The sequence below is a fragment of the Nesterenkonia xinjiangensis genome, from assembly GCF_013410745.1.
Classification (GTDB): domain Bacteria; phylum Actinomycetota; class Actinomycetes; order Actinomycetales; family Micrococcaceae; genus Nesterenkonia; species Nesterenkonia xinjiangensis.
Window position 1 is genome coordinate 1,547,160 of sequence record NZ_JACCFY010000001.1, and the last position, 115,343, is coordinate 1,662,502.

The window sequence follows — 115,343 nt, forward strand, 5'->3', positions numbered from 1 at the left end:
GAGGAACTCGAAAGGTTGCGTTCAGCTCCTGTTAAGGGTGGACGCCCGCTCCATCATGATGTCCGGCGCCTCCGCCCGGCATCGCCGCTGACCTCACCGCCAGCGTGGAGCGCGGCCGTAGGTGATCGCCCGCACCGGCGCCTCCAGGGGGCCGGTGCGGAAACCGGCCATCCAGAGACGAGAGGCCAGCAGCTGGACCAGCCAGAGGGCGAGGACGATCCCGCCGACCTGCAGTGCGGTCAGCTGGCCGGCCAAGCCGAGACCCAGGGCGGAGAAGATCAGCGCCAGCACCAGTGACTGTCCCAGGTAGTTGGTCAGCGACATGCGCCCGGCCGGGGCGAGGGCGGCGGTGAGCCAGCCGAATGCCGGGCTGCGGAACACCAGCAGGGCAAGGATCACGTAGCCCAGGGACTGGACTGGGCCTCCGGTGAGGGTCAGGGCCTGCGCCAGCAGGAGCTGGACCATGCTGGGCTCCCCGCCGGCCACCGACCCGGGGGCGCCCCAGTCCAGCCAGGCGGCGGTCCCGGAGATCAGCAGACCCACCGTCAGGGCCGGCACCATGATGGCCACCAGGCGGCCGGTGGGCACCTCACGAGCGACGATCCGCTCCAGCAGCTGCGAACGCCCGACCACCAGTCCGATCAGGAACGCAGCGAGGACCATGATCCCCTGCCCGAACAGGATCATGGGGCCCATGAACGCATAGGTCTGCAGCTGGAAGCCCAGATAGGAGCCGATGGTCCCGGTATAGGCGGCGACGGCGGCATCGGCGTCACCGCCGGCCATCATGGCGTCGTCGAAGCCGGGGGTGCCTTCGGCCAGCAGCATGATGCCGCTGATCCCGAACATGAACAGGGCGACCACCCCGTAGAGAAGCCCGGCGAGGATCAGCGCAGTGCGGGTGCGGATGCGGCGCATGCCCAGCAGCGCGAAGCCCAGCAGCGCATAGGCCAACAGGATGTCGCCCACGAAGAGCAAGCTCCCGTGCAGCACGCCCAGCACCGCCAGGGTGATGAAGCGGCGCACCGATCGGCCCACCTCCGAGACTCCGGCCCGATGTGCCGAGGCCCACTGCATCACGAAGGAGAGCCCGAAGAGGAAGGAGAAGACCACATAGGACTTCGCCTCGAAGAGCAGAGTCGCGGTGAAGGCCGTCAGCTGGTCGCCGGCGCTCTGGATCTCGCGGTGGAACTCCCCGGTGCTCAGCTGCCCCGGCTCGGCGAAGAACCAGATGTTGACCGAGAGGATGCCCAGCAGCGCCACCGCCCGCAGGGCGTCGACGGCGATGAGCCGCGGCGGCCGAGCGGGCTGGGTCCCGCTCGGCATAGGCAGGCTGGAGCCGCCGTCGTCGTCGATGTGCCGCTCCCTGCCGAGGGTGCCTTCCGGCTGATGTCCGCTCATGGGACTCAGCGTAGGGACGTCGCAGCCGCGGCTCATCCCCCCGAAGGATGATCCCGCCCCTCAGCGCCTCAGCGCTCGACGTCCCCCCGGATGAACGCCTCCACACGGTCCCGGGCGACGCTGTCGTGCAGCTGCTCGGGCGGGGACTTCATGAAGTAGCTCGACGCCGAGACCAGCGGGCCCCCGATGCCGCGGTCCAGGCCGATCTTCGCGGCACGCACGGCGTCGATGATGACCCCGGCGGAGTTCGGCGAGTCCCAGACCTCGAGCTTGTACTCCAGCGCCACCGGGGCGTCGCCGAAGTTGCGGCCCTCCAGACGCACATAGGCCCATTTGCGGTCGTCCAGCCACTGCACGTAGTCGGAGGGGCCGATGTGCACGTCCTCCGCCTGCAGGTCTGCGCTGGTGTTGGAGGTGACCGCCTGGGTCTTGGAGACCTTCTTCGACTCCAGCCGGTCCCGCTCCAGCATGTTCTTGAAGTCCATGTTGCCACCCACGTTAAGCTGATAGGTGCGGTCCAGGATCACCCCGCGGGACTCGAAGAGCGCCGCCATCTCACGGTGGGTGATGGTCGCCCCGATCTGCGACTTGATGTCGTCTCCGACGATCGGCACCCCCGCCTCGGTGAACTTCTGCGCCCACTCCTCCGTCCCGGCGATGAACACCGGCAGCGCGTTGACGAAGGCGGCACCGGCGTCGATGGCGGCCTGTGCGTAGTAGCAGGCCGCCTCCTCGGAGCCCACCGGCAGGTAGCAGACCACGACGTCGACCTCGGCCGCCTGCAGCGTCGCGACCACGTCGACCGGCTCGGCAGAGGACTCGGTGATGGTCTCCCGGTAGTAGCGGCCCAGTCCGTCCAGGGTGGGCCCGCGCTGGACGGTCACTCCGGTGGGCGGGACGTCGGCGATGGTGATCGTGTTGTTCTCACTGGCGTCGATGGCCTTCGAGAGGTCCAGGCCCACCTTGGCCTCGTCGACGTCGAAGGCCGCCACGAACTGCACGTCGGAGACGTGATAATCACCGAACTCGACGTGCATCAGCCCGGGCACCTGCTGATCGGCCGGGGCGTCCTTGTAGTACTCCACGCCTTGGATCAGCGAGGCGGCGCAGTTGCCGACGCCGACGACGGCGACGCGGATGGGGTTCGTGGCCACGTGGTCACTCCTTGGTTCTCGGGTCTCTGGGACGCGTGCGGATCGCACAGCGGGGCCGACGGTGTCACCGTCGGCCGATCCCTTCAGCCGACGTTCACCAGCCTGTCATTATTCCTCATCAGGCCCGCATCCCGGTGAGGCTCACGCAGTCAGTCGCGGGTCTTAGAGTGGTGCCGATGACACCAGAACCCCGGAATCGGCGCGAGGTCGTGGCACCGACGCGCGCGGATCCCCTGCTGCGCCTGCTCTCCGACCGAGTCGGCGGCCCCAGCGGGACGCGGCTGACCGCGGATCGACGCTTCTGGACGATTCCCCGGGTCCTGATGGCGATGACGGCGGTGGCCGCGCTGGTCTCGCTGCTGTCGATGCAGCACTGCCGAGCAGAAGGCTGGATCGGGGTCTCGCTCTACCACCACGGCTGCTATTCGGACGTCTCCGCCCTATATGTGCAGCGCGGGCTCGACGCCGACCCCTGGGCCCCCTTCGTCGACGGTCAATGGTTCGAGTATCCGGTGCTGACCTCGCTGCTGGCCTCGCTGGCGGCGCTGGTGACCCGCGGAGTGGACGGCGTCGTGAGCTCGACGGTGCCCTCGCTGGCCTACTGGGAGGGCCGGCTCTCCCTGCTCTACTGGGACGTGACGTTCCTGGGCGCGGTGCTGGCCTGGTTCCTCCTGGTGCTCACCGTGATGCGCGCCGCCGGGCGGCGGCCCTGGGACGCGGCCATCGTGGCGACCTCTCCGGCGATCATCTTCGGGGCAGGCATCAACTGGGACCTGTGGGCCACTGCGGCGCTGCTCCTGGCAGTGTTGGCGCATCTGCGCGGCCAGCACCTGACCGCCGGGGCGCTGATCGGCGTCGGAGTCTCCTTCAAGCTCTTCCCGCTGTTCCTGCTCGGAGCGCTGTTCGTGCTGGCACTGCGCCGGGACGGTCTGCCCTGGTCGGCCCTCGGGCGCACAGTGGCGGCCTCAGCGGTCTCCTGGGCGCTGCTGAACGTGCCGGCGATGCTGCTCAGCTGGGAGAACTGGTCCCAGTTCTGGTCGTTCTCGGCCGAGCGCGGCAGCGGCTACTCCTCGATCTGGCACGTCTGGCAGGTGCTGGCCGAAGCGCAGGGAAGCGCCGGGCCGGGGCCCGAGCTGGTCTCCACCCTGAGCCTGGCACTGTTCCTGGCCTGCTGCACGGGCGTGCTCCTGCTGGGCCTCAGGGCCCCGGTCCCACCACGCACGGTGCAGTTGCTGCTGCTGATCGTGGCTGCCTTCGCCCTGGTCAACAAGGTGTACTCGCCGCAGTTCATGATCTGGCTGATTCCGCTGATCGCGCTGGCCGCCCCGCGCTGGCGGGACGTGCTGATCTGGCAGGCGGCGCAGGTGCTGCACTTCTGGGCGGTGTGGATGTACCTGGCCGGCGTCGTCGGAGACGCAGGACCGCAGCACACCATGGCCGACGGCGTCTACCTGCTGGCGGTGCTGGGGCACATGGCCGCCACCGCGTGGATCATGGCGGTGGTGGTGCGGGACATGTACCGGCCGGAGTGCGACGTGGTGAGGCACCCGCCGGTGCTGGCTCGACGCTGAGCGTCCGCCTCACTCCTGCGCGGACCACCAGTCGCGCAGCACCTTCTCGGCCGTCGCAGGCTCCACCGGCCCGTGCTCCATGCGGTGCTCCAGCAGGAACCGGTAGGCCTGGCCGACCTCCGGCCCCGGGGGGATGCCCAGAATCTCCATGATCTGCTCGCCGTTGAGGTGGGGGCGGATCCTGGCCAGCTCCTCCTGCTCGGCGAGCACGGAGATCCGGTCCTCGAGATCGTCGTAGGCGTGGGCCAGCCGGTCGGCCTTCTTCCGGTTGCGGGTGGTGACGTCGGAGCGGGTGAGCCGGTGCAGCCGCTCCAGCTGATCGCCGGCGTCGGTGACATAGCGCCGCACCGCCGAATCGCTCCAGCCGGCGTCGCCGTAGCCGTAGAACCGCATGTGCAGCTCCACCAGCCGAGTGACCGCCTTGATGGAGTCCTTGTCGAAGCGCAGCTCCTGCATGCGTTTGCGGGTCAACTTGGCCCCGACCACGTCATGGTGCCGGAAGCTGACCCCGCCACCGGGTTCGAAGCGGCGGGTCCTCGGCTTGCCGACGTCGTGCATCAGTGCCGCGAAGCGCAGGACGAAGTCCGGGCCGGGGACCGGGCCGTCGTCGTCGGTCTCCAGCTCCGCAGCCTGTTCCATCACCTGCAGCGAATGCTGGTAGACGTCCTTGTGCCGACGGTGCTCGTCATCGGTGCGCTTCAGGGCCGGCACCTCGGGCAGCACGACGTCAGCCAGCCCGGTGTCCACCATGAGGTCCACTCCCGCACGCGGGTGCGCCCCGCAGATCAGCTTGACCAGCTCTTCGCGGACCCGTTCTGCGGAGACGATCTCCAGACGGGAGGCCATCGCCGTCATCGCGTCGCGGACGCCCTCGTCCACGTCGAGTCCCAGCTGGGAGGCGAAGCGGGCGGCACGCATCATGCGCAGCGGGTCGTCCGAGAAGGACTCCTCGGGGGTGGAGGGGGTGCGCAGCCGCTGGGCGACGAGGTCCTTCACCCCGCCGTGCGGATCGACCAGCTCGAAGGAGGGCAACCGCAGCGCCATGGCGTTGACCGTGAAGTCCCGGCGGACGAGGTCTTCAGCGAGGCTGTCGCCGAACTGCACCTGAGGTTTCCGGGAGGCCGGGTCGTAGGCCTCGGCGCGGTAGGTGGTCACCTCGATGGTGGCATCGCCTTTGCGGATGCCGATGGTGCCGAAGTCCCGGCCGATGTCCCAGTGCGCATCCGCCCAGCCGGACACGGCGGCGATGATCTGATCCGGGGTGGCATCGGTGGTGAAGTCGAGGTCCGGCGAGGTCCGTCCGAGGAACAGGTCACGGACCGGCCCGCCGACCAGCGAGAGCTCATGGCTGTGGGAGGCGAACTGTTCACCGAGGTCGACGACGACGTCGGGCAGCCAGGCGCCGTCGGGGAATCCAGCAGGGAGATATGGCATGACAGAGACAGTTTCCCACAGGCCGATCGAGCTCATAGGCCGGTGGCAAGCTCATGGACCGGTCGTCGGTCCGGCCCTCCGTTCCTCGATGGTCCTGTCCGCCTTCGACCAGTGCGCCGCAGGGACCTCCCGCAGGATCACCGTGGTGTTCTCCGGGGTGGCCCCCACCTCCTGCTCGGCACAGCGATGCAGGGCGGAGATCAGGCCCCTCAGCTGTTCCGGCGATCGGCCGACAGCGATGGACACGTCGATCAGCGGCATGTGAGCTCCTTTCAGCCGCGCATGACGAAGGGATCCGCCACGGGGCCTTCGTCGGTGTTGATCCAGACGCTCTTCAGCCTGGTGTACTCGCGGATGGATTCCATGCCGTGCTCGACGCCGGCGCCGCTGGCTTTGAAACCCTGCCGTGGAGACATCGGGGACATCGCTCGATAGGTGTTGACCCACACGGTGCCGGCGTCGAGCCCCCGAGACATCCGGTGGGCGCGGGCGAGATCACGGGTCCACACGCCCGCGGCGAGCCCGAACTCAGTGTCATTGGCCAACCGGAGGGCCTCTGCCTCCGTATCGAACGGCATGACGGCTGCGACGGGGCCGAAGATCTCCTCCCGGACGACTCGCATGTCGTTGGTGACATCGGTGAGCACCGTGGGGGCGTAGAAGTAGCCTGGCAGCTCGGTGTCGGGTCGGCATCCGCCGGTGTGCACGCGTGCGCCTTCCGTCACGCCTGTCTTCACATAGGAGGCGACCTTATCCCGCTGAGCCTCGAACGCGAGAGGTCCGAGTTCGGTCTCGTCCTGCAGCGGATCGCCGATGACGATGCTCTGTGCTCGCTCGGACACCTTCTCCAGGAGCTCGTCGTAGACGCTCCGGTGCGCGAAGACCCGGCTGCCGGCGATGCAGGTCTGGCCGGCGGCGGCGAAGATGCCGGCCACCACTCCCATGGCCGCGTTGGAGACGTCTGCGTCCTCGAAGACGATATTGGGGCTCTTCCCGCCCAGCTCCAAGGTGCAGCCGATGAACCGGGACCCCGCGGAGGCCGCGATCGCCGAGCCCGTCGTGGTGGATCCGGTGAACGAGACCTTCGCGATCCGCGGATGGTCCACCAGCGGCTGCCCGGCCTCGGTCCCGTACCCGGAGACGACGTTGACCGCTCCCGGGGGGAACCCTGCCTCCAGGGCCAGCTCCGCCAGTCGCAGGATCGACCGGGTCGTGTGCTCGGAGGGCTTGATGACCAGCGTGTTCCCCGCCGCCAGCGCGGGAGCCAGCTTCGAGGTGGTGAGAGTCAGCGGTGAGTTCCACGGGGTGATCGCACCGACCACGCCCAGCGGCTCACGCATCGTGTAGTTCAGCATCAGCGGCGAACTCGTCGGAATCTGGTCGCCCTGGATCTTGTCGGCCAGGCCCGCGTAGTAGTGCAGGTACTCCGGCAGGGCCGTCAGCTGCCCCCGCATCTCACGCAGCAGCTTGCCGTTGTCCAGAGATTCGCAGCGAGCCAGCTCTTCGGCGTTCTCGGCGACGAGATCGCCGAGCCGTCGCAGGAGGTGCCCACGTCTCGTCTGCGAGAGATCCCGCCATCGCGGGTCGGAATATGCGGCATGGGCGGCCTGCACGGCCCGGTCGACATCGGGTGCAGTCCCGCGGGCCGCCTCATAGAGGACCTCCAGAGTCGCAGGGTTCCGGCTCTCGAAGTGCTCTCCATCGCTCGGGGCGACCTGTTCGCCGCCGATGAAGTGTCCGTGACGCTCAGTCATGGCATGCTCCTGTCCTGTCATCGAGGAAGGTGATCAGTGTCTCGGCCAGGTGCTCGGGATGCTCGAGGGGCAGCATGTGGCGGATGCCCTCGACGACGACCGCTCGTCCGTCCTCGGCGGCGTCTGCGAGGCGCCTGCTCATCTCAGGGGTGGACCCGGAGTCCTCCGATCCGGTCACTGCCAGCACGGGGACCTCGAGCTGAGGAACATCCTGGATGATCTGCTTGTCGGCGGTGGCGAACACCTCGTAGACGCGCAGATACGAGGAGACATCGTTGGCCAGCAGGACGCGTCGGACGTCCTCGACCCGATCGGATGAGACGGGAGTGCCCGTCGGGAACCAGCGTTGCAGCGAGGCCTCGACGCTTCCGGGGAAGTCCCGGGCTGCATGATGGAGTCGCTCGCCCACTGCACTGACCTGCTCGGGGCTCCGGTCGTAGACCGAGCTCACGCAGGTCAGAGTCGCCGCCCGCCCCGGATCACGCCGCACGAGGCGAGCAGCGATGAGCGCCCCGACGGAGAAGCCGACCATATGCATCCGGTCCGGCACCCGAGCCGCCACGTCGTCGACGAGATCGTCCAACGTCACAGATCCGCCCAACGGCGGCTGCGAACCATGACCCGGCAGGTCGATCGCCGTCACCGTCCGGCAGCTCCCGGCGGTGATCGCCTCCTCCAGGTCACGCCAGATCGAGCTGTCCAGCCCGACGCCGTGGAGCAGGACGATGGGGACCGCCTCGTCATCGACCATCACTGCTCTGTGGAGAGGTCCGCAAGTCGCTGCTGCGGACGTCCCTGAGCCGCCGCCGCAAGCGCGATGACGATCTCTCCGGCATGGGGTGCATCCGACAGCCGCACTTCGACCGTCTGGTGATGGGAGCGGATCGTCGCATCGGTGATGTGCTTGAGCGGGATGTCGAAGAGCACGCCGGCCGGTCCGCGTTTCTCGACGGCCGGCAGCAGAGTGGTCGCCTGGGTCGCCTGCCGGAAATGGTCACCGAACTTCAAGGTGTGGATCAGTGCAGAACCGTGCTCCACCTCACCGTCGAGTCCGACGATCGCAGCCTTTCCGTAGGCCTCGACCGGCGCCCCGAGGGCTTCGACGACTCGAGGGGCCAGCAGGGCACCGATTTCGGAGGCCGTGGTCTCGATCCCCGGCTGGAGGTCTTCGACGAAGCCCTGCCCTCGCCAGGGGTTCTCGATGACGGCCGCGACCACTGCCACCCGTGCCGCAGGATCGACGTGTCGCCCTCCTTCCTGATGGATGTCTTCGATGATGGTGGTGATCTTCCTGATGGTCATGCCTTGACTCCTCTGAGGACTTCCGATGTGACGACTGGATCTGTGGTGCGGTCACCGAGACGTGGATGGGGTCGGGGCCCTGTGGAGGCGGCGGTGACGAGGACGATCTCGTCCGGCGCCGGAGCGTCGCCGACCCTGACGCTGGTGGTCTGGTAATGACTGCGACTGGTCGCGTGGGTCTTGTGCCACATTGGCACCATGAGCGGCTGACCGGCTTCAGCACGGTCATCGGCGAAGCACAGCACCGACGTTCCCTCGAGATACTCACGGACCAGGTTGCCGAAGTATGGAGTGTGGATGAGCGCGCCTGCGTGCTCCAGCTCCCCAGAAAGCCCGACGACGGCCGCTTTGCCGAACGCTTCGATGCGGTCGCTTCCGCCGAGGGCGGCGGTGAGCCGGTCTGTGAGCAGCTGAGCGAGCCGGGGAGCCACCCGCCGGGACTCCGGGGCCAGGTCCTCGTCGGCCCCCGTGCCGATCCACGGGTTTCGGAGGACTGCAGCCGCCGTGGCCTGCAGAATCGGACGCCCGGGCACTTTGCCCGCCTCCGAGAGCGTCTCCTGACGGTGACAGACGATCTTGCGGAGTCCCAGGTCGGCGGCGTCGGGCACGTGGATGCCGCTCATCGAGAGTCTCCTGCCGCGCCGGCATCCTGGGCGAAGTGCGGCATCACCTCGGTGGAGAAGAGCTCCAGGCTGCGCATCGCATTCTCGTGCTTCAGCCCCGGATGGGTGGTCCAGAGCATCATGTGCTCGAGTCCGACCTCATGCTGGAGCTCCTCGATCTTCTCGCGGACGTATTCGGGCGTGCCGACGAGCATGTTGCGCTCCATGAGCATGTCGAAGTCGAGGGTGTGCGCATCGGTGAGCTCCTCGTCCTGCTCCATGAGGTTGCCCAGACCCCGCCAGTGCGTTACCCAGTGGTAGGTGTTCATGACCGCCTCTTCGAAGTCACGGCGGGCCTGCTCCATCGTGTCGGCGACGTAGACGTCCCTCACCAGCGCAATCCCTTCGCCCAACGGGACCTCGCGTCCCTGAGCTTCGGACGCCTTCTCCCGGTAGAGCTCGAACCGCCCCTTGAGCTCGGACACCGGCGGCATCCAGAAGATCGCCTGGGTGCCCTCGGAGGCGGCGTTGATGATGGACCGCGGAGAGTCGATGACCTGCCAGAGGGGCGGACCGGGCTGCTGCAGGGGGCGCGGCACCAGGGAGAGCTTGGTGATCTCTCCGTCCTGGGTGAATTCCGGCGTGGCCGGGGACAGCGGATGGTTCCACTGCACCCCCGGGACGGGGAACTCGAAGAACTCGCCCTTGTGGCTGAAGAATTCGTTGCTCCAGGCTTTCTTCAGGACCTCCATGGTCTCCTCGAAGAGGGCGCGGTTCTTCTGCTGGTCTCGCGGGTCGGCGGCGGGGTTGAGGTTGACGGCCTCCCTCCCATAGATGCCGCGACCGACTCCGACCTCGAGGCGCCCTCCTGAGAGCTGGTCCAGCAGCGCCAGGTCCTCGGCGAGGCGCAACGGATGCCAGAAGGTGACGATGGAGGCGGCCTGGCCGATCCTCAGGGTGCTGGTGCGGGCGGCGATGTCCACGCCCATCAGGATCGGGTTCGGCATCAGCTCCTGGCCTTCATGCCCGAAGTGGTGTTCGGTGTACCAGGCTGACCAGAACCCCGCGGCTTCGGCGGCCAAGGCGTACTCTCGTGCGTCCTGCATGTGCTTCTGGTAGTTCCCCAAGTCACCGGGGGCTCCCTGTCCGTGGAAGACGGAGAATCGCATCGTGGGTCCTTTCTGCCGGGCGGCACCGGCGAAGTCTGGAGGAGCGATCAGCTGGGCGGAACGCGCAGCTCAGTTCTCCTGTGTGGCGGTGCGAGGGTCGGTGAGGACCTCACGGACCGAGGCGTAGACGTGATTGCGCATCGCAGACTCCGCGGCGAAGTGATCCTTGGCCCGGATCATCTCCAGCACGGCACGGTGCTCGGCGGTGGAGGCGCGGATTCGACCCGGATGCTCTGCTGTTCTGAGCACCATCCGGTGGAAGGCCAGCTGATTCATCAGCAGGTCGTAGTGCTCAAGGAGTTTGCGGCTGTCTGCCCCGCAGATGATCGTCCGGTGGAACTCATCCACCAGCTCCGCGTATCTCCCGGGGTCCTGGGCCTCGCCGGCGCGATCCGACTCCTCGACGTTCCTGTCGAGGATGTCGAGCTCAGGCACTGGCCCCCGCCGTGCCATGAGTCCTGCCGCAAGCCCTTCCAGACTCTCCTTGAGCTGGAACAGCTCCACGATCTCGCGGCGAGTAGGTTCCCGGACGAACGTCCCGACCTTGGAACGAATCTCGACGAGACCTTCCAGCTGAAGCTGCTTGAGGGTCTCGCGGATGGGAGTCCTGCTCACGTCGAATCTCTTCGCGAGTGAGATCTCGGATACGGAGGCTCCCGGAGGAAGCACTCCGCTGACCACGAGTCCGCGCACCTTCTCCAGCAACGTCGAGTCCGCCAGCTCAGGTGATCCAGGTGATGTGAGGTCCGTCATGTATGCAACATAGCTCGAGAGGTGCTGAGTGGTCAAGCCTCAATTGAGGGCGAATTCTGGCGGATCCCCGGAAAATCTACCGATCCGCCGGAACTCATTGACGGGTCGATGTGACCTGACTTACTGTCTGTTGCATGCATCAGATGACCACACATGACCTTGAACACGCATGGAAGCTCGCCTGGACGCACGGGGACGTCTCGGCCCTCACAGATCTCATGGCGCCGGGATACACGCGCCTCAGCCGCGCCTCGGGCACCTGCCTCACAGCGGAGGAACTCGGGGAGGAGATCCTCACCATCCGCCGAGGCTTCCCCGACATCGAGACGACGATCGACTCGATCGTCGCCGAGGAGGAGCGGTTCGTCGTCTTCTGGTCCACCGTGGGAACTCACACGGAGACCTTCCTGGGCGTGCCTGCCACGGGACGGACCGTGAAGACCTACGGAACCAACCTCATCACCCTCCGCGGCGGCCAGATCATCCATGAAGAAGTCACCTGGGACGGCACGGAGATGCTGCATTCCCTCGGCATCCGCCACCTCAGCGACGCAGGTTCCTCGGCCCAGCCCGTCCGCACCGATGACCTCAGCGGTGACCCCGACCCGGAGATGCTCAAGACCTTCAACCGGCAGTTCGTCACGGGTGTCACCGTCGTCACCACTCAGGACGACGAAGGACGCCCACGAGGTCTGGCGGTCAATGCCTACGCCTCCGTGTCGCTGGAACCGCCTCTGGTCCTGGTCTGCATCCAGAAGAGCTCCTCGACGTATCCTGCCCTGTTCTCCGCAACCCACCTGGGGATCAACATCCTCGGCACGCAGCAGCGGGAGACGATCGCGACGTTCGCCTCCAAGGCTCCGGACAAGTTCGCCTCGGTCGCCTGGCATCCGGCTCCAGGAGGCAGCCCTCTCATCGATGGATCCCCGGCCTCGCTGGAGGCGGAGATCCGGGACCGCTTCCAGGCGAAGACGCACACCGTGTTCATCTGCCGAGTCGGACATGCCGAGGTGACCGACGCCGACCCCATGCTCTACAAGGCCGGCCGCTTCTACGACAGCGACGGCCTGACCCAGATCTGATCTCCGCTCCGCAGCCGCCGGCCGAGACCCCGTACAGCCAGAGAATCGGAGAGCACCATGGCCCGTGACACCAGCACCTCCACCCCGGAGCAGCGCAGTCCCGCCCCGCCCCCGGGACGACCCTCGAGGGCCGTCTTCTTCGTCGCCGTCACCCTCATCCTGGTGTTCATCCTGGTCGGGGCGTTCCTGCCTGACCAGCTCGGGGAGGCCTCGAGCCTGGCGCTCGCATTCGTCACCGAGACCACGGGGTGGTCGATGCTGCTGATTCCGCTGGCATTGATCGTCCTGCTGTTCGTGCTGGCCGTGACGCGGTTCGGGCGCATCCGGCTCGGGCCTGACGGATCCCGTCCCGATTATCCGACGTATGCCTGGATCGCGATGCTGCTGGGCGCCGTGATGGGCATCGGTCTGGTCACCTATGGGGTTGCTCAGCCGATCTCGCACCTCTTCACGCCACCGCATGGACTGTCCGAGCCGGGCACGCAGGCCGCCGTCGTCGACGCCCTGCGGTTCACATTCCTCGACTGGGGAGTCCACGCCTGGGCGGTCTTCGCCCTGTTCGGGCTGGCCATCGGCTATTCGACCTATCGGCTGGGCAACAAAGGTCTCGTCTCCGCCGCCCTCAGACCCCTGCTCGGACGCCATGTCGACGGGGCAGCAGGCAAGGCCATCGACGTCCTGGTGATCATCGCGACCCTCTTCGGGACCACGACGTCGCTCGGACTGGGAGCTGCCCAGATCAGCCAGGGTCTGACTCTGATCACCGGCGTCGACATCACCTCCACGACATCGCAGATCGTCATCATCGCGATCGTCACGGTCGTGTTCACCGCGTCGGCGGTCTCAGGCATCAGCCGCGGGATCCGGCACCTGAGTGAGATCACCATGGTGCTGGCCGGGGCCCTCCTCATCTTCGTGTTCATCGCCGGCCCCGGCACCTACCTGATCCATATGTTCCTGCGCTCGATCGGCAGCTACATCAGCGACTTCACCGCGCTGAGCATGATGATGCCGGCGACGGAGACAGATCTGGAGTGGATGCAGTGGTGGACCTACTTCATGATGGCCTGGTGGATCAGCTGGGGCGCGTTCGTCGGGATCTTTCTGGCCCGCATCTCCCGGGGGCGGACCATCAGGCAGTTCGTCTTCGTGGTGCTCGGGGTCCCCGCGTTGGTGTTCGCCGGCTGGTTCACGGTCTTCGGCGGCAGCGCCATGTACATGGACATCAATGAGGGGACCGCCATCGGGGAAGCGGCCGCGAAGGACGTCAACCTGGCGTTCTTAACCCTGCTCGATCAGCTCCCCCTGACCCACATCACCTCGGTCGTCGCAGTGGTGCTGGTGGTGCTGTACTTCGTGACCGGCGCCGATTCGAACACCTATGTGCTCTCGGTGATCTCCTCAGACGGGACGATGCAGCCGCGCCGGAGAGTGCTGCTGGTATGGGGCGTGCTCACAGGAGCTGTGGCCGCGGTCCTCCTCTACGCAGGAGGCCTCCAAGCCTTGCAGACGACAGTCATCCTCAGCGCCGCTCCCTTCATCTTTGTGATCCTGGCGCTCGCCGTGGCCACTGTCATGCAGCTGCGGAGGGATCCGCTCATGGAGGCCATGTCGACGTCGACCCACGAGATCGCCATCGTGCAGCAGGCTCGGCGTGGTTCCGCCGAGCAGTCCACGACACCTGGAGACGTGTCAGGGAGGAAGGCCGCCGGACCGGATGGCGAGGACTCCTGAGCCACCACGATCGCGGTCGTCCCTGAGACTCGCACCAGTCCTCGACGCGCGATCTCTCCGACACCCCCGGATCACCCATCCGGACGATCGACAGGAGGAGCCTGCCACCGACGCTAGAGTAGTGATCATGAACGGATCGGAGACCGGTGATGAACCCCAGACCCCGTTGACGGTGTCGATGGGATCACGCCGCGTGCCGGTTCCCAAGCCGCCTCGCGGCGGCGGCCACCTTCCCACCGTGGAGGAGGTCAGCGCGGGCGGAGTGGTCATCAGGCCCGCCGCCCAGGGCTTCGAGGTGGCCATCATCGCCCGATACAACCGGGGCGGACGGCTCGAGTGGTGCCTGCCCAAGGGCCACCCGGAGAACGACGAGGACCACGAGCAGGCCGCGATCCGTGAGGTGGAGGAGGAGACCGGCATCGCCGGGGCCATCCTGACCTCTCTGGGAAGCATCGAGTACTGGTTCACCGTCCCCACCCACCGGGTGCACAAGACGGTGCACCATTTCCTGCTCGAGGCCGTGGGCGGGGAGCTCACCACCGAGAACGATCCGGACCACGAGGCTGTCGACGTCGCCTGGGTCAACATGGACGATCTGGAGCGGACGCTGTCCTTCCCGAATGAGCGACGCATCGTCTCCGCTGCCAAGCAGGTCATCGCGGACACGTTATAGTCAGCGCCGATGTCGCATACTTCCCCTGACCAGGACAGCCGTCAGCACGACGGCGACAAGCCCCCCGACACCCATATCCCACAAGGCGGGATGGCGCGGGCCAGCGCCTTGATGGCCTCCGGGACCATGGTCTCGCGCATGCTCGGCTTCATCCGGACTGCTCTGCTGGCCGTGGCGATCGGCTCCACGGCCCTGGTGGCCGACGTCTTCGAGAAGGCCAACACCATCCCGAACGTGATCTACATGCTGCTGGCCGGCGGCATGTTCAACGTGGTGTTGGTGCCGCAGCTCATCAAGGCCGCCAAACGCCCGGACAGGGGCTCCGACTACACCTCACGGCTTCTGACGCTCTGCGTGCTGGTGCTCGGCGCGTTCACCATCCTGCTGACCCTGGCGGCATACCCGCTGATGGTGGCCCTCACCAAGGACTGGACCGAACCGATGCTCGCGCTGGGCACCGCCTTCGCCCTGTGGACGCTGCCGCAGGTGTTCTTCTACGGGCTCTACGCGGTCATCGGGCAGATCCTCAACGCCAACGCGAAGTTCGGCTGGTACATGTGGGCCCCGGTGCTGAACAACGTCATCGCCATCGGTGTGATCGGCAGCTACCTGGTGATGTTCGGCCGCTTCACCTCCGGCACCGATCAGGCCGCGGAGTGGACCACCCAACAGACCCTCTGGCTGGCGGGCGGCCACACCGTAGGCATCATCGCCCAGGCGGCGATTCTGATCTGGCCGCTGATGAAGATCGGATTCCCGATCCGCCCGAAGTTCGGCTGGAAGGGAATGGGGCTGCGCTCCACCGGGCAGATCGCGGCCTGGACGCTGGCGACCATGCTGATCAGCAACATCGCCAATCTGCTCTACATGCGGCTGATCTCCGGTGCCACCGCAAGTCGTGAGCAGATGGCCGACGGCGGCGCCTCCATCCCCGGCGAATACGCAGCCAACACGGCCCAGCTGATCACCGTGCTCCCGCATTCGGTCTTCGTGCTCTCGCTGGCCACGGTGCTGTTCAACCAGCTGGCGCGCTCCATGGACCTGGGCCGGCTCGGACGTGCCAGGGAGATCATCAACGAGGGTCTGCGGATGTTCGCGATCCCGGTGATGTTCTCCATGGTCGCGGTCATCGTGCTGGCGGGACCGCTCGGGAGGCTCTTCGGCGGCTCGGCGGAGACGGCGCACCTCTCCGGGGCCGCGATCGGCCAGCTGCTGATCCTGCTGGCCCTGGGCATGCCGTTCCGCTCTGCGAACTTCTATCTGATGCGCGTCTTCTACTCGGCGGAGGATGCGCGCACCCCGATGCTGGTGCACACCATCATCGCCGCCCTGTGCCTGGCCTGCGCCTACGGCGGCGCCCTGGTGCTGCCCAACGAGACGCTGCCGTTCCTGGTGATCGGGCTCTTCTCCCTCTTCCACGTCGTGCAGTACGTGCTGTGCCACGTGTGGGTGGTCCGCCGCTGGGGCAGCTTCGGTTTCGCCTCCGTCGTGGCCGCCTACGCCCGCTCGGGCTGGGCCGCCGTCGTCGCCGGACTGACCGGCGCGTCCGTGCTGTGGCTCCTGGGCGGGTACTCCTGGGGCTTCGCCTGGCAGTCGATCCTGACCGCGCTGATCACCTGCACCGTGGTGGGCGCCGTCATGGGCGTGGTGTTCGTGATGATGCTCAAGGTGATGCGCGTCCGTGAGTTCGACGACGTCATGGCCCCGCTGGCCCGCAGAATCCCGGCCCTGGCTCGTCTGAGCCGGTAGGCTGACCCCGAACGGACGCCATCGTCCGGACGTCGGTGCGCCCCTGGCGACACCCGTCCCGGACACCGGCGTCCCAGTGGACAGCTCGCCCCGAGCATCAGTCAGCAGGAGGATACGTGGCCCAGCCTTTCGGCATCGGCGATGTGGTGGGAGGTCGCTACCGCATCACGCACCATGTGGTGACCTCTGCGGATCAGGACATCGTCTTCCAGGGCATCGACCAGGTGCTGAACCGCGAGGTGAGCATCCTGCTGGCCTCCACGCAGAACGCCAAGCAGGTGGCGACCTCTGCGAAGGAGCTGGCCACCGGAGAGCGCAGCTCCGAGGTGCAGGTCCTGGATCTGGGGCTGGCGGAGGACCGCACCTACCTGATCTCCACGCAGACCCACCCCAATGATCTGCTGGACCTCGTGGTCCCGGACTCTGCCCCCTACGTGGAACCGTTCTTCACGGATTCCCTGGGTTCGGAGCTCTTCGGGCAGTCCCGGGTGATGGAGCCCGAGACGTTCCACGACGACGCGGAGTACTACGCCGGCCTTCAAGGCGTCGCGCCCGGTGCGGAGGACCAGGAGTCTGAGGAGACCGGACCACAGGCCCGCCGACGTCGTCCGGCCTTCCTGGGCAAGGTCTCCGAGACGCTGAACCGCCGCCTGGGCACCCACCGTGATGCGGACCGGCTGCCGCAAGGACCGTCCGGGGCTCCTGCCGCAGAGCCCTCGGACGACGTGGCCTCCTTCGGCTCCGCCAGCGCCTCGGGCGCTGTGTACTCGGGTGCGGCGGCCGCACACAGCGCCGGTTCCCCGAGCCTGCCCAGGGCCACCGACGACTCGCTCGCCGATGCGGCGGAGCCCGGCCAGGGCGAGACTCTCACCCTGCAGGCCGACATGGAGCTCGTGGACCCGCGTCCGGAGGCTGATGCCGAGGAGGAGTTCGGCGTCGCCGCCGACACCACCGGCCGGCTGCAGCCGGTCGGCATCACGGTGGGCCCCGCCGCCGCGCCGATGGGGCAGCCCGCTGACCAGGACCACAGTCACGACGACGGCGAAGAGGTCGTCGACGACCCGCCGGACGAGCCGATCGCGGGCTACGGGACCACCTCCGCCGCGGGGTCCGGCTCGACGGACTCTGAACTGGCTTCCGGCGCGGCCGCCGCAGGGCAGCCGTCCCCGACGGAGAATCCCAGCTTCACTGGCCTGATCTCCGCGGTCTCCTCCGATCGTCGCAGCGCCTTCCCGGGGCCGGTGGCCGGCCAGGAGGGCGACGCACCCGATGCGGCTGAGCACGTTCCGGCCGAGACTCCGGCAGCGGCTCCGGCAGCAGATCCCGCTCCCGCGCAGGAGCGCTCGGGCGCGGGCCGCTGGATCGGTGTGGCCGTGCTGGCCGCGGTGGTGCTGGTGGCTGCGGTGTTCGCCTTCGTCGCCCTGCGCGGCGGCGATGACTCCCCGCCCGTGGCAGAGGATGAGGAGACCACCGAGCCGGAGGAGACCACTGAGGCAGAGGGGGACGACACCGGGGAGGACGCAGAGGCTCCGGAGGATCCCGAGGATGCTGACGAGACCCCGGACGAGGTGACCCCGGAGATCAGCTCGGTCTCCCGGCTCGTGCCGGACAGCCCGGGCCTGAACGAGGACACCGACGGCCAGCTGCCCAACACCTTCGACGGCGACACCACGACGACGTGGAGCTCCTTCCTGTTCGGCTCCGCCGAGTTCGGCGGCCTCGCCTCCGAGTTCGCCTTGGTGGTGGAGCTCGAGGAGTCATCCTCGGTGTCTGCGGTGACGCTCACCCAGGAAGGCGAGGTGGAGGGTGGGTCCTTCCAGGTGCTGGTCAACGACTCTCCGGAGCTCGAGGGGGCTGAAGAGGTCGGTTCGGGGACCTGGAACTGGAACGAGACCACCGTGGAGCTCGACGAGCAGGCGGAGGGCCAGTACCTCATCATCAACACGACCGCTCTCCCTGAACGCCTGGAGCCGGACAACCCTGATCTCCCCTATGGCCTGCAGCTCGCCCAGATCACCCTGGAGTGAGCACCTTGTCCTGAGGCGCTGAGCGCTCTGAGACGCCGCCGGAGCATCTGCCTACCGCCGTCGTGCGGAATTTTCATGCCCCCCGGGTGGTTTCACACCTTGGAACCGATGCCAGCCTCCGGCACCACGCGCCGGAGGCCTCTCGACGAGAAGGACACAGCAGACGTGACTGAACAGACTCCCGACCAGGTCCATGATGTGGTTATCGTGGGCTCCGGCCCGGCCGGCTTCACCGCCGCGGTCTACACCGCCCGAGCCAACCTGAATCCGGTGATGCTGGCCGGCTCAGTCACCACTGGTGGCGAGCTGATGAACACCACCGACGTCGAGAACTTCCCCGGGTTCCCCGAGGGCATCATGGGCCCAGAGCTGATGATGAAGATGGAGGAGCAGGCCGCGCGCTTCGGTGCCGACATCCGCCGCGAGGACGCCACCGAGCTCGCTCTGGACCAGCCGATCAAGGAGATCACCATCGGCTCCGGTGAGGTGCTGCACGCCCGCGCCGTCATCCTCGCCACCGGCTCCGCCTATCGCGAGCTGGGCGTGCCCGGCGAGAAGGCGCTCTCCGGACACGGCGTCTCCTGGTGCGCCACCTGTGACGGCTTCTTCTTCCGTGAGCAGCACATCGCCGTGGTCGGCGGCGGCGACTCCGCGATGGAGGAGGCCCTGTTCCTCACGAAGTTCGCCTCCAAGGTCACCGTGGTCCACCGCCGGGACTCACTGCGTGCCTCGAAGATCATGGCTGATCGGGCCGAGGCCAACGAGAAGATCGACTTCCTCTGGAACACGGAGGTCACGGAGGTCCTCGGCGACGGCAAGCTGACCGGTATCTCGCTGCGCAACACCGTGGACGGCTCGGAGTCCTCCATGGATGTGACAGGTCTGTTCGTGGCCATTGGTCATGACCCTCGCGTCGAGCTGTTCAAGGACCAGCTGCAGCTCACCGCGGACGGAACCGTGCAGGTCGACGCCCGCAGCTCGCGAACCACTCTTCCCGGAGTCTTCGCCGCCGGCGATGTGCTCGACCCCACCTACCGGCAGGCCGTCACCGCCGCGGGCTCGGGCTGCGTCGCGGCCTTGGACGTGGAGCACTGGCTCGCCGACGAGGCAGACGCCGGCACTGCCGGTGCGGCTGGTCTGGTCGGTGCTGCGGCCCACTCCGCCTCCTGACTCCCAGACCCCTCAACCACCGAAGGAAAGGACAGACACCATGGCAGATCTGAAGAGTGTCACCGATGCGAGCTTCGACCAGGACGTCCTGCAGGCCGACAAGCCCGTGATCGTCGACTTCTGGGCAGAATGGTGTGGCCCCTGCCGCATGGTCAGCCCGGTTCTCGAGGAGCTCGCCTCGGAGAACGAGGACAAGATCGAGGTCGTGAAGGTGAACGTCGATGAGAACCCTGCCATCGCGGCGAAGTTCGGCATCACGTCCATTCCGGCCATCTACGGCTTCAAGGGCGGCGAGCACGTCATCTCCTCGATCGGGGCGAAGCCCAAGCAGGCCTTGGAGTCAGAGTTCTCCGACTTCCTGGCCTGAACCTGCCGCAACCGCCGCACGTCGGCGGGCGCTGCCAACCTGACACAGAAGGGCCCTGACAACCTCTCAAGGTTGTCAGGGCCCTTCTGTGTGTGCGCGCTTCGGTGGGAGGATCCCTCTGGATCAGCTGACGCGCTGCTGCTCCCCGATGATCTCCATCAATCGGTGGAGGTCCTCGATCGATCCGAAATCGATGGCGATGCGGCCCTTCTTCGCGCCCAGGGTGATCTTCACCTGGGTGTCCAGACGATCCGTCAGCGCTTCGGCGTATTCGTCCAGCTGCTGATACCTGGCCGTCGAGGGGAGCCGATTCGTTCCACGTGAAACGCCATTGCTGGCGCCTTGGTGGGCCAGGGTCACGGCTTCCTCGGTCGCTCGGACGGACAGCCCCTCGGCCACGATGCGCTTGGCGAGCTCTTCCATCTCCTCAGGAGTGGACAGACCCAGAAGGGCACGGGCATGGCCGGAGCTCAGAACTCCTGCAGCCACGCGTCGTTGGACTGCCGGGGGCAGCTTCATGAGCCGCAGGGTGTTGCTGATCTGCGGCCTGGATCGACCGATCCGCGAGGCGAGCTCATCCTGCGTGCAGTTGAAGTCATCCAGGAGCTGCCGATAGGCGGCGGCTTCCTCCAGCGGGTTGAGCTGGGAGCGATGAATGTTCTCCAGCAGTGCGTCCCTCAGGAGGTTGTCATCCGCGGTGAAGCGCACGATGGCCGGAATCTCGCGGCGGCGGGAGGCCTTGGTGGCACGCCAGCGCCGTTCACCCATCACGAGCTCGTACTGTCCCTCGTCCACTTCCCGGACCACGACAGGCTGCAGCACGCCGATCTCACGGACCGAGTGGATCAGCTCAGCCATGTCGTCTTCGTCGAACTCCGTGCGCGGCTGCCGCGGATTGGGCTGGATCGCATCCACCGGGATCGACCGGAACTCTGCACCCTCCACACTGGAAGTGTTGCCACCGCCCGAGACCACGTCAGTCCAGGCCTGCGGATCTGATGTCTCCGGCTCAGAAAGAGGCGCCTCGGGTTCCGTTGCTGCGGGGGCGGACGTGTCCTGCGCTGCCCCTTCAGCACTGTCGAGCGGGGAGGACGCAGATCCAGCGCTTCGCACCGATGGACGCTCACTCAGCAGATCCGGCATCTGAGCCCGGCCGCCCGCGCTGCGCCGACTCGTCGTCGTTCTCGCGCTCTGCCGAGTTCCACGTGAAACACGCTGAGTCCCGAGATGGGACTTCGCGGAGAAGAACACGTCGATCGGTCGCTCAGCCCTCTCGATCCCATTCTCAGGATCACGCTGGTGCGTGCTGTCCCTGCCGATCTCCTCAGTGGGTTCCTCGACGGCGTCGGTCGGGGAGTCAGGCTCTAGCGAGTCCTCATGGGGCACTGGCTCGGGATCCAGCTCATCTGGGGAGTTCAGTCCCTGATCTGCTGTGCCGTGGCCATTCGACGCTGGACCTGGTCCGACATCCTCTGTCGAAATCTCCGGAACCGGCTCCTCCGCCAGGCCGTCATTCTCCTGTTCATGCGTGACCGAGCCATGACGTTCGGTGCCATCTGCCTCCTGGGCGGCGACATCAGCCTCCGCTTCACGTGAAACATCGTCGGCGACGGCATGAGCGGTCGCGCCGGATGCTTCGTCTCCTTGGGCATCGCTGTTGATGAGGGCCCCAAGCCCACGTCCCAGACCACGTCGCCTACGTTCTGCCATATCAGGTCACCTTCCTTGAACCGCCGAGACCGTACCGGCGTCTGAACCGGTGTCCATTCTACGGTTCAACGGGAAATTCACCTCCTTCACTGGCGACCCTGCGTTTCACGTGGAACGACGGCCCGGATGACGGAGCCGAGTGAATCGCACCAGGTTCCGTGTTTCACATGAAACGCTGGACACACGGGATCGTCGGCTCCCAGACCGCAGTTGCATTCGGCGCACGGTCGCAGATGAGCAGAATCATGAGCGTTTCACGTGGAACCAGGAGGCCCTGTGTGCCCTCCTTCAGCATCCCTCGGTCGAGGAGTACCGCACCTGTCAGCATCGGGACCTGCGACAGTCCGGAGGTTTCACGTGGAACACCGCACTCCGCAGAGACTTCCGAGCAGGGGAGCCATCTGCCAACGGGAGATCCGCCTTAGTTGCATACGCTCATCCATCGGATGCGGGAGGCCGTCTACGATAAACCCGAGGGCACGCGAAGCTCGCAGCGCAGTTCCACGTGAAACACCATTCACGAGCTCCCAAGCGCGTCGATTCCAGCACCCATGACGAAGGGGGACCGATCCCATCGGATCGATCCCCCTGATGCCCTTCGTGGTCACAAACCGGCACCGGCCTCAGACGTCAGTCGGGCCGCCCCGCGTGACAATCTCCGCCGCCGCCTCGAGATAGGCGAGAGCACCAGTAGAGGAGCGGTCATAGGAGATCACGCTCTGCTGATACGACGGCGCCTCCGAGATCCGGACGTTGCGGGGGATCAGCGCATCCAGGACAGCCTCTGGGAAATGCTCTCGGACTTCCTCGGCCACCTGAGCAGCCAGCCGGGTCCGCCCGTCATACATCGTCAGCAGGATGGTGGAAACCGTCAACGGCGGATTCAGGTGCTTCTGGATCATCTGGATATTGTTCAACAACTGACTCAGCCCCTCCAGCGCGTAGTACTCGCACTGGATGGGGATCAACACTTCTCGAGCGGCGACAAAGGCATTGACGGTCAGCAGGCCCAAACTCGGCGGACAGTCGACGAACACATAGTCCAGTCGTTCCAGGCCGTGCTCCTCCCGGTACCGGTGGTACTCCTCGACCGCCCGCTGCAGACGCTGCTCCCGAGCCACCAGGGACACCAGCTCGATCTCGGCACCCGCCAGATGAATAGTGGCAGGGATCACCTGCAGCCTCTCGATGTCCGGGCAGTCAGCCACGACATCCGCAAAGCTGAGGTCATCGATCAGCACGTCGTAGATGGAGTCCGTGTCGGCAGAATGCTGCACGCCCAGGGCTGTCGACGCATTGCCCTGCGGGTCGATGTCGATGACCAGGACGTGGAACCCCTGACTGGCCAAGGCAGCGGCGAGGTTCACAGTGGTGGTCGTCTTGCCCACCCCGCCCTTCTGGTTCGACACCGTGATCGTTCGTGTCGTGGCCGGGCGCTCCAGCTCCTTCTCGGAGAGCACCTGGCGACGACGACGTTCATCGGCGAGCTCTGCAGCCAACGGGGACGAGGCGTCCATGCCGTCGAGGATCGACGAACCCCGCGCGGTCTCGGCAGCCTGTTGGGCAGCCTCGCCGGTGGATGCGCCCCGGCCGCGTGTGTTCTCGTGGCTCGCCACAGGTCATCCCTCCAAAGGATCCGTTGCTCGTCGGCCCCCAGCCTCTGCCGAAGGCACCCCCAGCAGTCTAGGACACGGCCCTGACTCCGAGCATTCGCAACTTCGACGTGAGGTCGAGGACAAGGACGCTGAGAAGCGGGTGCGGTCTCTGTCCGGCCAGCCGCGGAAGGTCAGCGGCGCGGGCAGCGCATGACCGTCGTGGTCTCTTCAAGCAGACCTTCGCCGAGGTGGAGGACCTGTGGCCGGCCCAGGCGATGCGTCGAGAAGGCCTTGCGGGCCGCAGTGATCTCCTGGTCCACGCTGCGGCCCTTCAGCAGGAGCAGCTCGCCGTCATCGGCCAGCAGGGGAGCTGTCAGGGGAAGAAGCTTCTTCAGTGCTGACACGGCTCGTGCGGTGACGACGTCGGCCATCACCTCATCGGTGACCTCCTCCGCACGGGCTCTGATCAGCTCCACGTTCTGCAGCCCCAGGTCCTTCACGACCATGTCCATCCAATGGATGCGTCGTTCCATCGGCTCGATGAGCTGGAACTCCACATCAGGGCGCGCCAGAGCCAGTGCGATCCCGGGCAGTCCTGCCCCGGATCCGACGTCGGCCACAGTCCCTCCGGCAGGCAGCTCGGGACCCAGCACCGCACAGTTCAGCACGTGCCGCGACCACATGCGCGGAATCTCCCGGGGGCCCAGCAGCCCGTGCTCCACGCCTGTGCTGCACAGATGCTCCACAAAGCGTTCCGCCAGGGGCAGCCTGTCCCCGAAGAGGATCTCGGCCGCACGGCGCTCCGCGGCCGTCAGCTCAGGTGCCTCCAGGGGCTCCTGCGCCTCCTCGTGCTCGCCCAGCAGATCCTTGCCGTGCTCGTCGTGCTGGTCCTCGTCCTGCTGTCCGCTCATGATCTGTCCTCTGGTCTCGGCCGGCTGGCTGGATGATCACACGTCTCCCCGGATTCGTTCAGGAGGCGGCGATCACCACATGGCGACGCTTGCCCTCGCCTTCGGACTCACTGACGAGACCCGCCTCGGCCACGAAGTCATGCACGATCTTGCGCTCATAGGCGCTCATCGGCTCGAGATGGACCTCTTCGCCGTGGTCGCGCACCTGGGCGATGGCGTCATCGGCCTGCTGCTTGAGCTCGGTCTGGCGAAGCTCCCGGTGCCCGGCGATGTCCAGCACGAGTCGTGTCCGGTCACCCGTAGCCGTCAGCACCGCGAGCCGCGACAGCTCCTGCAGGGCGTCGAGGACCTCGCCCTTGGGGCCGACCAGGTCCTGCAGCTCGTCACCGCCCTCTTCGGCGACGATCGAGATGAAGGTGCGTTCCCCCCGGATCTCGATGTCGATGTCGCCGTCGAGGTCGACGATGTCCAGAAGCTCCTCGAGGTAGTCGGCCGCGATGTCGCCCTCGTCGGTGTCCGCACTCGGCGCGTCGTCGTCCTCGGCGGCGTCGTCCTGCACCTCCGCCTCCTGCACGGTGTCCCCGGAGTCAGCGGTCTCCGGAACGGCCGGGGCGCCCTCCTGGGACTCCTCGGGCTCGGGGCCCTCAGATTCCATGGGGTGCTCGGTCTGCGTCTGGCTCATCGTTTCTTCTTCCTCTTCTTCTTCTTGGAGGGCTGCGCCTGCTGACCGCGGTGCTCGCCGGTCGGCTTGGGCTTGTCCTCCGTCGTGGACTGGGGCTTCTCGTTGACGGGCGGCAGACCCTTCGCGGCGCGGCGGAGGTTGAGCTCCTTCTCAGCCAGCGAGCCGGGCGTCGGGTTGTTGCGGATGACCCACCACTGCTGGCCCATCGTCCAGAAGTTCGTGGCGGTCCAGTAGATCAGCACACCCACGGGGAAGTTCACACCGCCGATGACGAACACGAGCGGCAGCATGTACAGCATCATCTTCTGGGTCTGGGCAAACTGCCCCTGCAGGGCGGCCTCAGACATGTTCTTGCTCATCAGCTGCTTCTGGGTGAAGAACTGCGTGAGCACCATCGCCACGATCATGATCGAGGTCATGATCACGACGTTCCACTGCGTGGGGTCCGACTGGAAGGAGGGGAGGAAGATGTCCGACATCCCGACGCCGAGCAGCTCGGACCCGTCGAAGCTCTGGACCTCACCGGCGCTCAGCGCGCCGTAGCCCTCCTGCTGATACTGCTCCTGCCGCATGCGGTTCAGCATCCAGAACAGCGCGAAGAAGATCGGCATCTGCGCCAGCAGCGGCAGGCAGGTCATGAAGGGGTTGACCTTGTGCTTCTTGAACAGCGCCTGCTGCTCCTGAGCCATGGCCTGCCGGGAGACAGGATCCTTCTTGCCCTTGTACTTGGCCTGGAGCTTCTGCACCTCAGGCTGGATGATCTGCATCCCACGCTGGGACTTGATCTGCCGCACGAACAGCGGGATCAGGATCACACGGATGACGATCACCAGCAGGATGATCGAGATCGTCCAGTTCCAGCCGGACTGCGGATCGAGCCCCAGGAAGGTGAGCCCCGTGTGGAACATGCTCAGGATGAATGAGACCGCCCAGGTGAACGGGGTCATCAGTGTGTCGAAGAAGCCCATATGTCTCTCAAGTCGTCGTGCCGAGCATGGTCAGCGCTGCTCGGGGTCTGCTGGACGCGCACTGTCACCGTGCGCTGCGGGCGCCTCTGCATCGCTCGGTGAGCGCCCGACGTCATGGGCGCAGTCGTGGTCCAGGGGTATCGGCGGATGGTTTGTCTCTATGATCGACGGTGCTGACCCTCCTGGCCAAATCCTGCGCCCCACGGGCACATGGTCGACTCCGCCGCCGGTGAAGGGGTTGCAGCGCAGGATCCGCCAGGCCGTGAACACGGAGCCACGGACCGCCCCGTGGACGGTCACCGCCTCCAGCCCGTAGGCCGAGCAGCTGGGATAGTAGCTGCAGACCTGCCCGTACAGCGGGGAGATCACCTTGCGGTAAGCCTTCAGCAGGGCGGTGAGGATCGCTGAGGGGGACCGTCGCAGCGGCCCCCAGTGCTGGCGGCGGAGTTCCTCGACATCGGGCTGGCGGCCTGGGATGCCGGGCGTCTCCCCGTCGGGGACATAGAAGTCCGCATGCCTGACCCAGAGCCCACGCTGGTCACTGCGCACGCGGCCCCCCGTCCCGCCGTCGCAGTTCCTTCCGCGCGGCGCGGACCAGGGTGGAGCGCAGCTGAGCCACGAGCTCGTCGTGGGCAGCCTCAGGGGCTGCGGGCAGGGCGCGGACGACGACGTCGAGCCGGACCCCCTCCGGAATCGTCATGGAGTCTTCCCGCATGACGTCCCAGAGGATGTGCCGCAGCCGACGCTGGGTCCGATGGCGCACCACCGCGTTGCCCACGGCCTTGGAGACGATGAAGCCACACCGCCAGGGCACCTGATCCGCGTCAGCCGCCCCGGCGTCGGCGACGAGCCTCACCGAGATGACCACGGCAGAGCCACCGGCCCGGGACCCGGAGCGCGTGACGGCTCGGAAGTCCGTCGGCGCGGTGACACGGTGCCGGCGGGGAAGCATGCTCGCGAAGTCCTCCGGTCGTTCGGGCTGACGCTGATGGCCAGGCTCGAGGTGCCCCACGCGCCCCCGCGGGAGCCGCAGATGCACGAACGGCCCGTACCCTCGATCGGGACGGGCCGTGGGTGCGGCAGCGCCTGTCTCCAGTGCACTGCCCCGAACCGTCATCCGGCTCGGCTGGCGTGGTTCAGGCCGAGAGTTCCTTGCGGCCTCGGCTGCGACGGGTCGAGATGATGGAACGACCGGCGCGGGTCCGCATACGAGAACGGAAGCCGTGCTTGCGGCTGCGACGGCGGTTGCTCGGCTGGAAAGTCCGCTTGCTCACTGTGTACTCCCACTGGATGGTTCGAAGTCGGGGTGGAGTCCGAACCGTCTGGTCGGCTCCGTGTGCGGCGGGGCGATGGCATCATCCCCGTTCACCTGAGTCAGTCTCTCGCTCGTCAGGGCACGCCAGAGGGCATGCGCCCGGAGAGCGACCTGTCAACACTAGATGCCGACTCGGCGCGTCGTCAAGTCGCCGCCTCCATCGCTCGGCAGCCGGGGCCGTACTCTACACCACTTATCCACTGCTGTGAATAAACCTGTGCAGAACCCGGGCGCCCTCCCAGACTTCTCCACAGCCGCCCTCCGGACTCGGCCCCTTGTGCGCTGAATGAACGTTAAGTTAGCCTGCTCCACAACGGCTGAATGAGCGTTCAGCTTCGTCATCAGAGGCAGCCTGGAAAGCGAGAGAGACCATGGCCGGACCAGCACAGGCGAACGGGAGAGGCACAGGGCACGACCCTCGGGCCGCGGCCTCCACCCACAACATCACCGGCGCCGGCAACACCTCGCCGCCCGAAGATCCGGCATCCGGCGCAGAGCGCATCCTCGACGCGGCCATCGACCTCTTCGGACAGCAGGGGTTCGAGTCCACCAGCCTGAAGCAGATCGCCGTCCGCGCGGAGGTCTCCGCCCCGCTGGTGATCCATCACTTCGGATCGAAGGACGGTCTGCGTACAGCCTGCGACGCGCGGGTGGCGGACCTCTATCACGCCTATAAGTCGGATGCGGTGGCGCGGTCCGCCAGTCCGCTCCCCCGGAACTACGTCCTGGAGGCCGTCCAGACGTCCCGCCCGCTGGTCCGGTATCTCCTGCAGGCCTTCCTCACCGGAGGGGAGCACACCGACGCGCTCTTCGACCGACTGGTGGAGGACACCCTGGACTACATGGCCGACGCCGAGCGGATCGGCCTGGTGACTCCCAGTGCCAACCGCCGTCACCGGGCGGTCGTGCTCCTGCTGCAGGGATTCGGTGCGCTGATGCTGCACCGGCAGATGAAGCGTCTGCTCGGTGCCAGCCCTCTGGAGGACCCCCCGGAGAAGCTCGGCGCCTACATGGCAGCCGTGCTGGAGCTCCATACCCAGCCGCTCATGGACACCGACGTCTACGACGAGCTGATCGCCGGGCTCCTACCCCAGGAGTCCGACGACGACGTCGATCCCACCCCCGACGATCCCACCCCCGACGATGACGCCGGCCCCACCCGCCGGCCCCCTGATCCCCGCCCCGCGTGACCCGCAGGGCCGGAAGGAAAGGACCACCCTCATGAATGAGACCCGACCGGTCATCCGCACCGACAAGCTCGTCAAACGATTCGGCTCCGTGTGCGCTCTGGACGAGCTCGACCTCACCATCGCTCCGGGAGAGGTCCACGGGTTCCTCGGCCCGAACGGCGCCGGGAAGTCCACCACCATGCGCGTGCTGCTGGGGCTCCTGCGCATCGACTCCGGGTCGGTCGAGGTGTTCGGCCGCGATCCCTGGAGACACGCCGTCCAGCTGCACCGGCATCTGGCCTACGTGCCGGGCGACGTCGAGCTGTGGCCGAATCTCACCGGAGGCGAGGTCATCGACATGTTCCTGCGACTGCGCGGCAGCTGGTCGAAGACGCGCAGGGATCAGCTGATCGAACGGTTCGACCTGGACCCGCGGAAGAAGACCCGCACGTATTCCAAGGGGAACCGGCAGAAGGTGGCGCTGATCTCGGCGCTGGCCTCCGACGTGGACCTCCTGCTGCTCGACGAACCCACCGCCGGCCTGGATCCGCTCATGGAGGTCGTCTTCCAGGAGACCATCAAGGAGGTCACCCGGAACGGACGCTCCGTGCTGCTCTCCAGCCACATCCTCGCCCAGGTGGAGGCCCTCTCGGATCGGATCTCGATCATTCGGGCAGGGTCCGTCGTCGAGTCCGGGACCCTCTCGGAGCTGCGCCATATGACCCGCACCACCATCGAGGTGGAGACCTTCCACCCCGCCGCCGAGCTGGCCGGGTTGGCAGGGGTGCATGACTTCCGCCACGAGGGGGAGAGGGTGATCTTCGAGGTCGACGGAGAACGCGTCGAAGACCTCATGCACCAGCTGACCCCGCTGGGCGTCCGGTCTCTGGTCGCCCACCCGCCCACGCTCGAGCAGCTGCTGATGCGCCACTACGGCGATGAGCTCGCGGTGCGAGGCATGGCCGACGGCGCAGGGAAGGAGTGAGCCGCGATGACTGCTGAGACGCTCTCCCCCACCGCCCCCTCAGGGGGTGCAGCCGAGGTCGCTCCACTGGCCCGAACCGGGGCCATGCTGCGGTTCATGCTGCGCCGGGACAGGATCCGGCTGAGCATATGGGTGCTCGCCTGCGGACTTCTGGCGATGTACTTCGCCAACGCCATCCAGCTCATCGCCGAGGATGAGACCGAGCTCGCCCACCTGGTCGTGCTGTTCAACGATCCGGTGGGTCGGCTGATGACCGGTCCGGCCTACGGCATGGAGGAGCCGACGTTCGAGCGGTTCTTCTCCGCCGGGTACGTGCTGTTCCTCTACATCCTCATCGCACTGATGAGCTTCTTCCTCATGATCCGGCACACCAGGCTGGAGGAGCAGACGGGCCGGGCCGAACTGATGCGCGCCAACGTGGTGGGCCGTCATGCGACGCTGACCGCCGCTCTGCTCCTCACGACGGGGGCGAACCTCGTCGTCGCGGTGCTCGTCTGGGTGGCCTCCGGCCCGATCGCCGGCTACGCATCGGGCGGATCTGCGCTCGTCGCCGCCGGAGGGTTCTGCGTCGGGCTGCTGTTCATGGGGGTGGCCGCGACGACCGCCCAGCTCAGCGAATCGTCCCGAGGCGCCTCAGCGATGGCCGGGGCGGTGCTGGGACTGGCCTACCTGATCCGCATGGGCGGGGACATGGCCGAACAGGGGGGCAGCACGTTGTCCTGGTTCTCCCCGCTGGGCTGGGCCCAGCAGACCGCTCCCTACGTGGAGGACCGGTGGTGGCCGCTGCTGCTCCCGCTGAGCTTCGCCGCTTCCCTGGTGACGCTGGGCTTCTGGCTGAGCACCCGGCGAGACGTCGGCGCCAGCCTGGTCCCCTCTCGCATGGGGCGGGCAGCCGCACGTCCCTCCCTGGGGACGGCCGCGGGGATGGCCGGCCGCGGCCTCCAGGGCGTGCTGCGCGGCTGGACGATCGCGCTGGTCCTGGCCGCCCTGATGTTCGGCGGCTACGCCCAGTCGATGGTCGACGCCGCCGACGGCCTCCCTGAGGAGATCGCGATGATCATGAGCGGAGACGACATGGTGCTGGGCTATCTGGCCTACATGTCACTGTTCCTGGCTCTGTTCGTCGCCGCCGCAGGGGTCAGCGGAGTGCAGCTTCTGCGAAGTGAAGAGGTCCAGGGCCGCGCAGAGTTCGCGCTCTCCCTGCCGTTGAGCCGGTCGCGCTGGCTCGGATCCCACCTGGCGGTCCTGCTGAGCGGACTGGTCGCGATGCTGCTGCTGGTCGGGCTGGGCACGGCCATCTCGGCCTCCGCCGCGCTGGGCGACGCCGGTCACTTCGGGGTGCTGCTCCTGGGGAGTCTCCACCAGCTTCCGGCGGTGCTCGCCGTGGTGGGCCTCGTCGTCGCGCTCTTCGGGTGGTTGCCTCGAGCCGGCGGGACCGTGGGCTGGGTGCTCATCGCCTTCGCCGGCATCGCCACGAACTTCGGCCCGCTCCTGGACCTGCCTCAGGCGGTGCTGAACCTGAACCCCTTCGGGCACCTGGCCGCCTATCCGGTCGAGGACCCGACGCTGGCTCCGATCCTCTGGCTCACCGGCATCGGGGTGACCGGGATCGTGGTGGGAATGGCCGGCTGGCGCAGTCGTGAGATCAACCGCGTCTGAGCGGCCACCGTTCTCCACATATCCACAGCACTGTCCACAGGACGTGGATCCGACGCTCCACAGGAGGGAGTCCGGATCCGCATCCTGTGGATGCTCAGGTGCGGTGCTCGGCAAGCGCCACCCCCTCAGCCCGGCATGACTTGGTAGGAGACGCCGTCGTCCCCTGTCATCCCGCGGAATCTGCCGCCGCTGCCGACCGACGGCAGGAGCAGCCGCGCACGCGGATCGACGCCAGCCCCGGCCGGGATGCCGACGTGTCACTCCCCGGTGGTGTGCACACCGACTGCACAGCCTCTCCATATGGCGGACGGAGAAATCCACAAGTGTGCGCGATACAGTCGAGGGGCACAGGGACGGCGTCTGCGACGACGTCCCGGCACCACTGATCATCGTCGCAGGGAGGAGCAGCGTGTCTGCCGACTCGGAAGTCAACGTGCCGGTCAAATGGCAGCAGGTGCTCACGGAGCTCCGCGAGCACCACGGCATCACCGGACTGAAGCTGACCGACGTCGGCCGTGCCGTCCCCCAGGGGGACCAGCTCATCGGCGACACCCTGCTGCTCGCGGTGCCCCATGAGCGGGTGCGCGAACTGATGCAGTCCACCCTGCAGCACCAGCTCAGCGAAGCGCTGCGAACCGTCTTCGGCCGTGACATCCTCTGCGCCTATGTGATCGACCCCGGCCTGGCCGCTCGACAGAAGGCCGAGTCCTCCGAGACCTCGCCCCCGACGGAGCAGACGTCCGCCCCCTCAGCCGCCTCAGCCTCCTCCACCGCCGTCGACGACGTCTACCCTGGGCCCGGCCAGGCCTTCGGAGCGCCGCGGGTCCACGCGGGCCAGGACCTGCCGGGACGCGGTGCGGCAGGACCGCCGCGTGCCCCCGCCGCCGAGATGCCTGTGCCGCCCTCGGGCCTGGCCGACAACGGCACCATCCCTCCCGCCCCCTCCGGGGTGCGGGCCAGTGAGATCTTCGAGACCTCCCGGCTGAATCCGCGCTACACCTTCGACACCTTCGTCATCGGGTCCTCCAACAGGTTCGCCCATGCCGCGGCGAATGCGGTCGCCGAGGCCCCGGCGAAGGCCTACAACCCGCTGTTCATCTACGGGGACTCCGGTCTGGGCAAGACCCACCTGCTCCATGCGATCGGACACTACGCCCAGCGGCTCTACAGCGGGATCCGGGTCCGGTACGTGAACTCCGAGGAGTTCACCAATGACTTCATCAACTCGATCCGTGACGACGAGGGCGCCAGCTTCAAGCACCTCTACCGCAACGTGGACGTCCTGCTTCTGGACGACATCCAGTTCCTCGCGGACAAGGAACGCACGGTGGAGGAGTTCTTCCACACGTTCAACACCCTCTACAACAACAACAAGCAGGTCGTGATCACCTCCGACCTGCCGCCCAAGCGGCTCTCCGGATTCGAGGAGCGGCTCCGCTCCCGCTTCGAATGGGGCCTGATCACCGACATCCAGCCGCCGGACCTCGAGACGCGGATCGCGATCCTGCGGAAGAAGGCCACGGCGGAGAACTTCTCCTGCCCGGACGACGTGCTGGAGTACATCGCCTCGAAGATCTCCACCAACATCCGTGAGCTCGAGGGTGCGCTGATCCGCGTCACCGCCTATGCCTCGCTGAACAAGCAGCCCGTGGACCTTCCTCTGGCCGAGCAGGTGATGCGGGATCTGATCTCTGATGACCACGTCCAGGAGATCACCGCCGAACAGATCATCAATGCCACTGCGGAGTACTACAGCTTCACCGTGGAGGACCTGATGTCCAAGTCACGCAACCGCACGCTGGTGACGGCCCGGCAGATCGCCATGTACCTGCTGCGCGAGCTGACCGAGATGTCGCTGCCGAAGATCGGCCAGGCCCTGGGCGGCCGGGACCACACCACCGTGATCTACGCGGAGCGCAAGATCCGTGAGCTGATGGCGGAGCGTCGTGCGGTCTTCAACCAGGTCACTGAGCTGACCAACAAGATCAAGCAGCAGCGCTGACCCGCTGAGACCTCGCTGTCAAGCCCGTGGTCCACGGGTGTGGAGAACGAGTTCATGCACATCTCACACGCGTGTAGTTCCCCTGGATCAGCGGGATGCATCGCCGGAGCAGATCTCGTCCTCCACAGTTTTTCCCACATATCCACAGGCACCGGTGGAGTTTCTCCACCACCCTGCCCACACCTGTGGATAACCCAGTGGAGAGATCGGTGCAGAACTGCCTCCACCCTGGGGACAGACCGCCCTGTCCTGCGGAGATCGTGATCAGGCACCCTCTTGATCTCCACCACCCGCCCACAGCACAAGCGGTGACACTGCACGGGAGACTGCACAGCGAGATCCGCCCGGCGAGGCCCAAGCAGTGACTTATCCACAGAATCCACAACTGTTGTTAACACTGCTCCACTCCACCACTAGGAAAACAAAGAACCTCTACAGGGCGATGCGCCGCACCGTGTGCCGGACGACGCCGACCCCGAGGGCTCCGAGATCAGCCACCACATCAGCACTCACATCACAGCCCTGTGCCGCAGGACCAGCAGAACCACCCGCTTCGTGAAGGTCCCAGAACACGCCGTGCACAAGATATGGGTCCGAACGTCGTCCTGATCGGCACATATCGTGGTCAGCCCGGTGGCATGAAGACCGGACCAGCAGGTAAGCTCGACTTTCGACACAGCAGCCGTGATGCTTGACATCCACTCGATGAACGCTCCAAGCGTCCTGAGAGGACCGACCTCCCACGGCTGGTCATCCCCAGCAGCACCGAAAGGCGGAGATCAGTGAAGTTCACTGCGGAGCGTGACGTCCTCACCGAAGCTGTCTCCTGGACTGCTCGTTCCCTCTCCCCTCGACCTCCTGCACCCGTCCTCTCGGGCCTGCTGATCAGCACTGAGGACCAGACCGTGTCGATCTCCAGCTTCGATCACGAGATCTCCGCACAACTGCACGTCGAAGCCGATGTGGAGGAGCAGGGCACCGTCCTCGTCTCCGGGCGGATGCTCAATGACATCGTCAAAGCCCTCCCGGACGCTCCTGTCACCATCGAACTGGTGGACGCCAAGGCCGTGGTGACCTGCCGGTCCTCCCGCTTCACCCTCGCCACCATGCCCGTGGACGAGTACCCGGAGCTCCCTGCGCTGCCTGAGCTGGCCGGGACTGTCGACGGCGCCGCTTTCGCCCGCGCGGTGTCCCAGGTCATCACCGCGGCCTCCAAGGACGACACGCTGCCGATCCTCACCGGGGTGAAGGTGGAGTTCGAGGGCGACACCGTGACCTTCCTGGCCACCGACCGATACCGGCTGGCCATGCGGGAGATCACCTGGGCTCCTGCCCACCCTGACATTTCCACCTCTGCGCTCATCAAGGCCAAGACGCTCAGCGACGTCGCGAAGTCCCTGGCCGGATCCGGTGAACTCTCCATCGCGCTGGGTGAGAACACCGAGCTCGTCGGGTTCACCTCCGGCGGACGACGCTCCACCAGCGTGCTCGTCGACGGCGACTACCCCAAGATCCGTCAGCTTTTCCCCGAGGAGACGCCGATCCATGCGGTCGTACGCACTGCGGAGCTCATCGAAGCCTCCCGCCGCGTGTCGCTGGTCGCGGAACGCAACTCACATGTCCGGCTGCAGTTCACCGAAGCCGGGGAGGTCATCCTCGACGCCGGTGCGGACGACGCGGCAGCGGCTTCCGAGGTCATCTCCGCTGAGCTGACCGGGGAGCCCATCACTGTCGGGTTCAACCCCAGCTACCTCAATGAGGGCCTGAACGTCATCGACACCGAGTACCTGCGGTTCTCCTTCGTCTCGGCACCCAAGCCCGCGATGATCACCGGCCAGGAGACTCCTGACGGGGAGAACTCCACCGATTTCCGCTACCTGTTGATGCCGGTCCGGCTCATCAACCAGTAGCCCGCGAGCAGCCATGCGGCTCTCCACCCTCACCCTGAACGATTTCCGCAGCTACGCCGACGTCGAGCTGACCCTCCACCCCGGCCCCAATGTCCTCCTGGGGTTCAACGGGGTCGGGAAGACCAACATCGCTGAGGCTATCGGCTACCTGTCCACGCTCGGATCGCATCGGGTGACCCATGATGCGCCGCTGGTGCGCCATGGACGGTCACAGGCGATCATCCGCGCACAGGCCCACCGTGGTTCCCAGGAGGCGATGCTCGAGCTGGAGATCAACCCCGGCCGCAGCAATCGGGCTCGGATCAATCGGGGAGGTGCCGTACGGTCCACCGAGATCCTCGGCATCTTGCGCACGGTGCTCTTCGCTCCGGAGGACCTGGAGCTGATCAAGGGGGCTCCCGGGGTGCGGCGCCGGCTCTTCGACGACCTGGCCGTGCAGCTGCGTCCAGCCCTCGGGCGCGTCCGACTCGACTATGACAAGGTGCTGCGCCAGCGCAACGCCCTGCTGAAGTCCATCCGGCATGAGGGCTTCACTACCACTCACGAGTCCACCCTGGCAGTCTGGGACCATCAGCTCGCCGACGCGGGCTCCCGGCTGCTCCAGGCACGCCTGGAGGTCCTCGGCGCGCTGCGGCCCCACGTGGCGGAGGCCTATCAGCAGCTCTCCGGCAGTGTGCGCACGGCCCGGCTGCGCTATGAGACCGGGCTTGAGGGCCAGGGACCGGGTGCCTCGGGTGACCCTGGCACCGCCGCGGATGATCTCTGCCCCCTGGAGTCTGCTGATCGCGGGCAGCTCGCGGAGCTGCTGCGGCAGGGCCTCGAGGGGGCGCGCCGTGAGGAGCGTGATCGTGCCCAGACCCTGGTGGGTCCCCATCGTGATGACATCGGCTTCAGCCTCGACGAGGTTCCGGTGAAGGGCTTCGCCTCCCATGGGGAGACCTGGTCCTTCGCGCTGGCGCTGCGGCTGGCGGCCTACCGCACCATGGTCGAGGACGACTCGGCGGACGGGGCCCGTCCGATACTGATCCTCGACGACGTCTTCGCCGAGCTGGACGCGCGCCGACGTCGGCGCCTGGCCGAGCTGGCCGGAGAGGCCGAGCAGCTGATCATCACGGCCGCCGTCGACGACGACGTCCCTGAGTCGCTGCTGCAGCATGCCCTGCGTGTGGAGTCCGAGGACCAGCTGAGCCGGGTCAGCATGCTCGAGACCCCCGAGGACGGATCATGAGTGCTGCGCGTGCGGGCACGGGAGACCAGGATCAGCCGGAGGTCGAGCCCAGTCCCGACGGCGTTCCGGTCCATGAGGCCGAGGACGCCGCCTCACTGGTGCTGGCACGTATGCGCCGGGCCGCCGAAGCACGCGGTGAGCATCGGATGCGAGGCGTGCCGCGCGGCTCCTCCTTGGCCGGGGATCCTCGGAAGCCTGCCGCACCCAGGCAGAAGGCGTCCGGGAAGAGCTCCGTCGATCGCCGTGATCCCAGTCTGCTGGGTTCGGTGGTCGGTGGGCTGATCAGCACCCGCGGCTGGTCCTCCCCGGTGGCGGTCGGATCCGTCATCGCCCGCTGGGACCAGCTGGTGGGGGAGCAGGTGGCCGCTCACTGCCGGCCGGAGCGTTTCGAGAACGGAGTGGTCGACGTCGCCTGTGACTCCACCGCATGGGCCACCAATCTCAAGCTCATGCAGCCGCAGCTGATGGAGATGTTCACCCGGGAGCTCGGGCGGGGAATCGTGACCGGTCTGCGCATCCGTGGGCCGCAGGCGCCGAGCTGGAAGAAAGGCCGATGGTCGGTCCGTGGGCCGGGTCCCCGGGACACCTACGGCTGATCCGGCGACTCCGGAGGTCCTAGATGCGCTCCTGCCGCGTCCAGGGGCTGTGGGTGGAACGGGGCCTCATCCGAGGACCCGCCAGGGCGTCCCACTGGCCCTCGGTGCCCTTATGCGGCGATTTCGCAGGACGCGGCTCATCGGGAGAATCGGGATTTCAGCCGATGAAGCGGTAGAATGGAGCCTTGACCCGAGCGCACGTGGTTCTCGGGTCAGTTCGTGTCATGACCCGGCCGCACACGCGGCCGCACCCCTGGTGATAAAGGAGACGGCAGAGCCCGTGACCTCGGAAGACAACACCCTCCCGTCCGCCGCTGAGAAGCCTGAACAGCCGGCCCCCGCGCAGTCGGGATCACCAGCCATCCCGGCGCAGTCCGGAGGATATGGCGCCTCGGACATCACCGTCCTGGAAGGCCTCGAGGCTGTCCGCAAACGTCCGGGGATGTACATCGGCTCCACCGGCGAGCGGGGGCTGCACCACCTGGTCTACGAGGTCGTGGACAACTCGGTGGATGAAGCCCTGGCCGGCCACTGCTCCCACATCGAGATCACTCTGCAGGATGACGGCGGCGTGCGCGTCACCGATGACGGCCGCGGCATTCCGGTGGACATGCACCCCTCCGAAGGCAGGCCGACGGTGGAGGTCGTGATGACGATCCTCCACGCCGGCGGCAAGTTCGGCGGCGGAGGCTATGCGGTCTCCGGCGGTCTGCACGGGGTCGGCATCTCGGTGGTCAACGCGCTCTCGGCCCGGGTGGACACCACGGTGAGACGCCAGGGCCATGAGTGGTCGATCTCCTTCGCTCACGGCGGCAAGCCCATCACGGAGCTCACGCGCGGCGAGCCCACTGAGGAGACCGGGACCACGCAGGTCTTCTACCCGGACCCGACCATCTTCGAGAGCATCGAGTTCGACTTCGAGACTCTGCGGGCGCGCTTCCAGCAGATGGCCTTCCTGAACAAGGGACTGCGCATCACGTTGGCCGATGAGCGCAGCATCGAGCGGAACCAGGTCGTCTCGGACGAGATCGTCGAGGGCGATGACGCCGAGGCGGAGCTCGCCGACGGCGAGGCCGTCCCCGCGGAGCCGGGCGAGGGCGCCGAAGCCGTGGCTGAGACCCACGCAGGCCGTGTCGTCGTCTATCAGTACGACCACGGGCTGCTGGACTACGTGAATCATCTGAACTCCGCGAAGAAGGCCGAGAACGTCCACGAGGACGTGATCGCCTTCGAGTCCGACGATGACGAGCGTGGCATCACCGCCGAGCTGGCCATGCAGTGGACCACGACGTACTCGGAGTCGGTGCACACCTATGCGAACACGATCAACACCCATGAGGGCGGCACCCACGAGGAGGGCTTCCGCGCGGCGATGACCGGTCTGATCAACCGCTATGCGCGGGAGAAGCAGATCCTGCGTGAGAAGGACGACAACCTCACCGGTGAGGACATCCGGGAGGGACTCACCGCGGTGATCTCGGTGAAGCTCTCGGAGCCGCAGTTCGAGGGACAGACCAAGACCAAGCTGGGCAACACGGAGGCTCGGGCCTTCGTGCACAAGGTCGTCAACGAGCATCTCGGCGACTGGCTGGAGCGCAACCCCAGCTCGGCCCGAGACATCGTGCGCAAGGCCCAGTCGGCGGCGCAGGCTCGTATGGCGGCCCGGAAGGCTCGGGAGAACGCCCGGCGCAAGTCGCCTCTGGAGACGCTGGGCATGCCCGGCAAGCTGGCCGACTGCTCCTCGAAGGACCCTTCGCGCTGCGAGGTCTACCTGGTCGAGGGTGACTCCGCCGGCGGTTCGGCCAAGCGCGGCCGGGACCCGGAGACGCAGGCGATCCTGCCGCTGCGCGGCAAGATCCTCAACGTGGAGCGTGCCCGCCTGGACAAGGCGTTGGGCAATCAGGAGATCCAGTCGATGATCACCGCCTTCGGCACGGGCATCGGCGAGGACTTCGACATCGCGAAGCTCCGGTACCACAAGATCGTGCTGATGGCCGATGCCGACGTCGATGGTCAGCACATCTCCACACTGATGCTGACCCTGCTGTTCCGCTACATGCGGCCTCTCATCGAGCACGGCTACGTCTACCTGGCGCAGCCTCCGCTGTACAGGCTGAAGTGGTCCAACGCTCCGCATGACTATGTCTTCACCGACGCTGAGCGGGACCAGGCGCTGAAGGACGGCCTCTCAGCCGGCCGGAGGCTGCCCAAGGACCTGGGCATCCAGCGGTACAAGGGTCTGGGCGAGATGGACTACGGGGAGCTCTGGGACACCACCATGGACCCGCAGCACCGCACCCTGCTGCAGGTGTCCATGGACGACGCCGCCGCCGCCGACGAGATCTTCTCCATCCTGATGGGAGAGGACGTCGAGTCCCGACGCGGATTCATCCAGCAGAACGCCAAGGACGTCCGCTTCCTCGACATCTGATCGTCTGATCGTCACCTTCCCAAGGGAGAGCACCACACGTGAGCGACAACACCGAGAACCCTGAGCAGCCGCAGCCTGAGGAGGGCGTCGAAGGAGCCGTGCTGACCGACCGGATCCGGCCCGTGGACCTGCAGACGGAGATGAAGCGGTCCTACCTGGACTATGCGATGGCCGTGATCGTGGGCCGCGCGCTGCCGGACGTCCGAGACGGTCTGAAGCCGGTCCACCGCCGTGTCCTCTATGCGATGTACGACGGCGGCTACCGCCCGGAGCGCTCCTTCAACAAGTGCGCCCGCGTGGTCGGCGATGTGATGGGCAACTATCACCCGCACGGCGACTCGGCGATCTACGACGCCCTGGCGCGCCTGATCCAGGACTGGGTGATGCGCTACCCGCTGGCCACCGGCCAGGGGAACTTCGGCAACCCTGGCAACGACGGCCCGGCGGCTCCCCGATACACCGAGACCAAGATGGCCCAGCTGGCCATGGAGATGGTCCGGGACATCAATGAGAACACGGTCGACTTCCAGGACAACTACGACGGCAAGCAGCAGGAGCCGGTCGTCCTGCCGTCCCGGTTCCCGAATCTGCTGGTCAATGGCTCCTCCGGCATCGCCGTCGGCATGGCCACCAATATTCCGCCGCACAACCTCCGCGAAGTCGCGGACGGGGTCAAGTGGTACCTGCAGCATCCGGAGGCCTCCCGGGAGCAGCTGCTGGAGGCGCTGCTGGAGCGGATCAAGGGCCCTGACTTCCCCACCGGGGCGCAGATCCTGGGCACCCGGGGCATCGAGGACGCCTATCGCACGGGCCGTGGCTCGATCACCATGCGCGCGGTGGTCAGCGTCGAGGAGCTGCAGGGCCGCACCTGCCTGGTGGTCACCGAGCTGCCGTACCACGCCAATCCGGACAATCTGGCGATCAAGATCGCCCAACTGGTCAAGGACGGCAAGGTCGGCGGCATCGCGGACCTGCGGGATGAGTCTTCGGGTCGCACCGGTCAGCGTCTGGTGGTGGTGCTGAAGCGAGATGCCGTGGCGAAGGTCGTGCTCAACAACCTGTACAAGCACACCCAGCTGCAGGAGAACTTCTCGGCGAACATGCTGGCGCTGGTCGACGGCGTCCCGCGCACGCTGAGCCTGGACGCCTTCGTCCATCACTGGGTGACGCATCAGATCGACGTCATCGTCCGGCGGACCCAGTTCCGGCTGGCGAAGGCCGAGGCCGAGGCGCACATCAAGGTGGGTCTGCTGAAGGCTCTCGATGATCTGGATCGGGTGATCTCGACGATCCGCGAGTCCTCCACGGTGGAGGCTGCGCGCCAGAACCTGAAGGCGCTGCTGGACATCGATGACGATCAGGCACAGGCGATCCTGGACATGCAGCTGCGCAAGCTGGCTGCGCTGGAGCGCCAGCGTCTCCAGCAGGAGTACGACGAACTGATGCTGCGGATCGCCGAGTTCAAGGAGATCCTCGGTGATGAGGTGCGGCAGCGCCAGATCATCTCCGACGAGCTCGACGGGATCGTGGACAAGCACGGTGATGATCGACGCACCCACATCGTGCGCGGCTATGACGGGGACATGTCGATGGAGGACCTCATCCCCGAGGAGGACGTGGTCGTCTCCATCACCCGCGACGGCTACGTCAAGCGGACCCGGATCGACAACTACCGGGCGCAGAACCGCGGGGGCAAGGGCGTGCGGGGGGCGCAGCTGCGCGCGGACGACATCGTCGAGCACTTCTTCGTGACCACCACGCATCATTGGATCCTGTTCTTCACCAACCTCGGGCGGGTGTATCGCACCAAGTGCTATGACCTGATGGAGTCGGGCCGCGACTCCAAGGGCCAGCATGTGGCGAACATCGTGGCCTTCCAGCCGGACGAGACCATCGCCGGGGTGCTGCCGCTGCGCAGCTATGAGGATGCTCCTCACCTCGTGCTGGCCACCCGCAATGGTCTGGTCAAGAAGACGCCACTGACGGACTATGACTCTCCCCGGCAGGCCGGCGTGATCGCGATCAATCTGCGCGACGATGATGAGCTCGTGTCGGCGAAGCTGATCTCCTCCGAGGACGACCTGATGTTGGTGTCCCGGCGAGGACAGTCTCTGCGCTTCACCGCCACTGATGAGGCGCTGCGGCCGATGGGCCGGGCGACCTCGGGGGTGACCGGCATGAAGTTCCGCGGGGATGACGAGCTGCTCACCGCCGACGTGGTCACCGAGGACTCCTATGTCTTCGTCGTCACTGAGGCCGGCTACGCGAAGCGCTCACATGTGGACGAGTACCGTGTGCAGGGCCGCGGCGGGCTGGGCATCAAGGTCGGCAAGCTTGTCGAGGACCGCGGGGATCTGGTCGGTGCGATGGTCGTGGAGGACGACGATGAGGTCCTGGTGGTTATGCAGTCCGGCAACGTCGTCCGTTCCGCGGTGGAGGGCGTGCCCTCGAAGGGCAGGGACACCATGGGTGTGATCTTCGCCAAGCCGCGTGGCAAGGACAGGATCATCAAGGTGGCCCGCAGCTCGGGGGAGGCCCTGGCTGCCACCGGGGAGGACCAGGCCTCCGAGGACGCGACACCAGCGGCCGATGTCGAGTCGGTGGAGGGCTCTGCCCCGATCGATGCAGTAGCGTTGGACTCTGACAGCGATGGAGGTCATCAGTGAGCGCGAACACCCCTGAGAGCCAGTCGGGCTCCTCCTCGGCACGTCAGACGAATCGCTTCCCTGCGCCGCGTCCCCGTGCCCAGAGCTCCGCGTCGGCGGAGGACAGCGGCACCATCACCGCGACTCGGTCGACCTCGGGGTCCGGCAGTGCGCCGGCGCGCCCGAAGTCTGGGCCCGCGCGCCCGAAGTCTGGGCCCGCGCGCCCGCAGTCCGCTCCGCGGCCTGCTTCCGGCGGTGCGGCCCGTCCACAGGCTCCTCGGGGAGGCGCCAGGCAGGCCGGGCTGGTGCGGCCGACGCCGAAGGCCAAGGTGCGCAAGGCTCGGCTCCTGATCTCGAAGGTCGATCCATGGTCGGTGCTGAAGATGAGCTTCCTGCTCTCTGTGGCGCTGGGCATCATGACGGTGGTCTGCGCGGTGATGCTGTGGTCGGTGATGGACCTGACAGGCATCTTCGATCGGGTGAACGATCTGCTGGCCCAGGTGCTGGGCACCGAGGGTGAGGGCTTCGCGGTCGAGCAGATGGTGACTCTGGGGCAGGTGGCGTCCTTCGCGACCATCATCGCGGTGATCAACGTGGTGCTGCTGACCGTGCTGGCCATGCTCGGTGCGATCCTGTACAACCTCTCAGCATCGCTGGTCGGCGGCATCGGCGTGACCCTGACTGATGACTGACCTCTCGATTTGTAGGCAGTTCTGAAGCTGGTGTAATGTGGAGTGGTCGTCCTGAGGAGGACAGGTCCGCAAGGGCTGAATCCCTCGGTGACGGCGTTCCAGGGCGTATAGCTCAGGCGGTTAGAGCGCATCGCTGATAACGATGAGGTCCGAGGTTCAAGTCCTCGTACGCCCACTCCTGATCCTGGATCACCGATCGAATCCACGACTGCTGGTCAGTCGGGAGGAGCAGCTCATGCGACGTCTCGCAGTCACCGCTCTGCTCGTCGCCGGTATCCTGGGGTACCGGCGCTGGAGACAGGCTGAGGATGGTCGGCGCGTATGGCGCGGTGCCACTGACTCGGTCTGAGGTGTCCGGCAGGACGAAGCAACATCCATAACTTCACACTCCCGCGGGGGCATGGCGCAATTGGTAGCGCATCTGCTTTGCAAGCAGAGGGTTAGGGGTTCGAGTCCCCTTGCCTCCACGTTCAGGGAAGCCCCTGGGTCGGATCTTCGGCCCAGGGGCTTTCTGCATCTTCCGGAGCGGGACGCGTGGGGTTTCGACACCTCTCCGGCCTGGCTCCTGCAGGCGCTTCACATGGCCGATCACTGAAGATTCACAGGCTGGTCACAGAATCTGTGAAGGTCTCAGAATGATGTCGACGGATTGTCATGAAAGAGATCGTTCAGATTGTGGCCGGGCATCCCGGGCTTCTTTCGTCGCTGCTCGGGGATGTGCATGGACGGCGTCATCACGGGTGACTGGCCTTCATCGATGCGTTCGACGGCCCTCGAGGCTGCCTCGGCAGGCACACACGCACACAACTATAGGCGCCGATCGTTCAGGTCTGCAACCACCTTGGGCGAATCACATTCTGGGGATTCATCCCTGGAGGAAACACGCCTTCTTGGTGCTCTTAAGAGCCTGGAGAACAGCTTGACATGACCCTGACAGTTGGCTTGGCTGATACGGGGACCTGGCCGGACTGTGCTCCGGCCTGCGGGTCTCACGCCAACCACCTGAACGGAGAGGACGGCATGCAAGGGGAATCCATGCATCATGCAAGTGGGGGGAAGCCGCGTTCCCCCTGGAAAGGGGTGCTGAAACGCACCCTCGCGGTAGGCGCGGCTTCGACGATCTCTGTCGGCGCGTATGCGCTTCCGGCGGCTGCGGCTGTCGACAACTATCCTGAGGCCCCCGCGGAGTCGGAGGCGAGCCTCGTCGACTCGACGCTCCTCGGGGAGGGCCTTGCCGGTGGCGGTCGCACGACCGCCGCCTGGGACGAGGACCCGGGCCCCAATAATGAGGCGCTGAACGTCGATCTGCTGGGCAACGAACTCATCGGGATCGGCAACATCGAAGTGCCGCTGGACGAGATTCTCGACTTCGGCCAGGCCGGCGCGCTGCTCTCGGAGTCCGAGGCGACCAGCCCGCTGGATGCCCGGGCGATCTCCGGGATCGCCGCCGGTGACGGATCGGTCACCCTGGACGGTGACGATGCCGGCTTCGGTGCCGCGGAGATCGATCTGCTCTCGCTGTTCAGCGCTGCAGGCGTGGACGACATCACTGAGGACATCGTCTCCGAGGCGACCCTGCTGTTCGGTGCCGGTGGCGCCGAGGTCATCGCCGAAGACGGCGAGTTCCTCGACCAGGACGGCGTCGGTGGTCTGGGTCAGTACCGTGTGGGCGAGGCGAGCGTGCTGTTCGCCTCCCCGGCCATCGAAGAGGCCGCGGGGATGATCTACGACACCATCGGCGAGATGGATGACCTCGCAGAAGAGACGGTCAACGATGTCCTGGACCTGGCGGACATCATCGACGCGTTGCCGGGAGACACCTCCCTGGACGTGACGGTGACGTCGGAGATGCAGGAAGAGATCTTCGCCGCCATCTTGGCTGAACCGATCACCACGAACAACGAGGTGCTCACGGTGGACTTCTCCACCGGGACCGCCGAACTGCACCTGGACCAGCTGCTCTCTGGCGAGATGCGTCCGGATCAGCCCACCGGGATGAACAACCAGAACCCGAACACCGAGCTGATCGATGATGAGATCTATCCGATGATCGCGGAGACCGTCCACGATCTGATGGAGGAGGTCACCAACATCACCCTGGGCGCCGTCGAAGGCGCGCTGGGCAGCATCACGCTGGACTTCGAGATCACCCTCGATGGTGGGCCTACGGGCACTGCGACCGGCAGCTGGAGCGTCAACCTGATGGGTGACGAGCTGGAGCCGTTCACGTGCGAGTCCACCGGTGTGGGTGGTGCCGCTCTGTGCACCACGCTGACCACCACGTTCAACACGGTGGTGGAGCCGCTTGTCGAGACCGCGCTGATCCCGGTGCGGGACTTCCTGGTCGGAGATGCGGGCCAGGAGCTCTTCGATCTGCTCGTCCGAGACATCAAGACCGGCGCCATCACGGTGCCGATCCGTGAGGCGCTCGAGCCCTTCATCGAGACGCTGGCCACTGTGGTGTCCGTGCAGCTCAACCACCAGGTCGAAGAGGTCTGCGAGGCTCCGGACGGCTCCACGCTGACGGAGTCTCTGGAGGTCTCGGCGCTGAGCATCGGGCTCTTCGAGGGTGACGGTGCCCGTCTGAACTTCGGCAACGCCGGTGCCCGCATCGACGCATGTGGAGCCTCCGACGAGCTGGAGCTGGGTCTGATCGTCGACCCGTCTGAAGTTCCTGCTGGTGACTCCACCACGGTGACCGGTGACGGGTTCACTCCCGACTCCACGGCGACCGTGCAGCTCACCGACGATGAGGGCAACCCGGTGGGTGACCCGATCGAGGTGCCGACAGATGAGAACGGTGAGTTCGTCACTGAGCTGCCGACTCCTGCGGACGCTGAGCCGGGTGACTACACCGTGGTCGCCACTGACGACACCACGGGAGAGGAGATCTCCGAGTCGCTGGTGATCACTGAGCCCGACGACGGTGTGGAGATCGACCCGTCGGTGGCAGTGGACCCCTCGGAGGTCCCTGCTGGTGAGCCCACCACCGTGACTGGTGAGGGCTACACTCCGGATTCCACGGCGACCGTGCAGCTCACCGACGATGAGGGCAACCCGGTGGGTGACCCGATCGAGGTGCCGACGGATGAGAACGGTGAGTTCGTCACTGAGCTGCCGACTCCTGCGGACGCTGAGCCGGGCGATTACACCGTGGTTGGTACTGATGACACCACTGGTGAGGATGCTTCGGCACCGCTGGTGATCACTGAGCCCGACGACGGCACCGAGGACGGCGTTGAGGACGGCGTTGAGGACGGTGTCGAGGACGGTGTCGAGGACGGCGTTGAGGACGGCGTTGAGGACGGCGTTGAGGACGGTGTCGAGGACGGCGTTGAGGACGGTGTCGAGGACGGTGTCGAGGACGGTGTCGAGGACGGCGTTGAGGACGGCGTTGAGGACGGCGTTGAGGACGGTGTCGAGGACGGTGTCGAGGACGGCGTTGAGGACGGCGTTGAGGACGGCGTTGAGGACGGCGTTGAGGACGGTGTCGAGGACGGTGTCGAGGACGGCGTTGAGGACGGCGTTGAGGACGGCGTTGAGGACGGCGTTGAGGACGGCGTTGAGGACGGTGTCGAGGACGGTGTCGAGGACGGTGTCGAGGACGGCGTTGAGGACGGTGTCGAGGACGGTGTCGAGGACGGTGTCGAGGACGGCGTTGAGGACGGCGTTGAGGACGGCGTTGAGGACGGTGTCGAGGACGGTGTCGAGGACGGCGTTGAGGACGGCGTTGAGGACGGCGTTGAGGACGGCGTTGAAGACGGCACCGACGACGGCGTCGAGTTCGACCCGTCCATCGGCCTGGACCCCGACACTGTCGCCCCGGGTGAGACCACCACGGTCACTGGTGAGGGCTTCGTGCCTGGATCCACGGTCACCGTGGAGGTCACTGACCAGGACGGCAACCCTGTCGCCACGATCGAGGACGTGCCCACTGACGATGAAGGCAACTTCACCATCAACTGGACCGTCCCTGAGGACACCCAGCCGGGCATCCTGCCGATCACGGCCACCGATGACGAGGACCCCGAGGTTACGGCCACGGAGCACCTCACCGTCACGGATGAGGACGGCGTCGTTCAGCCGGGCCTGATCATCCACCCGGATGAAGTCGCCCCGGGCGAGGACGTCACGGTGGACGGACAGGGCTTCGTGCCTGACTCCACGGTCACCGTGGTCATCACCGATGCCGATGGCAACGAGATCGGAACCATCGAGGGTGTCGAGGTCGATGGTGAGGGCAACTTCACCGTGGACTGGACCGTGCCTGAGGGCACCGATCCTGGTGAGCTGACGATCACGGCCACGGATGACGAGGACCCCGAGGTCAACGCATCCGGCACCGTGACCGTCACTGACGAGGACGGCGTGATCGTCGACCCGACGATCACCGCTGAGCCCGCCGTGGTGAACATCGGCGAGGACCTCACCGTCACCGGTGAGGGCTACGTCCCCGGTTCCACCGTGGTCGTGGACTTCTCGGACGTGGACGGCAACGTCTACGACTCCGTGGAGGGCGTCTCCGTGGATCAGGACGGCACGTTCACCATCACCTGGACGGTGTCGGACAGCGTCGCCCCCGGTGCGCTGGTCATCACCGGCACTGACGAGTCCGACCCGACCATCTGGGACGTGACTGCCGTGGCCGTCACCGATGAGGCCGCCGATGTCGAGGACCCCTCGATCTCGATCGAGCCGCAGGCGGTGAACCCCGGTGAGGACGTGACCGTCAGCGGCGAGGGCTTCACCCCTGGCACCACTGTCACGATCGAGATCACGGACGCCGACGGCAATGTCATCGGCGTCATCGAGGGTGTCGAGGTCGGCGACGACGGAACGTTCACCGTGGACTGGACCGTCCCCGAGGACACCGTCCCCTGCATCAAGGTCGTCACCGCCACGGATGACAACGACCCGGATGTCAGCGCGTCGAGCGTCTTCAAGGTCAATGACGAGGCTGACCAGATCATGCTGAGCATCTCCGTCGAGCACCCTGTGCTCACCCACGGGGACACTCAGATCGGTTACGCCTCCGGCTACGAGCCCGGCACCGAGGTGGAAGGGTTCATGAACTCGAACCTGCACCTCGAGCTCGGGACCGAGGTCGCTGACGAGGACGGCAACGTCACCTTCACCTGGGAGATCCCGGAAGGGGCCGACGTGGGTGCTCACACCTTCTCGGTCACTGCTGAGGACTACCCGGACCAGGGAGTGGCCTTCCTGGTGATCGACGACGCCGCCGCAGGTGCCGATGAAGACGGCGCCGAGGACGGCTCGGGCACCGGCACTGCCGACCCGGCTGGTGACGACGGCAAGAAGACCGGCCCGGGCGCCAAGCCCGATTCGGATCTTGCCCGCACCGGTGTCGACGGGGGCCTCCTCGCGGCACTGGCTGCACTCGCGCTCCTGCTGGGCAGCGCAGCTGTGGTCTTCGCGAAGCGGAGTCACCGCTCCTCGGCTGAGTGATCAGCTGAGAACCTGATGCGGATGGCTGCATCGCCCCTCGCGGGGTGGTGCAGCCATCCGCTCATGTGTGCACCGAGAAAGTCGGTGCCGCCCAGAGACCGACCTGCACCTCCCCTCCGCTGAGAGAACCATGCCTCGCCTCAACCTTCCTCGTATTTCAGCCGCTCTGCTCTCCGCTGGAGCCGTCATCTCACTGCTGCTGGTCGGCTGCGCCGATGCTGAGACGGAGACCGCTGCGGAGACCGAGCCGGACGTCTCCCATCTGGACTGCGGACATGGTCTGCCGCTGGAGCAGACCATGGCTTCCGGCTCGAGCTGGTCGATGTGTTTCTCAGTGGACCCGAAACGCGGCATGGTGCTCTCCGACATCCACTTCGCCGCCGCCGACCGAGAACCCGTCCAGCTGATCCATGAGCTCTCCCTGGCGCAGATGGAGGTCCCCTACGACGACGGCGAACGCCTGACCTCGGACATCACGGAGGCCGGCTTCGGGGGCACCCGCATGCACAGCCTGACCGAGACGGAGTGCCTCGGAGACCGCCTCGCCCTGGAGATCCCGAACATCGGAGACGGCACCCAGCACGGCGACTCCCCTGAACGCGAGGTCCTCTGCTCGGAGACGCAGGACTCTGGTCTGGCCTACCGCTCCCATGCAGACGGGATGCTGACCGTCGCTCGCGGGGACGAGTGGCGACTTTCCACGATCTCCAAGGTGGGCTGGTACGAATACATCAGCGAATACACCTTCGGCTCGGACGGCTCCATCCGCCCGGCGCTGGGTGCCACCGGCGACCTCTCCCCGGTGGACTACACGGACGAGGACCACGGATGGCCTGTCGGCGACGGCGACGCCGATTACGCCGCCAGCCACTCGCACAACGTGGTGTGGAAGGTCCACTGGGACCTCGGCGAGGATGAAGAGATGGCGGTCGAGCAGTACGACGCCGAGCCCACGGGCGACGCAGGATCGCAGTCACCCGTCGTCGACGGATCGCTGACACGGATCAGCGAGCCCTCCGCCCATCACGGTGACGACCGGCGATGGTGGCGGGTCATGGCTCCGGACCTCCTCAACGACAACGGGCACCCCATCTCCTACGAGATCAACCTCGGCGTCACCGACAGCTTCACCTTCGTGGAAGAGGGTCACCATCACGGCGAGGACGCCGGATACGACATCGCCTTCACCAACCACGACGAATGCCAGGTCTTCGCCACGCGGAACAGGGGAGGCTGCGGCCGCACCGTGCTGGACTACATCGACGAGGACGACACCGGCACATTGGAGGACATCGTCTCCTGGGTGGCGATCGGGTATCACCACGTGCCCCGGGACGAAGACCAGTCGCCCATGGAGATGCACTGGCAGAGCTTCACCATGGGGCCGAGGGACTTCACCTCCACCCGCGCGGACGTCCCTGAGGAGCGGGAAGGCATCGACGGCATGCCGGAGGACTCCGAGTTCACCCGGCACCTCGACGACGACCACGACGGCAGCGACATCGACCTCGACGAGCTGGACGACCTGGAAGAACCTCAGGACGACTGACCCCGCTCAGATCTCGAGGGACCCGCGCACCGCGACTTTCGCCTCTCCGCCGATCCACAGGGTGCCGTCCGAGTCGGCGTCCACATGGACCCGACCGCGCCGGCCCATCGCCGTGCCCTGAGCCGCCACATAAGGGGCGGTGAGCCTGCCCGTCTCGGTGAGCCACTGGGCGACCGAGGCGTTGAGACTGCCGGTCACGGGGTCCTCCGGCAAGGCCCGACCCGCGGAGAAGAAGGCCCGGACCTCGACGTCGGCATCCCCGTCCGCGGCGGGGGCCACCACGCCGACCTTCAGGTCATCCAGCCCGCCCCGGGTCAGTTCGGGGCGCAGACTGAGCACCGTCTCCGCGCTGTCCAGAAGCACAGCGATCCACCCTGGTCCGTTGTCGGCCCAGGAGGCGTCCACCAGCTGCTGCTCGGAGACGCCCAGCACCCTGCGGATCGCCTCACGCAGCTGTGGGTCCACCGGGCCGGTGCGCAGCCTCGGCGGGGCGGCGAAGGCGAGAGTGTCGCCGTCGCGCCGGACCCGGATCAGGCCGGCGGGGCACTCCTGGATCAGCAGGTCGTCCCGGGCCGGGCGTCCGCCCAGGTCCAGCCAGGCGCGGGCTGTGCCCAGAGTGGGATGCCCCGCGAAGGGGAGCTCCGTGTCCAGGCTGAATATCCGTACCCGGTAGTCAGCCTCCGGCACCGTGGGCGGCAGCAGGAAGGTGCACTCGGAGAGGTTCGTCCAGGCAGAGAACCGTCGCATGGTGTCTTCGTCGAGGCCCTCGGCGTCGGCGACCACAGCGAGCGGATTCCCGGTGAACGGGCCCGTGGTGAACACGTCGATCTGGCGGAATTCTCGACTCATGGTCTTACTGTAGCCGTCACTGCTCGAGAGGGTCTGACGCCCAGGCGCAGCGCGTCAGTGCACAGATCACTCCACAGAAGGGCACTTCGTCCACAGGTGCCTGTGGAGAAAGCGCTGAACTGGGGAAATACAGAGATGTAACTTCTCCACACTGTGGATAACACCTGTGGATAAGCCCCGTCTTTGGAGAATCCGCAGCCATTGTGGAGAGGATTCTCCACAGGGTGTTGATCGGTGGGTCAGCTCAGAGCGGGCTGACCAGGGGAACTCCGAATCCGGTGAGCACCACCAGCGCCGCAGCGACGGCCGCCAGTCCGAGCCCCTGCCAGAGGCTGCGGTGAGGGCCTCGGGGCACTCTGGCGATCACCAGGGCGCACAGCAGACCGGTCAGGAGCCCGCCGAGATGCCCCTGCCAGGAGATGTTGGGGACCAGCAGGCTGACGGCGACGTTGATGGCGATCAGCACCAGCAGGCCGCCGGTCTGGGCGCCGGAGGACCGCAGCAGGATGAACATGGCGCCGAAGAGACCGAAGACGGCTCCGGAGGCGCCGACGGTGGGAGTGGTGGCCGGGGTCAGGAACAGCACGGCCACGGATCCGCCGAAGGCTGAGAGCAGCAGAAGCAGTCCGTAGCGCCAGGCGCCCACGGCCGGCTCGACGACCCGCCCGAACAACCACAGGGCCACCATGTTGAAGAAGATGTGCATCGCGCTGGAGGGCGAGTGCAGCAGGGCGGAGGTGAGCATCCGCCAGGGTTCGAAGGCCCAGCTGGATGTGTGCAGCGGAGCGTACCAGAGCCGCTCGGTGACCACGCCGCCGGTCAGCCACTGCAGCAGGTACATCACCACGCAGATCCCGATCACCGAATAGGTGACCTTCGGGGCGCGGTCCGGGCGCGCGACGGCCCCGAAGCGGGTCCGCGGCACCGGCATGGTGGCCCGGGCGCGGGCCACGCAGTCCGCGCAGTGGAACCCGACCGGGGCCTGATGGAGGCACTGTGGGCAGGCAGGCCGTTCGCAGCGCTGGCAGCGCAGATGCGTCGAACGGTCAGGGTGGCGCGGGCACACCGGGGCGGGATGGCCCGCCCCGGTGTGGGGGTGCTCAGCGGTCACGAGATGTCGTCAGACCTTCTCGATCGCGATGGTCTCGACGACCACGTCCTCCTGAGGGCGGTCACGCATGTCGGTGGCGACCTTGTTCAGCGCGTCGACGACGTTCCTGGAGTCTTCGTCGGCGACCTCGCCGAAGATGGTGTGCTTGCCCTGCAGCCAGGTGGTGGGCACCGAGGTGATGAAGAACTGGGAGCCGTTGGTGCCCGGGCCGGCGTTGGCCATCGCCAGCTTGTAGGGGGCGCTGAAGTCCAGCTCAGGGTGGATCTCGTCCTCGAACTGGTAACCGGGGCCGCCGACGCCCATGCCGAGCGGATCCCCGCCCTGGATCATGAAGTCGGCGATGATGCGGTGGAAGACGGTGCCGTCGTACAGCGGGGCGCCGACCTTCTCCTCCCCGGTCTCGGGGTGCTTCCAGGTGATCTCCCCGGTGGCCAGGCCGACGAAGTTCTTCACGGTCTTCGGGGCGTGGTGGCCGTAGAGGTCCACGTGGATCTCGCCGGCTGTGGTCCGGATGGTTGCCTTGTGGGTTGCGATAGCGCTCATGGCCGATATTCTCTCACCAGATCCTGACAAGCCTGGTGACGACGTCCCGAGACAGGTCTGAACGAACCGGAGACGACGCATCGCCGCTTCTCATAGCAGGAGAGGGGCTGAAGGTCGTAAGCTGAGCACAGCACACCGATCCTGATTCGGAGGACATGCATGTTCGGTAAGAAGAAGAAACCGAGCCACACCTGGGAGCACAGGGTGCTCGCCGGCGTCGAGACGGCCCGTGACTGGACCGCCCCGAAGCTGGGGGTCGCCGCGGACTGGGCTGAGACCACCTACCGCAAGAACGCCCCGAAGGTTCAGGATGCCTCGGCGCGCGCTCTGCGGACGGTCGAATCCAATGCCGCTGGTGCCGCAGACCGCGCTCGAGGTCTGGCGTCCAAAGCCTCGGTGGGTCTCGAGTCCCAGTACGACAGGCTCCCGCCGCAGGCCAAGGCCGAGGTGGACAAGATCTACGCGAAGTACTCCGACGCGAAGCGCCAGCTGGCGAAGGACTATGTGCCGGCCGCCTCCGCCAAGCTCGGCGGATACGCGGACCGCACGGCCAAGCTGATCCACAAGGCTGAGATCGACCCGCGCGTCGAGCAGGCCCTGGTGAAGGCCACGGGCGACAAGAAGGTGGTCAAGAAGCTGCGCAAGACCTCCGAGAAGTACGCCAAGCAGACCGCGAAGGCGCTGAAGAAGCAGCAGAGGACCAAGAGCCGCCGCAAGGGGCTGCTGATCTTCGGCCTGGTGGCCGCCGGCGTCACCGCCGGAGTGGCGGCCTGGCGTGCCTCGCAGCCTGTGGAGGACCCGTGGAAGAAGCCGGAGCCGATCTCCAGCAGCACTCCGGCCTCCTCCTCGAAGCCGGCGGCGCAGGCGGAGACCAACGCCAGCGCGAAGCCGCAGGCTTCGACGTCGGCCGATTCGCCTCAGCGTGCGGCCCCCTCGGCCAAGCCTGAGCCGGACCAGGCTGCGGCGTCCGGCGACAAGCCGGCCCAGCCGGCTGACAGCGTCACCAAGGATGGGGGCATCCCCCAGCCGAAGCCGGCCACCTGATCCAGATTCCGCCTCGGCCGGAGGCAGACCGTGAGGGCCCCGTCGATCCTTCGATCGACGGGGCCCTCACGGTCTGCGGGGTCGGCGGTCAGCGCCAGCGCATCGTCATGAAGAATCCGATCATCGCGATGCCGAAGCCGATGATGACGTTCCATCCACCTGCAGCGGCGATCGGGGCGAGGCCCTGGCTGATGTACCAGACGATGAGCCACAGCAGCCCCAGGATCATCAGACCGATCATCGTGACCCGATACCAGAGGGGCAGGCCCTGATCCTCGAGGTCGTCGAGATCCTCGGCGAAGGGGTCTGCATCGTTCAGCGGGGACTTCGAGGCGCCTGCATCCTCGGTGGTGAGCCTCCCGCGGTTCTTCCGACTGCGCTTGTCGCTCTTCTTGCGGTTCTTCGACTCTGGCACGGTGAGCTGATCCTTCCGGGGCGTGATCACGGCAGCGGGGCCGCGAGACCCTGGTCGACTTCGGTATCCTGACTCTGTCCTCCACGACGTGGGGACACATGGTCTGCGTGTCATTCTATCGGGTCCGTCGTCGTCGCGGCGGGCCGACCATTCTCTGCACACCACGAGAGGACAGGGCGTCCATGCCAGCTGAGCGATCTCCGGCCATACGGCCGCGCCATGCGCGACGTCGGAGAGCCGCTCTCCCGGTCCGTCGATCAGCGGGCTCGCGGATCCTCGGCGGGATCGGGGAGCTGCTCATCACCCTCGGGGTGCTGGGCATCCTCTTCCTCGTCTGGGAGCTCTGGTGGACAGGTCTGGAGGCCGATCGAGAGCGGGATGAGTCCAGCCAGGAGCTGTTCTCCAGCATCGAGGCCCTGGAGGGGGCCGGCCAGGGGGACGACGAGGGAGGCAGCGGCGTCGAGCTGGAGGATCTGGTGGTCCCCAGTCCCGACAACACCGCAGAGTTCGCCGACCAGGGCCAGGTGATGGCCATGGTCTATGCCCCGCGCATGGGGTCGGACTGGGGCGCGCCGGTGGTGCCCGGCGTCGGGCCGGAGTCTCTGAACCGGGCAGGGCTGGGGCACTACAGCTCCACCCAGCTTCCCGGGGAGCCTGGCAACTTCGCACTGGCCGGCCACCGCCAGACCTACGGCAACATCCTGTGGAACCAGGACAAGTTCGCCGTCGGGGACCTGGTCTACGTGCAGTCCCCCGACGGTTGGTACATCTATTCCGTCACCGAGACCTACATCGTGGCGCCCCACCAGTCCGAGGTGCTGGCCCCGGTGCCCGGAGCACTCGATGAGGAGCCCGGAGACACTTCGATCCTCACCCTGACCACCTGCCACCCGCCCTACACCACCCTGGAGCGGATGATCACTCACGCCGAACTGGTCGACTACGCCCCGCTCTCCGACGGACCGCCGACGGCGATCGCTGACACCGTGGAGCGGCGCATGCAGGCTGAGGGCCCCTTCGGGGACCTCAGCTCGCAGGAGGGACGCTGAGATGTACGCCTGGATCTTCCGACACCTGCCCGGACCGCTGTGGATGAGGATCATCCTCACCCTGGCGCTGCTGGCCGCCGCCGTGCTCCTGCTCATGGAGGTCGTCTTCCCCTGGGTGGACCAGTACAGCCCGCTGAACGATTCGACCATCCAGGACGGCTAGCATGGTGCGCGATGACTGAGAACACAGAGGAACGGCCGCCTTTCCGGGCGAAGATCCTGGTGGTCGACAACTACGACAGCTTCGTCTACACGTTGGTGGGCTACCTGCGTGAACTCGAGGCGGAGACCACGGTGATCCGCAATGACGATCTCCCCGTCCAGGAGGCGATCGCTCTGGCCGCCGAGCACGACGGTGTGCTGATCTCTCCGGGTCCGGGGGCCCCGCATGAGGCCGGGGTGTCCATCGAGCTGACCCGCTGGTGCGCGGAGGCGACAACCCCCATGCTGGGCGTCTGCCTGGGACACCAGGGCCTCGGGGAGGCCTTCGGCGGCACGGTCGTCCACGCCGAGCAGCTCATGCACGGCAAGACCAGCGACGTCACCCACACCGGTCATGGGTCCTTCGACGGGCTGCCGAAGACGTTCGTGGCCACCCGGTATCACTCCCTGGTGGTCGCCCCGGAGTCCGTGCCGGACGTCCTGGAGGTCACCGCCACCACCGCCGACGGCGTCATCATGGGCCTGGCGCACCGCTCCGCCCCGCTGTGGGGCATGCAGTACCACCCGGAGTCGGTGCTCACCGAGGGCGGCTACCGGATGTTGGGAAACTGGCTGGAGTCACTGGGGCAGGAGGGCGCGGCGGCGAAGGCCGCGGACCTCAACCCGATCCGCTGAGCCGCGGTCCGGCTCAGTCGTCGTCGGAGTCGTTCCCGTTGCCTCCGCCGTTTCCGTTGTTCCCGCCGTTGCCGTTGCCCTCGCCGTTCCCGGTCGGCTCGTCGTCGGTGTCCTCGTCGTCGGTGTCCTCGTCGTCGGTGTCCTCGTCATCGCCGGTCGCCTCGTCAGTGGGTGACTCCTCGTCCTCCGGCTCGTCGGTGGGTGACTCCTCGTCATCGGCGTCTTCGTCGGTGTCCTCATCGTCGTCCCCGTCGTCCTCGTCCTCGTCGTCAGGGGAGCGGGTCTCCTCAGGCTCCGGGGACTCTTCCGGCTCCGGAGCCACAGCCAGGGAGATCGACACGGTGGCGCCCTGGGGGATGGGCGTGCCCGGATCGATGAGATCGCCGCCGTAGAAGGTCCCGCCGACGGTGCCGGCGTCGTAGGCGTCCGTGGTCCAGTCCACCGTGGAGTCGGTCACGGTGAATCCGGCCTCCTCGAGCTGCGCACGGGCCTCCGATGCCGAGAGCAGCGCCACGTCAGGGACCGGGTAGAGGCCGGTGCCCAGGACCAGGTCCACCTCGGAGCCGAGCTCCACTGTGCTCCCGCCTTCCGGGTCGGTGGCGATGAGCTCGTCGGCGCCCACGGTCGGATGGTCCTCCTCGATGAGCTCACCCACCTCCAGCCCCACCGCCTCGAGCTCTGCGCGGACCGTCTCCTGGGTCTCACCCTGCAGGCCGTCCGGGATGGTCACCTGGTCCTGGCCCGCGGAGATGTAGAGGATCAGCTCCTCATCCTCGCCCAGCCGCTCCCCGGCTTCCGGATCGGTGCCGATGGCATGGTCAGCCTCGATCGCAGGGTCCGGGACCGTCTCGATGTCCGCCGGCTCGATGTTCGCCTCGGCCAGCTCTGCGACGGCCTCGGCCTGTGTCATGCCCTCGACCTCCGGCACCTGGGCGGAATCGGTGTCGAGCATGCGGATCAGCGCCCAGGTCCCTCCGGCGACCAGAGCGATCAGCAGGACCACCCACAGCCAGGCGAACCCACGACGACGTCGTGGCTCCTCCACCTCCTCCTCGGGCTCCTGGTAGAGGTCCGGATCCTCCGGAGTGCGTGCGGACAGCGGAGTGCCGAGCCCGGCCGCGCCGGCGCTGACCAGCTGATCGAAGTCGTCGCCGGGGTCGACGGCGGGCATGGCGGCGGTGGCGTCCTCCACGGGCACCCCGTGCAGGGCGTCCTTGATCGCGGAGGCGAACTCGTCGGCGTTCTGGAAGCGGGCGGCCGGGTCCTTGGTCAGGGCCTTGGCCACCACGGACTCCATGGCCGGGGAGACGTGCGGGTTCAGGTCCGAGACCTGCGGCGGGTCCTCCCGCACATGCTGGTAGGCCACTGAGACCGGGGACTCCCCCTGGAAGGGCGGCCGGTTGGTCAGCAGCTCGAACAGCACGCAGCCGGCGGAGTAGAGGTCGCTGCGGTGGTCGACGACCTCGCCGCGGGCCTGCTCCGGGGACAGGTACTGGGCGGTGCCGACCACCGCGGAGGTCTGGGTCATCGTCGAGGCCGAGTCCGCCAGCGCGCGGGCGATGCCGAAGTCCATCACCTTCACGGCACCGTTCTGCGCCACCATCACGTTGGAGGGCTTGATGTCCCGGTGAACGATCCCCTTCTCGTGGCTGTAGCTCAGGGCGCCCAGGATGCCGTCGAGGTACTCGGCGGCCTTCGGCTCCGGCATCGGTCTGCCCAGCGCTTCGTCGATCCTCTGGCGCAGCGGTTCACCCACCTCGGCGGCCGGACCGTGCTCCTCGACGTCGGTGCGCCCGGTGTCCCCCAGGGCGAGGACGTCAGGGCCCGAGCCGTCCTCGGCGGGGGCGCCGTCGGCGACCGTGCGGTCCTCCGCGGAGGACTGCAGCTGTGTCGCCTCGTCGTCAGCGTCGACGTCGCCGGTGCCCTCGTGGGTGGGAGTGCCGTGCATGATGTGCCGCAGGGTGACGCCGTCCACGTACTCCATGACGATGTACGGGGTCTTGATCTCCGCATGGTGGGAGTCCTCGACGTCGGCTCGACCGGTGTCATAGACGCCGACGATGTTGTGGTGGTTCAGGGAGGCCGACGACTGGGCCTCGCGCCGGAACCGGCCCTGGAACTGCGGGTCGCGGGCCAGGTCCGGGCGCAGCATCTTCACCGCCACCCGGCGGTTCAGGGAGAGGTCGTGCCCGAGGTACACGTCGGCCATCCCGCCACGCCCGATGAGGGCCTCGATGCGGTACCGGCCGTTGAGGACGCGGTGTCCGTTCTCAGTCATCATGCCTGTCCACTTCGTGTCGTGTCGTCGGACTCCCCGGACTGCGGCTCCTCCGCATCGCCCTCGCGGGGCTCCGTCTCGTCGGCGTCCTGGCCGGTGGTCGGCTCCGGTGCCGCGTCGGCGCCTTCCTCGGTCTCCTCGGGCTCCCCGTCCTCTTCGGGCGGAGCCGGGGTGGTCTCGTCGGGATCGTCGTCCTCGCCGTCGGTGGGGCTCGGTGCGGGGGAGGTCGGTGTCGGGGAGGGCGAGTCGGTCTCTGCCTCGCCGGTGTCCTCCTGGTTCCCGTTCCCGCCGCCGTTGCCGTTTCCACCGCTGCCGTCTCCGCCGCCGGTCTGACCCTCATCCTGGGCGGGGTCGTCCGCGCTTCCCCCTTGTTCCTCAGAGCCGGGGTCAGGATCAGCCTGGTCGGTCGGGGAGGGCAGAGACTCGAGGCCTACGGAGTAGGAGAGTCTGACGGTGGAGCCCGCCGGCACCTGTCCGGTGGGTGCGACGGCCACCACGGTGCCGGCCGGCTGGGGGGACTCGACCTCTTCAGCCTCCACCACCAGGCCCATCTCGGTGAGCTGCTCGGTGGCCACCTCCAGGGTCATGCCCAGGAAGTCGGCCTCGTCGATCGTCACGATCTCGGCCTCGGCCGTGAAGGTCTCGGTCACCGTGGGCTGGGGCTCCGGTTCTGAGCTGGTCAGCCGGGGCAGCATCCAGGAGCCGAACAGCGCCAGCAGCACCAGGGCGACGAGCGCCACCAGCGGCCACCGCCAGCGAGTCAGGCCCCCTGAGGAGTCCTTGGAGTTCTTGGAGTCTTTGGAATCCTTGGAGCCTTTCGACCCCCTCTTCGACGTGCCGGCCGCCGCTGCCGCCCCGGCGGGCTCTGAGGCCTCCGGCGGCTGTTCCGGAGTCCGAGCAGACAGTGCCGGAGTCGGCACGGACGCTCCGGCCGCCCCGGCTGCGGCGCCTGCCGCGGGGACCACCGCAGTCGGTTTCGTGGCCGCAGGGATCACCTGGGTGGTGTCGTCCCCGGCCTCGGGGTGGCTCATGTGGTCCAGCAGCGTCGGCACGGCCTTCAGCGCAGCGTCGAGGTCGTGCCGCAGGAGCGCGTCGGAGGCCTCGGCGAGCTTCGTTGCGTTCATCGGCCGGTCGCCGGCGTCCTTGGCCAGCATGGACATGATCAGTGCCCGCACCGGCTCCGGGATGGTGTCCGGCAGCGGCGGGGGCGGATCGTTGACCTGCTTGAGGGCGATCGCGATCTGCGACTCTCCGGTGAACGGACGGTGCCCGACCATGGCCTCATAGCCGATGATCCCCAGGGCGTAGATGTCCGAGGACCCGGTGGCGTGCTGGCCGGTCGCCTGCTCCGGGGAGAGGTACTGCACGGTCCCCATCACCTGGCCGGTGGCGGTCAGCGGCACCTGGTCGGCCAGTCGGGCGATGCCGAAGTCGGTGATCTTCACCCGGCGGGTGGGGGTGATCAGCAGGTTCCCCGGCTTCACGTCTCGGTGGACGAGTCCCTGGTCGTGGGCGACCTGCAGGGCGCGCGCGGTCTGGGCGATGATCGAGAGCGTCTTCTCCCAGGGCAGCGTCCGGTCTTTCTCCAGCAGCACGGAGAGGGGACGTCCCGGCACGAGCTCCATGACCAGGTAGCCGGAGCCGGCCTGCTCGCCGTAGTCGTAGATGTCGGCGATGCCGGGGTGGTTGAGCAGCGCGGTGTGCCTCGCCTCGGCGCGGAAGCGGCGGAGGAAGGCTTCGTCGCCGGTGTACTCCTCCTTGAGGATCTTGATCGCCACCGTGCGGCCCAGGATCTCGTCGGAGGCCTTCCACACCTCACCCATGCCGCCGATGGCGATCCGCTCGGTGAGCTTGTAGCGATCGCCCATGAGGATGCCCACAGCAGGTCTCATTCCTCGATCACCGCCTCGAGCATCGTGCGCATGTTCGGCGCGGTCAGCGAGGAGCCGTAGTCGTAGTCGATGCGTTCGTAGACCACGGTCACCGCATACTGGGGATCGTCGGCGGGGGCGAAACCGGTGATCCAGGAGTGCACCAGGTTGCTGTCGTCACCGATCTGGGCGGTGCCGGTCTTCGCGGCGATGTCGAATCGGTCGCTCTGGCCCCGCCACGCGGTGCCGGACTCCACGGGGCCCTGCATCAGCTCGGTGAGCTCCTCGGCGACGTCCTCGGAGATCGGCTCGCCGAAGACCTCCGGCTCCGAGCGTTCGATCACCTGCAGGTCCGCCGCGCGCACTGACTCGATGAGCGTCGGCTGCATGAGCGTGCCGCCGTTGGCGATGGCCATGGCGACCATGTTCATCTGCAGCGGGGTCGAGGTCACGCTCGCCTGGCCGATCGAGGCGTAGGCCAGCTCGGCGTCGGAGCCGACCTCCGGGAACTGCGAGGGGGAGACCGTCAGCGGGAAGTCGATGCTCTGGTTCCAGCCGAACGCCTCGGCGGCCTCGCGAATAGGCTCCTGCCCCATGTCCATGGCGGTCTCCGCGAAGGGAGTGTTGCAGGACTGGGCGGTGATGAAGTGCAGATCGGCCTCGGACTGCTGGTCGCAGATGCCGCCGAAGAAGTTGCTCAGCGTGCGGTTGGACTGCGGGAGCTCGATCTCGGACGGATTGTCCATCACCGTGTCGGCGTCGAAGTCCCCGGAGTCCAGCATGGCCACCAGATCGATCAGCTTGAACGTCGAGCCGGGGGCGATGGTGTCATACACCGGTCTGAACCGGTACGCGCTCAGGCCGTCCTCCTCGCTGAGCGCATCGATGTTCTCCTGGAACTGGGTGGTGGAGTGCACTGCGAGCAGATTCGTGTCGTAGCTCGGCTTCGACGCCATCGCCTTGATCTCTCCGGTGCCCACCTCGGAGACGATGATCGATCCGCGGGTGCCGTCCGGAATCGTGTCATAGGCCAGCTGCTGCAGCTCCGGATCCAGGGTGAGCTCGACCTGCGCGCCCTCCAACGTCTCCCCGGTGAACAGGGAGGTGATCCGGTCGAAGAACTGACTGTCCGACTGCCCGGTGAGGTAGTCGTTCATCGAGTTCTCCAGCCCGGTGGACTCAGCGGCGATCGAGTAGAACCCGGTGATGCCGGAGTACAGGAAGGGGTCATGGTAGACCCTCTGGTAGTCGAAGTTGGTGCCCTCCGAGGGCACGGATTCGGCGATGGCGGTGCCGTCCACGGTGATCGCCCCCCGCGGAGCGCCGCGGTCCTGATAGACCTGGCGCACGTTGTTCGGGTGGGAGTTCAGCTCCTCGGTCAGCGCCACCTGGATGAGGCTGAGCGCGGCGAAGAGCACGACGAAGAGGCCGACGCTGACGAGCCAGGTATGACGGATCGCGTTGTTCACCGGTCGCCCCCTGAGGTCTCGTGGGTGGGGTCGGGCTCTTCGAGGGGGTGCCCGTGGGCGGGGGCGTGGCGCTGGGTGCGCTCCGCCGCCGTGAGCGGCTTGGCCACCGGGCGCTTGGGCTCGGCGGCTCCAGGGCCCTCGTGATGGGTGGGGTTCTCGGTGCCGGCGGCGTCGGCGCCGGTGACGTTGACCATCGGGCCGACGACGATGGGTCGCCGCGCCGCATGCGAGATCATCAGCACCAGTGCCAGGATGAGCCAGTTGGCCAGCAGCGAGGATCCGCCGGCGGCGAGGAACGGGGTGGTCAGACCGGTCATGGGGATCACCCGTGTGATGCCGCCGACCACCACGAAGATCTGCAGCACCAGCACCACGGCGAAGCCCACAGAGAGCAGCTTGCCGAAGGCGTCGCGGGTGCCCAGGCCGGCGCGCATGAACCGGCTGAACAGCAGCAGGTAGAGCATCAGCATCGCGGAGAGCCCGATGAACCCGAGCTCCTCGCCGAAGGCCGCGATGATCATGTCAGAGTTCGACAGCGGCACCCGCTGGGGCAGGCCGGAGCCGAAGCCGGTGCCGGTCAGGCCGCCGTTGGTGAGTCCGAACAGGCCCTGGACGATCTGGTCCGAGCCGCCGAAGGGCCGCGAATAGATCTCCTCGTCGAAGGCGTTGAGCCAGATCTCCACCCGCTGATTCACATGCGGGACGAACTGGTTGGCCAGGAGGCCGCCGGCGGCGACCAGGCCCACGCCGATGATGATCCAGGACAGCCGCGAGGTCGCCACGTAGATCATGCCCATGAAGAGGCCGAAGAACATGATGGAGGTGCCCAGGTCGTTCTGCACGACCAGCACACCGATGGCCACGATCCAGGCGATGAACATCGGCCCCAGGTCCCGGGCGCGGGGCAGCTGCAGCGGGCCGATGCGCCGACCTGCCAGCAGGATCAGGTCCCTGTTGTTGGCCAGGAACCCGGCGAAGAAGATCGCCAGGGTGATCTTGGCGATCTCCGCAGGCTGGAAGGAGGCGAAGCCCAGGTTCACCCAGATCCGGGCGCCGTTGATCGTCATGCCCAGCCCAGGGATCAGCGGCAGGAACAGCAGCACCACGCTGACCACCAGGGAGATGTAGGTCAGCTGGCGCAGCCGCCGGTGATCCTGGAGGAACCACAGCAGCGCCATCGCTGCGGCCATCGAGACCAGGGTCCACATCAGCTGGCGGTCCTCCGCGGGCGGCCCTCCGGTGACCAGGTCCAGACGGTGGATCATCGCCATGCCCAGCCCGTTGAGCGTCACCACGATCGGCAGGATGAACGGGTCGGCGTACTTGGCCCGCAGCCGCAGCACGATGTGGAAGGCGAGGGACATGGCGACGAACAGCGCCGCCTCGGTGTAGTAGGTCTGGTCGTAGGGCTCGTCCATCGCGACGGCGACGAGGAACTTCGCACCGATGCCGATGGTCAGCGCGAGCAGCAGCAGCACCAGTTCCACGTTGCGACGCGGCCTGGGTGCGGTCTCCACCTGGGTCACTGCTCTTCACCCCCGTCCTCGGTCGGCTCGTCTGTTTCCTCTGTGCCTGCGTCTTCTGCGTCCGCCTCCTCGGCTTCGGCCTCCCGCGCGGAGGCCGTGGTCGCCCGCAGCTGCTCCACGATCGTGTCCGCATGGCTGCGGTCGTCGGCGGGGATGCCGCGCAGCACCCGCTCACGGTGGTAGGGGGAGAGCTCCTCGACGTCGAAGCCGGCGTGCTCGTCGACCCCGGAGAGCGGGATCGGGCCCAGCGACTGCGAGACGCCGTTGTAGATGGCCACCTCACCGTCGTCCTGGCCCACGTAATACTGGGTCTGGGTCCAGATGTATCCCAGGAACGTCACCACGCCCAGCAGCAGCGCGAGCAGGGTCACGAAGGTCGGCAGGAACCAGCGACGACGACGGGAGGCGCGGCTCGCGATCGCCACGTCCTCGACGTCGATCTCCGAGCTCGCCATATCGGCCTCGGTCAGCGCCGGGTCGGAGAGGTCGGGGTCCTCGTCCTCCCCCAGTGGAGCCTCTTCCGACGTCTCCGCGGATGCTCCCGCAGACGTCACTGCCGGCGTCGCTCCCGACGTTTCCGCCGGCTGCTCCTCGGGGCTCTCGGCCGTCTCCGCGACCTCCGGAGCCTGCTCGGAGCGCGGAGTCTCCTCGGCCGGGTGCTCACGGTGGTCGCCCAGCATCTCAGAGTAGGTGTGGCGCACCGGGATCAGCGGCTGGCCGGTGAGCAGCACCGCCATCGGATGCTCGTCCACATTGCGGGCCACCACCGGGATCATGCCGGTCTCGGTGGCCTTGTCGGCGGCGCCCACCAGCAGATGCGGGCGGGTCTCCAGTCCTTGGCCGAGCATCGAGGCGGTCAGCGGGGAGAGTTCGTCGTCCTCCTCCGGCGGGTGCTCGGAGAGCGCGTCTACGTTGACCACGGGCACCAGCTCCATGGTCTCTTCGGCGTCGCCGGGGTGCTCACCGCCGGTTGACTGCCCCGTCGGGGGCTGATAGCCCTCGGCGGCGGCGTCCACGGCGGCCTGGGTCAGCGGCAGACGCCGGCTGGGGGTCAGGTCTTGCTCATCGGCCTCCACGACCTCCAGGCAGAGCACCGTCACGTTGTCCGGGGCCCCGCCTTCGAGGGTGAGGTCGACCAGCTCCTCGACGATCGACTCCAATGATCGCGAGGAGCGCAGCTTCTGCTCCACGAGCCGATCAGAGACCACCGCGTTGAGGCCGTCGGAGCACAGCAGCCAGCGCTCACCGGCCTCCAGCGGGAAGGAGGTGATGTCCAGCTCCGGGGAGGCGTCGACGTCGCCGAGCACGCGCATCAGCACGTTCTTGTGCGGATGGAACTCAGCCTCGTCCGGATCCAGACGCCCTTCGTCGACGAGCCGCTGCACGAAGGTGTGGTCCTTGCTGACCTGCCGGAAGCGGCCCTTCTTCAGCCGGTAGGCCCGCGAGTCCCCGATGTGGGCGAACTGCAGTCGGTCCCCGGTGATCAGCAGAGAGGTGATGGTGGTGCCCATCCCGGAGAGCTTCGGATTGGCCTTGACCAGCTTGTTCAGGAACGCGTTGGCCGTCTGGATCTCATCGGGCAGCACGGTGTCTGGTTCGGCGAAGCCGAGGGTGTCCAGGTGGGCGAGGTCCAGCACGGTGGAGGCGCTGGCGACGTCGCCGCCTGCATGGCCTCCCATGCCGTCGGCGACCACCGCGAAATAGCGCCCCGCATAGCCGGAGTCGTCGTTCTTGGAACGGACGACTCCGGTCTCGGAGCGGGCGGCGAAGCGGAAGACCAGGGCCACGGGCTAGGTCCTCAGCTCCAGGACGGTCTTGCCGATGCGGATGCGCTCCCCGGGCTCCACGGTGGAGGCGCGGGTGAGCTGCTCCTCGCCGAGCCAGGTGCCGTTGGTGGACCCCAGGTCCTCCAGGAACCATCGCGAACCCTGGGGGAAGAGCCGGGCGTGCTTGCCGGAGGAGTAGTCGTCCTCCAGCACCAGCGTGCACTCCTGGGCGCGGCCGAGCATGATCGGGGCCGATCCCAGGTCCAGCTGGGTGCCCGTCAGGGGGCCCTCGGTGACCACGAGCTTCCGGGGCTTGGGCCGCTGGGTCTGACCGGTGGTGGGCGCCGAGGAGCCCGATGGCGTCCGAGCTGCTGAGCCGCCGTCGTTCTTGCGCGCCGCCGAGGTGTGAGCGCGGGTGCGGGACTTCTTGGAGACCATCAGGTCGCGTCCCTGTGCCGCGATGATCGAGAGGATCAGGATCCACAGCAGCAGGAGGAGCCCGAACTGCAGGGCCGTGACGGCGAGTTCGCTCATCACACCTCCCCGGTCGCCAGACGGAAGCGCAGCCGGGCATTGCCCAGCGAGATCAGCGCTCCGTCGAAGAGCTCGACCTGGTCATGGGAGCCGATGAGCTGCTCGCCGTCGACGTAGGAGCCGTTGGTCGAGCCGAGGTCCCGGGCGATCCAGCGCCGGCCGTCGCGGAAGACCTCCAGGTGGCGACGGGAGACGCCGGTGTCCGGGATGGTCAGGTCAGCGGAGGTGGAGCGGCCGATCACGGTGCCTTCGGCGCGCACGGGGTGCTGCCGGCCCTCGTGGTCCAGGACTGCGACCACCGAGGGGGTCGGCACGGCTGGCTGCGCGATGGTGGGCGCGATCTCCTCGGCCTCAGGGGCGGGCTGGTGGACGCTCGGCGCCGGCTCGGCGCCGGCGGCGTCCTTCTCGGTGAGCGACTCGATGCCCAGCTGGCCGCGCTTCAGGTCGGTGTTCTTCACGAAGGTGGCCTTCACCGGGCCGAGCAGCGTGTACCCCTGCGAGTCCGCGTGGCGGATGATCTCCTCGCACAGCTCTTCGGCCAGGGCGACGCCATACTTCCTGGCGGCTGCGAAATCCTCCTCCGAGAGGCGGATCCTGTAGACATTGGGGACGAAGCTGCGTCCCTGGGACATGGTGAAGGACTCACGGTCCATGTGCCGACGTACGGCGGTGGCGATCTCCACGGGGCCGAGGCTCCCTCCGCGTCCAGAGAAGGCGCCGCGGACGGCTTTCTCGATGCCACGCTCGACGTTGTCCAGCAGGCCCATCGGCACCTCCTTCTCCGTCTTCATGACTGTCCCTGCTCGGGGCAGTCTCTCAAAGAGTCTACTGTCTCACCTGGTGATGGGCGCTTCAAACGTGCCCTCTGCGCCGTGCGGCCCCGCCGGCCGGAGGCCGACGGGCTACCGTGGAGATGTGAGCAGAGAGACAGGTGGCCGCCGAGCACCCACGTTGGAGGACGTCGCCGCACGAGCCGGGGTCTCGCGGGCCACGGCTTCCCGAGTCGTCAATGAGGACCTGAGGGTGCGTCCGGCCGCCCGCGAAGCCGTGCTGGACGCCGTCGCGGAGCTGGGCTATCGGCCTAACCGTGCGGCACGCTCGCTGGTGACCCGTGAGGCCGGTTCCATCGCCGTGGTCGTCCCCGAGGCTGAGGACCGGGTCTTCCGCGATCCGTTCTTCGCGTCGCTGCTGGTCTCCATCACCCAGGCCCTCGCCGATTCCACGGTGCAGGTGCTGCTGGCGATGGGCCGCCCCGGTGACGGGTGCCGCAAGATCGAAAAGTACCTGCGCGGCGGCGGCACAGACGGCGCCATCGTGGTCTCCCACCACCAGGACGAGGAGATCTGGCGCGCCCTGCGGGAGACTCGGCTGCCGGCGGTCCATGTGGGCCGCCCCCAGGCCGGCGGCGCGGGTCTGCCCTATGTTGACATGGACAACGAGGCGGGCGGGGCGCTCGCCGCGGAGCACCTCATCTCCCGAGGCCGTCGCCGCATCGGCACCATCGCAGGCCCGCAGGACATGGCTCCGGGCGCGGACCGGCTGTCCGGCTGGCGACGGGCGATGCGCGCCGCCGGGCTGGCCGATGACCTGGTGGAGATCGCTGACTTCTCCGCGGAGTCCGGAGGGGAGCGGATGCGGCGCCTGCTGCGGCGGGAGAAGGGGCTCGACGCGGTCTTCGTCGCCTCGGACCTGATGGCGGTCGCCGCGATCCATGAGATCCAGGCGGCCGGACTGCAGGTGCCGGAGCAGATCGCCGTCGTCGGATTCGACGACTCGCAGGCCGCCTCGCTGAGCCGTCCGTCGCTGACCACGGTGCGCAATCCGGTGGACTCGCTGGCCACGACCGCTGTGGACATGCTCCTGCGACTCATGCAGGGTGAGGAGGCGAAGTCCGTCGTCCTCGACACGCAGCTGGTCCGCCGCGCCTCGACAGACTTTTCAGTTTTGAAATAAATTGGTGCCTGCCTTGGTTGACCCCTGACGAGTCGGCACCGCCGACCCCTCCCTGGTCGACCACACGCCGACCGGCAGCGAACGATCAACCCAGCGCACGATCAACTGAAGGAGCGCACTGAACATGGCATCTCTGACCCCCGGCACCTGGACGCTGGACGTGGCCCATTCCGAGATCGGCATGACCGTCCGTCACGCCGGCATCTCGAAGGTCCGCGCCGTCTTCACCGACGCCGATGCGACGCTGACCGTGGCCGAGGGCGGCGCCTCCGCCGTCGAGGCCGCCGTGAAGGTGGGGTCCTTCGACTCCAAGAACGCCGACCGCGACGCGCACGTCCGCGGCGAGGACTTCCTCGACGTCGAGACCCATCCCGAGCTGACCTTCGTGGCCCGTGACTTCACGCCGGCCGGCGAGGAGTTCGAGGTCACTGGCGACCTGACCATCCGCGGCGAGAGCCGTCCGGTGACCTTCGACGTCGAGTTCGGCGGTCAGGCGGTGGACCCCTTCGGCGCCACCCGCGCCGGATTCTCCGCCAGCGCGGTCATCTCACGGAAGGACTTCGGGCTCACCTGGAACGCCACCCTGGAGGCCGGCGGCGTGCTGGTCGGGGACAAGGTCACCATCGACCTGGAGGCCGCCTTCGTCCTCGAACAGGGCGAGTGAGCTGAGCGCCCTGTGAGCTGAGCTCAGCAGACACGAGGCCCCCGCACCCCACGGCGTGGGGGCCTCGTCATGTCCGGAGTACAGTGGCATCCGTGTCCATGACGGTCCTCGGCCCCCTGCTGATCATCGCCGGCGCTGTCCTGATCGGCACCGTGCTGCAGCGCGTCTCCGGAAGCGGGGTGGGGCTCGTCGTCGCGCCGGTGCTGTCCATCCTGCTGGGACCCGCCCTCGGGGTGCTGATCACCAACATGGCCACGATGGTCTCCGGCTTCCTGATCATGCTCGCCGTCTGGTCGCGGATCGACTGGCGACGCTTCCGGACCCTGGGCCCCGTGACCGTCATCGGGGCGATCCCGGGCGCCTGGCTGGTCGGCCAGCTCTCCGCCGGTTGGCTGTCCATCATCCTGGGCGCCATCGTGCTGAGCGCACTGCTCATCACCGTCAGCCTGCCCCGCCTGCCGCACTGGGAGGGCCGGCGCGTGGACGTCGTCAGCGGTGTCCTCGGCGGCTTCTTCAACACGACCTCCGGGGTGGCGGCCCCCGTGATGGTCATCTGTGCGCGGCTCTCCCGCTGGGACCAGCAGAGCTTCGCGGCGACCATGCAGCCGCTGTTCATGACCATGGGCGCCGCGTCGGTGGTCACCAAGCTGCTCCTCGGCTCAGTGGACGAGGTCGGCCAGACCGGTGACCTGCATCTGGGCCTGCTCTTCGGTGCCATCGTGGCCATCGTGCTGCTCGGCATCCTGCTCGGCGGCCAACTGGCGAAGGTCGTCTCCCCGGCCCATGCGCGCACCCTGGCGATGGCCCTCGCCGGCCTCGGCGCCCTCGGGGCGCTGATCCGCGGGACGTGGCAGGTGCTGGGCGGCTGAGGCGTGACCCCCCGGATCAGCTCAGATGACGCCCTGGGCGATCATGGCATCAGCCACCCGCAGGAATCCGGCGATGTTCGCCCCGGCCACGTAGTCCCCAGGGACCCCATACTCCTTGGCGGTCTCCGCGCAGAGGGTGTGGATATGCTCCATCGTCCCGGCGAGCCGCTCATCGGTGTACTCGGCGGTCCAGGAGTCGCGGCTCGCGTTCTGCTGCATCTCCAGCGCCGAGACCGCGACGCCGCCCGCATTGGCCGCCTTGCCCGGGGCGAAGAGCAGCCTGTTCTCGCGGAAGATCTGCACCGCCTGCGGGGTGCACGGCATGTTGGCGCCCTCCGCGACCACCCGCACGCCGTTGCTGACCAGACGCCGGGCCGCATCGGCGTCGATCTCGTTCTGCGTGGCGCAGGGCAGGGCGACCTCGACGTCCTCGAGGTCCCCGCGTGTCCAGACCGCCCCGGAGTGGTGCCGCGCGTGCGGCCGGGCCTCCGCATAGGCCGAGATGCGCTCCCGGCGGACCTCCTTGACCTCGCGCAGCAGCTCCAGGTCGATGCCCTCGGGATCATGGACGTGGCCGGCGGAGTCCGAGGCCGCGATGACCGTGCCGCCCAGCTCCTGGACCTTCTCGATCGCGTGGAGGGCCACGTTGCCCGAGCCGGAGACCGCCACACGGCGCCCGTCCATGCCCTCCCCGGCGGCGCGCAGCATGTGTTCGGTGAAGTAGACGGTGCCGTAGCCGGTGGCCTCCGGGCGGAGGAGCGAACCGCCCCAGGTGGTGCCCTTGCCGGTGATCGCCCCGGCCTCGTAGCGGTTCGTGATGCGCTTGTGCTGGCCGAACAGGTAACCGATCTCCCGCCGGCCCACCCCGATGTCTCCGGCAGGGACGTCGACCTTGTCGCCTATGTGCCGATACGCCTCAGTCATGAACGACTGGCAGAACCGCATGATCTCCCCCTCGCTGCGGCCCTTGGGGTCGAAGTCGCTGCCGCCCTTGCCGCCACCGATCGGCAGGCCCGTGAGGCTGTTCTTGAAGACCTGCTCGAAGCTGAGGAACTTGACCGTGCCCAGCAGCACGTCGGGGTGGAACCGCAGGCCTCCCTTATAGGGCCCCAGGGCCGAGTTGAACTGGACCCGGAAGCCGCGATTGATGTGGACCGTGCCGCCGTCGTCGGTCCACGGCACCCGGAAGATGATCTGTCGCTCCGGCTCACACATGCGCTCCAGCACGGAGCCGTCCATGTACTCGGGGTGCTTCTCCAGCACCAGGTGGAGCGACTCGAAGACCTCCTCGACAGCCTGGTGGAACTCCCGTTCACCGGGATTCCTGGCGATGATCTGCTCATGGACCTGGCTGATGTGTGTGTGATGAGGGCTCACGTGCGGCTCCTTCCTGAGCTGTCCGGGCTGTCAGGGCTGTCAGAGTCCTGCCCGGCGGACTCTACCGGTCAGGTCGGCCGGATGCCGAGGCCCGCTCACTCTGCCGTCCGGCGGCGCCCCTCCAGCGCCGCGGTGCGGCTCTGGAGCTCCTCCCAGATCTCCCGGGGCCGCAGCTCGGCGGCCAGCGCGTGGATCTCCACGCTCTCCGGCTCGCCCGGCAGGACCCGCTGGACCATGGAGCCGGGCATCAGGTTCATCATCAGCAGGGCGATCTCACGGGCCGGACCCGGCGCCAGCCGCAGCGGCGCCCTGACCACCTCCGGGGAGATCCGCGTCCGAGGGTGCAGCGCCCGGAATGAGACGTCGACCCCGCCGACCACGATCTTCCGGAGGAACCAGAGGATCAGGCTGGCGGCGGCGGCCACCTGGCGCCATCGCCCCACGTCGCCCGGCCGGCGGCGCGGCGGCAGCAGCCACAGGCTGAGCGCGACGGCGGCCAGGACGGAGACCAGCCCGTAGACGGCCTTGTCCGGGTCGCCGTGAGTGAGGCCCGCCCAGAGAACTGCGGCGGCCGCGCCGCGGATCAGCGCCGCCGTCGTCCAGCGGCGGATGCGTGCGCCTCGTGTCTCATCCATGGGTCACCCTCCTCCTGCGACGAGGACGATCAGGCTCACCAGGACCAGCAGCACCAGCAGGGTCGCGCCGGAGCGCCCCCAGTCCTGGAGACCGGCGTCGGCCTGGGAGCCCAGGCTCCTGCCCCTCTCTGCGGCGCCGGACCAGAGCTCCCGCCACCGTGCGGCGGACTGCCCGGTGAACCGGTGGGCGGCCCCCGTCCCCGCCCGCAGCGCGCGTGACAGCACCCGTGCCCCGGACTCGGAGGCGACCACCAGGTCCCCTGCGGGGATGCGCGGACGGCCCACTGCCCGGGCCGCCGGGACGGCCAGCCCGCACAGGGCTGCGCCGACCAGCAGCGGCCACAGGCCGTCCCAGACGACGGCGGCCTCGGCGCCGGGCACGGCGACGTCCAGCCAGCCCCCGGTGATCCACCAGGGCAGCCCGGCGCCCAGGAGCACCAGCCCAAGCCAGGCACCGAGCGCCGCCGGGGCCGGGGGGCCGCCGGAGCCGCCCTCGCGCAGGGTCCAGGCCAGCCGGACCATCAGCACCGTGGAGCCGACCGCGACCAGCGGAAGGAGCTGCTCCAGGGTGGGGGAGGCCTCCTGCACGGCCTCCTTGGCGGCGTACTTGGCGACCCACCCGGTGGTCAGCGGAGCCCCGGCCAGCGAGAGTCCGCAGAGCACGGATCCGCCCACCACCAGCGCACGCACTGCGCGGCCTCCTCCACCGCGCAGCAGCGGCACCCCCAGGAACAGGGCACCCTTCACCAGCCCGTGGTGGACCACGTAGAGCACCGCCGCCGCGGTCACCGCAGGGGCGGTCTGCGGCTGGAGCAGCGCCACCGCCGCCACGGCCACGAGCAGGCCCATCTGCGAGATCGTCGAATATGCCAGCACCACCTTGGGGTCCTCCTGGACCGCACCTGCGGCGGCCGCCAGCAGACCGCCGAGCAGGGCGACCACGAGCAGCACGGCCCCTGCCGCGGGCTGCGCCTGATCCGGTGTCAGCCGGAGGATGCCCAGCAGCCCGGCGGCCACCAGCACCCCGGACAGCACGGCGGAGGCCGCCGGGGGAGCGGCCGGGTGCGCCAGCGGCAGCCACAGATGCAGCGGCACCACGCCGACCTTGATCCCCAGCCCCACCCCGAGAAGCACCAGCACCAGTCCGGTGTGCTCAGAATCCACCACGGCGTCGGGAGCCTCCGCCATCGTGCGCCCGCCGGCGGCGAAGACCAGCAGCAGCGCAGCGAGCAGCGCGGTCTCGCTGACCACCGACATCACCAGATAGACCCGGGTGGCGCGCACCGCTGCGCCGTCCAGATGGTGGACCACCAGCCCGGCCGCGGAGAAGCTCATCAGCGCGAACATCACGTAGAAGGTCACGACGTCGGCGGCCAGGCACACGCCGAGAGTGCCACAGAGGCACAGCAGCAGGAAGGCGCTCAGCACCCCGGGCGGCAGGGAGCGGTCACGCGCATCGCGCTCGGACCCGGAGCGCGCAGGCGGCGCCGCCCAGGCGACGGTCACCAGCGCGGCGGCATGGACCAGCGCGGCCAGGGCCACCAGGGGGCGGGCCGGGTCGTCCATGGTCAGCGTGGTGCCCAGCAGCAGGCCGGGCAGCTCCAGCGTCGGCGTCTCAGAGCTCAGCGGAAGCAGCAGCGCCGGAAGCGCCGCGGCGGGGGCGAGACGCATCGCCGCCGTCGTGACCGACCCACGGGCTCCGGGCGGCAGCGCCTGACCGGCGAGCAGGAGTCCGCCGAGCAGCAGCGGCGTCACCCAGGAGAGCAGCAGCATCAGCGGAACACCCCCTCGGCGATGTATTCGGCCACGCGCAGTGGAGCGAAGGGCACCGAGGCAGCCAGGCCCACCAGCAGGGTGAACCCTGCGGTGATCATCGCCGGCACCACCAGCGGGGCGGGTTCGTGGACCCGCCCGCGGTCCCGACCCTCCGCCTGGACGGGCTCGGGCGCCCAGAGCCTCAGCACGATCGGAAGGAAGTAGGCGGCGTTCAGCAGCGAGGACAGCACCAGCACGCCCAGCACCCAGGGATGCGGGGAGGCCAGGGCGCCCTCGCCGAGCTGCCACTTCGAGATGAACCCGGCCGTGGGCGGCAGGCCGATCATCCCGAAGGCGCCGACTGTGAAGGCGGCGGAGGTCAGCGGCATGCGCCGCCCCAGGCCTCGGGTGTCCTCGATGCGATGGACGCCCAGCACCTCGGCGAAGAGACCGGCGCAGAAGAACAGGGTGATCTTCATGATCCCCTGATGGACCAGGTGCACCACCCCGCCGGCGGTGGCGGTCATCTCCATCATGGTGATGCCCAGGGTCACATAGCTGACCTGCGAGACGGTCGAGTACGCCAGGCGCCGTTTCAGGTCGGTCTGCCGCAGCGCCTGGTAGGAGCCGTAGAGGATGGTGAAGCTGGCCACCAGCAGCAGCGGGGTGAGCACGCCTAGGGCGGCGGTCACCTCGATGCCGTAGACGTCGTCGACCACCCGCACGATGCCGAACACGCCGGCCTTGACCACCGCCACGGCATGGAGCAGGGCCGAGACCGGGGCGGGGGCCACCATCGCCTGGGGCAGCCAGCCGTGCAGCGGGAACAGCGCAGCTTTGACGCCCAGCCCGCCGACCAGGAGCACGAAGATCAGCGTGGCCGTCCCGGGTGAGGCCGCAGCGAGCTCGGTGACCGACTCGGCCCCGCCCTCGGCGAAGTCCGCCGGCCCGGCGTACATGGTCAGCCAGACCACGCCGATGAGCACGGCCAGTCCGCCGCTCAACGTGTACCGCAGATAGAGCCGTGCCGCGTGCAGTGCCTGAGGTGTCCCCCGGTGGGCCACCAGCGGATACGTGGCCACGGTCAGCAGCTCGTAGAAGACCAGGAAGGTGATCAGGTTGCCGGAGAAGGAGATGCCCACGGTGGCAGTCACACAGAGGCTGAAGAACCCGAAGAAGCGGCTGCGATGCGGACTGTCCTTCAGGTAGCCGATCGCGTACACGGTGGTGAGCAGCCACAGGACGGCCGAGAGCCCCGCGAAGAACAGGGCCAGCGGGTCCGCGCGCAGCACCAGGTCGATCCCCGGCAGGAACGGCATCGAGACCTCCGGACGAGCCCCGTCGGCGACCACCGGGGGCACCAGGGCCACGATGAGCAGCACCTTCAGCACCGCGGCGGTGAGGTTCACCGTCGCGCGCAGCCTTCCCCGGTGCTCCGGCAGGGGGAAGATCAGCGCGGCCGCTGCCAGGGACAGCAGGACCATCACCAGCGGCAGCCAGGAGATCACTGCTCCGAGCAGGTCGTCGAGGGTCATCTCGTGCATCACCACGGCACCCCCACGGTGAGCACCTGGTCCATCCAGGAGCCCAGCAGACCGGTGCCCACCGTCAGCAGGCCCAGCAGCAGCGGAGCGGACAATGCGGCACGCGGCACCTGGCGGAGCCTCCGGTGCGGGGACCGCCTCGCGGCGTCGTCGGCCTCAGGTTCCACCAGCAGCGGGCCCACGGCGCGCAGCAGATAGGCCGCGGAGAGGAGCGTCCCGGCCACCAGCACCGCGACGATCCAGAAGTGACCCGCGGCGACACCGGAGGTGGCCAGCTGCCATTTGCCCAGGAAGCCCCACGAGATCGGCAGCCCGATGAGTCCCAGCGCGGCAAGGCCCATCGAGAGCACCAGGACCGGATGGTCACGGCCCACCCCGCGCAGGGCAGAGATCTCATCGGTGCCGTAGATCTCCTTGAACGTCCCCACCGCCAGGAACAGCCCGGCCTTCGCCACGGCATGGCACAGGGCCAGCGCTACGGTGCCGCCGAGGGCGCCCTGCAGGACTGCGCCCTCGGCCCGCGGATCGGTGACGATCGGCAGTAGCAGCACCCAGTAGCCCACCTGCGCCACAGTGGAGCAGGCGACCAGCGGCTTCAGACGATCCTGCCGCAGGGCCGTGGCCCCGCCGATCATCAGCGCGGCGGTCCCCATGGCCGCCAGAGTCCAGGAGAGGACCTGCGCGCCGGAGATCTGTCCGTCCCCGGTCTCCGGCAGGATCCACAGCCAACAGCGCAGCAGCACGAACAGCGCGGCCTTGATCACCAGCCCGGACAGCAGCGGAGAGACCGCACCCGGCGCACCGGCATGGGCGGGGACCAGCCAGCGGTGCAGCGGCACCAGGGCGGTCTTGAGAGCGAGGCCCAGAGTGATCAGACCCACAGCCAGCAGCACCGGGCCGGAGTCCTCCAGCCCGGAGGTGGTCTGAGCCACGCGCAGCACGTCGAGGTGCCCGGTGACGGCCAGCAGCAGGCCGACGCCCAGGAGCAGCAGCAGCGATCCGGCCACAGCCACGAAGAGATAGCGCAGGGCGGCGGTGAGGGAGTCGCGCCCGCCCAGCGCCACCAGCCCGACCGCGGTGAGCCCGACCAGCTCCAGCCCCACGTAGGTGTTGAAGAGGTCCCCGGAGATGAAGACGGCGTTCAGCCCGGCCCAGCAGCCCAGCCACAGCGGCCAGAAGCCGGGATGGCCCGCCGCCGGGACGTCCCCGTCGAGCCGCACGCCTGTCGAGGAGGGCAGCGCGGCAGCGTAGAGCGTGGTGAGCGACCCCACGGCGGCGGTGGTGGCGAGGAACAGGGCACCGAGTCCGTCGGCGCGCATCGCGATCCCCAGCGGCGGGGCATGCCCGGAGAGCGCCAGCTCCTGCACGGACCCCTGGGCCACCGCCGCCACGATGATCGTGGTGCCGAGCAGGATCAGCACTGCCGTCGTCACCCCGACCCACCGTCGAGCTGCCGGAGGCAGCACCAGGCTCAGCGCGGAGGCGACCAGGGGAAGGAGCACGACGGCGCCCAGTGCGGTCTGGGACAGGGTCATGGGTCCTCCTCCCGCCGCTCGGGAGGAGACTGTTCGATCCGACGGATCAGCACGGCCCCGACGCCGGTGAACGCCACGGTGATGACCAGACCGGTGATGACCAGTGCGGAGAGCACGGGGTCCACCTGTGGGCCGCGCGCCGCCAGAGCCATCAGCACCAGCAGGGAGCCGATCCCCATCACGTTGAGCGCCACCAGACGCGCGACCAGGTCCGCCACGGTGACGAGCCGCACCAGCCCGGCGACCGTCACTGCGATGCCCAGCAGGCCGTACCACTGATCAGGCGTGATCGAGGTCATCGGAGCACCTCCTGAGTCGGACGCAGGCCCAGATAGAGAAGATGGAGGGCGGCGGCGATGCCCAGGGTCAGGGTGATCTCCACGGTGAGCACCACAGCGAACGCACCCTCCCGGCTCCAATCCAGCCAGACTCGTCCTCCGAGAGGGCCCAGCGCGGCGGCGGCGAGGAACACCACCACCCCGACGGTCAGCAGGGGTGCGAGCAGCCGGCCGGCCACCGGCAGACGTCCCACTCCGGCGGCATCCGCGAGCATGAGCATCCCCGCCAGCACGGCTCCCGCCTGGAACGCCCCGCCGGAGTCGGAGCTTCCGGCGAAGAGCAGCCACAGTCCCAGCAGCAGGAGCACCGGGGCGCTGAGCCGCGCCCACCATGTCATGGTCTCGCCCGGGGACCAGGTGGCGGCCCGTATCTCCGCACCGGAGAGGGCCAGCACGGCGGCACCGGCCAGCATCAGCACCGCGGACTCCAGCAGGGTGTCATAGGAGCGGAACGTCAGCAGCACCCCGGTGATCTCGTGGTCCACACCGGTGGTCCCCATTGAGGCCGGAAGCGGATCGCGCCAGGCGGGAAGCCGCTGCTCGACGCCGAGCCACACCTGGGACATCACTGCGGTGACCAGCAGCCAGGCACCCACGGTGCCGATCCAGCGGCCCAGGCGGCGGCGTCTCGATGAGGGCCGGTCGGCGTGCTGCCGGGCGGGATCCGCCTCGCCTCGAGCGAGCAGGACGAGCAGGGCGCTCAGCAGACCGGTGCCGAGTGCGGCCTCCGCCAGGGCCACGTCCACGCTGCCCAGGTGGAGCCACAGCAGCACCATCATCACGCCCAGGCCCAGAAAGCCCATGGCCTGCGCCGAGCGTCGCCGCGGCAGCAGCGCGGCCGCCGTCGTCATCAGCACCGCCAGCCCGAGCGCCACGTCGATCGCGCTCATCGGGGCTCCGTCCCGTCGCTCTTCTCCGCCTCCAGGCGCGCCAGCACGTGGGCGCTGGTGGAGGCCGCTCCGAGAGCCAGCAGCCAGGTCAGCAGGAGCACGACTGCTGCGCTCCAGCTGCCGAGCAGCAGTCCGGCTCCCAGGAGCACCAGACCGAGGCCCAGTGTGTCGGCCTTGGCCAGAGCATGGAGCCTGCTGCGCACGTCCGGAAAGCGGATCAGCCCGACGGTGCCGGCGGTGAAGAACACGGTCCCGCTGATCAGCAGCAGCAGGCCTGCGCCGTGGATCAGGGTCTCACTGGTCGGGGGCATGGGGCTTCCCCTCCTCCCGACGCAGCCGGGCGGCACGCACGGCCGCGGTCAGGGCCGCCAGGCCGGTGAGGATCAGCCCGACGTCCAGCATCCGGGGCTCCGGCGGCTCAGCGGTCAGCGCCAGCACGGCGGTCAGAGCCGCTCCGGTGGTGCCGCTGAGCAGGATCACCAGCAGCCAGCTGCCCCGACGGCGTGCGCGCAGTGCAGTGATCACCGCGACCACCAGGTTGAGCAGCAGGACGATGAACACGACCGTCAGGAGAAGGTCCTCCACGGCGCCCTCCTCGTCCTTGTCGGTTCAGGCTCGGATCCACACTACTCAACACGCCGCCGTCGAGGGACTCCTCGGTAACCTGTGCCCATGTGTCCCCACCCGATCCGCGTGCGCACCGCGGCCCTCGACGAGGCGGCCGCGCTCGCCGTGGTCCAGAACACCAGCTGGCGTCAGACCTACTCCTCGCTGCTGAGCGAGCGGTTCTACGACGACGAGGCGCTCGCCGCACGAGTGCGCATGTGGGAACACTCCCTGGGCGACGACCGGCTGACGATCCGGGTGGCTGAGGCGGCGGGGGCGCCGGTCGGCGTCGCGCTCGCCGGTCCTGCCCTGGGTGAGGATGCCGTGCGGGAGGAGCAGCTGTTCATCCTCTACGTGCTGGCCGCCTGGCATGGCACTGGCGCCGGGCCTGCCCTGCTCCAGGCCGTGCTCGGCGATCGCCCCGCCCAGTTGTGGGTCGCCGCAGAGAACCCCCGCGCGGTGCGCTTCTACGCGCGGGAAGGCTTTCGAGCCGACGGGGCGGAGCTGATCGACCATGACGCCGACGACCTCCGGGAGATCCGCATGATCCGCTGAGATCCTGATCCGTCGTCGGAGATTCATCCCGGGTTCATCACAGGGAGGGTTTTCCGTCTTCTGTGTGGTTAGGATGAGTCAGGTTTGCGCATCGACGTGGAGGGAACCTGGTCGGTGCGTGAGCCTGTTCGCACCGAGGCAGAAGGGGATCACCGATGACCGCATCAGGCGGATCAGGATCCACGTCTTCCGGCACTGTGAGGAGCACCACATCCTCCGCCGATGACGACGGAGCCGCTGATCAGCAGAATCCCGGGCCCACCGAGCAGGAGCTCGAGGCGAATCGGCGGAAGGCGCGGCGCCGCGCGAAGTCACGCAACTGGACCCTGTTCCTGCTGTTCGCAGGGCCCAACATCCTGCTGATCCTCGCCTTCATCTACTACCCGCTGCTGTCCAACATGTACTACTCCACGTTGGACTGGCGGCTGGGCTCAGCCACGGCGACCTCGGTGGGGCTGCAGAACTACGTGGACTTCTTCACCTCCTCCTCCGGCGTCGAGGTCTGGCGGGTCACCGGCATCTTCACCGCCGGTGCGGTGCTCGGATCGATGATCCTGGGTCTGCTGATCGCCCTGGTCATCAACAAGAAGATCCCGGGCCGCACCGCCGCCCGCACGGCGGTCTTCTCGCCCTATGTGCTCTCCGGAGTCGGCGTCGCCCTGGTGTGGAACTTCATCTTCGACCCCCATCGAGGGGCACTCTCCCACGTCCTGGCAGCCTTCGGGATGAGCTCCCCCCAGTGGTACCTGGACGAGGACTGGGCGCTGTTCATGGTCATCATCGTCTACGTGTGGAAGAACCTCGGCTACTGCGCCGTCGTCTTCCTCGCCGGACTGCAGTCCATCCCCAAGGACCTCCTGGAGTCGGCCACCATCGACCGGGCCGGGCCCGCGCGTCGGTTCTTCTCCATCGTGCTTCCGCTGCTCACCCCCACGGTGTTCTTCCTGTTCGTCACCAACATCATCTTCTCGATGACGAACGCCTTCGACATCCTGCGCACCATGACCCCCACCGGGCACGGCACCAACACCATCATCTTCGAGATCTACCTGCAGTCCTTCGGTGCCTACCAGCGTGCCGGCTACTCCGCGTCGATCGCCGTGGTGCTCTTCTTCACCCTGTTCCTCATCACCGCGGTCCAGCTGCGCTTCGTCGAGAGGAAGGTCCACTATGCCTGAGCTGATCTCCCGGCAGCAGCTGACCAGGGAGCAGCGCCGCCAGCGCCGCCGCGGCTCCTGGACGGACGCCTTCAGCCGCCAGAACATCCTGAGCACCCTGCTCACCGGGTACCTGCCCATCCTGGTGGCGCTGCTGGTCATCGTGCTGCCGCTGGCCTGGATGATCCTCTCCAGCTTCAAGCCCCCCAGCGAGATCGTCACGCTGAACCCGACGCTGCTGCCGCAGGACCCCACGTTGTCCAACTACGGGGACGTCGCCCGCCGCGTCCCGCTGCTGACGGTGTTGGGCAACAGCATCTACGTGACGCTCATCGGCTCCACCGTGAAGGTGCTGCTGGCCATCACCACCGCCTACGCCCTGGTCTACATCCGCGTCCCCGGGGCGAACCTGATCTTCCTGGGCATCCTGGTGGCGCTGATGGTGCCGCCGGAGGTCTCGATGCTGCCCAACTTCCTGACGATCTCCGCACTGGGGGGACGGGACACCCTGTGGGGGATCATCCTTCCCGGACTCGGGACGGCCTTCGGCACCTTCCTGCTGCGCCAGCACTTCAAAGCGCTTCCCAAGGAGCTCTTCGAGGCTGCGGAGCTCGACGGCGCCGGTCACTTCCGCAAGCTCTTCCAGATCGCGGTGCCGGTCTCGCTGCCGGCGATCGCCACGGTCGCGCTGGTGACCGTGGTCAATGAGTGGAACAGCTTCCTGTGGCCGCTGATCATCATCGACTCCCCGGAGAAGATGACCCTGCCGGTCGGGCTGAACCTGCTGCAGTCCATCGAGGCCCAGACCGGCAGTTACGGGATCCTCATGGCCGGGGCCGTCCTGGTGATCGTGCCGATGCTCATCGTCTTCGCCGCCCTGCAGCGCTACATCGTCGCCGGCCTCACCCAGGGGGCCGTGAAATGACGGCGCCCGCCCCAGCACCCACGTCCGCACTCACGTCAGCACCCACGAGGAGAACATCATGAGGATCACTGCACCCCATGCCGTCCGCGGCACCGCCGTCCTGGGGGTCGCCGCTCTGGCACTGACCGCCTGCGGGCCCGACACCACCGGTGATGACACCGCCTCCGAGGCGGAGAGCGTCGACTGGTCCGAGGTCGAACCGGCCGAGGAGATCACCTTCTGGACCAACCACCCGGGCGGCTCCGCCGACGTCGAGGAGGAAATCATCGCCGGTTTCACCGAGGAGACCGGCATCGAGGTCAACGTCGTCACCTCCGGAGCGAACTACGAGGAGACCTCCCAGCGCTTCCAGACCGCCCAGGGGACGGGCGACGTCGGCGACGTCGTCGTCCTCTCCGACGCCACCTGGTTCCCCAACCATCTCAACGACGCCCTGGTGCCGCTGGACTCGCTGCTGGAGGCCGCCGAGGTCGACACCTCGGGCTACGTGGACGCCCTCTACGAGGACTACCACTATGAGGACAGCCACTATGGTGTGCCCTACGCACGCTCCACCCCGCTGTTCTACTACAACGTGGACCACTACGAGGAGGCCGGCATCGAGAGTCCGCCCGAGACGTGGGACGAGGTCGCCGAGGTCTCCGAGCAGCTGATGGAGGCCGAGGTCGCGTCCTCCGCCTTCGCCTTCCCGCCGCAGGACGAGTACCCGGCCTGGACCATGGCCAACCTGGTCTGGGGCTACGGCGGGTCCTGGTCCGAGGAGTGGGACTTCTCCTCGGTGTCCTCCCCGGAGACGGTCGAGGCGATCGAGTTCGCCCAGGAAGCCGCTGACGACTGGGCCTCGGTGGCCTCTGGGGACCAGGGGGACGACTTCGCCTCCGGAGTGGCCAGCCAGGTCATCCAGTCCACCGGTTCACTGGTCGGCATCCTGGACACCGCCGACTTCGAGGTCGGCACCGCGTTCCTGCCGGGCGGCCCCGCGGCCGAGGGTGAGACCCCCACCGGTGGTGCGGGCCTGATGATCGCCTCCGACTCCGAGCCGGAGCGTCAGCTGGCCGCCGCGATGTTCGTGGGCCACATGACCAGCCCGGAGTCCACCGTCGACTTCTCCGCCGCCACCGGCTACGTTCCCGTCCAGAAGGACGCGGACATGTCAGAGGTCTATGAGGAGACGCCGCAGTTCGAGACCGCGGTGGAGCAGCTCGAGCGGGCCCGCGTCCAGGACTATGCCCGCGTGTTCGTGCCCGGCGGCGACCTGGCCCTGGCCCAGACCCTGCAGCGGGTACTGACCCAGGACGTCGAGGTCACCGACGAGCTGGAGTCCCTGGAGGAGGAACTGCAGGAGCTCTACGACCGCGACCTCGCCAGTGAGGTGGAGGACTGACCCGCAGCTGAAGGTTGACTAGGGTGGGGATCGGACGTTCGTCACGCACAGGAGGTTCCCACCCATGGCTGAGAAGACCCCCCACCAGAACACCACCTTCGATGTGGAGGGCGGCACCGCCCACGGCTATCTGGCGCTGCCGCCCTCCGGATCGGGCGCTGCCGTGCTCGTCATCCAGGAGTGGTGGGGACTGACCGATCACATCAAGGACGTCGCCGACCGACTCGCGGCTGCGGACTTCGTGGCGCTGGCTCCGGACCTCTACGGAGGCTGGATCACCCACGACGGCGACGAGGCCGGGGAGATGATGGCGAAGCTTCCCGCCGAGGAGGGTGCCCGGCAGCTGGCCGGCGCCACGGATTTCCTGCTCGCCCATGAGGCCGTCACCTCCCAGACCGTCGGCGCGATCGGCTTCTGCATGGGCGGAGGCTTCGTGCTCGCACTCGCTGCCCAGCAGGGCGCCGAGGTCTCTGCCGCCGTCCCGTTCTACGGGGTCGGTCAGGCCGTTCCGGAGAGCTACACCGGGGTGAAGGCCGCGGTGCAGGGCCACTACGCCGAGCGGGACGCCATGTACCCGGTGGAGCAGGCCCGGGCGCAGGAGGAGCAGATCCGCTCCGAGTCCGGTGCTGAGGTGGAGTTCCACTACTACGAGGCCGGCCACGCGTTCCACAACGACGAGAACCTCATCGGCACCTACGACGCCGAGAAGGCCCGGCTCGCCTGGGGCCGCGCGGTGGACTTCCTGACGGCGAAGGTGGTCTGAGCCGTGGCCCCGGCCTACCGGTGGTCGACGATCGGCACCGACGACGTCGACGCCTGGGCCCAGCTGACCAACCATCTCGCCGAGGTCGACGGCACCGAGGAGTTCTTCTCCGCCCAGGACCTCACCGAGGAGCTGACCGACGGTTACACGGACCCCGCGCGTGACACCGTCGCCGTCTGGGACGGTGAGACCATGGTCGCGGCGGGCAGATCCTGGGTGAAGCTCACGCTGGATCGTGAGGGCCAGGCCGGATCGAACCTCTCGGGGGGCGTGCACGCCGAGCACCGCGGACGCGGCCTCGGCACGGCGCTGATGGAGAAGCTCGAGACCAGGGCCGCGGAGCGCCTCGAGCAGCTGCACCCCGGGGCGCCGTCGTACTTCGGCGTGGGCGGGGCGCTGGCAGGCTCGGTCACCGAAGCCTTCCACGCCTCCCGCGGCTACGCGGTGGTCCGCTGGTTCAATCTGATGGGCCGACCCACCGGCACCGTGGCCGAGGCCGACCGGGCGCTCGCCGCGGTGAGCCTTCCGGAGGGTGTCACGCTGCGCGCCCCGAGCGCCGAGGACGAGGAACGCACCTTCACGGCCCATCGCCTCGCCTTCGCGGACCACTGGGGCTCGGCGCCGCCGGAGCGGGGACTCTGGGCGGCAGGCTGGGGGCAGAGCAGCAACCGACACCAGGCCTCGAGCCTCGCCGTGGACGCGGAGGGCACAGTGCTCGCCTACTGCCTCTGCGGACAGTGGGTGGATCGTGAGCTGTACGTGAACCTGCTGGGCACCGTCCCGGCCGGTCGAGGGCGAGGGCTGGGAAGCGCGGTCCTGCTCCACACGATCCGCGCCGCGGCCCGCAGCGGAGAGTACGACGTCATCGAGCTCGACGTCGACTCCGAGAGCCCCACCGGCGCGACCCGCCTCTACGAGCGGCTCGGCTTCACCGGCAGGCACACCCAGTCTGCGATGCGTCTCCGCCGTGGCTGAGGGGCATCGGCGGAGCAGGCTGAGGATCGGCGCGATCCCCGGCGCCACACCGGGCAAGTGGGCGAGCCGCTGGCGTGAGCGCTTCCCAGGGGTTCCCCTGCAGGTGGAGTACTTCGACGACGTGGGCCTGCTCGAGCGGGTGCGCTCGGGCACGGTCGACGTCGGCTATGTGCGCCTGCGCGAGGGCGCCGAGGAGGGTCTCGTCGACCCGGAGCTGTTCCACCGGGTGGTGCTGTACCGCGAGGTGCCGGTGGTGTGCGCCTCCCGCGATCATTGGGTGGCCGCCGCTGAGCAGTCCGTCGAGTGGGAGGAGATCGCCCAGGAGCCGCTCCTGGATGCGGCGGACATGCGCACGGGCGTGACCGACGCCCAGGAGGTCGCCGCCGCCGAGCGCATCGCCCTGGAGGTGGTCGCTTCCGGGTCAGGCCTGCTGGTGCTGCCGAACTCGGTGGCGCGGATGCTCTCCCGCAAGGACGTGGTGATCCGCCAGGTCGAGGGGCTGGCGGGCTACGACGTCGGCCTGTGCTGGCGTCGGGACCAGGACGACGAGGTCATCCAGGAGTTCATCGGCGTCGCCCGGGGCCGACGCTCCGGCTCGGGGCGGTCCGGGCTGGAGGAGCAGGACGCGCAGAAGAAGCCGGTGGGGAAGGCGGCAGGGAAGAAGCCCGCCGCGAAGCGGCAGGCCGCCGGGAAGAGGACGTCGGGGAGCAGACCGGGCACACAGCGGAAGAACTCGCCCGCCCGCGGGCCGCGCCGCGGAGGGTCGGGAAGACGCCGACGGGGCTGAGGTTCGGGCGGTGCTGAGGCTCAGGCGGGCAGGTGCTCGCGCAGTTCCCTGGCGGCCGCGGCGACGTCCTCGGCCTCGGTGACGGCACGCACCACGACGACCCGGTAGGCCCCGGCCTCGGTGACGTGCCGGATGTTCTCGGAGTCGATGCCTCCGATGGCGAAGAACGGCTTCGGCGTCTCCAGCTGGGCGGCGTAGCGGGGAAGGTCCAGTCCGACGGCGGCCCGTCCGGGTTTGGTGGGGGTCTCCCAGACCGGCCCGGTGCACCAGTAGTCGATGCCGGGGTCGTTGGAGGCTTCCCACACCTGGTCCTCGGTGTGGCAGGACCGTCCGATGATGACGTCGTCACCGAGGATCAGCCGGGCCTCCTCCGTGCTGAGGTCCTCCTGGCCGATGTGGAAGACGTCGACTCCGGTGATGCGGGCGACGTCGGCACGGTCATTGGCCGCGGAGAGGCCTGCGTACTCGTCGGCGACCTGCCGCAGCAGGGTCAGGGCAGCGATCTCGGTCTGGACGGTGACCTGCTTGTCCCGGACCTGGATGATGTCGACCCCGCCGGTGAAGGCCTCCACGAAGAACTCTCGCAGGGCGTCGAAGTCGAGCTCGTCGACCGGGCCCGCCTGCGGGTCGGAGATGAACCGCTGCAGGTCCGTGCAGACGTAGAGGCGTGAGGAGATCAGCCGCTGACGTCGCAGCTGGCCCACGTAGTGCTGCTCATGGGCCGAGGGCTCGTAGTCATGCGCCGGAGTGTTCATGGACCCAGCCTACCGAGCATGGGCGGTGCCCACATGCTGGACGGCCTGCTCGGCGTCGTTGACAGGGCCCGGTGCGCGGCGCACCCTGTGAACCATGTCTCCCTCGCCCTCCACGCGACAGGCGCGGCCGGCCGCGGACCAGAGTCCGCGCAGCGCCAAGCTCGCCGTCACCGTCTTCCCGCTGCTGATCCTCGGCGGCGCCGCCGTCGCGCTGCTGATGCCGGCCACCTTCGCGCCGCTGGGCGCCGGGGTCACCTATGCCCTGATGATCATCATGTTCGGCATGGGACTGACCCTGACCCTCCCGGACTTCGCCCTGGTGCTGAAGCGGCCGGCCCCGGTGCTGCTGGGGGTGCTGTTCCAGTACAGCATCATGCCGCTGCTTGCCCTGGGGATCGCGGTGCTGCTCCAGCTGCCCCCGGCGCTCGCGGCTGGCCTGATCCTGGTGGGATGCGTGCCCGGCGGGACGTCGTCGAACGTGGTCACCTATCTGGCGCGCGGCGACGTCGCCCTGTCAGTGACGATGACCTCGATCTCCACCCTGCTCTCGCCGCTGCTCACTCCGCTGCTGACCCTGTGGCTGGCCGGCCAGTACCTCCCGGTGGCCGCAGGCGACATGGCCGCCAGCATCGTGCAGATCGTGCTGATCCCGGTGGTGGGCGGCATCGTGCTGCGGCTGCTGCTGCCGCGGCTCGTCGTCCGGATCCAGCCGGCGCTGCCCTGGGTCTCGGTGCTGGGCATCACCTATGTGGTGCTCGCCGTCGTCGCCGGCTCCCGTGCTGAGCTCGTCTCCGCCGGGCTGCTGCTGATCCTCGGAGTGATGCTGCACAACTGCTGCGGCTACGGGATCGGCTACCTCGCCGGGAAGCTCACCCGCGGCTCCGTGCCCACACGGCGAGCGATCGCCGTCGAGGTCGGCATGCAGAACTCAGGGCTCGCGGCAGGGCTGGGCGCCCAGCACTTCACCCCGGAGGCCGCACTGCCCGGGGCGATCTTCTCGGTCTGGCACAACATCTCCGGCGGACTGCTGGCCTCGGTGTGGGGCCGGCGTCGTCCCGGATCCTGACCTCAGCTCTTCAGGACCAGCGGGTCCCGGCGCAGCATCATCACCAGGGACACCGCCAGCGCCAGGATCACGAAGATGAACGGTGCGGCGGAGAGCATCACGACGGTCTGCAGCGCCTGCAGCCCGCCCGCGTAGAGCAGCACCGCCGCCGTGGCACCGGTGAGCACGCCCCAGACGCCCATCACTGAACGTTGCGGATTCATCCGGCCGTCGGAGGAGATCACCGAGAGCACATAGGTGTTGGAGTCGGCGCCGGTGACGAAGTACAGGACCACCAGCACGACGGCGACCACAGAGGTCAGCGCCGTCAGCGGCAGTTGATCGAGCAGGCCGAAGAATGCGGTGTTCACGTCCTCGACGGCGGCCTCTCCGATGCCGGTGCCCCGCTCCAGGTCCATCCACATGGCCGAGCCGCCGAAGACGCTGAACCAGAGGGAGAACACCAGGGACGGCACGCCGAGCACCACGAGCACGAACTGGCGGATGGTGCGGCCCCGGGAGATGCGGGCCAGGAAGACGCCGACGAACGCGCCCCAGGAGATCCACCAGGCCATCATGAAGTAGGTCCACCACTGCATCCACTGCAGGTCGTCCGCCTCGGTGGGGAGCATCAGGCTGATCTCCACGAAGCCCCCGGCGTAGGAGCCCAGGGACCGGAAGAAGATGTTGATCAGCCAGCTGGTCGGCCCGGCGAGCAGCACGAAGATCAGCAGCGCGGCGGCCAGCACCATCGTGGTCTGGCTCAGGTAGCGGATGCCGCGCCCGACCCCGCTCATGGCAGAGGCGGTGAAGATCAGGGTGATCAGCGCGATGATGCTGATCTGCACCCCGGAGGTGGTGAGCTCCAGGCCGGTGATCTGGCTCAGCCCCTGGCTGATCTGCGCAGCGCCCAGGCCCAGCGATGTCGTCGTGCCGAAGAGCGTGGAGACGATCACCATCACGTCCACGGTCTTGCCGACCGCGCCGTCGGCGTGGCGGCCGATCAGCGGGCGCAGGATGGGGGAGACCAGGCCCTTGTTGCCGAGGCGGTGGGTGGAGTAGCCGATGGCGAGGCCGAAGATCGCGAAGACGGCCCAGGCGTGGATGCCCCAGTCCAGGAAGGTGAAGCGCAGGGCGTCGATGACGGCCTCCTGGCTGCCCGCCTCGGTGAGACCGTGGGGCGGGTCGAACAGGTGGGACACCGGCTCGGCCACGCCGTAGGTGATCAGTCCGATGCCCATCACTGCGCCCAGCAGCATCGCGATCCACGCGTAGGTGGGATACTCCGGGCGGGAATCGTCCGGGCCGAGCCGGATCCTGCCGAAGCGGGTGAACGCGAGCACCAGCAGCAGGCCGATCAGAGCCAGGGGGATGATCAGCAGCGACCAGCCGCTGGTGGCCGTCACCCAGTTCATGGCGGCGCTTGCGGCGGTGTTCATCCGCTCGGGCCAGAAGCCGGCCACGGCGATGAACGCGACGATCAGGGTGACGGAGGACCAGAACACCGCGTTGAGCGAGCTGCCCGGGCTCTGCGGGGACTCCGGGAAGCGTTCTGCTTCCTCGGGGAGAAAAGTGGTCTGACCCGCAGGGCGCGGCTCAGCAGGGGTGTCCTGCGGCATGGAGCGGTCCGTTCGTCGGGGGAGAGGATCGCCGCGTCAGCGCAGGAGCACGCAGAGGTGGTCCGGACCTGCTGCCGGCCGGTCAGCGGGGTGCCGAGTGACGGGCGGTCCGGGAGGGTGGTGCGGCGAGAATTCGCACCACCCTACACGAGGTTGCTCAGAGGATCTGGCTGGCCTGGGCGAACTCGAAGCGGCCTCCACGGGCGGTCAGGGCGGGGTCGTGAGCGGGATCGGGAGCATGGCCGACGTTCACCACCGCGATGGTCTTCCACCCGTTCTCCGAGTGGACGGCGGTGTCGACACCAGCGGCATCCAGGCCTGTCATGGGCCCGGAGGCGAGGCCGTGGGCGCGGAGGGCGACCAGCAGGTAGCCCAGCTGGATGAGGGCGTTGTCGCGTCCCATGCCGTGCCGAGCCTCGGTCTTGTCGGCGAAGTTCTCGCGCAGCCCCGGCATGCCCGGTGTGAGGAAAGGCATGTGCTCGTGCCACTGGGGGTCGAATGCTGCCACCAGGGTCAGCGGTGCGGCCAGGGTCTTCTCCTTGTTGCCGGACATCAGGTGCTCGACGACGGCGCGGCGGGTCTCCTCGCCGGTGACCACGGTCAGCCGCAGAGGCTGGTTGTTGAAGGCGGTGGGCGCCCAGCGCAGGTCCTCGTAGACGCGGCTGATGACCTCGAGGTCGACGGGCTCGTCCGTGAAGTGGTGGGTGGTGCGGGTGCCTTCGAACAGGTGGTCCACGGTCTCCCGGTCCAGGACGGCTGCCTCGGTGGTGGTCGACGTCATGCGTGCTCCTCGTGGTCTGGGGCTCATGGGGCGGGGCCCTCGGGTGGTCGTTCAACATTCAACAACGCGGGGGTGGGGGGAGGTTCTTCCGCCGAGGAGGCGTATGTGAGGGGAGTCACGTGTGATGGATCGACTGATGATCGGTGGCCCATAGAGCTTCTGCCGGCTTCGTGGTCCGCCTGCTGTGAGGAACTGGCCAGGAGTTTCATCTGTCGCTTCATCCTGCATTGGCCCTGCACAAGATCGCCGTGAACTTGATCGACTCACGTGTACAGTCCGGCCTGGCGGTCAACGTCGCCTACCCGAGCGGCAGGTCCTGTTCAAGGGGGAGCGCGCATGAGTGTGCGCCACAGCAAGGTTCCGATGTGGGGCTTTTTCGAGCGAGTGTTGCCGCCCTGGGCAGAGATGTTGTGGGGTGAAGGGGGAAAGTACCTACCGCACAGAGAGGTATGTGTTGTGCAGCCCAGTCGCGCGTTGGCCGGAGCAAGTGCAGTCGGAGCCCTTCTGGTGGCGCTCTCTGCCCCGGCAGCCTCAGCCACCTCCACTCCGCAGCCAATCGTTCACGCTGTATCACCAGTCATGACCAACTACGCTCCTTCATGCAATGTGGGGCAGGCCGGCTTGGTGATCGGTGCCGGAGGGGCACTCGCTGCCGCATTCACCGGCCCGGCCGGGGCGACAGTCGCCGCAACTGGATACGCAGTCAGCGCAGCGGCGACCCTTATGGGATGCGCCGAGAGCGCTCACTGAAAGGAGGCCATCGATGAACAACTACACTGCACTATTCGTCATCTGCTGGGTTGTCGCGGGTCTGTTCAGTCTTGCCGCGATCCTGAGCTTCCTAGACGGTGCTGTTCTCTCCGGGTCGTTGCAGGTGCTGGGAGCCGTTCTGTTCGTAGCAACGGGCTTCGTGGTGAACGCCAAACGGAGTGGCCAGCACCACGCTGATACCTGATCTCACTGCCCCATCCACGCAGATTGGTCAGTCGGTGCGGCACGCCCCGGCCCCAGCGCGGTCCATCATCTCCGTCAGTAGCTCCTGGCAACCTGGAAGGCACAGAAGGAGCACTCCTGCTCGGGGCCTTGGATCGGGGTGATTCCGCGGATCCAGACTATGCAGGGCCGGCCCGGGAGTCGTGTCATAGGGGGTGGATAGCGTGGAGGACATGGAGCACCAGCACCGGAGCAGCAGGGGAGAAGGAGCCGGCGAGGACGTCGTCGCTGGCGTGTTGCCTGCACGGATCGCGCATCTGGACGCTGAACCCGAACTCACCACGTCCTGGGAACTGCTGCTGGCCTCCCGGAGGGCCGAAGCAACACTGATCACCACCCTGCTCACCTACCAGGACCGGCGCGAGCGTGAAGCCCTAGCCGCCGGGCTGGCCTTCCATCAACGCCGCGCCGCCCGCGATGCCGCCCTGCGCGATGCCGCCCTGATCCTGGGCGCCACCGAAGCAGTGACCTCTGGGATCCTCACCGCTGCCCGCACCACCCGGACCAGCCTGCCCACCACCTGGACCGCCTACACCACCGGGGAGATCGACACCCCCAGGATGCGCACCATCGCCCGAGCCGCGATGACCCTGATCCGTCTCACACACCTGCACCACCTCGAACACCTCGATACGGCGGCCTCTGCTGCGGCCCAGCGGCTCACCACCGGGCAGCTGCGGGCCTGGCTGCGTCGATACATCGCCCGACTCGATCCCGCCCAATACGCCGCAGACTGTGCCGCCTCCCGGGCTGATCGCTGGGTACGCATCCATCACGATGATCACGCGATGAGCTACCTGGAAGCCCGACTGCCTACTGTGGCCGCGGCAGCGATCGCCAACCGGCTGCGGGCAGTCGCCCGCGCACAGAACACCCCCATCCCCACCCCCGCCGGGGCTGGTACTGGTGCTGGTACTGGTACTGGTGCTGGTGCCCCACCGTCAGGGGTACAGGCACCGGCCACCACCGGTCAGGCACCGCTGCCCTTCCCTGTCCAGGAACACAACGGGCTGGAACGCACCACCATCGAGGAGCCACCGATCCAGGTCCAGGACGGCCCGGAATGCCTCCCCCACCAGGCGCACGACTCAGCAGCAGCCACCCACAACCACACCGGTACTGATGCCGGTACTGATGTTGATGCTGTCAGAGAGGCTGGGGATACTCGGACGTTGTCTCAGCGGGAAGCGGATCTGTTCTGCGCCTGGCTGCTCGATGGTCGGGTCGAGGGAGCCTCGATCGAGGCGAAGATCGCGATCATGATCCCCGAGGCCACCCTGAACGGTGACTCCCAAGCCCCCGGGATCAGCGCAGACCGTACATGGGTCATCCCCGCCGCCGACGCCCGCCACCTCGCCGCCCAAACCCTCACCCAGAACACCAGCCAGAACACCGGCCAGGATCGGGGTCTCCACCACTGGTATCAGGCCTACTACCGCCCCACCCCGGACCCCGTCGGCCGATCAGCTGCTGCTGGGGATGATGGTCTGGGACCCACCGCAGATGAGGCCGACATCCTCTCGGTCACCTACCAGGGCCGCTACGCACCGGCCCGATTACGCGATGCGATCACCTTCCGCGATGGCACCTGCCAAGCCCCCGGCTGCGCCATCGAAGTCCCCCGCTGCGATCTGGATCATCGACTCCCCTACCCGACAGGACCCACCACCGGGGGAAACCTCCAGGCACTGTGCCGACGACATCACCGGCTCAAATCCCATGGCCACCTCGAGATACCCGCACGCCCGGCCCCAGAACCAGCCCCACCAGAACCAGCCCAACCAATACCTGCCCCGCCAAAACCGGCTCCGCCGCTTCAGCGTCAGCGCCCCCAGAATCACCGGCATCACTCTGCACTCGAACGTGCCTTGCGATACTCCCCAGCTCACCGTGCGTCCCGATCGCGCGACTCAGCCTCGCCCCGTGGGGGTCACCTTCTCAGCGGACCAGTGGACCTGCTCCACTGCACCGCCCGCATCCGGATCTGATCACTGCCGCATGCTCGAGTTGGGTCCTTCGCTGCAGCGCAAAGTTGCTTGTCGTCGTCGGCTCGCCGCCCGGAAACGGGGCGGCTGAGCCTCACCGACGGGCGATCACGTCATACCGGTGCCAGTGCTTCGGGCCCCGGCCGCTGGGCCCGTCGAACTCGTGCTCCTCGAGCTGCAGGATGCCGAGCCCGGACATCATCGCCTCCACCTCATTCCGGCGGTGGAACGTCATGCCCGCCACGGCCGTGTCTCCGTGCGCCCAGGAGTCGCGGTCGCCGAGCAGGTTCACCGCCAGCACGCCGCCCGGGTGCAGCGCGGCGAGGATCCGCTCCCACAGGGTCGCCAGCGCGGTCGGCCCCAGGAACGGGAGGCTCATGCAGGACAGCAGCAGATCCGCACGCGGCGGCTCCACGGCCTCGAGATCCTCCACCGCTGCGGTCAGCCCGGAGTCCAGTCCGTCCCTGCGGGCGCGGGTTGCGACCAGCTCCACGGCGGCACTCTCCCGGTCCACCGCCGTCACGTGGAATCCTGCACGCAGGAGGTGCAGCGACTCGGTTCCGTCGCCGCATCCCAGGTCTATTGCGGACGCGGGCCGGAGATCCTTTGCTGGGACGTGCGCCATCGCGTCAAGGAGCAGGGGCCTCGGCTCCCGGCCTGCGGTCCGCCGATAGTAGGCGTCCCAGTCGGCGTCGTCGGTGTGTGCGGCGCTCGTCATACGGGGCACTCAGCCTTCCGATTGGAAATCACCCTCCTAGGGAGTGATAATCTCTACCCAGGAGTTTTTCGGATCCTCGGATCCGGCCGCTTCGCGGATGTAGCTTAATGGTAAAGCTTCGGCTTCCCAAGCCGACGACGCGGGTTCGATTCCCGTCATCCGCTCCACTTCTCAGGGGTGATGCGCACAGCGCATCACCCCTGATCACGTTTTGGCCCGTCCGCTCATTGCCACCGTCTACGCGCGCCAGTAGCGTGAATGAATGGATTCCTCAACGCTCGACGACGTCATCCAGCGGGCCGTCTGGCGCGGTCTCGCCCTCAACAAAGACACTGTGGAGCTCGTCGACACCGGTCTCGACTTCCAGGTGGCCCTGGCCGACGACGCCGCCGGCGAACGGTGGGTCCTGCGCATCCCGCGGCGTCCTGACGTCGTCGAACGCATGGACGACGAGGCCCGCATCCTGGACCTGGTCCGCCCTCATCTCAGCGTCGCGGTGCCGGACTGGACCATCCGCTCCGAGGAGCTGCTCGCCTACCGGGCGCTCCCCGGCCACCCCGGGCTGACCCTGCGCGGCGGAGAGCCGCAATGGCACATGGACCCGGAATCCCACGAGTTCGCCACCGCGCTGGGTCGGCTGCTGGCGGAGCTGCACAGCATCGACGTCGATCAGGCGCGCGACGCGGGCGTCGAGATCCGGACCCCGGAGCAGACCCGCCAGCGCTGGCAGGAGGAGGTGGACCAGGTCTCCGGCGAGTTCGACGTCGCCGGAGAGCTGCTCACCCGGTGGCGCACTTGGCTCGATGCCGACGAGCTGTGGCCGGACCGCACCGTGATGACACATGGAGAGCTCTACCCCGCCCATATCCTCCTCGGCGACACCGGGGAGATCACCGGGGTCCTCGACTGGACCACCGCCCGCGTCGACGACCCCGGACGGGACTTCACCTACCAGTTCTCCATCGGCGGGCAGGAGGCCTTCGACCTCACTGTCGCGGCCTATGAAGAGGCCGGGGGGACCGTCTGGCCGAAGCTCGCCGAACACTGCCACGAGCTGTGGGCGGCCTCTCCGGTGGCCTACGGCATGTTCGCACTCACGACCGGAGAGCCGCAGCACCGGATCGCCGCGGCCGCGCTGCTCAACCCTGAGGCGACCGGCTGACCCTCAGCCGAGCGAGAAGCGCAGGGTGCGCACCTCGAAGGGCCGCAGGCGCACAGGTGCCGAGGTCCCGACGTCGGTGAGGTTGTCCTCGATCAGGCTGACCTCACGGACTCCGGCCACCGGGGCGTTGACCGTGATGGTGCCCTCCGCACGGCGGCCCAGCGATTCGTAGACACGGACCACCAGGTCTCCTGAGCGGTCGTCAGCGAGCTTCACCGCGGAGATCACGAGCCCCTCGCCCTCGCATCGGACAAGCGGGGCGAAGCCCTGTGAACCGTTCAGCCGACGCCGTGGCATGTTCATCTCGATGCCCGCGCGGGTGGCCTCAGCCACCCCGGCGCCGATGACCATCCCGTAGACATGGGTCTGGACACCCTGGTCCGTCTCCGGGTCCGGAAATCGTGGCGCCCGCAGAAGCGAGAGGCGCACGGTGGTCGTCACGTCGGCGTCCACGACGTCCCGGGTGACGTCATAGCCGTAGATCGAATCGTTCACCAGCGCGACGCCGAAGCCGGGCTCCTCCGCCAGGACGAACCGATGCATGGACGTCTCGAACTTCGCCGCCTCCCAGCTGGTGTTGGAATGGGTGACCCGACGGTGGAATCCGAACTGAGTCTCGGCGGCGGTGTGTTCGGCCCGCACATCCAGCGGGAACGAGGCCTTGAGGAACTTCTCTGTCTCCTGCCAGTCTGTGCTCTGCTCGAACCGCAGCACCCGGCTGTCCGGTTCCAGGATGAGACGCTGCTGCAGGGTCGAGGCGGAGAAGCTTCGGTCCACCGTGACGACGGCGCCGCCGGTGTCGGTGACCTCGGCGGACAACGACGACGCCTCGCGAAGCTCCGTCACCCGGTTGCGGTAGAAGCGATCCACGTCCCAGGCGTCCCATTTGTTCGGGAAGTCCTGGTGCAGCTGCAGCACCCCTGCCTCCTGGCCCGGGGCCACGCACTCCCGACCGGAGGCGAGGTCCACGGCCGAGGACACGTGACCCTCTGGAGTGATCGTCACGGAGACCAGGGCGTTGCGGAGCTCGAACCCGCCGTCCTTCGTCTCGGTCAGCAGCACGGCATCGGAGCCGGCCTCCGGCACCGGGGAGGCCCCGTGCGCGGGGAGGCCGTCAGCGCTGAACGGTGTCGGGTTCGCCTCCACCGGGACGTCCCCTGTGCCCACCAAGGCGGTGAGCGCGTCATGGATGATCCGCTCGGTGCGCGCCCGGATGTGCTCGTAGGTCTCCTGGGCCTCGCGATGCACCCAGGCGATCGAGGTGCCGGGCAGGATGTCGTGGAACTGATGCAGCAGGGTCATCTGCCACAGCTCATCGAGTTCGTCATAGGGGTACTCGGCTCCAGCGCCCACCGCAGCAGTGGAAGCCCAGAGCTCGGCCTCCATCAGCAGATGCTCGCTGCGTCGGTTGCCCTGCTTCGTCTTGTGCTGGGAGGTCAAAGTCGCTCGGTGGATCTCCAGGTACAGCTCACCGACCCATACGGGCGGCTCCGGGACCTCCTCGCGCGCCCGATCGTAGAACTCGTCCGGGTGCTCCCAGCGGACGGTGGGGCTGCCCTCCAGGTCGGCGAGGCGCTGAGCGCGGCCCACCATCTCCCGGGTGGTGCCGCCGCCGCCGTCGCCGTATCCCACCGGGGCGATGGAACCGCTGGCACGTCGGGACTCCCGGAACTTCGCGGTGGCCTTGGCCAGCTCCTCGCCGGAGAGCTCAGAGTTGTACGTGTCCATGGGCGGGAAGTGGCTGAGGATGCGGGAGCCGTCGATCCCCTCCCATTCGAAGGTGTGATGCGGGAACACGTTGACCTGGTTCCAGGAGATCTTCTGCGTGAAGAACCAGTCGAATCCGGCGCGGACCATCAGTTGCGGGAGGGCGGGGGAGTAGCCGAAGGAGTCCGGCAGCCATACTCCTCGACACCGCACCCCGAACTCGCGTTCGAAGAAGCGCTGCCCTTGGGAGAACTGCCGCACGATCGCCTCCCCGGTGGGCATGACGACGTCGGACTCCACCCACATGCCGCCCAGCGGCAGGAAGCGCCCAGCGGCGACCGCCTCACGGATGCGCTCCCACACCTCGGGGCGGTGCTCCTTGATCCAGGCGTACTGCTGGGCCGAGGACATTCCGTAGACGAAGTCCTCGGTGCGGTCGATCAGCTCGGCCATCGACGTCGTCGTCCGGGCCACTTTGCGGATGGTCTCGCGGACGGGCCACAGCCATGCGGAGTCGATGTGGGCGTGGCCCACGGCGGAGATCGTGTGCGCGCTGGCCTCCGAGGGTGAGGCCAGGACCTCGGTCAGCTCGGCCCGGGCGGCGGCTGCCGTGCCGGGGATGTCCTGCAGATCGAGCACGTCCAGCGCATCATCGAGAGCCTGCAGGATCCGGTGACGACGTCGCCCGTCCGGCAGCTGCTGGGCCAGGTCCAGCAGCACCTCGATGTCCAGGGCGAGTTCGTGGGTGTCCTCCTCGAAGAGCGCGAGGTCCATCCTGCGGGTCACGTAGAGGGGTTCACGGTGAGCGGTGAGGACGTCGCCCTCATAGGTGGGGATGAAGCCCCGGCTCCCATGGATCTCAGGATTGGCCGCCGCTTCGAGGAACAGCTCGATCTCCTCGCCCCCGGCCGCCTCCTCCAGCAGCACGGCGTGCTGGTTCTGCGGGTTCACCGCCTTCAGCGGCGTGCCGTCCGGTCGATAGATCAGCGCCTCACACTGGAAGCCCGTCCGTGAGACGTCGAAGCCCAGGTCCACGACGAGTTCGATCTGCCGCCCGGCCCAGTGCTGCGGCACTGTGCCACGCAGCCGGAACCAGGTCGTGCCCCAGGGCGGGCCCCACGGGGTGCCCACCTCGTAGGCCTCGAACTCCAGTTGGAGGCCGTTCGTCGGCGGGATCGGCTCGCCGGGGAGCTCGTGCGCGGCCACGTCGAAGGGGATCGAGGCGGCGTGGACCGCGGGCAGGATGCGCTCCTTCAGTGCCCGGGAGGCCCGTCCGACGGTGAGTGTGGCGTCATCGTGCATGGGGCACCATCCTGATGGGGTGGAAGACAGATTTATGACAGCGCTGTCCGGTCGATACAATCAAAGGAGTTCAGTGTTGTCAACGTCACATTCGCGTGACGGAGGGGGTGTGTGGTGGGGCGCAGGGTCACCCTTCAGGATGTCGCGTCGACCGCGGGAGTCAGCCTCAAGACAGCCTCGCGCGTGGTCAACGGAGAGCGCTATGTCGCCGAGACGACGGCGGAGCGCGTCAGGGCCGCGGTCAGGCAGCTGGGTTTCCGGCCCCACCAGGCGGCCCGCAGCCTGGCTCGCGGGCGCAGGCTGCCGATGGCGGGTCTGCTGGTCACCACCCTGGAGAATCCCCATGTGGTCGCGCTCGCCCATGGGGTGGAGCGTGTGCTGCGCGCCGCGGGACATTCGCTGATCATCGCCTCTACTGATGAGGATGCTCAGCAGGAGAGGCAGCTCCTCGAGGACTTTCAGGACAGAGGGGTGGACAGTCTGGTGATCGTCCCCTCCGGGGAGGATCACCGCCACCTCTTCGCAGCCGCGGGAAGCATGTCCATGGTCCTGGCCCACCGCATCATCGCAGGGCTGGACGCGGACTCCGTGGCCCCTGATGACTGGGGTGCGACCCGTGCCGCGGTCAAGGGGCTGCTGCGTGAGGGGCACGAGCGGATCGCCTTCATCGGCGACCTCGATTACATCTACAACATCCGTCAGCGCATCGCTGGCTTCCGTCAGGCGCACCGGGAGTTCGGTGCGGCCACGCAGGAGGACCTGCTGCGCTTCGGGGTCCGCACCACGGAGGAGTCCCGCTCCGTCGTCTCCGGGATGCTCGACTCTCCGAACCCGCCCACCGCGATCTTCGGCTCCAACAATCTGCTGACCCTCGGGGTACTGGAGGAGCTCCATGAGCGCGGGAGGGAGGTCGCCGTCGTCGGCTTCGACGACCTGCCCGAGGCGCGCTACTTCGACGTGCCGGTGAAGGTGCTGGCCTATGACAAGTCCGGGGTCGGCCGCACTGCCGCTCAGCTGCTGCTGGAGCGGGCTGCGGCCGAGGATCCCGCCCCACGTCATGTCACGATGCCGGTGACCGCACGCCGCTTCACCGGCCGTTGAGACCGTAGCCGCCGGTGGCATCACCGTGGGAGCACCTCTTGACATGACAGCGCTGTCCTGTGATCCTCGACACAGTTCGAGAGGTTGGGGGAGTGAGAGTCATGGGTGAGGCACGAGCGCTGAACAAGGTGGTCGCCGGTGGGGCTGCGGTATGTCTGCTTGTGGTCGGCTGTGGAGACGCGGCAGACGATGAGGGGGTGACCCTGCGGTTCGCCTGGTGGGGAAACGAGCATCGCCACGAGATCACCCAAGAGATCATCGACATCTACGAGCAGGAGAACCCGCACGTCTCGATCGAGACCGAGTACGGCGGGTCCTTCGAGGATCACTGGGATCGGCTGGCCACGCAGGTCGCCGGTGGGGATGCCCCGGATGTGATCCAGATGGACGAGCAGTACCTGCGGGAGTACGCCGACCGGGGAGCCCTCCACAGTCTGGACGAGGTCGACGTCTCAGAGTTCTCCGAGACGGCGGTGGCGAACGGCCGTGTGGAGGATGAGCTCCTGGCCGTCACCCTCGGGCTGAATGCGCCCACAGTGCTGGCCAACGTGGATGTCTTCCAGTCTGCTGGCGTCGACGTTCCCGACGACGACACGTGGACCTGGGAGGACTTCGCCGACGTCGCGGCAGAGATCAGCGAGGGCTCGGACGACGTCTGGGGCAGCGCCGGGCCGCTGGGGATCGCGCCGTTCCAGGTCTGGCTCCGCCAGTCTGGAGCTCATCTGGCGACCGATGAGGGTGAGCTCGGGTTCGCCGTTGCCGAGGCGCAGGCGTACTTCGAGTACTTCAAGGACCTCCTCGACGCCGAGGTGCTTCCGCCGGCGGCCGTGATCCAGGAGGACCGCGCCGCTCCCGAGGAGCAGACGCTGAGCGGCACGGGACGAGAAGCGCTGGCGACACGATGGACGAACCAGGCTGTCGGCTCGGCACAGGCGAGCGGGGCGTCACTGGAGCTGCTCCGGTATCCCGGGAGGAGTGACTCGGACGACGACCCCCTGTGGCTGAAGTCGTCGATGTATCTCTCCGTGCCTGCGACCACGGACCACCCCCAGGAGGCGCAGCAGTTCATCGATTTCTTCGTGAACTCCGAGGACGCGGCGCGGATCGCCCAGGTCGAACGGGGAGTGCCTCCCAATATGGCAGTCCGCGAGCTGGTGGTGGACGACCTCGATGACCTGGACGCCGAGACGGTCGACTTCATCGAGCAGCTGGAGGCGGAGGAGGCGGAGCCTGAGCCCCTCGCCCCAGTCGGCAGCTCCGACTTCCAGCCGACGGTGGACCGGTACCTGATGGAGGTCTTCTTCGACCGGCTGAGCCCGGAGCAGGCGGCGGAGGATCTCGTGGCGGAGCTGGAGGGCCAGCTCGGATGAACGTCAGGGCGGAGGAGCGTCAGTGCCGCAGCCGGGTTGTTCGGAGCCTCGGGGTGGGGACGGTGCTGTCGCTGGCTCTCGTCAGCTGCGGAGAAGGTGGGGCCGACGACGGTGACGTCAGCCTGAGCTTCACCTGGTGGGGGCCTGACGCACGGCACGAGCTCACCCAGGAGGTCATCGACCTCTACGAGGAGGAGAACCCCCACGTCAGCATCGAGCCGAGTTTTCGGGAGTGGGGCGGGTACTGGGACGCACTGGCCACTCAGGCCGCCGGCGGGGACCTCCCGGACATCGTCCAGATGGACAGCGGCTATCTGAGGACATACGCAGATCAGGGCAGTCTTCTGGAGCTGGAGACGGTCGACACCTCGCGCCATGACGAGAGCGTCGTCAGGAACGGGATGATCGACGACGAGCTGTTCGCGGTGACCATCGGCATCAACGCCACGGTGATGGCGGCCAACGTCACCCTGTTCGACGAGGCCGACGTGGACCTTCCCGATGACACGACGTGGACATGGGAGGACTATGCCGAGGTCAGCAGCGAGCTGGACGATGCGCTGCCTGACTCGCACGGAGCCGAAGGACCCTTCGGCATCGCGACCCTGGAGATGTGGCTGCGCCAGCAGGGCAAGGAGATCCGCAGTCCTGACGGTGACGATGTCGGCTTCACCGTGGAGGATGCCGCACGCTACTTCGAGCTTCAGCTCGAGCTGATGCAGCAGGGGGCCTATCCCGGCGCTGACGTGATCTCCGAGAACCAGTCGGCCGGTCATGAGCAGTCCCTGGCCGGGCAGGGGCGCGCGGCCCTGAGCACCTGGTCCTCCAATGAGCTGCTGGCGATCGCGACCGCCACAGGAGATGAGTTCACCCCTCTTCGACTGCCCAGGCAGAGCGAGAGTCCGAGCCGTCCTGACACGTACTACAAGTCCAGCATGTATCTCTCCGGTTCCGCCGGGACGGAGCATCCGGAGGAGGTCCAGCACTTCATCGACTTCTTCGCGAACTCGACTGCGGCGGGAGAGATCCTGCGGACAGAGCGGGGCGTGCCGCCGAACGCCGACGTCTTGGACGCGGTGCTCCCGGGCCTCACTGGTCTCGACGCCGACATCGCGGAGTTCCTGCGGGGCATGGAAGGGGAGGTGGGGGATCCGCCGCCCCTGCCGCCCTCTGGGGGAGCCGACTTCGGTCAGATCGTGCAGCGTTATGAGCTGGAGGTCTTCTTCGAGCGGCTGTCCCCTCGTCAGGCGGCGGAATCGATGGTGGAGGAGATGAGCGTGTGAGCGGGTACGGCACGAGTCAGGTGAGCAGAGATCCGAGTTCCGGGGTCGATCGCCGCACGTTCCTGCGGTTCGCCGGCGGAGTCGGGGCGGTCCTCCCGCTGGCGGCGCTGACCGGCTGCGGCGGTTCCGCGACCGCAGAGGGTCACGTCATACGCATCGCCTACCAGCAGTTCGGCTCCGGCACGCTGTGGGAGGACTGGATCAACGCCGCGGCAGAGCGCTACACGAGCCAGCATCCTGATCGGATCGTCGAACTGGTGCCGATCGTCGCGGCCGAGAACGACTACTACACGAAGAACGAGCTGCTGATGTCCTCGCCGCGGACCTCGCCGGACGTCGCCTACGCGGACACCTTCATCCTGCTCTCCGACGTCGGGGCGGGCTATCTGCAGCCCGTCGACGAGTTCGTCGAACAGTGGGGCGACTGGCAGGAGATCGCCCAGGCCTCACGCGATGCGGTCAAGGCGGAGGACGGCCTCACCTACGCCGTCCCCACCCATACCGACACGCGAGCCATCTGGTTCAACAAGGAGGTCTTCGCCCAGGCCGGCCTCCCCGAGGAGTGGGCGCCGCAGGACTGGGCGGAGATCCTCGAGGCGGCCCGGACCATCAAGGCCGAGCTGCCCGACGTCGCGCCGATGGTCATCTACTCCGGAAAGCCCCAGGGGGAGAAGGCCTCCATGCAGGGATTCGAGATGCTGCTCTACGGCACCGCCTCCACCCTCTATGACGAGGACACCAGCCGGTGGGTGATCGGTTCCGCCGGGTTCCTGGAGTCGCTCCAGCTGCTGGAGACCGTCTTCGAGGAGGAGCTGACCCTCAGCCTCGCTCAGAACCTCGACCCCAACATCAGCGAGACCATCTATTCCCGGCTGCTGCCGGAGGCTCAGCTGGGAATGGTCATCGACGGCTCCTGGGTCTCCCAGAACTGGGTGGAAGGAGGCACCAGCCCCTGGCCGGAATGGACCGAGACCATGGGTCTGGCCCGGATGCCCACCCAGCACGGCCAGGACCCCGGCTTCGTCACCCTCAGCGGCGGGTGGTGCCTGACCCTGCCGGAGTACTCCTCGGACCCGGAGATCGCCTTCTCCTTCATCGAAGCGCTCTGCGAGAAGGACGTGATGGTCGACTTCACCATCGCCAACAACTACATCACCGTCCGAGAGGACGTCGCCGCCGACGAGCGATACCAGAGCTACTCGCCCACCGCAGAGTTCTTCACCTCGCTGCTCGAGGGCGCCCATTACCGGCCTGCGCTGCCGGCCTATCCCGAGGTGTCCAACGCCATCCAGGAGGCTATGGAGGCCGTGATGACCCGATCCCAGACCCCTGAACAGGCGGCTGCCGCCTACGACGCCGCCGTCACCGACATCGTCGGCCCTGAGAACGTGCAGGACGAGTCGTCATGAGCGCGCCGACCGCCACGCAGTCCCAGATCCATCGGCCCGACGCCAGCGGCGAAGGAGGGCCTCCACGGCAGAATCGCACCATCGGGGACCGCCTCACGTTCGGCCGGGCCGTCCCCATGGTTCCCGCGCTGTCGCTGCTCGTGCTGTTCATGGCAGGCCCCATCCTGTACTCGCTCTGGCTGGCCTTCACCGACTCCGCGATCCGCGGCGAGGGGGCGGCGGAGACCTCCTTCGTCGGGTTCGAGAACTTCACCGACGCCTTCACCGACTCTCAGTTCTGGAACTCGGTCGGGCTGACGCTCGTCTTCACCGTGGTGTCTGCGGTGATCGGCCAGAACCTTCTCGGGCTGTTCCTCGCACTGCTGATGGAGAAGGCCCACCGGGCCGTGACGTTCGTCATCACCGCCATCGTCATCGCGGCGTGGATCCTGCCCGAAGTCGTGGCCGGATACCTGCTCTACACCTTCTTCGCCGACGAGGGCAGCCTCAATGTGATCCTGGAGTCCATCGGGCTTCCGCAGCAGGACCTGCTCTTCAGCCTTCCGATCCTCGCAGTCGCCTTCGCGAACATCTGGCGGGGCACGGCGTTCTCCATGCTGGTCTACTCGGCGGCGCTGGGCAGCATCTCCGCGGAGATCCAGGAATCGGCGTCAGTGGACGGGGCCGGCCCTCTGCGCAGGTTCTGGTCTGTGACCCTGCCGCTGCTGCGCCCCGCCGTCGCCACCAACCTGATGCTCATCACCCTGCAGACACTGTCCGTCTTCGGGCTCATCTTCATCATGACCGGGGGAGGGCCCGCGCAGCAGAGCCAGACCCTGCCGCTCTATATGTATGAGCAGGCCTTCTCCTACGGGCAGCTCGGCTACGGAACCGCCGTGGCCCTGCTGCTCCTGCTGATCGGCGCGGTCGCCTCGATCGCCTATCTGCGGCTGCTTCCCGAGGAGGACAAACGATGACCACCACCTCAGCACGTCGGACCGCGCCGGCCAGGGGCGGCAAGGGCCGCAGGGCACGGACTACGGAGACGGCCTCGACACTCGTCATGGCGTTCATCGGGGCCATGTTCCTGATTCCTCTGCTCTGGGTGGGGCTCGCCGCCTTCGATACGGACGCGTCCCTCGCCGTCTCATGGCCGGAGCGATGGAGCCTCGGCAACTTCAGCGCCATCTGGAACGCCGAGACGACCTTCCGGCCGATCGCCAACTCGCTGATCCTGTGCGGCGGCGCCACTCTGGTGACCATGACCGCGGCGGTGCTGTGTGCGTACCCGATCTCGCGGTATCGGTTCCGTGGCAAGCGGTCCCTGCTGCTGACCATCATCTTCTCCACCGGCCTGCCCATCACGGCGATCATGATCCCCGTGTACTCGCTCTTCGTGCAGGTCAACCTCATCGACTCCATGTTCGGCGCGATCCTTTTCCTCGGCGCCTCCTCGCTGCCGTACGCCATATTCCTCACCAAGGGGTTCATGGATGCCGTGCCCATGGAGATCGAGGAGAGCGCCTGGACCGAGGGTGCCGGAGTCTATCGGACGCTGTGGGCCGTGGTGATGCCGCTGATGCGGTCAGGGCTCGGAGTGGCCACGATGTTCACCTTCGTCATGATGTGGGGGAACTTCTTCGTCCCCTTCATGCTGCTGCTCAGTCCGGACAACTTGCCGGCGGCCGTCACCCTCTATACGTTCTCCTCACAGTATGGCCAAGTCGCCTACGGCCAGTTGGCGGCGTTCTCGCTCTTCTACTCCCTGCCGGTGATCGTGCTCTACCTCTTCGTGGGCCGCAGCCTGGGGACCGGCTTCATCGCAGCGGGCGGAGTGAAGGGCTGACCCACTAGAATGGAACCTGCATTCCGTGGGAGCCCGGGCCGGCCGGGCTGAGAGGGCGAACCCGCCGACCACTCGGACTCGATGCGGATCATGCCGCCGTGAGGAGGAGCTGTGGGCGTCACTGTCGTGGGAGCGGGCGTCGTCGGGCTGCTGTCAGCCTGGCAGCTGAGGCGCGAAGGGCACGCGGTCACGATGATCGCCCCCGAGATCGCCCGGGACGCCAGCTACGCCGCCGCCGGGATGCTGGCCCCGATCAGCGAAGTCCAGTATGGGCAGGACAGGCTCTACCCGCTGATGACCGCCGCCCGGGCCGAGTACCCGGCCTTCCTGGCCACGCTGGACGCCGCCGTCGACGCCCCCACGGGGTGGCGGGAGAACGGCACCATCCTGCTGGCCGCGGACCGCTCCGACCGCGACGCCGTCGCCGACCTCGTCGCCGTCCAGCAGGCCCACGGCATGGCCGTGGAACCGCTGACCTCCGGCCAGCTGCGCCGCCGCGAGCCGGCACTCGCCCCCGGCATCTCCAAGGGCTGGGACGTGCCCAGCGACCACCAGGTGGACCCCCGGATGCTGGCCAGCTGTGCGCTCGCCGCCCTCGAGGGTCCGCTGGATCCTGCTCGATTCCCCGACGCCGGCCCGCCCGCCCGACGCGTGGAGGCGCGGGTCACCTCAATCGGCGGCCCCGACGCGGAGGGCTCCCACACGCTCACCCTCGACGACGGCACGCAGCGCACCGCGCAGAAGGTCCTCCTGGTGCCCGGGCTCGGCTGCGCCGACATCGCCGGCCTGCCCGCCCGCGCCCCGCTGGATCTGCGGCCCGTCCACGGAGACGTGCTGCGCCTGCGGGTGCGTCCCGGCCAGCTGCTCCCCGGGGAGGACCACGTCCTCGGCGCCACCGTCCGGGCCAAGGTCGCCGGCCGCAACGTCTACCTGGTGCCACGGGCCGACGGCGGGCTGGTCATCGGCGCCTCCTCGCGAGAGGATGGCATGCCCGGCACCCACGCGGGCTCCGTGCAGGAGCTGCTCGACGACGCCGTCGCCGTGCTGCCCGCCGTCAAGGAGATGGAGCTGGAGGAGATCACCACCCGGGCCCGCCCCGGCACCCCTGACGACATCCCCTACCTGGGCCGGCTGGAAGGGGCGCCCGACGTCGTCATCTCCACCGGATACTCTCGACACGGGATCCTGCTGGCACCGCTGGCCGCACGGTTGGCCGCCGCGTTGCTCAGCGACGACGGCGAGGCCGCACTGAGCGCGGCGGACCGGCAGATGCTCGCCTATATGAGCCCGACACGGTCGCTGACCGCACCAGAGATGACCCCCACAGGATTGTGAGACCCATGCTCACCGTGACCATCAACGAAGAAGACGTGAAGCTGCCCGAGGGGGCGACAGTCGTCGACGCCGTCGCGCAGACCACCGGGCGCGAGCTGAGCCCCGACGGCACCCCCGCCGACGGCGGCCGCCTGGGTGTGGCGGTGGCGATCAACGCCGCCGTCGTCCCGCGCAGCGCCTGGGCCGCCACCGTGCTGAGCCACGGCGAGGAGATTGAGATCGTCACCGCCGTGCAGGGCGGCTGAGCCGCCCCCTGACCCGAAGAGAGCACCATGACCACAGCCACCACTCCTCCCTCCCTGCAGGTGGGCGACTACACCTTGCAGAACCGCCTCATCATGGGCACCGGCGGGATCACCGACCTGGACGCCCTGGAGCAGGCGCTGCTCGCCTCCGGCACCACGCTGACCACTGTGGCCATGCGCCGCTACAGCCCGGAGACCAAGACCAGCGTGTTCGCCATGCTCGAGCGGCTCGGCATCGACGTGCTGCCCAACACCGCCGGCTGCTACACCGTCAAGGACACGGTGCTCACCGCCGAGCTCGCCCGCGAGGCGCTCGAGACGAACCTCATCAAGATCGAGGTCATCGCCGATGAGCACACTCTGCTCCCGGACGTCATCGAAACTCTCGAGGCCACCGAGCAGCTCGCCGACCGGGGCTTCATCCCCATGGTCTACACCACCGATGATCCGGCCGCGGCCGTGCGCCTCGAGCAGGCCGGAGCCGCCGCCGTCATGCCCCTGGGGGCGCCCATCGGTACCGGTCTGGGCATCCTGAACCCGCACAACATCGAGCTCATCGCCTCCCGGGCGAACGTGCCGGTGGTGCTCGACGCCGGCATCGGCGCCGCCTCCGAGGCCGCGCTGGCCATGGAGCTCGGCTGCGACGCCGTGCTGGTCGCCTCCGCAGTCACCCGCGCCCAGCGGCCCTCCGACATGGCCCACGCCATGCGCCTGGCCGTCTCCTCCGGCTGGCTCTGTGCCGGGGCGGGGCGGATCCCCCGCCGCCGTCATGCCCTGGCCTCCTCCGCGATGGAAGGAAGGATCGACCCCGTTGACTGAGCTGAAAGATCTCTCGCAGACCCAGCTGGAACGGTTCCAGCGGCACTTCTCGCTGACCGGCTTCGGACCCGATGCGCAGCTGCGGCTGCTCGACGCCCGAGTGCTGGTCATCGGCGCCGGCGGTCTCGGCGCCCCGATCCTCACCTACCTGGCCGCCGCCGGGGTGGGGACCATCGACGTCGTCGACCATGACGTCGTGGACCGCTCCAACCTGCACCGGCAGGTCCTGCACTCGGAGGCCGGCATCGGCCGGCCGAAGACGGAGTCCGCCGCAGCGGTGATGCGCGGGCTGCACCCGGAGATCACCGTGCACGAGCACCGGGAGCCGATCACCGGCGAGAACGCGCTGGCGCTGGTGGAGCCGGTGGACATCGTGGTGGACGGCTCGGACAACTTCGCGACCCGCTACGTGGTCTCCGACGCCTGCGAGATCGCCGGCAAGCCGCTGGTCTACGGCTCCATCCTGCGCTTCGCCGGGCAGGTGAGCCTGTTCTGGTCGCGGCTTCCCTCGGGGGAGCGCGGCCCCACCTATCGGGACCTCTACCCCGAGGCCCCCGACGCCGGGGAGGTGCCCACCTGCGCTGAGGCCGGGGTGCTCGGTGTGCTGCCCGGTGTGATCGGCACGCTGATGGCCACTGAGACCATCAAGTTCCTGGCCGGAGTGGGTGACACCCTGCTCGGCCGGGTGATGACCTATGACGCGCTCACCGCCTCCTTCCGGGAGGTGCGGCTGCTGCCGGACCCGGACCGGGAGCCGGTCACCAGCATCGGGGCTGACGTCGCCGGGCTGGGCGGCGGACCGTCCGCCGGCGGGGATGCCTGTGCGGTGGAGGAGGACCCGGCCCTGCACCCGGTGATGGGGGAGACTGACCCCTACACCGGGCATCCGTATGGCCCGGAGGACATCGGCATCCGCGAGCTGCAGGCCGCCGTCGAGTCCGGGCGGATCGCCGGCGTCGTGGACGTCCGTGAGCCCTGGGAGTACGCGGCCGGGCACGTCGAGGGTGCGGTCAACGTGCCGCTGGGCGAACTCTGGCACGGCTCCCCGGTGCCGGGGATCGACGAGGCCAGCGAACAGCGGCCCGTGGTGCTCTACTGCAAGATCGGGGTCCGCTCGCGGCAGGCGCTCGCGGTGCTGCGCCACCGGAATCCCGAGGCCGGACTGCGGAACCTGGTGGGCGGATACGAGCAGGTCAAGGCTGCGGGCCGCTAGCCGGTCCCTCATCCGCGAGGAATCCGCGCAGCAGCGAGGCGGTGCCCTCCAGGTGCTCCTGCATCAGCTCGCCCGCCCGCGTCGGCTCGCCCTGCAGGATAGCTGAGACGATCGCCTGATGCTGCTCCTGGGAGTGGGCGATGTTCGTGTCCAGGAACGGGATGCGGTCCAGCAGGGCGCTGGCCGCCGCCCGGGCCTCCACCACCGACGCCGTGAGCATCGCCGAGCCGGAGAGCTCCGCGATCAGACAGTGCAGCCGGGCGTCCAAGGGCCGGTACTGCGCCGGCTCCGCGTTATCCACGGCCTGCAGCGCCTGCACCAGCGCTGAGCGCTGCTCTGTGCTCAGCGTCGCCGCGGCCGCCAGCGAGGCCGCCGCCGGTTCGACCACACCGCGGAAGGTCAGCACGTCCTCGACGTCGGCGGCGTCGCCGGCGTGCAGCGTCGTGGCAGGCCCCGGCGGCTCCTCCGTCACGAAGGTTCCTCCGTACCGCCCGCGGCGCACCGAGAGATGGCCCGTGTGCTGCAGTGCGGCCAGGGCGTCGCGCAGAGTACTCCGGGAGACCCCGAGGGACTCGGCCAGCTCACGTTCCGGAGGCAGCTTGTCCCCCGGGGGAAAGCTGCCCAGCCGGATGCCGCGCAGCAGCCGGGCGATGGTCTCCTCCAGCACGTTCCCCCGCCGGGTCTGGCCCAGCACATGGCTCAGCGACGCGGCAGGCGCGGGGAGCGACGGCGACTCAGACATGGAATCAGCATGCCATAGAGGCTCCTCGCAATGGTATTTCAGAAGGATCTCCTCACCGATTTTCGGGCGGAACTCTTGACATCTCTGGGAGACATCTCTCACAGTAGTGCTGTTCAAAGGACTGAAAACAGTCCATTGGGGAGGGTGTCATGTCACGAACACCAGGTTCCACAGCACATGTGGAGTACACGCGAGTCGGCGAGAGCTACATGAAGCACCGTCAGCTGCGACGAGGGGCGGCCGGATGGATCCTGCTCGCCGGCCTCGGCGTGGCCTACGTGATCTCCGGAGACTTCTCCGGCTGGAACATCGGACTCTCCGTCGGCGGCTGGGGCGGGCTGCTCATCGCCTTCGTCCTCATGGGCCTGATGTACACCTGCATGGTCTTCGGGCTGGCAGAGATGTCCTCCGCCATACCCACCGCCGGTGCCGGCTACGGATTCGCCCGCCGAGCCTTCGGCCCACTGGGCGGGTTCGCCACCGGCATGGCGGTGCTCATCGAGTACGCCGTCGCCCCCGCGGCCATCGCCACCTTCATCGGCGGCTACGTGGAGGCCCTGGGGCTGTTCGGACTGACCAACTCCTGGCCCATCTACCTGGCCGCGTATCTGCTGTTCATCGGCATCCACCTCTGGGGCGTGGGGGAGGCGCTGAAGGTGATGCTCGGGATCACGCTGATCGCCGTCGTCGCGCTCGCGGCCACCGTCTTCGGACTGCTGCCCCACGTGGAGGTCAGCAACCTCTTCGACATCGCCGCCGACGGCTCAGCAGGTTCCAGCGTCTTCCTGCCCTTCGGCATCACCGGTGTGCTGGGGGCCCTGGTCTTCGGCATCTGGTTCTTCCTGGCCATCGAGGGCGTGCCGCTGGCCGCCGAAGAGACCGCCGACCCCAAGCGGGACCTGCCGCGCGGCATCATCGTCGCCATGATGGTGCTGCTGGTCTTCGGCGCCCTGATGCTGGTCCTCGTCCCCGGTGCCGCCGGCGCCGAGGCCATGAGCTCCTCGGAGTCCCCGCTGCCCGAGGCGCTCCGCGCCGTGTACGGCGAAGGGTCCTGGCTAGCGGCCTTCGTGAACTATGCCGGTCTGGCAGGGCTGGTGGCCAGCTTCTTCTCCATCGTCTACGCCTACTCCCGGCAGCTCTTCGCGCTCTCCCGGGCCGGGTACCTGCCGCGCTTCCTCTCGCTGACCTCCTCCCGCCGCACCCCGTGGGTGGCGCTCATCGTGCCGGGCACCGTCGGTTTCATCCTGGCCGCCGTGATCGGGGACGGCGGGCTGCTGATCAACATCGCGGTCTTCGGCGCCGCCGTGTCCTATGTGCTGCTCAACCTGAGCCACATCGTGCTGCGCATCCGGGAGCCGCATCTGGAGCGCGGATACCGGACCCCCGGCGGAGTGGTCACCACCTCCATCGCCCTGGTGCTGGCCCTCGTCGCGCTCGTGGCGACCTTCGTGGTCGACGTGCGCGCCGCGGGCATCACCGCCGGGGTCTTCTGCCTGGCGCTGGCCTACTTCTGGTTCTACAGCCGGCACCGGCTCGTGGCCGACGCCCCGGAGGAGGAGTTCGCGCTGCTGGAGAAGGAGGAGAGTCAGCTGCACTGACCGGCCAGCGAGCCCAGACCTGCCCTCCCTCATCCGCCGACAGACGGCCCAAGGAGCACCATGAACCCCCTCGACCTCGACCAGCTGCCCGCACCCCGCAACGGCCGCATGCTCAGCGCCGCCCAGCTCGCCGCCGACATCACCTCCGGAGAGATCGACTCGGTGATCCTCGCCTTCACCGACATGCAGGGCCGCCTCCAGGGCAAGGTCATCCACGGCAGGTTCTTCCTGGACTCCGTGCTCGCGCACGGCACCGAAGCCTGCAACTACCTGCTCGCCGTCGACACGGACATGAACACCGTGGACGGCTACTCGCTGACCAGCTGGGAGACCGGCTACGGGGACATGGAGTTCATCCTCGACCACAGCACCATCCGCCGAGTCCCCTACATGGACCGCACGGCGATCATGCAGGTGGATCTCGCCGCCACCGATGGCCGCCCGGTGCCGGTCTCTCCGCGCTCGCTGCTCAAGGTCCAGCAGGACAAGGCGGCCGCGCGGGGACTGACCGCGCTCGCCGGCACCGAGCTGGAGTTCGTCATGTACGAGGACTCCTATGAGGAGGCCTCGCAGCGGCACTACCTCGACCTCACTCCGGCGAACCGCTACAACGTGGACTATTCGATCCTGGGGTCCCTGCGCGTGGAGCCGCTGCTGCGGGACATCCGCAACGCCATGTACCAGGCCGGAATGACGGTGGAGTCGGCGAAGGGGGAGTGCAACCTCGGCCAGCATGAGATCGCCTTCAAGTACGACGACGTCATCACCACCGCCGACAACCACACCTTCTACAAGCTCTCCGCCAAGCACATGGCCTCCCAGCGTGGGCAGTCCATCACCTTCATGGCCAAGCCGAATGCCAGAGAGGGATCCAGCTGCCACATCCACATGTCCCTGCGCGGGCTCGACGGCGCGCTGGCCTTCTGGGACGCGGAGCACGGCCGCCGGACCAGGCTCTACGACCACTTCATCGCCGGGGTGCTGGCCACGATGCGGGAGATGACGCTCTTCTACGCCCCCAACATCAACTCCTACAAGCGCTTCGCCAAGGGCTCCTTCGCCCCGACGACGATCGGCTGGGGACTCGACAACCGCACCTGTGCGGTGCGGCTGGTCGGGGAGGGCCCCTCCGCGCGGATGGAGAACCGGGTGCCCGGGGCGGACGCCAACCCGTACCTGGCCATGGCGGCCATGCTCGCCGGTGGTCTCCACGGTGTGGAGCAGGAGCTCGAGCTGCCGGAGGCCATCGAGGGCAACGCCTACGACGTCGACGCCGACCAGGTCCCCTCCACCATGGCCGAGGCTCGCGACCTGTTCGCCGGCTCGGAGACGGTCCGGGAGCTCTTCGGCGAAGAGGTCGTCGCCCACTACACGCACTATGCCGACGTCGAGCTGGAGCAGTTCCACGCGGCCGTCACCGACTGGGAGGTGACGCGTGGGTTCGAGCGACACTGAGGAGAGGACACCGACCCCGCGCCCGCGCATCGGGCTCACCACGTATTGGCAGCAGGGACGCTGGGGCGTGTGGGAGGACACCGCCGCCATCGTGCCCGGAAACTACGTCCGCCGGGTGGTGGAGGCCGGCGGAGTGCCGATGCTGCTTCCTCCGGTGGGCACCGATCCCGCTGTCCTGGACGTCCTGGACGGGCTGGTCGTCATCGGCGGCACCGACGTCGATCCTGCCCGGTATGGTCACCCGCCCCATCCCACCACGGTGGCCCAGCACGACCGGGATGAGCACGACGCGCGGCTGACCCTCGCCGCCCTGGAGCGAGGCCTGCCGCTTTTCGCAATCTGCCGCGGCCTGCAGGTCCTCAACGTCGCCTGCGGCGGGACCCTGCATCAGCACCTGCCGGACCTGGTCCCCGAAGCCGGGCCGCAGTACCAGCCCGCGCCCGGGCAGTACGGAGCCGTCCAGTTCACGGTGCAGCCCGGCTCTCTGGCCGCCGGACTGCTCGGTGAGGCGGCGAGCTCCCCCTGCTACCACCATCAGAGCCTCGACCGGCTCGCCCCGGGCCTGCAGGTCACCGGACGGGCGGCCGACGGCACCGTGGAGATCGTGGAGATGCCTGAGGCGCCCGGCTGGGTCCTCGGAGTCCAGTTCCACCCGGAGGAGAACCCACACGACATCCGCCTCTTCGAGGGATTCATCGAGGCCGCACGTCAGGAGGTCGCAGCATGAGCACGCACACTGTCATCAACCCCGCCACGGGAGAAGCCGTCCGTGAGATCCCGCTGGCGGACCTGGAGCAGGCCGACGCGGCCATCGCCCGTGCGGCGGCCGCCTTCCCCGCCTGGCGCGACGTGGCCCCGCAGGACCGTGCCCGGCTGCTGCGCCGGTTCGCGCGCCTGGTGGACGAGGACATCGAGCACCTCGCTCAGCTGGAGGTCGCAGGGAGCGGGCACACCATCACCAACGCCCGCTGGGAGGCCGGCAACGTCCGGGACGTGCTCGAGTACTACGCCGCCGCCCCGGAGCGGAACCTCGGACACCAGATCCCCGTCTCGGGCGGAGTGGACGTGACCTTCCACGAGCCGCTGGGCGTGGTGGGGATCATCGTCCCCTGGAACTTCCCTATGCCCATCGCCGGCTGGGGGTTCGCCCCCGCCCTGGCCGCCGGCAACACCGTGGTGATCAAGCCGGCGGAGCTGACCCCGCTGACGGCGATCCGGCTCGGAGAGCTGGCGCTGCAGGCGGGGATCCCGGAGGGAGTGCTGACTGTGCTGCCGGGCCGGGGCGCCGTCGTCGGGGAACGCTTCGTCACCCACCCGCAGGTGAGGAAGGTCGTGTTCACCGGCTCCACCGCCGTGGGCAAGCGGATCATGGCCGGCTGCGCCGAGCAGCTGACCCGGGTCACTCTGGAGCTCGGCGGCAAGAGCGCGAACATCGTCTTCGCCGACTCCGACCTGGAGGAGGCCGCCGCCCAGGCGCCCGGCGGGGTCTTCGACAACGCGGGCCAGGACTGCTGCGCACGCTCCCGGATCCTGGTGCAGCGCAGCGTCTTCGACCGGTTCATGGAGCTGCTGGAGCCCGCCGTCCGGGATGTCCGGGTGGGGGACCCCCGCCGTGAGGACACCGTGATGGGCCCGCTGATCTCCGCGCGGCACCGGGACCGGGTGGCCGGTTATGTCCAGGCTCCCGACGGCACCCCGCGGGCCGACATCGCCTTCCAGGGGGAGGCTCCCTCCGGCGAGGGCTTCTGGTTCCCTCCCACGGTGGTCATGCCGCAGGGCCCGGAGGATCGGCTCCTCACCGAGGAGGTCTTCGGGCCGGTGGTCGCCGTCGTGCCCTTCGAGGACGAGGCCGACGCCGTGCGGATCGCCAACGACTCCGACTACGGCCTCTCCGGCTCGATCTGGACGCGCGACGTCGGCCGGGCGCTGCGGGTCTCCCGGGCCGTGGAGGCCGGGAACCTCTCGGTGAACTCCCATGCCTCAGTGCGCCATTCCACACCCTTCGGCGGCTTCAAGATGTCCGGGATCGGCCGTGAGCTCGGCCCCGACGCCCTGGAGGCCTTCACCGAGGTGAAGAACGTCTTCATCTCCACCAGCTGACCCTGTCCGCTTCACTGTGAGGAGCACCCATGACTGACACCGCATCCCAGTCCCCCTTCGGTGGGCTGGTCACCAACCGCCTCGCCGGCCGGGTCGCCACCGTGACCGGCGGGGCCTCCGGCATCGGCCTGGCCACGGTCCGTCGCCTCGCGCACGAGGGAGCGACCGTGGTGATCGCCGACGTCTGTGACGAGGACCAGGGAGACCGTCTCGCGGAGGAGGTGGGCGGGCTGTTCCTGCGCACCGACGTCACCGACGAGTCCCAGGTCATCGAGCTGTTCGCGACCACACAGGAGCGCCTCGGCGCTGTGGACGTGGCCTTCAACAACGTCGGGATCTCCCCGCCCGACGACGCATCCATCCTGGAGACCGGGCTCGACGCCTGGCGGCGTGTCCAGGAGGTGAACCTCACCAGCGTCTTCCACTGCTGCAAGCAGGTGATCCCGTACATGCAGGCCCAGGGACGGGGCTCGATCATCAACACCGCCTCCTTCGTGGCGGTGATGGGCGCGGCGACCAGCCAGATCAGCTACTCCGCCTCCAAGGGCGGGGTGCTCTCGATGAGCCGGGAGCTGGGCGTGGAGTTCGCCCGGCAGGGGATTCGGGTCAACGCCCTGTGCCCCGGCCCGGTGAACACGCCCCTGCTGCAGGAGCTCTTCGCGAAGGATCCGGAGCGGGCGGCCCGCCGCCTGGTGCACGCCCCCATGGGCCGCTTCGCCGAGCCGGAGGAAATCGCTGCCGCGGTGGCCTTCCTGGCCTCCGACGACGCCTCCTTCATCACCGCCAGCGAATTCCTGGTGGACGGCGGCATCGCGGGAGCCTATGTGACCCCGATGTGATCGGGTACAGTCAGTTCGAAGGGGGAACTGATGAGCACTGACGCTGAACACGTGATGCCGCGCCGCTTCGCCGCGATCGCCGCCGCCCTGGGCCTGACCGCCGTGTTCGGCGGGTCGGCCGCCGTCGTCTCCCCGCAGGAGGGCCCCGAGGCCGTGACGGCCTCGCTGAGCCCGGAGAAGCAGTCGCTGCTGGACACTGACGAGGACCTGCTGGTCACCGTGGACGTGGCCTCCAGCCAGATCACCGACGTGGCCGTGCCGGAGGTCCCCGGCGCTCCAGGACTGCTCAGCGCCTCCGAGCGAGAGCTGCTCAACTCCGGTGCCCCCACCATCGTGACCATGGACGTGGAGACCGGGGAGATCGTCTCGGTCCGCGGGGCCTGACGACGATCAGTCGAGACCCTCCGGGTCCTCCGGGACGATCCGTCGGTAGAAGGCGCTCATGGTGACGCCGGCCAGGACGACGATCGTCGTGGCCACCGCGACAGCCACCAGCAGGTCCAGGATCGCCTCACCGCGGAAGACCATCCTCGGCAGGTAGAAGGCCAGCACCGCCGTCGTTGCCGTCACAGCCGTGACGAGAGGGCGTGCCAGGATGCGTTCCAGGCCCGCGTCCGGCCTGCCACGTCGAAGCGCGCCGTACAGTGCGGCCGACCCTGCGGCTGCGAGGGCGAGCACGGAGACGATCCCGGTGAGCGGCTCCGCCTGGAGGAAGGCGACGGCGGCCTCGCGCGCCATGCCGACAGTGAACCCGGCGAGGACGACCAGGAGACAGGTCAGCGATGTCTTCACAGAAGAGGGCTCCCTTCTTCGACACTCTGCATGTCATGGTCTCGCGGCTGCTGCGCGGCTGACCCGCTGGCGCAGCCCGCTGACGCGCACCACCGGTTCCAGCTGCCGCTCCGTCTCGCTCAGCGGCCAGCTCGACCACGGCTTCGTCGCATCCGAGAGCTCCGCCCAGATCACTCCGCGTGCGTGGTGCTCACGGACTATGGCGGTGAACCGCTCACTGGCGAGGGCCTCCGGCGCGTCAGCGGCGTGCGAGCCGGTGCGCCGGGTGGCCAGTGCGGCCAGATCCCGCAGCTCCTCGGCCTCGGCCGGGCTCAGATGCGGGTGCTGTGCCGGTCGGCGGCGGGCCGGCGCGGGGCGCTCATAGGGCGGGAAGAGGGCCGCGGCGGCGTCGGCGACCTCCCCGCTGTGCCGGGAGGCCAGCTGACGCAGCCGCTCCGCGCTGACCCCGCAGGGCTCGGCCAGCAGGCGCATCGGCCATCCGGCGGCGCGCCCGGCCACCGCCAGCTCGGCCAGCACCGCCCCGCGCTCCTTCTGTGCGGCCGATCGGATCGGCGCCTCCGCATAGGACCGGTGGGCCCGCACCAGGGCGTCTCGGGCATCCTCGGGAAGGGTCTCTCGCGGGGTGTCCTCCATGGGCCGACCCTAACAGCGACGTATCCAGGAATCGTCCACCGTTCTTTGCTAGCGTCGTGGGCATGCGGATACCTCAGGAGCAGGCCTTCGTCCCGGTCATCACCGGTGGAGACGTGGGCACCTACTCCCTGGCGCGCGAGTTCCATGAGGCCTTCGGGGCGATCTCGGCGATCATCCCGACCACGGTCAACCGCAACCTGAAGCACTCCCGCATCCTGGAGGCCTTCCCGGCCGGGTCGATGACCACCGCCGAACCGGTCATCGCCAAGCTCAAGGAGGTCGCCGCCCTCCTCACCGACGACGGCGCTCGGCCGCGCCCGCTGCTCCTGCTGGCCAACTACGACCACCTCGTCCGCTTCGCCGTGGACCACCGTGCCGAGCTGGAGGCGGTCGGCTACACGATCCCCTACCCCTCGGCCCAGCTGCTCGACAGGGTCGCGCTGAAGGAGAACTTCTACGTGCTCTGCGAAGAGCTCGGGGTCCCCTACCCGAAGACCGCCGCCTACGACTGCGCCGCGCACACCGAGCAGCGCGCACAGTCCTTTGCCGCCGAAGAGCTCGCCGAGGCGGGGGTCTCCTTCCCCCTGGTGCTCAAGGCCGGCGACGGCGGAGCCTGGGCGGACATCAGCTTCGAGGGACGGCGCAAGGTCCACTACGTCGACGACGCCGAGGAGCTCACCGGGCTGCTGGGCAAGGCTGCAGGCGCCGGCTACACCGGCGTGCTCATCGCCCAGGAGCACATCCCCGGCCCGGACTCGCAGCTGCGCCTGGCCACCTATTTCTCCGACCAGACCGGACGGGTGCGGCTCACCGCCTTCGGGGAAGTCATCGTCGAGGACCACGCCCCCGGACTGGAGGGCAACTCCCCGGCGGTGCTCACCTCCCGGGACGAGGCCGTGGAGAAGCAGGGCGCGGCGCTGCTGCGCGCCATCGGCTGGCGGGGCTTCGCGATGTTCGACATCAAGGTGGACCCGCGCGACGGCGTTGCGAAGTTCTTCGAGCTCAACCCGCGGCTGGGGCGCAACCACCACTACCTCACCGCTTCCGGAGTGAACCCG

At 68.0% G+C, this 115,343-nt stretch carries 102 protein-coding genes, 3 tRNA genes and 1 riboswitch (1 of these 106 only partly in view); of the genes, 59 read left to right on the top strand and 46 right to left on the bottom strand.

All coding sequences use genetic code 11. The annotated features are described in order from the left end of the window. Positions 1–93: 93 nt before the first annotated feature. Complete coding sequence (locus HNR09_RS07070; RefSeq protein WP_179541398.1) at positions 94–1,401, bottom strand: DUF418 domain-containing protein; 1,308 nt, start codon at positions 1,399–1,401, stop codon at positions 94–96. A 68-nt stretch (positions 1,402–1,469) separates the two neighbouring features. After that, positions 1,470–2,555, bottom strand: a complete 1,086-nt coding sequence (locus HNR09_RS07075) for an inositol-3-phosphate synthase (RefSeq protein ID WP_179541399.1) — start codon at positions 2,553–2,555, stop codon at positions 1,470–1,472. Positions 2,556–2,731: 176 nt separating this feature from the next. Here HNR09_RS07075 and HNR09_RS07080 point away from each other — a divergent pair, with 176 nt between their 5' ends. Then, on the top strand, positions 2,732–4,126 hold the full coding sequence (locus tag HNR09_RS07080) for a glycosyltransferase family 87 protein (RefSeq protein WP_179541400.1): 1,395 nt from the start codon (positions 2,732–2,734) through the stop codon (positions 4,124–4,126). A 9-nt stretch (positions 4,127–4,135) separates the two neighbouring features. On the opposite strand, the gene HNR09_RS07085 is transcribed toward HNR09_RS07080, so the two are convergent. From HNR09_RS07085 to HNR09_RS07120, 8 genes are all read right to left on the bottom strand, one after another. Then, positions 4,136–5,560 (bottom strand): CCA tRNA nucleotidyltransferase, encoded by a 1,425-nt coding sequence (locus HNR09_RS07085; protein ID WP_179541401.1) that lies wholly within the window; start codon positions 5,558–5,560, stop codon positions 4,136–4,138. Positions 5,561–5,611: 51 nt separating this feature from the next. Next, positions 5,612–5,821 (bottom strand): tautomerase family protein, encoded by a 210-nt coding sequence (locus tag HNR09_RS07090; RefSeq protein ID WP_179541402.1) that lies wholly within the window; start codon positions 5,819–5,821, stop codon positions 5,612–5,614. 11 nt (positions 5,822–5,832) lie between these two features. Continuing rightward, a complete protein-coding gene (locus HNR09_RS07095) occupies positions 5,833–7,314 on the bottom strand; it encodes an aldehyde dehydrogenase (protein ID WP_179541403.1) in 1,482 nt (493 codons plus the stop codon). Further along, positions 7,307–8,065, bottom strand: coding sequence for an alpha/beta fold hydrolase (locus HNR09_RS07100; protein ID WP_179541404.1), 759 nt, complete (start codon positions 8,063–8,065; stop codon positions 7,307–7,309). Before HNR09_RS07100 ends, HNR09_RS07095 begins: the two co-directional genes overlap by 8 nt. Then, the gene (locus tag HNR09_RS07105; RefSeq protein WP_179541405.1) at positions 8,065–8,616 is read right to left on the bottom strand and encodes an amino acid synthesis family protein; all 552 of its coding nucleotides are present in this window, start codon (positions 8,614–8,616) and stop codon (positions 8,065–8,067) included. Before HNR09_RS07105 ends, HNR09_RS07100 begins: the two co-directional genes overlap by 1 nt. Beyond that, entirely contained in the window at positions 8,613–9,239 is a 627-nt protein-coding gene (locus tag HNR09_RS07110; protein WP_179541406.1) for an amino acid synthesis family protein, read from the bottom strand. The genes HNR09_RS07105 and HNR09_RS07110 overlap by 4 nt, the downstream gene beginning before the upstream one ends. Continuing rightward, positions 9,236–10,387 carry an LLM class flavin-dependent oxidoreductase gene (locus HNR09_RS07115; RefSeq protein WP_179541407.1) on the bottom strand — a complete coding sequence of 384 codons (1,152 nt, stop codon included), beginning with the start codon at positions 10,385–10,387 and terminating at the stop codon, positions 9,236–9,238. The genes HNR09_RS07110 and HNR09_RS07115 overlap by 4 nt, the downstream gene beginning before the upstream one ends. A gap of 69 nt (positions 10,388–10,456) precedes the next feature. Beyond that, on the bottom strand, positions 10,457–11,140 hold the full coding sequence (locus HNR09_RS07120) for a GntR family transcriptional regulator (protein ID WP_179541408.1): 684 nt from the start codon (positions 11,138–11,140) through the stop codon (positions 10,457–10,459). 143 nt (positions 11,141–11,283) lie between these two features. Between HNR09_RS07120 and HNR09_RS07125 the strand changes: the two genes are divergently transcribed. From HNR09_RS07125 to trxA, 7 genes are all read left to right on the top strand, one after another. Further along, entirely contained in the window at positions 11,284–12,222 is a 939-nt protein-coding gene (locus tag HNR09_RS07125; protein WP_179541409.1) for a flavin reductase, read from the top strand. Positions 12,223–12,279: 57 nt separating this feature from the next. Beyond that, positions 12,280–13,956 carry a BCCT family transporter gene (locus HNR09_RS07130; protein ID WP_179541410.1) on the top strand — a complete coding sequence of 559 codons (1,677 nt, stop codon included), beginning with the start codon at positions 12,280–12,282 and terminating at the stop codon, positions 13,954–13,956. 127 nt (positions 13,957–14,083) lie between these two features. Further along, complete coding sequence (locus tag HNR09_RS07135; RefSeq protein ID WP_425488281.1) at positions 14,084–14,629, top strand: NUDIX hydrolase; 546 nt, start codon at positions 14,084–14,086, stop codon at positions 14,627–14,629. Between the two features lie 9 nt (positions 14,630–14,638). Beyond that, positions 14,639–16,378: a murein biosynthesis integral membrane protein MurJ gene (murJ, locus tag HNR09_RS07140; protein ID WP_246348753.1), complete on the top strand. Its 1,740-nt coding sequence runs from the start codon at positions 14,639–14,641 to the stop codon at positions 16,376–16,378. A gap of 116 nt (positions 16,379–16,494) precedes the next feature. Then, positions 16,495–18,405 carry a hypothetical protein gene (locus HNR09_RS07145; RefSeq protein ID WP_179541411.1) on the top strand — a complete coding sequence of 637 codons (1,911 nt, stop codon included), beginning with the start codon at positions 16,495–16,497 and terminating at the stop codon, positions 18,403–18,405. Between the two features lie 165 nt (positions 18,406–18,570). Further along, positions 18,571–19,575, top strand: coding sequence for a thioredoxin-disulfide reductase (gene trxB, locus HNR09_RS07150; RefSeq protein WP_343047473.1), 1,005 nt, complete (start codon positions 18,571–18,573; stop codon positions 19,573–19,575). A gap of 40 nt (positions 19,576–19,615) precedes the next feature. Further along, complete coding sequence (gene trxA / locus HNR09_RS07155) at positions 19,616–19,942, top strand: thioredoxin (protein WP_179541413.1); 327 nt, start codon at positions 19,616–19,618, stop codon at positions 19,940–19,942. Between the two features lie 123 nt (positions 19,943–20,065). Here the strand turns inward: trxA and HNR09_RS07160 are convergent, their stop codons facing one another. The 8 genes from HNR09_RS07160 to rpmH all read right to left on the bottom strand — a co-directional run bounded on the left by HNR09_RS07160 (position 20,066) and on the right by rpmH (position 27,082). Continuing rightward, positions 20,066–20,887: a ParB/RepB/Spo0J family partition protein gene (locus tag HNR09_RS07160; RefSeq protein ID WP_343047474.1), complete on the bottom strand. Its 822-nt coding sequence runs from the start codon at positions 20,885–20,887 to the stop codon at positions 20,066–20,068. A gap of 1,388 nt (positions 20,888–22,275) precedes the next feature. Further along, on the bottom strand, positions 22,276–23,169 hold the full coding sequence (locus HNR09_RS07165; RefSeq protein ID WP_179543075.1) for a ParA family protein: 894 nt from the start codon (positions 23,167–23,169) through the stop codon (positions 22,276–22,278). Between the two features lie 269 nt (positions 23,170–23,438). Beyond that, positions 23,439–24,158, bottom strand: coding sequence for a 16S rRNA (guanine(527)-N(7))-methyltransferase RsmG (rsmG, locus tag HNR09_RS07170; protein ID WP_179541414.1), 720 nt, complete (start codon positions 24,156–24,158; stop codon positions 23,439–23,441). Positions 24,159–24,216: 58 nt separating this feature from the next. Further along, a complete protein-coding gene (locus HNR09_RS07175; RefSeq protein ID WP_179541415.1) occupies positions 24,217–24,840 on the bottom strand; it encodes a Jag family protein in 624 nt (207 codons plus the stop codon). After that, positions 24,837–25,808 (bottom strand): membrane protein insertase YidC, encoded by a 972-nt coding sequence (gene yidC / locus HNR09_RS07180; RefSeq protein WP_179541416.1) that lies wholly within the window; start codon positions 25,806–25,808, stop codon positions 24,837–24,839. Before yidC ends, HNR09_RS07175 begins: the two co-directional genes overlap by 4 nt. Before the next feature lie 30 nt (positions 25,809–25,838). Next, positions 25,839–26,231: a membrane protein insertion efficiency factor YidD gene (gene yidD, locus HNR09_RS07185; protein ID WP_218882072.1), complete on the bottom strand. Its 393-nt coding sequence runs from the start codon at positions 26,229–26,231 to the stop codon at positions 25,839–25,841. Positions 26,232–26,346: 115 nt separating this feature from the next. Then, positions 26,347–26,760 (bottom strand): ribonuclease P protein component, encoded by a 414-nt coding sequence (rnpA, locus tag HNR09_RS07190; RefSeq protein ID WP_179541417.1) that lies wholly within the window; start codon positions 26,758–26,760, stop codon positions 26,347–26,349. 184 nt (positions 26,761–26,944) lie between these two features. Next, positions 26,945–27,082, bottom strand: a complete 138-nt coding sequence (rpmH, locus tag HNR09_RS07195) for a 50S ribosomal protein L34 (protein WP_179541418.1) — start codon at positions 27,080–27,082, stop codon at positions 26,945–26,947. Between the two features lie 412 nt (positions 27,083–27,494). On the opposite strand from rpmH, the gene HNR09_RS07200 reads away from it, so the two are divergent. The 15 genes from HNR09_RS07200 to HNR09_RS07265 all read left to right on the top strand — a co-directional run bounded on the left by HNR09_RS07200 (position 27,495) and on the right by HNR09_RS07265 (position 49,455). Beyond that, positions 27,495–28,313, top strand: coding sequence for a TetR/AcrR family transcriptional regulator (locus HNR09_RS07200; protein ID WP_179541419.1), 819 nt, complete (start codon positions 27,495–27,497; stop codon positions 28,311–28,313). A 31-nt stretch (positions 28,314–28,344) separates the two neighbouring features. Next, a complete protein-coding gene (locus HNR09_RS07205) occupies positions 28,345–29,277 on the top strand; it encodes an ABC transporter ATP-binding protein (protein WP_179541420.1) in 933 nt (310 codons plus the stop codon). Between the two features lie 6 nt (positions 29,278–29,283). Beyond that, a complete protein-coding gene (locus tag HNR09_RS07210; protein ID WP_179541421.1) occupies positions 29,284–30,936 on the top strand; it encodes an ABC transporter permease in 1,653 nt (550 codons plus the stop codon). A gap of 409 nt (positions 30,937–31,345) precedes the next feature. Further along, the gene (dnaA, locus tag HNR09_RS07215) at positions 31,346–32,938 is read left to right on the top strand and encodes a chromosomal replication initiator protein DnaA (RefSeq protein ID WP_343047475.1); all 1,593 of its coding nucleotides are present in this window, start codon (positions 31,346–31,348) and stop codon (positions 32,936–32,938) included. A 782-nt stretch (positions 32,939–33,720) separates the two neighbouring features. Beyond that, positions 33,721–34,848 carry a DNA polymerase III subunit beta gene (gene dnaN, locus HNR09_RS07220; protein ID WP_179541422.1) on the top strand — a complete coding sequence of 376 codons (1,128 nt, stop codon included), beginning with the start codon at positions 33,721–33,723 and terminating at the stop codon, positions 34,846–34,848. A 13-nt stretch (positions 34,849–34,861) separates the two neighbouring features. Next, positions 34,862–36,076, top strand: coding sequence for a DNA replication/repair protein RecF (gene recF, locus HNR09_RS07225; RefSeq protein ID WP_179541423.1), 1,215 nt, complete (start codon positions 34,862–34,864; stop codon positions 36,074–36,076). Continuing rightward, positions 36,073–36,672: a DciA family protein gene (locus HNR09_RS07230; protein ID WP_179541424.1), complete on the top strand. Its 600-nt coding sequence runs from the start codon at positions 36,073–36,075 to the stop codon at positions 36,670–36,672. The genes recF and HNR09_RS07230 overlap by 4 nt, the downstream gene beginning before the upstream one ends. A gap of 280 nt (positions 36,673–36,952) precedes the next feature. Beyond that, positions 36,953–39,103 (top strand): DNA topoisomerase (ATP-hydrolyzing) subunit B, encoded by a 2,151-nt coding sequence (gene gyrB, locus HNR09_RS07235; protein ID WP_378937986.1) that lies wholly within the window; start codon positions 36,953–36,955, stop codon positions 39,101–39,103. A 38-nt stretch (positions 39,104–39,141) separates the two neighbouring features. Continuing rightward, positions 39,142–41,769: a DNA gyrase subunit A gene (gene gyrA, locus HNR09_RS07240; RefSeq protein ID WP_179541425.1), complete on the top strand. Its 2,628-nt coding sequence runs from the start codon at positions 39,142–39,144 to the stop codon at positions 41,767–41,769. A 284-nt stretch (positions 41,770–42,053) separates the two neighbouring features. After that, positions 42,054–42,440, top strand: a complete 387-nt coding sequence (locus HNR09_RS16575; RefSeq protein ID WP_378937982.1) for a DUF3566 domain-containing protein — start codon at positions 42,054–42,056, stop codon at positions 42,438–42,440. Between the two features lie 101 nt (positions 42,441–42,541). Beyond that, positions 42,542–42,615 (top strand) — tRNA-Ile (locus tag HNR09_RS07250). Between the two features lie 60 nt (positions 42,616–42,675). After that, positions 42,676–42,789 carry a DLW-39 family protein gene (locus HNR09_RS15945; RefSeq protein WP_218881899.1) on the top strand — a complete coding sequence of 38 codons (114 nt, stop codon included), beginning with the start codon at positions 42,676–42,678 and terminating at the stop codon, positions 42,787–42,789. Between the two features lie 45 nt (positions 42,790–42,834). After that, positions 42,835–42,907, top strand: a tRNA-Ala gene (locus tag HNR09_RS07255). A 613-nt stretch (positions 42,908–43,520) separates the two neighbouring features. Continuing rightward, complete coding sequence (locus HNR09_RS07260; RefSeq protein ID WP_179541427.1) at positions 43,521–47,906, top strand: hypothetical protein; 4,386 nt, start codon at positions 43,521–43,523, stop codon at positions 47,904–47,906. A gap of 130 nt (positions 47,907–48,036) precedes the next feature. Next, positions 48,037–49,455 carry a copper amine oxidase gene (locus tag HNR09_RS07265; RefSeq protein WP_179541428.1) on the top strand — a complete coding sequence of 473 codons (1,419 nt, stop codon included), beginning with the start codon at positions 48,037–48,039 and terminating at the stop codon, positions 49,453–49,455. Between the two features lie 6 nt (positions 49,456–49,461). On the opposite strand, the gene HNR09_RS07270 is transcribed toward HNR09_RS07265, so the two are convergent. The 3 genes from HNR09_RS07270 to HNR09_RS07280 form a co-directional block, all read right to left on the bottom strand. Then, the gene (locus HNR09_RS07270) at positions 49,462–50,304 is read right to left on the bottom strand and encodes a PhzF family phenazine biosynthesis protein (protein ID WP_179541429.1); all 843 of its coding nucleotides are present in this window, start codon (positions 50,302–50,304) and stop codon (positions 49,462–49,464) included. A 244-nt stretch (positions 50,305–50,548) separates the two neighbouring features. Further along, positions 50,549–51,256, bottom strand: a complete 708-nt coding sequence (locus HNR09_RS07275; protein ID WP_343047476.1) for a rhomboid family intramembrane serine protease — start codon at positions 51,254–51,256, stop codon at positions 50,549–50,551. A gap of 168 nt (positions 51,257–51,424) precedes the next feature. After that, a complete protein-coding gene (locus HNR09_RS07280) occupies positions 51,425–51,958 on the bottom strand; it encodes a peptidylprolyl isomerase (RefSeq protein ID WP_179541430.1) in 534 nt (177 codons plus the stop codon). Positions 51,959–52,117: 159 nt separating this feature from the next. On the opposite strand from HNR09_RS07280, the gene HNR09_RS07285 reads away from it, so the two are divergent. Beyond that, on the top strand, positions 52,118–53,002 hold the full coding sequence (locus HNR09_RS07285; protein WP_179541431.1) for a hypothetical protein: 885 nt from the start codon (positions 52,118–52,120) through the stop codon (positions 53,000–53,002). Positions 53,003–53,090: 88 nt separating this feature from the next. Here the strand turns inward: HNR09_RS07285 and HNR09_RS07290 are convergent, their stop codons facing one another. After that, complete coding sequence (locus HNR09_RS07290; protein WP_343047477.1) at positions 53,091–53,417, bottom strand: cell division protein CrgA; 327 nt, start codon at positions 53,415–53,417, stop codon at positions 53,091–53,093. A gap of 182 nt (positions 53,418–53,599) precedes the next feature. Here HNR09_RS07290 and HNR09_RS07295 point away from each other — a divergent pair, with 182 nt between their 5' ends. Genes HNR09_RS07295 through HNR09_RS07305 form a run of 3 tightly spaced genes read left to right on the top strand, consistent with a single transcriptional unit; the run spans position 53,600 to position 55,303 of the window. After that, the gene (locus HNR09_RS07295; RefSeq protein WP_179541433.1) at positions 53,600–54,466 is read left to right on the top strand and encodes a class E sortase; all 867 of its coding nucleotides are present in this window, start codon (positions 53,600–53,602) and stop codon (positions 54,464–54,466) included. A gap of 1 nt (position 54,467) precedes the next feature. Further along, entirely contained in the window at positions 54,468–54,629 is a 162-nt protein-coding gene (locus tag HNR09_RS07300) for a hypothetical protein (protein WP_179541434.1), read from the top strand. Positions 54,630–54,640: 11 nt separating this feature from the next. Continuing rightward, on the top strand, positions 54,641–55,303 hold the full coding sequence (locus HNR09_RS07305; protein WP_179541435.1) for an anthranilate synthase component II: 663 nt from the start codon (positions 54,641–54,643) through the stop codon (positions 55,301–55,303). A gap of 13 nt (positions 55,304–55,316) precedes the next feature. Here HNR09_RS07305 and HNR09_RS07310 read toward each other — a convergent pair whose 3' ends face one another. The 7 genes from HNR09_RS07310 to HNR09_RS07340 are packed head-to-tail and all read right to left on the bottom strand — an operon-like array spanning position 55,317 to position 65,538. Continuing rightward, positions 55,317–57,584, bottom strand: coding sequence for a protein kinase domain-containing protein (locus tag HNR09_RS07310; RefSeq protein ID WP_179541436.1), 2,268 nt, complete (start codon positions 57,582–57,584; stop codon positions 55,317–55,319). Then, positions 57,581–59,473 (bottom strand): protein kinase domain-containing protein, encoded by a 1,893-nt coding sequence (locus HNR09_RS07315; RefSeq protein WP_179541437.1) that lies wholly within the window; start codon positions 59,471–59,473, stop codon positions 57,581–57,583. The genes HNR09_RS07310 and HNR09_RS07315 overlap by 4 nt, the downstream gene beginning before the upstream one ends. Next, complete coding sequence (locus HNR09_RS07320; protein ID WP_179541438.1) at positions 59,470–60,921, bottom strand: penicillin-binding transpeptidase domain-containing protein; 1,452 nt, start codon at positions 60,919–60,921, stop codon at positions 59,470–59,472. The genes HNR09_RS07315 and HNR09_RS07320 overlap by 4 nt, the downstream gene beginning before the upstream one ends. Next, on the bottom strand, positions 60,918–62,447 hold the full coding sequence (locus HNR09_RS07325) for an FtsW/RodA/SpoVE family cell cycle protein (protein WP_179541439.1): 1,530 nt from the start codon (positions 62,445–62,447) through the stop codon (positions 60,918–60,920). Before HNR09_RS07325 ends, HNR09_RS07320 begins: the two co-directional genes overlap by 4 nt. Then, complete coding sequence (locus tag HNR09_RS15950; RefSeq protein ID WP_343047479.1) at positions 62,444–64,234, bottom strand: PP2C family protein-serine/threonine phosphatase; 1,791 nt, start codon at positions 64,232–64,234, stop codon at positions 62,444–62,446. The genes HNR09_RS07325 and HNR09_RS15950 overlap by 4 nt, the downstream gene beginning before the upstream one ends. A gap of 3 nt (positions 64,235–64,237) precedes the next feature. Further along, entirely contained in the window at positions 64,238–64,747 is a 510-nt protein-coding gene (locus HNR09_RS07335; RefSeq protein WP_179541440.1) for an FHA domain-containing protein FhaB/FipA, read from the bottom strand. After that, positions 64,747–65,538: an FHA domain-containing protein gene (locus tag HNR09_RS07340; protein ID WP_246348754.1), complete on the bottom strand. Its 792-nt coding sequence runs from the start codon at positions 65,536–65,538 to the stop codon at positions 64,747–64,749. Before HNR09_RS07340 ends, HNR09_RS07335 begins: the two co-directional genes overlap by 1 nt. A 124-nt stretch (positions 65,539–65,662) precedes the next feature. Between HNR09_RS07340 and HNR09_RS07345 the strand changes: the two genes are divergently transcribed. The 3 genes from HNR09_RS07345 to HNR09_RS07355 all read left to right on the top strand — a co-directional run bounded on the left by HNR09_RS07345 (position 65,663) and on the right by HNR09_RS07355 (position 68,233). Further along, on the top strand, positions 65,663–66,700 hold the full coding sequence (locus tag HNR09_RS07345; protein WP_343047480.1) for a LacI family DNA-binding transcriptional regulator: 1,038 nt from the start codon (positions 65,663–65,665) through the stop codon (positions 66,698–66,700). A 124-nt stretch (positions 66,701–66,824) separates the two neighbouring features. Continuing rightward, positions 66,825–67,364, top strand: a complete 540-nt coding sequence (locus HNR09_RS07350) for a YceI family protein (protein ID WP_179541441.1) — start codon at positions 66,825–66,827, stop codon at positions 67,362–67,364. A gap of 98 nt (positions 67,365–67,462) precedes the next feature. Further along, complete coding sequence (locus HNR09_RS07355; RefSeq protein WP_179543082.1) at positions 67,463–68,233, top strand: sulfite exporter TauE/SafE family protein; 771 nt, start codon at positions 67,463–67,465, stop codon at positions 68,231–68,233. 21 nt (positions 68,234–68,254) lie between these two features. Here HNR09_RS07355 and gdhA read toward each other — a convergent pair whose 3' ends face one another. The 9 genes from gdhA to HNR09_RS07400 all read right to left on the bottom strand — a co-directional run bounded on the left by gdhA (position 68,255) and on the right by HNR09_RS07400 (position 76,892). After that, on the bottom strand, positions 68,255–69,610 hold the full coding sequence (gene gdhA, locus HNR09_RS07360; RefSeq protein ID WP_179541442.1) for an NADP-specific glutamate dehydrogenase: 1,356 nt from the start codon (positions 69,608–69,610) through the stop codon (positions 68,255–68,257). A gap of 95 nt (positions 69,611–69,705) precedes the next feature. After that, the gene (locus tag HNR09_RS07365) at positions 69,706–70,245 is read right to left on the bottom strand and encodes a Na+/H+ antiporter subunit E (protein ID WP_179541443.1); all 540 of its coding nucleotides are present in this window, start codon (positions 70,243–70,245) and stop codon (positions 69,706–69,708) included. A 3-nt stretch (positions 70,246–70,248) separates the two neighbouring features. After that, a complete protein-coding gene (locus HNR09_RS07370) occupies positions 70,249–72,018 on the bottom strand; it encodes a proton-conducting transporter transmembrane domain-containing protein (RefSeq protein WP_179541444.1) in 1,770 nt (589 codons plus the stop codon). After that, the gene (locus HNR09_RS07375) at positions 72,018–73,544 is read right to left on the bottom strand and encodes a complex I subunit 5 family protein (RefSeq protein ID WP_246348755.1); all 1,527 of its coding nucleotides are present in this window, start codon (positions 73,542–73,544) and stop codon (positions 72,018–72,020) included. The genes HNR09_RS07370 and HNR09_RS07375 overlap by 1 nt, the downstream gene beginning before the upstream one ends. Continuing rightward, on the bottom strand, positions 73,544–75,079 hold the full coding sequence (locus HNR09_RS07380; protein WP_179541445.1) for a complex I subunit 5 family protein: 1,536 nt from the start codon (positions 75,077–75,079) through the stop codon (positions 73,544–73,546). The genes HNR09_RS07375 and HNR09_RS07380 overlap by 1 nt, the downstream gene beginning before the upstream one ends. Further along, on the bottom strand, positions 75,076–75,378 hold the full coding sequence (locus HNR09_RS07385; RefSeq protein ID WP_179541446.1) for an NADH-quinone oxidoreductase subunit K: 303 nt from the start codon (positions 75,376–75,378) through the stop codon (positions 75,076–75,078). The genes HNR09_RS07380 and HNR09_RS07385 overlap by 4 nt, the downstream gene beginning before the upstream one ends. Further along, a complete protein-coding gene (locus tag HNR09_RS07390) occupies positions 75,375–76,307 on the bottom strand; it encodes a hydrogenase subunit MbhD domain-containing protein (protein ID WP_179541447.1) in 933 nt (310 codons plus the stop codon). The genes HNR09_RS07385 and HNR09_RS07390 overlap by 4 nt, the downstream gene beginning before the upstream one ends. Then, on the bottom strand, positions 76,304–76,618 hold the full coding sequence (locus HNR09_RS07395; RefSeq protein WP_179541448.1) for a cation:proton antiporter: 315 nt from the start codon (positions 76,616–76,618) through the stop codon (positions 76,304–76,306). The genes HNR09_RS07390 and HNR09_RS07395 overlap by 4 nt, the downstream gene beginning before the upstream one ends. After that, a complete protein-coding gene (locus tag HNR09_RS07400; protein ID WP_179541449.1) occupies positions 76,602–76,892 on the bottom strand; it encodes a hypothetical protein in 291 nt (96 codons plus the stop codon). The genes HNR09_RS07395 and HNR09_RS07400 overlap by 17 nt, the downstream gene beginning before the upstream one ends. Before the next feature lie 87 nt (positions 76,893–76,979). Here HNR09_RS07400 and HNR09_RS07405 point away from each other — a divergent pair, with 87 nt between their 5' ends. The 7 genes from HNR09_RS07405 to HNR09_RS07435 all read left to right on the top strand — a co-directional run bounded on the left by HNR09_RS07405 (position 76,980) and on the right by HNR09_RS07435 (position 83,459). Then, positions 76,980–77,468 carry a GNAT family N-acetyltransferase gene (locus tag HNR09_RS07405; protein ID WP_179541450.1) on the top strand — a complete coding sequence of 163 codons (489 nt, stop codon included), beginning with the start codon at positions 76,980–76,982 and terminating at the stop codon, positions 77,466–77,468. A 197-nt stretch (positions 77,469–77,665) separates the two neighbouring features. Beyond that, positions 77,666–78,646, top strand: a complete 981-nt coding sequence (locus tag HNR09_RS07410; RefSeq protein WP_378937955.1) for a carbohydrate ABC transporter permease — start codon at positions 77,666–77,668, stop codon at positions 78,644–78,646. Then, entirely contained in the window at positions 78,639–79,550 is a 912-nt protein-coding gene (locus tag HNR09_RS07415) for a carbohydrate ABC transporter permease (RefSeq protein WP_179541452.1), read from the top strand. The genes HNR09_RS07410 and HNR09_RS07415 overlap by 8 nt, the downstream gene beginning before the upstream one ends. Positions 79,551–79,608: 58 nt before the next feature. Then, on the top strand, positions 79,609–80,934 hold the full coding sequence (locus tag HNR09_RS07420; protein WP_179541453.1) for an ABC transporter substrate-binding protein: 1,326 nt from the start codon (positions 79,609–79,611) through the stop codon (positions 80,932–80,934). Positions 80,935–80,998: 64 nt separating this feature from the next. Next, on the top strand, positions 80,999–81,697 hold the full coding sequence (locus HNR09_RS07425) for a dienelactone hydrolase family protein (RefSeq protein ID WP_179541454.1): 699 nt from the start codon (positions 80,999–81,001) through the stop codon (positions 81,695–81,697). Positions 81,698–81,700: 3 nt separating this feature from the next. Beyond that, entirely contained in the window at positions 81,701–82,672 is a 972-nt protein-coding gene (locus tag HNR09_RS07430; RefSeq protein ID WP_179541455.1) for a GNAT family N-acetyltransferase, read from the top strand. After that, positions 82,665–83,459, top strand: coding sequence for a LysR substrate-binding domain-containing protein (locus HNR09_RS07435; RefSeq protein WP_179541456.1), 795 nt, complete (start codon positions 82,665–82,667; stop codon positions 83,457–83,459). The genes HNR09_RS07430 and HNR09_RS07435 overlap by 8 nt, the downstream gene beginning before the upstream one ends. Positions 83,460–83,479: 20 nt before the next feature. Here the strand turns inward: HNR09_RS07435 and thiE are convergent, their stop codons facing one another. Beyond that, complete coding sequence (thiE, locus tag HNR09_RS07440) at positions 83,480–84,214, bottom strand: thiamine phosphate synthase (RefSeq protein ID WP_179541457.1); 735 nt, start codon at positions 84,212–84,214, stop codon at positions 83,480–83,482. A 94-nt stretch (positions 84,215–84,308) separates the two neighbouring features. On the opposite strand from thiE, the gene HNR09_RS07445 reads away from it, so the two are divergent. Continuing rightward, entirely contained in the window at positions 84,309–85,280 is a 972-nt protein-coding gene (locus tag HNR09_RS07445; protein ID WP_179541458.1) for a bile acid:sodium symporter family protein, read from the top strand. Between the two features lie 2 nt (positions 85,281–85,282). Here HNR09_RS07445 and HNR09_RS07450 read toward each other — a convergent pair whose 3' ends face one another. Together HNR09_RS07450 and HNR09_RS07455 are read right to left on the bottom strand one after the other, a co-directional pair. Further along, positions 85,283–86,878 carry a BCCT family transporter gene (locus HNR09_RS07450; protein WP_179541459.1) on the bottom strand — a complete coding sequence of 532 codons (1,596 nt, stop codon included), beginning with the start codon at positions 86,876–86,878 and terminating at the stop codon, positions 85,283–85,285. A 157-nt stretch (positions 86,879–87,035) separates the two neighbouring features. Further along, positions 87,036–87,659 carry a malonic semialdehyde reductase gene (locus tag HNR09_RS07455; RefSeq protein ID WP_179541460.1) on the bottom strand — a complete coding sequence of 208 codons (624 nt, stop codon included), beginning with the start codon at positions 87,657–87,659 and terminating at the stop codon, positions 87,036–87,038. A gap of 763 nt (positions 87,660–88,422) precedes the next feature. Between HNR09_RS07455 and HNR09_RS07460 the strand changes: the two genes are divergently transcribed. Further along, on the top strand, positions 88,423–88,614 hold the full coding sequence (locus HNR09_RS07460) for a hypothetical protein (RefSeq protein ID WP_179541461.1): 192 nt from the start codon (positions 88,423–88,425) through the stop codon (positions 88,612–88,614). Positions 88,615–88,825: 211 nt separating this feature from the next. Next, positions 88,826–90,640 carry an HNH endonuclease signature motif containing protein gene (locus HNR09_RS07465; RefSeq protein ID WP_179541462.1) on the top strand — a complete coding sequence of 605 codons (1,815 nt, stop codon included), beginning with the start codon at positions 88,826–88,828 and terminating at the stop codon, positions 90,638–90,640. 91 nt (positions 90,641–90,731) lie between these two features. On the opposite strand, the gene HNR09_RS07470 is transcribed toward HNR09_RS07465, so the two are convergent. Next, a complete protein-coding gene (locus HNR09_RS07470; protein ID WP_246348756.1) occupies positions 90,732–91,355 on the bottom strand; it encodes a class I SAM-dependent methyltransferase in 624 nt (207 codons plus the stop codon). Between the two features lie 93 nt (positions 91,356–91,448). On the opposite strand from HNR09_RS07470, the gene HNR09_RS07475 reads away from it, so the two are divergent. Together HNR09_RS07475 and HNR09_RS07480 are read left to right on the top strand one after the other, a co-directional pair. Then, positions 91,449–91,522: transfer RNA gene (locus tag HNR09_RS07475), tRNA-Gly, on the top strand. 95 nt (positions 91,523–91,617) lie between these two features. Further along, on the top strand, positions 91,618–92,517 hold the full coding sequence (locus HNR09_RS07480; RefSeq protein ID WP_179541463.1) for a macrolide 2'-phosphotransferase: 900 nt from the start codon (positions 91,618–91,620) through the stop codon (positions 92,515–92,517). Positions 92,518–92,520: 3 nt separating this feature from the next. Here the strand turns inward: HNR09_RS07480 and HNR09_RS07485 are convergent, their stop codons facing one another. Beyond that, positions 92,521–95,526 carry an alpha-mannosidase gene (locus HNR09_RS07485; RefSeq protein ID WP_179541464.1) on the bottom strand — a complete coding sequence of 1,002 codons (3,006 nt, stop codon included), beginning with the start codon at positions 95,524–95,526 and terminating at the stop codon, positions 92,521–92,523. A 114-nt stretch (positions 95,527–95,640) separates the two neighbouring features. On the opposite strand from HNR09_RS07485, the gene HNR09_RS07490 reads away from it, so the two are divergent. The 10 genes from HNR09_RS07490 to moeB all read left to right on the top strand — a co-directional run bounded on the left by HNR09_RS07490 (position 95,641) and on the right by moeB (position 106,126). Further along, positions 95,641–96,627 carry a LacI family DNA-binding transcriptional regulator gene (locus tag HNR09_RS07490; RefSeq protein WP_343047583.1) on the top strand — a complete coding sequence of 329 codons (987 nt, stop codon included), beginning with the start codon at positions 95,641–95,643 and terminating at the stop codon, positions 96,625–96,627. 101 nt (positions 96,628–96,728) lie between these two features. Beyond that, complete coding sequence (locus HNR09_RS07495) at positions 96,729–97,997, top strand: ABC transporter substrate-binding protein (protein ID WP_218881900.1); 1,269 nt, start codon at positions 96,729–96,731, stop codon at positions 97,995–97,997. A gap of 62 nt (positions 97,998–98,059) precedes the next feature. Further along, on the top strand, positions 98,060–99,280 hold the full coding sequence (locus HNR09_RS07500) for an ABC transporter substrate-binding protein (RefSeq protein WP_343047482.1): 1,221 nt from the start codon (positions 98,060–98,062) through the stop codon (positions 99,278–99,280). Continuing rightward, positions 99,277–100,689 (top strand): substrate-binding domain-containing protein, encoded by a 1,413-nt coding sequence (locus HNR09_RS07505; RefSeq protein WP_343047483.1) that lies wholly within the window; start codon positions 99,277–99,279, stop codon positions 100,687–100,689. The genes HNR09_RS07500 and HNR09_RS07505 overlap by 4 nt, the downstream gene beginning before the upstream one ends. Then, on the top strand, positions 100,686–101,645 hold the full coding sequence (locus HNR09_RS07510; protein ID WP_179541467.1) for a carbohydrate ABC transporter permease: 960 nt from the start codon (positions 100,686–100,688) through the stop codon (positions 101,643–101,645). Before HNR09_RS07505 ends, HNR09_RS07510 begins: the two co-directional genes overlap by 4 nt. Beyond that, positions 101,642–102,514, top strand: a complete 873-nt coding sequence (locus HNR09_RS07515; RefSeq protein WP_179541468.1) for a carbohydrate ABC transporter permease — start codon at positions 101,642–101,644, stop codon at positions 102,512–102,514. Before HNR09_RS07510 ends, HNR09_RS07515 begins: the two co-directional genes overlap by 4 nt. A gap of 15 nt (positions 102,515–102,529) precedes the next feature. Beyond that, a riboswitch (TPP riboswitch) is annotated at positions 102,530–102,636 on the top strand. After that, positions 102,626–103,849: a glycine oxidase ThiO gene (thiO, locus tag HNR09_RS07520; protein ID WP_179541469.1), complete on the top strand. Its 1,224-nt coding sequence runs from the start codon at positions 102,626–102,628 to the stop codon at positions 103,847–103,849. It overlaps the preceding riboswitch by 11 nt. Positions 103,850–103,854: 5 nt before the next feature. After that, entirely contained in the window at positions 103,855–104,094 is a 240-nt protein-coding gene (gene thiS / locus HNR09_RS07525) for a sulfur carrier protein ThiS (RefSeq protein WP_179541470.1), read from the top strand. A gap of 27 nt (positions 104,095–104,121) precedes the next feature. Then, positions 104,122–104,913, top strand: a complete 792-nt coding sequence (locus HNR09_RS07530) for a thiazole synthase (RefSeq protein WP_179541471.1) — start codon at positions 104,122–104,124, stop codon at positions 104,911–104,913. Next, the gene (gene moeB / locus HNR09_RS07535; protein WP_246348759.1) at positions 104,906–106,126 is read left to right on the top strand and encodes a molybdopterin-synthase adenylyltransferase MoeB; all 1,221 of its coding nucleotides are present in this window, start codon (positions 104,906–104,908) and stop codon (positions 106,124–106,126) included. The genes HNR09_RS07530 and moeB overlap by 8 nt, the downstream gene beginning before the upstream one ends. On the opposite strand, the gene HNR09_RS07540 is transcribed toward moeB, so the two are convergent. Continuing rightward, positions 106,107–106,868 carry a FadR/GntR family transcriptional regulator gene (locus tag HNR09_RS07540; protein ID WP_179541473.1) on the bottom strand — a complete coding sequence of 254 codons (762 nt, stop codon included), beginning with the start codon at positions 106,866–106,868 and terminating at the stop codon, positions 106,107–106,109. The genes moeB and HNR09_RS07540 overlap by 20 nt on opposite strands. A gap of 149 nt (positions 106,869–107,017) precedes the next feature. Here HNR09_RS07540 and eat point away from each other — a divergent pair, with 149 nt between their 5' ends. The 6 genes from eat to HNR09_RS07570 are packed head-to-tail and all read left to right on the top strand — an operon-like array spanning position 107,018 to position 113,244. Further along, complete coding sequence (gene eat / locus HNR09_RS07545) at positions 107,018–108,466, top strand: ethanolamine permease (RefSeq protein WP_179541474.1); 1,449 nt, start codon at positions 107,018–107,020, stop codon at positions 108,464–108,466. A gap of 60 nt (positions 108,467–108,526) precedes the next feature. Then, positions 108,527–109,921: a glutamine synthetase family protein gene (locus HNR09_RS07550; RefSeq protein ID WP_179541475.1), complete on the top strand. Its 1,395-nt coding sequence runs from the start codon at positions 108,527–108,529 to the stop codon at positions 109,919–109,921. Continuing rightward, entirely contained in the window at positions 109,902–110,648 is a 747-nt protein-coding gene (locus HNR09_RS07555) for a gamma-glutamyl-gamma-aminobutyrate hydrolase family protein (protein ID WP_179541476.1), read from the top strand. Before HNR09_RS07550 ends, HNR09_RS07555 begins: the two co-directional genes overlap by 20 nt. Continuing rightward, on the top strand, positions 110,645–112,021 hold the full coding sequence (locus HNR09_RS07560; protein ID WP_179541477.1) for an aldehyde dehydrogenase family protein: 1,377 nt from the start codon (positions 110,645–110,647) through the stop codon (positions 112,019–112,021). The genes HNR09_RS07555 and HNR09_RS07560 overlap by 4 nt, the downstream gene beginning before the upstream one ends. 29 nt (positions 112,022–112,050) lie before the next feature. Then, entirely contained in the window at positions 112,051–112,860 is an 810-nt protein-coding gene (locus HNR09_RS07565; RefSeq protein ID WP_179541478.1) for a 3-oxoacyl-ACP reductase, read from the top strand. A 30-nt stretch (positions 112,861–112,890) separates the two neighbouring features. Next, positions 112,891–113,244, top strand: coding sequence for a hypothetical protein (locus tag HNR09_RS07570; protein ID WP_179541479.1), 354 nt, complete (start codon positions 112,891–112,893; stop codon positions 113,242–113,244). Positions 113,245–113,250: 6 nt separating this feature from the next. Here HNR09_RS07570 and HNR09_RS07575 read toward each other — a convergent pair whose 3' ends face one another. Together HNR09_RS07575 and HNR09_RS07580 are read right to left on the bottom strand one after the other, a co-directional pair. After that, positions 113,251–113,652 carry a hypothetical protein gene (locus tag HNR09_RS07575; RefSeq protein WP_179541480.1) on the bottom strand — a complete coding sequence of 134 codons (402 nt, stop codon included), beginning with the start codon at positions 113,650–113,652 and terminating at the stop codon, positions 113,251–113,253. A 33-nt stretch (positions 113,653–113,685) separates the two neighbouring features. Next, a complete protein-coding gene (locus HNR09_RS07580; RefSeq protein WP_179541481.1) occupies positions 113,686–114,285 on the bottom strand; it encodes a hypothetical protein in 600 nt (199 codons plus the stop codon). Positions 114,286–114,347: 62 nt separating this feature from the next. On the opposite strand from HNR09_RS07580, the gene HNR09_RS07585 reads away from it, so the two are divergent. Continuing rightward, positions 114,348–115,343, top strand: partial view of a carboxylate--amine ligase gene (locus HNR09_RS07585; protein ID WP_179541482.1) — the 5' portion only. It continues 309 nt past the right edge of the window; only the first 996 of its 1,305 coding nucleotides appear in the window; its start codon is at positions 114,348–114,350; the stop codon falls past the right edge of the window.

What these genes read in the sequence shown, in the direction of transcription:
- HNR09_RS07350 (WP_179541441.1), top strand. Translation starts at nt 66,825, where the DNA reads ATGGCATCTCTGACCCCCGGCACCTGGACGCTGGACGTGGCCCATTCC.
- HNR09_RS07395 (WP_179541448.1), bottom strand. Translation starts at nt 76,618, where the DNA reads ATGCCCCCGACCAGTGAGACCCTGATCCACGGCGCAGGCCTGCTGCTG.
- HNR09_RS07080 (WP_179541400.1), top strand. Translation starts at nt 2,732, where the DNA reads ATGACACCAGAACCCCGGAATCGGCGCGAGGTCGTGGCACCGACGCGC.
- HNR09_RS07305 (WP_179541435.1), top strand. Translation starts at nt 54,641, where the DNA reads ATGACTGAGAACACAGAGGAACGGCCGCCTTTCCGGGCGAAGATCCTG.
- HNR09_RS07175 (WP_179541415.1), bottom strand. Translation starts at nt 24,840, where the DNA reads ATGAGCCAGACGCAGACCGAGCACCCCATGGAATCTGAGGGCCCCGAG.
- HNR09_RS07340 (WP_246348754.1), bottom strand. Translation starts at nt 65,538, where the DNA reads ATGAAGACGGAGAAGGAGGTGCCGATGGGCCTGCTGGACAACGTCGAG.
- HNR09_RS07125 (WP_179541409.1), top strand. Translation starts at nt 11,284, where the DNA reads ATGACCACACATGACCTTGAACACGCATGGAAGCTCGCCTGGACGCAC.
- HNR09_RS07120 (WP_179541408.1), bottom strand. Translation starts at nt 11,140, where the DNA reads ATGACGGACCTCACATCACCTGGATCACCTGAGCTGGCGGACTCGACG.
- HNR09_RS07420 (WP_179541453.1), top strand. Translation starts at nt 79,609, where the DNA reads ATGAGGATCACTGCACCCCATGCCGTCCGCGGCACCGCCGTCCTGGGG.
- HNR09_RS07470 (WP_246348756.1), bottom strand. Translation starts at nt 91,355, where the DNA reads ATGACGAGCGCCGCACACACCGACGACGCCGACTGGGACGCCTACTAT.
- HNR09_RS07375 (WP_246348755.1), bottom strand. Translation starts at nt 73,544, where the DNA reads ATGCACGAGATGACCCTCGACGACCTGCTCGGAGCAGTGATCTCCTGG.
- HNR09_RS07165 (WP_179543075.1), bottom strand. Translation starts at nt 23,169, where the DNA reads ATGGACGCCTCGTCCCCGTTGGCTGCAGAGCTCGCCGATGAACGTCGT.
- HNR09_RS07480 (WP_179541463.1), top strand. Translation starts at nt 91,618, where the DNA reads ATGGATTCCTCAACGCTCGACGACGTCATCCAGCGGGCCGTCTGGCGC.
- trxA (WP_179541413.1), top strand. Translation starts at nt 19,616, where the DNA reads ATGGCAGATCTGAAGAGTGTCACCGATGCGAGCTTCGACCAGGACGTC.
- HNR09_RS07280 (WP_179541430.1), bottom strand. Translation starts at nt 51,958, where the DNA reads ATGAGCGCTATCGCAACCCACAAGGCAACCATCCGGACCACAGCCGGC.
- HNR09_RS07355 (WP_179543082.1), top strand. Translation starts at nt 67,463, where the DNA reads ATGACGGTCCTCGGCCCCCTGCTGATCATCGCCGGCGCTGTCCTGATC.
- HNR09_RS07515 (WP_179541468.1), top strand. Translation starts at nt 101,642, where the DNA reads ATGACCACCACCTCAGCACGTCGGACCGCGCCGGCCAGGGGCGGCAAG.
- HNR09_RS07200 (WP_179541419.1), top strand. Translation starts at nt 27,495, where the DNA reads ATGGCCGGACCAGCACAGGCGAACGGGAGAGGCACAGGGCACGACCCT.
- HNR09_RS07100 (WP_179541404.1), bottom strand. Translation starts at nt 8,065, where the DNA reads ATGGTCGATGACGAGGCGGTCCCCATCGTCCTGCTCCACGGCGTCGGG.
- HNR09_RS07310 (WP_179541436.1), bottom strand. Translation starts at nt 57,584, where the DNA reads ATGATGACTGAGAACGGACACCGCGTCCTCAACGGCCGGTACCGCATC.
- HNR09_RS07510 (WP_179541467.1), top strand. Translation starts at nt 100,686, where the DNA reads ATGAGCGCGCCGACCGCCACGCAGTCCCAGATCCATCGGCCCGACGCC.
- HNR09_RS07130 (WP_179541410.1), top strand. Translation starts at nt 12,280, where the DNA reads ATGGCCCGTGACACCAGCACCTCCACCCCGGAGCAGCGCAGTCCCGCC.
- eat (WP_179541474.1), top strand. Translation starts at nt 107,018, where the DNA reads ATGTCACGAACACCAGGTTCCACAGCACATGTGGAGTACACGCGAGTC.
- yidC (WP_179541416.1), bottom strand. Translation starts at nt 25,808, where the DNA reads ATGGGCTTCTTCGACACACTGATGACCCCGTTCACCTGGGCGGTCTCA.
- HNR09_RS07115 (WP_179541407.1), bottom strand. Translation starts at nt 10,387, where the DNA reads ATGCGATTCTCCGTCTTCCACGGACAGGGAGCCCCCGGTGACTTGGGG.
- HNR09_RS07530 (WP_179541471.1), top strand. Translation starts at nt 104,122, where the DNA reads ATGACCACAGCCACCACTCCTCCCTCCCTGCAGGTGGGCGACTACACC.
- HNR09_RS07405 (WP_179541450.1), top strand. Translation starts at nt 76,980, where the DNA reads ATGTGTCCCCACCCGATCCGCGTGCGCACCGCGGCCCTCGACGAGGCG.
- HNR09_RS07415 (WP_179541452.1), top strand. Translation starts at nt 78,639, where the DNA reads ATGCCTGAGCTGATCTCCCGGCAGCAGCTGACCAGGGAGCAGCGCCGC.
- HNR09_RS07390 (WP_179541447.1), bottom strand. Translation starts at nt 76,307, where the DNA reads ATGAGCGCGATCGACGTGGCGCTCGGGCTGGCGGTGCTGATGACGACG.
- HNR09_RS07230 (WP_179541424.1), top strand. Translation starts at nt 36,073, where the DNA reads ATGAGTGCTGCGCGTGCGGGCACGGGAGACCAGGATCAGCCGGAGGTC.
- murJ (WP_246348753.1), top strand. Translation starts at nt 14,639, where the DNA reads ATGTCGCATACTTCCCCTGACCAGGACAGCCGTCAGCACGACGGCGAC.
- HNR09_RS07570 (WP_179541479.1), top strand. Translation starts at nt 112,891, where the DNA reads ATGAGCACTGACGCTGAACACGTGATGCCGCGCCGCTTCGCCGCGATC.
- HNR09_RS07445 (WP_179541458.1), top strand. Translation starts at nt 84,309, where the DNA reads ATGTCTCCCTCGCCCTCCACGCGACAGGCGCGGCCGGCCGCGGACCAG.
- HNR09_RS07315 (WP_179541437.1), bottom strand. Translation starts at nt 59,473, where the DNA reads ATGAGACCTGCTGTGGGCATCCTCATGGGCGATCGCTACAAGCTCACC.
- HNR09_RS07565 (WP_179541478.1), top strand. Translation starts at nt 112,051, where the DNA reads ATGACTGACACCGCATCCCAGTCCCCCTTCGGTGGGCTGGTCACCAAC.
- HNR09_RS07285 (WP_179541431.1), top strand. Translation starts at nt 52,118, where the DNA reads ATGTTCGGTAAGAAGAAGAAACCGAGCCACACCTGGGAGCACAGGGTG.
- HNR09_RS07085 (WP_179541401.1), bottom strand. Translation starts at nt 5,560, where the DNA reads ATGCCATATCTCCCTGCTGGATTCCCCGACGGCGCCTGGCTGCCCGAC.
- HNR09_RS07380 (WP_179541445.1), bottom strand. Translation starts at nt 75,079, where the DNA reads ATGACCCTGTCCCAGACCGCACTGGGCGCCGTCGTGCTCCTTCCCCTG.
- HNR09_RS07425 (WP_179541454.1), top strand. Translation starts at nt 80,999, where the DNA reads ATGGCTGAGAAGACCCCCCACCAGAACACCACCTTCGATGTGGAGGGC.
- HNR09_RS07540 (WP_179541473.1), bottom strand. Translation starts at nt 106,868, where the DNA reads ATGTCTGAGTCGCCGTCGCTCCCCGCGCCTGCCGCGTCGCTGAGCCAT.
- recF (WP_179541423.1), top strand. Translation starts at nt 34,862, where the DNA reads ATGCGGCTCTCCACCCTCACCCTGAACGATTTCCGCAGCTACGCCGAC.
- HNR09_RS07550 (WP_179541475.1), top strand. Translation starts at nt 108,527, where the DNA reads ATGAACCCCCTCGACCTCGACCAGCTGCCCGCACCCCGCAACGGCCGC.
- HNR09_RS07455 (WP_179541460.1), bottom strand. Translation starts at nt 87,659, where the DNA reads ATGACGTCGACCACCACCGAGGCAGCCGTCCTGGACCGGGAGACCGTG.
- HNR09_RS07095 (WP_179541403.1), bottom strand. Translation starts at nt 7,314, where the DNA reads ATGACTGAGCGTCACGGACACTTCATCGGCGGCGAACAGGTCGCCCCG.
- HNR09_RS07105 (WP_179541405.1), bottom strand. Translation starts at nt 8,616, where the DNA reads ATGACCATCAGGAAGATCACCACCATCATCGAAGACATCCATCAGGAA.
- HNR09_RS07460 (WP_179541461.1), top strand. Translation starts at nt 88,423, where the DNA reads ATGAACAACTACACTGCACTATTCGTCATCTGCTGGGTTGTCGCGGGT.
- HNR09_RS07580 (WP_179541481.1), bottom strand. Translation starts at nt 114,285, where the DNA reads ATGGAGGACACCCCGCGAGAGACCCTTCCCGAGGATGCCCGAGACGCC.
- HNR09_RS15945 (WP_218881899.1), top strand. Translation starts at nt 42,676, where the DNA reads ATGCGACGTCTCGCAGTCACCGCTCTGCTCGTCGCCGGTATCCTGGGG.
- HNR09_RS07465 (WP_179541462.1), top strand. Translation starts at nt 88,826, where the DNA reads ATGGAGCACCAGCACCGGAGCAGCAGGGGAGAAGGAGCCGGCGAGGAC.
- HNR09_RS07450 (WP_179541459.1), bottom strand. Translation starts at nt 86,878, where the DNA reads ATGCCGCAGGACACCCCTGCTGAGCCGCGCCCTGCGGGTCAGACCACT.
- HNR09_RS07210 (WP_179541421.1), top strand. Translation starts at nt 29,284, where the DNA reads ATGACTGCTGAGACGCTCTCCCCCACCGCCCCCTCAGGGGGTGCAGCC.
- HNR09_RS07385 (WP_179541446.1), bottom strand. Translation starts at nt 75,378, where the DNA reads ATGACCTCGATCACGCCTGATCAGTGGTACGGCCTGCTGGGCATCGCA.
- HNR09_RS07265 (WP_179541428.1), top strand. Translation starts at nt 48,037, where the DNA reads ATGCCTCGCCTCAACCTTCCTCGTATTTCAGCCGCTCTGCTCTCCGCT.
- HNR09_RS07365 (WP_179541443.1), bottom strand. Translation starts at nt 70,245, where the DNA reads ATGGATGAGACACGAGGCGCACGCATCCGCCGCTGGACGACGGCGGCG.
- HNR09_RS07070 (WP_179541398.1), bottom strand. Translation starts at nt 1,401, where the DNA reads ATGAGCGGACATCAGCCGGAAGGCACCCTCGGCAGGGAGCGGCACATC.
- HNR09_RS07205 (WP_179541420.1), top strand. Translation starts at nt 28,345, where the DNA reads ATGAATGAGACCCGACCGGTCATCCGCACCGACAAGCTCGTCAAACGA.
- HNR09_RS07370 (WP_179541444.1), bottom strand. Translation starts at nt 72,018, where the DNA reads ATGCTGCTGCTCTCCTGGGTGACGCCGCTGCTGCTCGGCGGACTCCTG.
- rsmG (WP_179541414.1), bottom strand. Translation starts at nt 24,158, where the DNA reads ATGAGCGGACAGCAGGACGAGGACCAGCACGACGAGCACGGCAAGGAT.
- HNR09_RS07135 (WP_425488281.1), top strand. Translation starts at nt 14,084, where the DNA reads ATGAACGGATCGGAGACCGGTGATGAACCCCAGACCCCGTTGACGGTG.
- HNR09_RS07110 (WP_179541406.1), bottom strand. Translation starts at nt 9,239, where the DNA reads ATGAGCGGCATCCACGTGCCCGACGCCGCCGACCTGGGACTCCGCAAG.
- thiS (WP_179541470.1), top strand. Translation starts at nt 103,855, where the DNA reads ATGCTCACCGTGACCATCAACGAAGAAGACGTGAAGCTGCCCGAGGGG.
- HNR09_RS07300 (WP_179541434.1), top strand. Translation starts at nt 54,468, where the DNA reads ATGTACGCCTGGATCTTCCGACACCTGCCCGGACCGCTGTGGATGAGG.
- thiE (WP_179541457.1), bottom strand. Translation starts at nt 84,214, where the DNA reads ATGAACACTCCGGCGCATGACTACGAGCCCTCGGCCCATGAGCAGCAC.
- rnpA (WP_179541417.1), bottom strand. Translation starts at nt 26,760, where the DNA reads ATGCTTCCCCGCCGGCACCGTGTCACCGCGCCGACGGACTTCCGAGCC.
- HNR09_RS07495 (WP_218881900.1), top strand. Translation starts at nt 96,729, where the DNA reads ATGGGTGAGGCACGAGCGCTGAACAAGGTGGTCGCCGGTGGGGCTGCG.
- HNR09_RS07560 (WP_179541477.1), top strand. Translation starts at nt 110,645, where the DNA reads ATGAGCACGCACACTGTCATCAACCCCGCCACGGGAGAAGCCGTCCGT.
- HNR09_RS07090 (WP_179541402.1), bottom strand. Translation starts at nt 5,821, where the DNA reads ATGCCGCTGATCGACGTGTCCATCGCTGTCGGCCGATCGCCGGAACAG.
- HNR09_RS07295 (WP_179541433.1), top strand. Translation starts at nt 53,600, where the DNA reads ATGCCAGCTGAGCGATCTCCGGCCATACGGCCGCGCCATGCGCGACGT.
- HNR09_RS07335 (WP_179541440.1), bottom strand. Translation starts at nt 64,747, where the DNA reads ATGAGCGAACTCGCCGTCACGGCCCTGCAGTTCGGGCTCCTCCTGCTG.
- HNR09_RS07270 (WP_179541429.1), bottom strand. Translation starts at nt 50,304, where the DNA reads ATGAGTCGAGAATTCCGCCAGATCGACGTGTTCACCACGGGCCCGTTC.
- HNR09_RS07485 (WP_179541464.1), bottom strand. Translation starts at nt 95,526, where the DNA reads ATGCACGATGACGCCACACTCACCGTCGGACGGGCCTCCCGGGCACTG.